The sequence below is a fragment of the Mycobacterium sp. E3251 genome (assembly GCF_001666835.1).
GTDB lineage: Bacteria > Actinomycetota > Actinomycetes > Mycobacteriales > Mycobacteriaceae > Mycobacterium.
Map to the genome: position 1 here is coordinate 55,691 of NZ_LZJF01000161.1, position 84,810 is coordinate 140,500.

Annotated in this window: 86 protein-coding genes and 4 pseudogenes (1 of these 90 running past the window's edge); 61 read left to right on the forward strand and 29 right to left on the reverse strand. The window is 68.0% G+C overall.

What is annotated here, in order from left to right; all coding sequences use genetic code 11:
• Together A5697_RS19845 and A5697_RS19850 are read right to left on the reverse strand one after the other, a co-directional pair.
• Positions 1–89: the 5' end (the start) of a hypothetical protein gene (locus A5697_RS19845; protein ID WP_067949140.1), read on the reverse strand. The gene continues 223 nt to the left of window position 1, outside the view; only the first 89 of its 312 coding nucleotides appear in the window; the start codon lies at positions 87–89; its stop codon lies off the left edge, out of view.
• Between the two features lie 10 nt (positions 90–99).
• Complete coding sequence (locus A5697_RS19850; RefSeq protein ID WP_068011812.1) at positions 100–2,145, reverse strand: prolyl oligopeptidase family protein; 2,046 nt, start codon at positions 2,143–2,145, stop codon at positions 100–102.
• 66 nt (positions 2,146–2,211) lie between these two features.
• Here A5697_RS19850 and A5697_RS19855 point away from each other — a divergent pair, with 66 nt between their 5' ends.
• From A5697_RS19855 to A5697_RS19880, 6 genes are read left to right on the forward strand one after another with little or no spacing between them, the layout of a single operon-like run.
• Positions 2,212–3,735, forward strand: a complete 1,524-nt coding sequence (locus A5697_RS19855; RefSeq protein WP_067949223.1) for an aldehyde dehydrogenase family protein — start codon at positions 2,212–2,214, stop codon at positions 3,733–3,735.
• Positions 3,735–4,205: a DUF779 domain-containing protein gene (locus A5697_RS19860; RefSeq protein WP_068011766.1), complete on the forward strand. Its 471-nt coding sequence runs from the start codon at positions 3,735–3,737 to the stop codon at positions 4,203–4,205. The genes A5697_RS19855 and A5697_RS19860 overlap by 1 nt, the downstream gene beginning before the upstream one ends.
• A gap of 19 nt (positions 4,206–4,224) precedes the next feature.
• A complete protein-coding gene (locus A5697_RS19865) occupies positions 4,225–4,503 on the forward strand; it encodes a putative holin (protein WP_068122675.1) in 279 nt (92 codons plus the stop codon).
• The gene (locus A5697_RS19870) at positions 4,496–5,062 is read left to right on the forward strand and encodes a hypothetical protein (RefSeq protein ID WP_068011767.1); all 567 of its coding nucleotides are present in this window, start codon (positions 4,496–4,498) and stop codon (positions 5,060–5,062) included. Before A5697_RS19865 ends, A5697_RS19870 begins: the two co-directional genes overlap by 8 nt.
• A gap of 33 nt (positions 5,063–5,095) precedes the next feature.
• Entirely contained in the window at positions 5,096–6,490 is a 1,395-nt protein-coding gene (gene lpdA / locus A5697_RS19875; RefSeq protein WP_068011813.1) for a dihydrolipoyl dehydrogenase, read from the forward strand.
• Positions 6,491–6,495: 5 nt separating this feature from the next.
• Positions 6,496–6,768, forward strand: coding sequence for a hypothetical protein (locus A5697_RS19880; RefSeq protein WP_068011768.1), 273 nt, complete (start codon positions 6,496–6,498; stop codon positions 6,766–6,768).
• A 6-nt stretch (positions 6,769–6,774) separates the two neighbouring features.
• Here the strand turns inward: A5697_RS19880 and A5697_RS19885 are convergent, their stop codons facing one another.
• Positions 6,775–7,335, reverse strand: a complete 561-nt coding sequence (locus A5697_RS19885; protein ID WP_067949133.1) for a carboxymuconolactone decarboxylase family protein — start codon at positions 7,333–7,335, stop codon at positions 6,775–6,777.
• Entirely contained in the window at positions 7,332–8,756 is a 1,425-nt protein-coding gene (gene ramB, locus A5697_RS19890; protein ID WP_067949131.1) for an acetate metabolism transcriptional regulator RamB, read from the reverse strand. The genes A5697_RS19885 and ramB overlap by 4 nt, the downstream gene beginning before the upstream one ends.
• Positions 8,757–8,910: 154 nt before the next feature.
• On the opposite strand from ramB, the gene A5697_RS19895 reads away from it, so the two are divergent.
• The 3 genes from A5697_RS19895 to A5697_RS19905 all read left to right on the forward strand — a co-directional run bounded on the left by A5697_RS19895 (position 8,911) and on the right by A5697_RS19905 (position 12,270).
• Positions 8,911–9,705 carry an acyl-[acyl-carrier-protein] thioesterase gene (locus tag A5697_RS19895; RefSeq protein WP_068011814.1) on the forward strand — a complete coding sequence of 265 codons (795 nt, stop codon included), beginning with the start codon at positions 8,911–8,913 and terminating at the stop codon, positions 9,703–9,705.
• A 270-nt stretch (positions 9,706–9,975) separates the two neighbouring features.
• Positions 9,976–11,262: an isocitrate lyase gene (gene aceA / locus A5697_RS19900; protein WP_067949130.1), complete on the forward strand. Its 1,287-nt coding sequence runs from the start codon at positions 9,976–9,978 to the stop codon at positions 11,260–11,262.
• A gap of 144 nt (positions 11,263–11,406) precedes the next feature.
• Positions 11,407–12,270, forward strand: coding sequence for a 3-hydroxybutyryl-CoA dehydrogenase (locus A5697_RS19905; RefSeq protein WP_156673379.1), 864 nt, complete (start codon positions 11,407–11,409; stop codon positions 12,268–12,270).
• Between the two features lie 13 nt (positions 12,271–12,283).
• On the opposite strand, the gene pcaA is transcribed toward A5697_RS19905, so the two are convergent.
• Positions 12,284–13,153, reverse strand: a complete 870-nt coding sequence (pcaA, locus tag A5697_RS19910) for a cyclopropane mycolic acid synthase PcaA (RefSeq protein ID WP_068011769.1) — start codon at positions 13,151–13,153, stop codon at positions 12,284–12,286.
• A gap of 192 nt (positions 13,154–13,345) precedes the next feature.
• On the reverse strand, positions 13,346–14,053 hold the full coding sequence (locus tag A5697_RS19915; RefSeq protein WP_369806132.1) for a TetR/AcrR family transcriptional regulator: 708 nt from the start codon (positions 14,051–14,053) through the stop codon (positions 13,346–13,348).
• A 146-nt stretch (positions 14,054–14,199) separates the two neighbouring features.
• Between A5697_RS19915 and A5697_RS19920 the strand changes: the two genes are divergently transcribed.
• The 6 genes from A5697_RS19920 to deoC all read left to right on the forward strand — a co-directional run bounded on the left by A5697_RS19920 (position 14,200) and on the right by deoC (position 18,358).
• Complete coding sequence (locus A5697_RS19920) at positions 14,200–15,582, forward strand: DUF445 domain-containing protein (RefSeq protein WP_156673380.1); 1,383 nt, start codon at positions 14,200–14,202, stop codon at positions 15,580–15,582.
• A gap of 83 nt (positions 15,583–15,665) precedes the next feature.
• Positions 15,666–16,094 carry a helix-turn-helix domain-containing protein gene (locus A5697_RS19925; protein ID WP_067949123.1) on the forward strand — a complete coding sequence of 143 codons (429 nt, stop codon included), beginning with the start codon at positions 15,666–15,668 and terminating at the stop codon, positions 16,092–16,094.
• Positions 16,095–16,279: 185 nt separating this feature from the next.
• The gene (gene hbhA / locus A5697_RS19930; protein ID WP_066952171.1) at positions 16,280–16,885 is read left to right on the forward strand and encodes a heparin-binding hemagglutinin HbhA; all 606 of its coding nucleotides are present in this window, start codon (positions 16,280–16,282) and stop codon (positions 16,883–16,885) included.
• A 79-nt stretch (positions 16,886–16,964) separates the two neighbouring features.
• Positions 16,965–17,252 (forward strand): DUF2516 family protein, encoded by a 288-nt coding sequence (locus A5697_RS19935; RefSeq protein WP_040621261.1) that lies wholly within the window; start codon positions 16,965–16,967, stop codon positions 17,250–17,252.
• A gap of 3 nt (positions 17,253–17,255) precedes the next feature.
• Positions 17,256–17,669, forward strand: a complete 414-nt coding sequence (locus A5697_RS19940; protein WP_067949121.1) for a DUF2599 domain-containing protein — start codon at positions 17,256–17,258, stop codon at positions 17,667–17,669.
• Positions 17,669–18,358 (forward strand): deoxyribose-phosphate aldolase, encoded by a 690-nt coding sequence (gene deoC / locus A5697_RS19945; protein WP_082953507.1) that lies wholly within the window; start codon positions 17,669–17,671, stop codon positions 18,356–18,358. The genes A5697_RS19940 and deoC overlap by 1 nt, the downstream gene beginning before the upstream one ends.
• 7 nt (positions 18,359–18,365) lie before the next feature.
• Here the strand turns inward: deoC and A5697_RS19950 are convergent, their stop codons facing one another.
• Genes A5697_RS19950 through A5697_RS19960 form a run of 3 tightly spaced genes read right to left on the reverse strand, consistent with a single transcriptional unit; the run spans position 18,366 to position 20,786 of the window.
• Positions 18,366–19,409: a DUF2993 domain-containing protein gene (locus A5697_RS19950; RefSeq protein ID WP_067949119.1), complete on the reverse strand. Its 1,044-nt coding sequence runs from the start codon at positions 19,407–19,409 to the stop codon at positions 18,366–18,368.
• Positions 19,406–20,236 carry a carbon-nitrogen hydrolase family protein gene (locus A5697_RS19955; RefSeq protein ID WP_068011771.1) on the reverse strand — a complete coding sequence of 277 codons (831 nt, stop codon included), beginning with the start codon at positions 20,234–20,236 and terminating at the stop codon, positions 19,406–19,408. Before A5697_RS19955 ends, A5697_RS19950 begins: the two co-directional genes overlap by 4 nt.
• Before the next feature lie 25 nt (positions 20,237–20,261).
• Positions 20,262–20,786, reverse strand: coding sequence for a DUF2505 domain-containing protein (locus A5697_RS19960; protein ID WP_068011772.1), 525 nt, complete (start codon positions 20,784–20,786; stop codon positions 20,262–20,264).
• 26 nt (positions 20,787–20,812) lie between these two features.
• Between A5697_RS19960 and A5697_RS19965 the strand changes: the two genes are divergently transcribed.
• On the forward strand, positions 20,813–21,910 hold the full coding sequence (locus A5697_RS19965) for a UDP-N-acetylmuramate dehydrogenase (protein ID WP_068011773.1): 1,098 nt from the start codon (positions 20,813–20,815) through the stop codon (positions 21,908–21,910).
• 33 nt (positions 21,911–21,943) lie between these two features.
• Positions 21,944–23,320, forward strand: a complete 1,377-nt coding sequence (locus A5697_RS19970) for an Ig-like domain-containing protein (protein ID WP_369806133.1) — start codon at positions 21,944–21,946, stop codon at positions 23,318–23,320.
• Here the strand turns inward: A5697_RS19970 and A5697_RS19975 are convergent.
• Complete coding sequence (locus tag A5697_RS19975) at positions 23,304–24,053, reverse strand: SDR family NAD(P)-dependent oxidoreductase (RefSeq protein ID WP_068011774.1); 750 nt, start codon at positions 24,051–24,053, stop codon at positions 23,304–23,306. The genes A5697_RS19970 and A5697_RS19975 overlap by 17 nt on opposite strands.
• A gap of 245 nt (positions 24,054–24,298) precedes the next feature.
• On the opposite strand from A5697_RS19975, the gene A5697_RS19980 reads away from it, so the two are divergent.
• The 6 genes and pseudogenes from A5697_RS19980 to regX all read left to right on the forward strand — a co-directional run bounded on the left by A5697_RS19980 (position 24,299) and on the right by regX (position 30,256).
• Entirely contained in the window at positions 24,299–25,549 is a 1,251-nt protein-coding gene (locus A5697_RS19980; RefSeq protein ID WP_197501070.1) for an ROK family transcriptional regulator, read from the forward strand.
• 60 nt (positions 25,550–25,609) lie between these two features.
• Positions 25,610–26,881 carry a D-inositol-3-phosphate glycosyltransferase gene (mshA, locus tag A5697_RS19985; protein WP_068011776.1) on the forward strand — a complete coding sequence of 424 codons (1,272 nt, stop codon included), beginning with the start codon at positions 25,610–25,612 and terminating at the stop codon, positions 26,879–26,881.
• Positions 26,878–27,448, forward strand: a pseudogene (locus A5697_RS19990) (YbjN domain-containing protein). The gene mshA and the pseudogene A5697_RS19990 overlap by 4 nt, the downstream one beginning before the upstream one ends.
• 5 nt (positions 27,449–27,453) lie before the next feature.
• The gene (locus A5697_RS19995) at positions 27,454–28,203 is read left to right on the forward strand and encodes a phosphoglyceromutase (protein ID WP_068011778.1); all 750 of its coding nucleotides are present in this window, start codon (positions 27,454–27,456) and stop codon (positions 28,201–28,203) included.
• A 152-nt stretch (positions 28,204–28,355) separates the two neighbouring features.
• Positions 28,356–29,576: a cell wall metabolism sensor histidine kinase WalK gene (locus A5697_RS20000; protein ID WP_156673382.1), complete on the forward strand. Its 1,221-nt coding sequence runs from the start codon at positions 28,356–28,358 to the stop codon at positions 29,574–29,576.
• Positions 29,573–30,256, forward strand: coding sequence for a two-component sensory transduction protein RegX (gene regX, locus A5697_RS20005; protein ID WP_007167631.1), 684 nt, complete (start codon positions 29,573–29,575; stop codon positions 30,254–30,256). The genes A5697_RS20000 and regX overlap by 4 nt, the downstream gene beginning before the upstream one ends.
• A gap of 31 nt (positions 30,257–30,287) precedes the next feature.
• Here regX and A5697_RS20010 read toward each other — a convergent pair whose 3' ends face one another.
• A complete protein-coding gene (locus A5697_RS20010; RefSeq protein WP_068011817.1) occupies positions 30,288–30,500 on the reverse strand; it encodes a ferric uptake regulation protein in 213 nt (70 codons plus the stop codon).
• A 453-nt stretch (positions 30,501–30,953) separates the two neighbouring features.
• Here A5697_RS20010 and A5697_RS20015 point away from each other — a divergent pair, with 453 nt between their 5' ends.
• The 4 genes from A5697_RS20015 (at position 30,954) to A5697_RS28805 (ending at position 35,994) form a co-directional block, all read left to right on the forward strand.
• Complete coding sequence (locus tag A5697_RS20015) at positions 30,954–31,376, forward strand: MmpS family transport accessory protein (RefSeq protein ID WP_197498716.1); 423 nt, start codon at positions 30,954–30,956, stop codon at positions 31,374–31,376.
• Positions 31,373–34,303: an RND family transporter gene (locus A5697_RS20020; protein ID WP_068011779.1), complete on the forward strand. Its 2,931-nt coding sequence runs from the start codon at positions 31,373–31,375 to the stop codon at positions 34,301–34,303. Before A5697_RS20015 ends, A5697_RS20020 begins: the two co-directional genes overlap by 4 nt.
• A gap of 179 nt (positions 34,304–34,482) precedes the next feature.
• Positions 34,483–35,721 (forward strand): PPE family protein, encoded by a 1,239-nt coding sequence (locus tag A5697_RS28655; protein ID WP_082953508.1) that lies wholly within the window; start codon positions 34,483–34,485, stop codon positions 35,719–35,721.
• A 21-nt stretch (positions 35,722–35,742) separates the two neighbouring features.
• Complete coding sequence (locus A5697_RS28805) at positions 35,743–35,994, forward strand: hypothetical protein (protein WP_082953509.1); 252 nt, start codon at positions 35,743–35,745, stop codon at positions 35,992–35,994.
• Here the strand turns inward: A5697_RS28805 and A5697_RS20035 are convergent.
• The 3 genes from A5697_RS20035 to A5697_RS20045 are packed head-to-tail and all read right to left on the reverse strand — an operon-like array spanning position 35,942 to position 39,074.
• Positions 35,942–37,795 (reverse strand): GMC family oxidoreductase N-terminal domain-containing protein, encoded by a 1,854-nt coding sequence (locus A5697_RS20035; protein WP_068011781.1) that lies wholly within the window; start codon positions 37,793–37,795, stop codon positions 35,942–35,944. The genes A5697_RS28805 and A5697_RS20035 overlap by 53 nt on opposite strands.
• A complete protein-coding gene (locus tag A5697_RS20040) occupies positions 37,792–38,121 on the reverse strand; it encodes a hypothetical protein (RefSeq protein WP_068011782.1) in 330 nt (109 codons plus the stop codon). The genes A5697_RS20035 and A5697_RS20040 overlap by 4 nt, the downstream gene beginning before the upstream one ends.
• On the reverse strand, positions 38,118–39,074 hold the full coding sequence (locus tag A5697_RS20045; protein WP_068011783.1) for a hypothetical protein: 957 nt from the start codon (positions 39,072–39,074) through the stop codon (positions 38,118–38,120). The genes A5697_RS20040 and A5697_RS20045 overlap by 4 nt, the downstream gene beginning before the upstream one ends.
• A 42-nt stretch (positions 39,075–39,116) precedes the next feature.
• On the opposite strand from A5697_RS20045, the gene A5697_RS20050 reads away from it, so the two are divergent.
• Positions 39,117–39,869 (forward strand): FadR/GntR family transcriptional regulator, encoded by a 753-nt coding sequence (locus A5697_RS20050; RefSeq protein ID WP_068011784.1) that lies wholly within the window; start codon positions 39,117–39,119, stop codon positions 39,867–39,869.
• On the opposite strand, the gene A5697_RS20055 is transcribed toward A5697_RS20050, so the two are convergent.
• Entirely contained in the window at positions 39,832–40,617 is a 786-nt protein-coding gene (locus A5697_RS20055) for a hypothetical protein (RefSeq protein WP_068011785.1), read from the reverse strand. The genes A5697_RS20050 and A5697_RS20055 overlap by 38 nt on opposite strands.
• A 115-nt stretch (positions 40,618–40,732) precedes the next feature.
• On the opposite strand from A5697_RS20055, the gene A5697_RS20060 reads away from it, so the two are divergent.
• From A5697_RS20060 to A5697_RS20100, 9 genes are all read left to right on the forward strand, one after another.
• Positions 40,733–41,749, forward strand: a complete 1,017-nt coding sequence (locus tag A5697_RS20060) for a Ppx/GppA phosphatase family protein (protein ID WP_067944757.1) — start codon at positions 40,733–40,735, stop codon at positions 41,747–41,749.
• Positions 41,746–42,684, forward strand: a complete 939-nt coding sequence (locus tag A5697_RS20065; RefSeq protein ID WP_067944756.1) for a hypothetical protein — start codon at positions 41,746–41,748, stop codon at positions 42,682–42,684. The genes A5697_RS20060 and A5697_RS20065 overlap by 4 nt, the downstream gene beginning before the upstream one ends.
• Before the next feature lie 24 nt (positions 42,685–42,708).
• On the forward strand, positions 42,709–43,551 hold the full coding sequence (locus tag A5697_RS20070; RefSeq protein ID WP_068011786.1) for a sugar phosphate isomerase/epimerase: 843 nt from the start codon (positions 42,709–42,711) through the stop codon (positions 43,549–43,551).
• A 14-nt stretch (positions 43,552–43,565) separates the two neighbouring features.
• Positions 43,566–44,411 carry a thioesterase family protein gene (locus tag A5697_RS20075; protein ID WP_068011787.1) on the forward strand — a complete coding sequence of 282 codons (846 nt, stop codon included), beginning with the start codon at positions 43,566–43,568 and terminating at the stop codon, positions 44,409–44,411.
• A gap of 27 nt (positions 44,412–44,438) precedes the next feature.
• The gene (gene proC, locus A5697_RS20080) at positions 44,439–45,314 is read left to right on the forward strand and encodes a pyrroline-5-carboxylate reductase (protein WP_197501068.1); all 876 of its coding nucleotides are present in this window, start codon (positions 44,439–44,441) and stop codon (positions 45,312–45,314) included.
• 140 nt (positions 45,315–45,454) lie between these two features.
• Entirely contained in the window at positions 45,455–45,706 is a 252-nt protein-coding gene (locus A5697_RS20085) for a cell division/environmental response transcriptional regulator (RefSeq protein WP_067944752.1), read from the forward strand.
• Between the two features lie 124 nt (positions 45,707–45,830).
• Positions 45,831–45,932, forward strand: a complete 102-nt coding sequence (locus A5697_RS27355) for a 30S ribosomal protein bS22 (protein ID WP_003402602.1) — start codon at positions 45,831–45,833, stop codon at positions 45,930–45,932.
• 51 nt (positions 45,933–45,983) lie between these two features.
• On the forward strand, positions 45,984–47,111 hold the full coding sequence (locus tag A5697_RS20095) for an SDR family oxidoreductase (RefSeq protein WP_067944751.1): 1,128 nt from the start codon (positions 45,984–45,986) through the stop codon (positions 47,109–47,111).
• On the forward strand, positions 47,093–48,181 hold the full coding sequence (locus A5697_RS20100; protein ID WP_197501069.1) for a lysophospholipid acyltransferase family protein: 1,089 nt from the start codon (positions 47,093–47,095) through the stop codon (positions 48,179–48,181). The genes A5697_RS20095 and A5697_RS20100 overlap by 19 nt, the downstream gene beginning before the upstream one ends.
• 59 nt (positions 48,182–48,240) lie before the next feature.
• On the opposite strand, the gene A5697_RS20105 is transcribed toward A5697_RS20100, so the two are convergent.
• The 8 genes from A5697_RS20105 to A5697_RS20140 form a co-directional block, all read right to left on the reverse strand.
• Positions 48,241–49,170 carry a cyclopropane mycolic acid synthase family methyltransferase gene (locus A5697_RS20105; RefSeq protein WP_068011791.1) on the reverse strand — a complete coding sequence of 310 codons (930 nt, stop codon included), beginning with the start codon at positions 49,168–49,170 and terminating at the stop codon, positions 48,241–48,243.
• Positions 49,171–49,180: 10 nt separating this feature from the next.
• The gene (locus A5697_RS20110) at positions 49,181–49,693 is read right to left on the reverse strand and encodes a MaoC family dehydratase N-terminal domain-containing protein (protein ID WP_067944748.1); all 513 of its coding nucleotides are present in this window, start codon (positions 49,691–49,693) and stop codon (positions 49,181–49,183) included.
• Positions 49,694–49,738: 45 nt separating this feature from the next.
• On the reverse strand, positions 49,739–50,644 hold the full coding sequence (locus tag A5697_RS20115) for an HAD family phosphatase (protein WP_068011792.1): 906 nt from the start codon (positions 50,642–50,644) through the stop codon (positions 49,739–49,741).
• Between the two features lie 186 nt (positions 50,645–50,830).
• Positions 50,831–51,463 (reverse strand): hypothetical protein, encoded by a 633-nt coding sequence (locus A5697_RS27835; protein WP_156673384.1) that lies wholly within the window; start codon positions 51,461–51,463, stop codon positions 50,831–50,833.
• Between the two features lie 15 nt (positions 51,464–51,478).
• The gene (locus tag A5697_RS20125) at positions 51,479–52,156 is read right to left on the reverse strand and encodes a hypothetical protein (protein WP_231972121.1); all 678 of its coding nucleotides are present in this window, start codon (positions 52,154–52,156) and stop codon (positions 51,479–51,481) included.
• A 28-nt stretch (positions 52,157–52,184) separates the two neighbouring features.
• Positions 52,185–54,758: a TNT domain-containing protein gene (locus tag A5697_RS20130; RefSeq protein WP_068011794.1), complete on the reverse strand. Its 2,574-nt coding sequence runs from the start codon at positions 54,756–54,758 to the stop codon at positions 52,185–52,187.
• A 4-nt stretch (positions 54,759–54,762) separates the two neighbouring features.
• A complete protein-coding gene (locus tag A5697_RS20135) occupies positions 54,763–55,053 on the reverse strand; it encodes a WXG100 family type VII secretion target (RefSeq protein WP_067944777.1) in 291 nt (96 codons plus the stop codon).
• Positions 55,046–55,354: a WXG100 family type VII secretion target gene (locus A5697_RS20140; protein WP_067944745.1), complete on the reverse strand. Its 309-nt coding sequence runs from the start codon at positions 55,352–55,354 to the stop codon at positions 55,046–55,048. Before A5697_RS20140 ends, A5697_RS20135 begins: the two co-directional genes overlap by 8 nt.
• 59 nt (positions 55,355–55,413) lie before the next feature.
• Between A5697_RS20140 and A5697_RS20145 the strand changes: the two are divergent.
• The 7 genes and pseudogenes from A5697_RS20145 to A5697_RS20175 all read left to right on the forward strand — a co-directional run bounded on the left by A5697_RS20145 (position 55,414) and on the right by A5697_RS20175 (position 61,741).
• A pseudogene (locus A5697_RS20145) lies at positions 55,414–55,778 on the forward strand (glutaredoxin family protein).
• A 7-nt stretch (positions 55,779–55,785) separates the two neighbouring features.
• On the forward strand, positions 55,786–57,156 hold the full coding sequence (locus A5697_RS20150; RefSeq protein WP_068011795.1) for a glutamyl-tRNA reductase: 1,371 nt from the start codon (positions 55,786–55,788) through the stop codon (positions 57,154–57,156).
• A 13-nt stretch (positions 57,157–57,169) separates the two neighbouring features.
• Positions 57,170–58,114, forward strand: coding sequence for a hydroxymethylbilane synthase (gene hemC, locus A5697_RS20155; RefSeq protein WP_068011819.1), 945 nt, complete (start codon positions 57,170–57,172; stop codon positions 58,112–58,114).
• Between the two features lie 23 nt (positions 58,115–58,137).
• Positions 58,138–59,793 carry a uroporphyrinogen-III synthase gene (locus A5697_RS20160; protein WP_068011796.1) on the forward strand — a complete coding sequence of 552 codons (1,656 nt, stop codon included), beginning with the start codon at positions 58,138–58,140 and terminating at the stop codon, positions 59,791–59,793.
• A 130-nt stretch (positions 59,794–59,923) separates the two neighbouring features.
• A complete protein-coding gene (gene hemB, locus A5697_RS20165; RefSeq protein WP_068011797.1) occupies positions 59,924–60,907 on the forward strand; it encodes a porphobilinogen synthase in 984 nt (327 codons plus the stop codon).
• Positions 60,908–60,962: 55 nt separating this feature from the next.
• On the forward strand, positions 60,963–61,481 hold the full coding sequence (locus tag A5697_RS20170) for a DUF3093 domain-containing protein (RefSeq protein ID WP_082953510.1): 519 nt from the start codon (positions 60,963–60,965) through the stop codon (positions 61,479–61,481).
• Complete coding sequence (locus tag A5697_RS20175) at positions 61,478–61,741, forward strand: hypothetical protein (protein WP_068011799.1); 264 nt, start codon at positions 61,478–61,480, stop codon at positions 61,739–61,741. Before A5697_RS20170 ends, A5697_RS20175 begins: the two co-directional genes overlap by 4 nt.
• Here the strand turns inward: A5697_RS20175 and A5697_RS20180 are convergent.
• The gene (locus A5697_RS20180) at positions 61,728–62,153 is read right to left on the reverse strand and encodes an STAS domain-containing protein (protein ID WP_067946218.1); all 426 of its coding nucleotides are present in this window, start codon (positions 62,151–62,153) and stop codon (positions 61,728–61,730) included. The two genes, A5697_RS20175 and A5697_RS20180, sit on opposite strands and share 14 nt — an antisense overlap.
• A gap of 325 nt (positions 62,154–62,478) precedes the next feature.
• On the opposite strand from A5697_RS20180, the gene A5697_RS20185 reads away from it, so the two are divergent.
• Together A5697_RS20185 and A5697_RS20190 are read left to right on the forward strand one after the other, a co-directional pair.
• Positions 62,479–63,729, forward strand: coding sequence for an acyltransferase (locus A5697_RS20185; RefSeq protein WP_068011800.1), 1,251 nt, complete (start codon positions 62,479–62,481; stop codon positions 63,727–63,729).
• 91 nt (positions 63,730–63,820) lie between these two features.
• Positions 63,821–64,507 carry a GDSL lipase gene (locus tag A5697_RS20190; RefSeq protein ID WP_067946220.1) on the forward strand — a complete coding sequence of 229 codons (687 nt, stop codon included), beginning with the start codon at positions 63,821–63,823 and terminating at the stop codon, positions 64,505–64,507.
• Position 64,508: 1 nt separating this feature from the next.
• Here the strand turns inward: A5697_RS20190 and A5697_RS20195 are convergent, their stop codons facing one another.
• Together A5697_RS20195 and A5697_RS20205 are read right to left on the reverse strand one after the other, a co-directional pair.
• Positions 64,509–67,826, reverse strand: coding sequence for a LuxR family transcriptional regulator (locus A5697_RS20195; protein WP_068011801.1), 3,318 nt, complete (start codon positions 67,824–67,826; stop codon positions 64,509–64,511).
• 366 nt (positions 67,827–68,192) lie between these two features.
• Positions 68,193–69,059 (reverse strand): esterase family protein, encoded by an 867-nt coding sequence (locus tag A5697_RS20205; protein WP_304442491.1) that lies wholly within the window; start codon positions 69,057–69,059, stop codon positions 68,193–68,195.
• Between the two features lie 388 nt (positions 69,060–69,447).
• Between A5697_RS20205 and A5697_RS20210 the strand changes: the two genes are divergently transcribed.
• From A5697_RS20210 to A5697_RS20230, 5 genes are read left to right on the forward strand one after another with little or no spacing between them, the layout of a single operon-like run.
• Positions 69,448–70,593 carry an LLM class flavin-dependent oxidoreductase gene (locus A5697_RS20210; protein ID WP_068011802.1) on the forward strand — a complete coding sequence of 382 codons (1,146 nt, stop codon included), beginning with the start codon at positions 69,448–69,450 and terminating at the stop codon, positions 70,591–70,593.
• Between the two features lie 4 nt (positions 70,594–70,597).
• A complete protein-coding gene (locus tag A5697_RS20215) occupies positions 70,598–71,953 on the forward strand; it encodes an MFS transporter (protein WP_068011803.1) in 1,356 nt (451 codons plus the stop codon).
• Between the two features lie 55 nt (positions 71,954–72,008).
• On the forward strand, positions 72,009–72,749 hold the full coding sequence (locus tag A5697_RS20220; protein ID WP_156673387.1) for a class I SAM-dependent methyltransferase: 741 nt from the start codon (positions 72,009–72,011) through the stop codon (positions 72,747–72,749).
• Between the two features lie 20 nt (positions 72,750–72,769).
• Complete coding sequence (locus A5697_RS20225) at positions 72,770–74,158, forward strand: amino acid permease (RefSeq protein WP_068011804.1); 1,389 nt, start codon at positions 72,770–72,772, stop codon at positions 74,156–74,158.
• Positions 74,155–75,108: a DNA polymerase domain-containing protein gene (locus A5697_RS20230; protein ID WP_068011805.1), complete on the forward strand. Its 954-nt coding sequence runs from the start codon at positions 74,155–74,157 to the stop codon at positions 75,106–75,108. Before A5697_RS20225 ends, A5697_RS20230 begins: the two co-directional genes overlap by 4 nt.
• Positions 75,109–75,132: 24 nt before the next feature.
• Here A5697_RS20230 and A5697_RS20235 read toward each other — a convergent pair whose 3' ends face one another.
• Positions 75,133–75,525, reverse strand: coding sequence for a nitroreductase family deazaflavin-dependent oxidoreductase (locus tag A5697_RS20235; RefSeq protein WP_068011806.1), 393 nt, complete (start codon positions 75,523–75,525; stop codon positions 75,133–75,135).
• A gap of 73 nt (positions 75,526–75,598) precedes the next feature.
• On the opposite strand from A5697_RS20235, the gene A5697_RS20240 reads away from it, so the two are divergent.
• Genes A5697_RS20240 through A5697_RS20275 form a run of 8 tightly spaced genes read left to right on the forward strand, consistent with a single transcriptional unit; the run spans position 75,599 to position 83,243 of the window.
• Positions 75,599–75,943 (forward strand): hypothetical protein, encoded by a 345-nt coding sequence (locus A5697_RS20240; protein ID WP_067943554.1) that lies wholly within the window; start codon positions 75,599–75,601, stop codon positions 75,941–75,943.
• A 57-nt stretch (positions 75,944–76,000) separates the two neighbouring features.
• Positions 76,001–77,332 carry a glutamate-1-semialdehyde 2,1-aminomutase gene (gene hemL / locus A5697_RS20245; protein ID WP_068011807.1) on the forward strand — a complete coding sequence of 444 codons (1,332 nt, stop codon included), beginning with the start codon at positions 76,001–76,003 and terminating at the stop codon, positions 77,330–77,332.
• Complete coding sequence (locus A5697_RS20250; protein ID WP_067950159.1) at positions 77,332–77,937, forward strand: histidine phosphatase family protein; 606 nt, start codon at positions 77,332–77,334, stop codon at positions 77,935–77,937. The genes hemL and A5697_RS20250 overlap by 1 nt, the downstream gene beginning before the upstream one ends.
• Before the next feature lie 2 nt (positions 77,938–77,939).
• Positions 77,940–78,527 carry a TlpA disulfide reductase family protein gene (locus A5697_RS20255; RefSeq protein ID WP_068011808.1) on the forward strand — a complete coding sequence of 196 codons (588 nt, stop codon included), beginning with the start codon at positions 77,940–77,942 and terminating at the stop codon, positions 78,525–78,527.
• Entirely contained in the window at positions 78,524–79,303 is a 780-nt protein-coding gene (locus tag A5697_RS20260) for a cytochrome c biogenesis CcdA family protein (RefSeq protein ID WP_067950156.1), read from the forward strand. Before A5697_RS20255 ends, A5697_RS20260 begins: the two co-directional genes overlap by 4 nt.
• A complete protein-coding gene (locus tag A5697_RS20265) occupies positions 79,300–80,928 on the forward strand; it encodes a cytochrome c biogenesis protein ResB (protein ID WP_068011809.1) in 1,629 nt (542 codons plus the stop codon). The genes A5697_RS20260 and A5697_RS20265 overlap by 4 nt, the downstream gene beginning before the upstream one ends.
• Positions 80,925–81,902 (forward strand): c-type cytochrome biogenesis protein CcsB, encoded by a 978-nt coding sequence (gene ccsB / locus A5697_RS20270; RefSeq protein WP_067950152.1) that lies wholly within the window; start codon positions 80,925–80,927, stop codon positions 81,900–81,902. Before A5697_RS20265 ends, ccsB begins: the two co-directional genes overlap by 4 nt.
• Positions 81,903–81,944: 42 nt before the next feature.
• Entirely contained in the window at positions 81,945–83,243 is a 1,299-nt protein-coding gene (locus A5697_RS20275; RefSeq protein ID WP_067950165.1) for a MinD/ParA family protein, read from the forward strand.
• 8 nt (positions 83,244–83,251) lie between these two features.
• Here the strand turns inward: A5697_RS20275 and A5697_RS27840 are convergent, their stop codons facing one another.
• Positions 83,252–83,413 (reverse strand): hypothetical protein, encoded by a 162-nt coding sequence (locus A5697_RS27840; protein ID WP_156622576.1) that lies wholly within the window; start codon positions 83,411–83,413, stop codon positions 83,252–83,254.
• Between the two features lie 85 nt (positions 83,414–83,498).
• Between A5697_RS27840 and A5697_RS20280 the strand changes: the two genes are divergently transcribed.
• A complete protein-coding gene (locus A5697_RS20280; protein ID WP_068011822.1) occupies positions 83,499–83,819 on the forward strand; it encodes a DUF4229 domain-containing protein in 321 nt (106 codons plus the stop codon).
• A gap of 6 nt (positions 83,820–83,825) precedes the next feature.
• On the opposite strand, the pseudogene A5697_RS20285 reads toward A5697_RS20280, so the two are convergent.
• Positions 83,826–84,446: pseudogene (locus A5697_RS20285) on the reverse strand (3-oxoacyl-[acyl-carrier-protein] synthase III C-terminal domain-containing protein); the annotation flags it as partial.
• Here A5697_RS20285 and A5697_RS20290 point away from each other — a divergent pair.
• Positions 84,438–84,810: pseudogene (locus tag A5697_RS20290) on the forward strand (3-oxoacyl-ACP synthase); the annotation flags it as partial. The pseudogenes A5697_RS20285 and A5697_RS20290 sit on opposite strands and share 9 nt — an antisense overlap.

An 84,810-nucleotide genomic window follows, 5' to 3' on the forward strand; every position in this document is an offset into this window, starting at 1 on the left:
AATCGGTAGCGTGCCTGCGCCGCCGAGACCAGGACGAAGATCAACCCCGTCGCCAGCAGGGTGAGTTCGATGCGTTGGGTCGCTGACACGCCGACGATCTTATGACCTGGCGAGCATCCGCCACAGGAAGGAATAGGTCAGTGCCGACTTGAAGGCGACCTGCTGGTTGTCGGCCGCGCCGGCGTGGCCGCCCTCGATGTTCTCGTAGTAGTAGACCCGGTGGCCCGCGGCCTCCAGCGCCGCCGTCATCTTGCGGGCATGGCCCGGATGGACCCGATCGTCGCGGGTCGACGTGGTCATCAGCACCGGCGGATAGTGGCGCGTGGCGGAAATGTTCTGGTAGGGCGAATATTCGGAGATGAACGCCCAGTCGTCCGGGTTGTCCGGGTCGCCGTACTCGGCCATCCACGAGGCGCCTGCGAGCAGCAGGTGGTAGCGCTTCATGTCCAGCAGCGGCACGCTGCAGACCAGCGCGCCGAATCTCTCCGGGTACTGGGTCAGCATGATGCCCATCAGCAGGCCGCCGTTGCTGCCACCCTGCGCGCCGAGCTGGTCCACGGTGGTAATGCCCCGATTCACCAAATCCGTTGCCACCGCGGCGAAATCCTCGGCCACCTTGTGCCGGTTCTCGCGCATGGCCTGGGTGTGCCAGCCGGGCCCGTACTCGCCGCCGCCGCGGATGTTGGCGAGCACGTAGGTGCCGCCGCGGGCCAGCCACAGCCGGCCGAGCACGCCGCTGTAGGCGGGGGTGTTGGCGGATTCGAAGCCGCCGTAGCCGTACAGCATGGCCGGCCCCGGGCCCCGCGCATCGGCGGGCCGCACCACGAAGTACGGGATCGGCGTCCCGTCCTGCGACGCCACGAAATGCTGGGAGACGGCGAGGTTGCCGGCGTCGAAGAAGGCCGGCGCGGACTTGATCTGGTCGAGCGGGCCTGCGCCGGTGCCGCGCATGAGCCGCGACGGGTTGACGAATCCGCTGGAGTCCAGGAAGAACTCGTCGCCGGTGTCGTCGGCCGCGACGACGACGGTGTGGGTCGCCTCGGGGATGCCGGCTAACGGTTGACGTTCCCACGTTCCGGGCGTGACGATCTCCACCCGGCTGGCCACGTCGGCGAGGGTGACCATCAACAGGCGGTCGCGCGTCCACGCGTAGTGGTTCAGGGCGGTGTGCTCGTCTGGCTCGAACACCACGCTCAATTCGGCCGTGCCCGACAAGAACTCGTCGTAGTTCGCCGCCAGCAAAGAACCGGCGGGATAGCTCTGCGCGCCGTAGAACCAATCGGTGCGCAGCTCGATCAGGAGCCACTCCCGGTGTATCGACAAGCTCGCGTCGGTGGGCGCGTCGATGCGGATCAGCTCTGGGTTTTCTGAAAGGCCCCGCAGTTCGTAGACCTCTTCGTTCCAGAAGTCGAGGGCCCGCCCCAGCAGGGTGCGCTCGAAGCCGGGGGTGCGGTCCACCGAGGCGGACACGCGGACGTCGGTGCGGGCGCCCTCGAACACGGTTTCCGCGTCGGTCAGTGGGGTGCCCCGCCGCCATCGCTTGATCACCCGCGGGTAGCCCGAATCGGTGAGCGAGTCGGCGCCGAAGTCCGTGCCCACCAGCACGGTGTCGGTATCCACCCAGGCAAGTTGCGACTTGGCCTCCGGCAGCGCGAATCCGTCGACGACGAATTCGCGTGTCCCCATGTCGAATTCGCGCACGATGGACGCGTCCGAGCCGCCCCTGGACAGCGCGACCAGGGCGCGCGTGTACTCCGGTTCGATGACACCGGCGCCGGCCCACACCCACTTCTCGTCGTCGGTCCGGCCCAACTCGTCGACATCGATCAGCACGTCCCACTCGGGGGCATCGGTCCGATAGCTCTCGAGCGTGGTGCGCCGCCACAGTCCGCGCGGGTTGTCGGCGTCGCGCCAGAAGTTGTAGAGGTACTCGCCGCGGCGGACCACGTACGGGATGCGGGCGTCGGTGTCGAGCACCTCGAGCGCCTCGGTGCGCATTCGCTCGAACTCCGCGTCGCGGAAGGTCGCCAACGTCGGTTCGTTGCGCGCCCGCACCCAATCCAGCGCCTCGTCGCCGGTGACCTCCTCGAGCCACAGGTAGGGGTCACGGTCGTCGTCGGGGGCCGCGGGGGCTTGCGATGTCATGACCGCCATTGTGGCCTCCGGCGGTAGTGTGAGGTGTATTACACAGGCGAGCGAGGAGCCGAGCAGATGACTGTTTTCGCACGTCCAGGTTCCGCTGGGGCGTTGATGTCGTATGAAGCCCGCTACGACAACTTCATTGGGGGCGAATGGGTCCGGCCGGCGCAGGGCCGCTATTTCGAGAACCCGACACCGGTGACCGGCCAGCCGTTCTGCGAGGTGGCCCGGTCGGACGAGGCCGATGTCGAGAAGGCGCTCGACGCCGCTCACGGGGCGGCGGGGGCGTGGGGCAAGACCCCACCGGCCGAACGGGCGGCGATCCTCAACAAGATCGCCGACCGGATCGAGGCGAACAAGGCCGCCCTGGCGGTGGCAGAAGTGTGGGACAACGGGAAACCGATCCGCGAGGCGCTGGGCGCCGACATCACGCTGGCGGTCGACCATTTCCGCTACTTCGCCGGGGCGATCCGCGCGCAGGAGGGCTCGCTTTCCCAGATCGACGAGGACACCGTCGCCTACCACTTCCACGAGCCGCTCGGCGTGGTCGGGCAGATCATTCCGTGGAACTTCCCGATCCTGATGGCCACCTGGAAGCTGGCGCCCGCGCTGGCGGCCGGCAACGCGGTGGTGCTCAAACCCGCCGAGCAGACGCCGGTCTCGGTGCTCTACCTGATGTCGCTGATCGGTGACCTGCTGCCGGCGGGCGTGGTCAACGTCGTCAACGGGTTCGGCGCCGAGGCGGGCAAGCCGCTGGCGTCGAGCAACCGGATCGCCAAGATCGCGTTCACCGGGGAGACCACCACCGGGCGGCTGATCATGCAGTACGCGTCGCAGAACCTGATCCCGGTCACCCTCGAGCTCGGCGGCAAGAGCCCCAACATCTTCTTCTCCGACGTGATGGCCAAGGGTGACGATTTCCAGGACAAGGCGCTGGAGGGCTTCACCATGTTCGCCCTGAACCAGGGCGAGGTGTGCACCTGCCCGTCGCGCAGCCTGGTCCAGTCCGACATCTACGACGAGTTCCTGGAGCTGGCCGCCATCCGGACCAAGGCGGTACGGCAGGGTGATCCGCTGGACACCGAGACGATGCTGGGTTCACAGGCATCCAACGACCAGCTGGAAAAGGTGTTGTCCTACATCGAGATCGGCAAGGACGAGGGCGCCAAGGTCATCACCGGCGGGGAGCGCGCCGAGCTGGGCGGCGACCTGTCCGGCGGCTACTACATGCAGCCGACGATCTTCGCCGGCAACAACAAGATGCGGATCTTCCAGGAGGAGATCTTCGGCCCGGTGGTGGCGGTGACGTCGTTCTCCGACTACGACGACGCGATCTCGATCGCCAACGACACCCTCTACGGTCTGGGTGCGGGGGTGTGGAGCCGCGACGGCAACACCGCCTACCGGGCCGGGCGGGACATCCAGGCCGGCCGGGTGTGGGTCAACTGCTACCACGTGTATCCCGCCCACGCCGCGTTCGGCGGCTACAAGCAATCGGGCATCGGCCGGGAGAACCACAAGATGATGCTCGACCACTACCAGCAGACCAAGAACCTGATGGTGTCCTACTCGGACAAGGCGCAGGGTTTCTTCTGATGGTTCCGGGTGTCGTCATCACCGCGGACGCCGCCGAACTGCTGGAGCGACTGCAGGACCGGCACGGCCCGGTGATGTTCCACCAGTCCGGCGGCTGCTGCGACGGGTCGTCGCCGATGTGCTACCCACTCGGTGACTTCCTCGTCGGCGACCGCGACGTGTTGCTCGGGGTGCTCGACGTCGGAACAGACGGGGTGCCGGTGTGGATCTCTGGCCCGCAGTATCAAACCTGGAAGCACACCCAGCTGGTCATCGACGTGGTCCCGGGCCGGGGCGGCGGGTTCAGCCTGGAGGCGCCCGAAGGGGTGCGGTTCCTGTCCCGCGGCCGCGTCTTCACCGACGACGAACAGGCCGCGCTGCGGGACGCCCGGGTCATCACCGGCGCCGACTACGAACGTGGCGAACGCCCTTGCGCGCGCGGTCAGGTGGTGACTGACGCGGCTCTGCGAACGTGCCCTCCGGGTCGGTGACCGCAGTAATGTCGAAATCGTGATCCCCCTCCCGCGTCCGCGGTTGTTGGCCGGCGCCATGCTGATCGGCGCCGCGGTCGGGCTGCTGGCGGGGGTGGGATTCGCCGGCACCGTCCACGGGAGCATCCGCCCGGCCTTCGCCCTCGCGTTCGTGGTCGGGATTCCCAGCGCTGCGGGGCTGCTGACGGTCCTCTTCTCCGGACGCCGGTGGGTGACGATGCTGGGCGCCTTCGTCATGGCGGTGGCGCCCGGCTGGTTCGGTGTGCTCGTCGCCCTGCAGGTGACCAACCATGGCTGACGACGACACCCCGTCGAGCCCGGGCACCCAGTCATGGGTGCCCGACTTCTCCGATTCCGACGAGGACACCGGGACCCAGTCGTGGAAGCCGGACTTCTCCGACGACACCGACGACACCGGCGAGCAGGCCGCCGCCAAGGACGGGCCGCAGACGCATGAGCCCGCCGCGACCGAACAGGGCGCCGACGCCGAATCCGCTGTCGCGCCGGTGCAACCCGTCACCGTTCCCGGGCGTTACCTCTACCTGAAGTGGTGGAAGCTGCTGCTGGTGATCCTCGGCGTGTGGTGCCTGGCGGCGGTCGTCGGGTTCGGCCTGTTCTATTGGTGGTATCACTCGACCGACCAAACCGCGGCGCTGTTCACCATCCTGGTGTACGTGGTGGCGTGCGCCGTCGGTGGCGTGCTGCTCGCGATGGTCGAGGGCAGGCCGCTGGTCTCGGCGCTGTCGCTGGCGGTGATGTCGGGGCCGTTCGCCTCGCTGACCGCCGCGGCGCCCCTGCACGGCTATTACCACTGCGCGCGGGTGGGCCACTGCCTCCTCGGCCTCATTCCGTATTAACGCCTCACCCGGGCGGCCACTAGGGTAGTGGCCGTGACCCATTTTGACGTCGTCGTCCTCGGGGCCGGTCCCGGCGGATATGTCGCAGCCATTCGCGCCGCACAGCTCGGCCTGAACACCGCAGTCGTCGAGCCGAAGTACTGGGGCGGTGTCTGCCTCAACGTCGGCTGCATCCCGTCCAAGGCGCTGCTCCGCAACGCCGAGCTGGTCCACATCTTCACCAAGGAAGCCAAGACTTTCGGGATGAACGGTGAGGCGACCTTCGATTACGGCGCCGCCTTCGACCGCAGCCGCAAGGTGGCCGAGGGCCGGGTCGCGGGCGTGCACTTCCTGATGAAGAAGAACAAGATCACCGAGATCAACGGGTACGGCAGATTCACCGACGCCAACACGTTGTCGGTGGACCTCAACGACGGCGGGACCGAGACCGTCACGTTCGACAACGCCATCATCGCCACCGGCAGCAGCACCCGGCTGGTGCCGGGGACGTCGCTGTCGGCCAACGTGGTCACCTACGAGGAACAGATCCTCTCCCGCGAGCTGCCCGAGTCGATCGTCATCGCCGGCGCCGGCGCGATCGGCATGGAGTTCGGCTACGTCATGAAGAACTACGGCGTCGACGTGACCATCGTGGAGTTCCTGCCGCGCGCGCTGCCCAACGAGGACGCCGATGTGTCCAAGGAGATCGAGAAGCAGTTCAAGAAGCTGGGCATCAAGATCCTCACCGGGACCAAGGTCGAGTCCATCTCGGACAACGGCTCCGAGGTCACCGTCGCCGTCAGCAAAGACGGCAACACGCAGGAACTCAAGGCCGCAAAAGTGTTGCAGGCCATCGGCTTTGCGCCCAACGTCGAGGGTTATGGCCTGGAGAAGGCCGGCGTCGCGCTGACCGACCGCAAGGCCATCGGCATCAACGAATACATGATCACCAGCGTGCCGCACATCTACGCCATCGGTGACGTCACCGGGAAGCTGATGCTGGCGCACGTCGCCGAGGCCATGGGTGTGGTGGCGGCCGAAACCATCGCCGGCGCAGAGACTTTGGCGCTGGGCGACTACCGGATGCTGCCGCGGGCGACGTTCTGCCAGCCGCAGGTGGCCAGCTTCGGGCTCACCGAGCAGCAGGCCCGCGACGAAGGCCACGACGTCGTGGTGGCGAAGTTCCCGTTCACCGCCAACGGCAAGGCGCACGGCCTGGGCGACCCCAGCGGGTTCGTCAAGTTGGTCGCCGACGCGAAGCATCTCGAGTTGCTGGGTGGACACCTGATCGGCCACGACGTGTCCGAGCTGCTGCCCGAGCTCACGCTGGCGCAGAAGTGGGACCTGACCGCCAACGAGCTGGCGCGCAACGTGCACACCCATCCGACCATGTCGGAGGCGCTGCAGGAGTGCTTCCACGGCTTGACCGGCCACATGATCAACTTCTGACCCGCATGCGCAGCGACGTCGTTCTGGGGGCCGTCGGCGGTCTCGCCGCGGGTTATCTCCTGTGGTTGCTGGCCTTTTCGATCGCCGACGACAACGCAGCGGTGGGGCAGTGGGCGCCGACGGTGTTGCTGCTGTCGCTCGCGCTCGCGGTCTGCGCCACTATGTGGGCGTCGTTGCTGCGCCGGCGCAGGAAATACGCGTGGTCGGGGTTCGGCTTCGGGCTGTCCGTGCCGCCGCTGGCGCTGACGCTGGCCGTGCTGGCCAGTGTGTACCTCTGACGGGCTCTAGCGCGGGTTGTCCAGCGGGATGTCCAGGGCCGCCATCGTCGCGGCCAGGCCGTCGTATTGGCTTGCCAGCAAGCAGAATTCGATCAGCTGACGGCGGTCCAGGTGCTCCGCGAGCTGCTGCCAGGTGGCGTCGGTGATGGTCCGGTCTTTGACGAACTCGTCGGTGGCCGTCAGCAGCGCCTGCTGCCGCACGGTCAGGCGCGCCTCGACCCGGTCCAGCCGTTCGGGCCACGCGAAGATGGCGGCCTGCAGGTCGGCGTCGAGCCCCTGCTTGGCGGCCATCCGGCGGTGGTGCTGCAGTTCGTATTCGCAGCCGCGCACATGCGCGACCCGCAGGATCACCAGTTCGGTGTCGATCGCAGGCAGCCGGCCCCGCAGCACGCGGCCGCTGTAGATGCTCCACGCCAAGAACAGCAGGCGGTGCTGGCCCAGCGTGGTGAACAGATGCATCTCGGGCGCCCGCACCGTCCGCGCGGCCAGCTTCGCGAGCACCCAGTTGACCGGGCCCAGTTCGCGGAAGCGCCCCGACGGGATGCGGCCATGCTGAGCGCCGGTCACGGTTGCTTCACCAGGTACGGGGAGACCGTGCTGCGGTGCTCGTCGAGATCCAGGGCGCGCCCCAGGGCCGGGAACGCCCGCTGCGGGCAGTTGTCGCGTTCGCAGACCCGGCATCCCGCGCCGATCGGTGTGGCCACTGTTCCTGAATCCCCCGAGACGTCGAGTCCTTCGGAGTAGACGAGCCGGTGCGCGTGGCGCAGCTCGCAGCCCAGCCCGATCGCGAAGGTTTTACCCGGCTGACCATACCGGGCGGCCCGACGCTCCACGGTCCGGGCCACCCACATGTAGTTGCGGCCATCGGGCATCTGGGCGATCTGGACCAGGATCTTGCCCGGATTGGCGAACGTTTCGTACACGTTCCACAGCGGGCAGGTGCCGCCGCTGGAGGAGAAGTGAAACCCGGTGGCGGACTGTCGTTTTGACATGTTGCCCGCGCGATCGACGCGGACGAACGAGAACGGAACGCCGCGCATCGACGGCCGCTGCAACGTCGAAAGCCGGTGCGCGATCGTCTCGTAGCTCACCGAGTAGAAGGAGGACAACCGCTCGACGTCGTAGCGGAAATTCTCCGAGACGTCGTGGAACTGGCGGTAGGGCAGCACCGCGGCCGCGGCGAAGTAGTTGGCCAGCCCCAGCCGGGCCAGCGTGTGCGACTCGTCGCTGGTGAACTTGCCCTCCTCTACCAGGGTGTCGATGAGGTCGCCGTACTCGAGGTAGGCCAATTCGGCGGCCATCTTGAACACCTGCTGGCCGAGCGAGAGGTGGTTGCTGATCTCCAGCGTCTTGGTCGTGGGGTCGTACCGGTGCAACACGGTGTCACCGAGATCGATCCGCCTGTTGATGTGCACGCCGTGCACCTCGGTCAGCCGGCGGTTCAGCTCGCGGGCGAGGTCGCCGTGGTGCATCCGCATCTGGATCGTGAGATCTTCGGCGGCGGTGTCCAGCTCGTGCAGATAGTTCTGGCGTTGGTAGAAGTAGTCGCGCACTTCCTCGTGCGGCATGGTGATCGAGCCGCTGCCGCTGCCGTCGGAGTACCGCTCCTCGGTCGCGGCGGCCAGCTGCGCGGTGGTGATCCGGTAGCGCCGGTGCAGGTTGACCACCGCGCGGGCCAGGGTCGGGTGGGCGCTGACCATCTCGGCCACCTCGGTCGGGTCGACGTCGATGTCCAGGTCGCGGTCCATGGTGACCTCGCGCAGCTCGGCGACCAGCCGGGTGTCGTCCTGGGAGGCGAAGAACGTCGCATCCACGCCGAACACCTCGGTGATCCGCAGCAGCACCGCCACCGTCAGGGGGCGCACGTCGTGCTCGATCTGGTTCAGGTAGCTCGGGGAGATCTCCAGCATCTGGGCCAGGGCGGCCTGGGAGAAGCCGCGCTCGTGGCGCAGCTGGCGGACCCGGGAGCCCACGAAGGTCTTGGACACTTTGCCCAGGATAGCGGGTTGCTAAGCCGAAGTTGGCAGGGTTTGCACGCGGGCGCGGACGCGTCGGGATTGGTTTTTGACACAGGGCGTTGGCATGATTCGCAACGGAGGCCTCAACGTGAGTGCCCACAAGGAGGAAACGGGGAGCGAAGCCGTGAGCCTGGACAAAGAACTGATGCCGGTTCCCGACGGCCACCCCGATGTGTTCGACCGTGAATGGCCGCTGCGGGTGGCCGACATCGACCGCACGGGCCGCCTGCGGCTGGACGCGGCGTGCCGGCACATCCAGGACATCGGCCAGGATCAGCTGCGCGAGATGGGTTTCGAGGAGACCCACCCGCTGTGGATCGTCCGCCGCACGATGCTCGACCTGATCCGTCCGATCGAGTTTCAGGACATGCTGCGCTGCCGCCGGTGGTGTTCGGGCACGTCGAACCGGTGGTGTGAGATGCGGGTTCGCGTCGACAGTCGCAAGGGCGGCCTGATCGAGTCCGAGGCCTTCTGGATCAACATCAACCGGGAGACCCAGATGCCGTCGCGCATCTCCGACGACTTCCTCGCCGGGCTGCACAAAACCACGTCGGTCGACCGGCTGCGGTGGAAGGGCTACCTCAAGCCGGGCAGCCGCGACGACGCGGTCGAGATTCACGAGTTTCCCGTCCGGGTGACCGACATCGACCTGTTCGACCACATGAACAACTCGGTGTACTGGAGCGTGATCGAGGACTACCTGGCGTCGCACCTGGCTTTGATGGCGCGGCCCCTGCGCGTCACGATCGAGCACGAGGCGCCGGTGGCGCTGGGCGACAAGCTGGAGATCATCTCGCACATCCATCCGGCCGGATCGACCGACCAATTCGGTCCCGGGCTCGTCGATCGGCCTGTTACAACGCTCACATACGCGGTCGGCGACGAGACGAAAGCGGTCGCCGCGCTCTTCAACCGCTAACCGGACAAGCGTCCCGGTAAATTACGGGCTGACCTGCGGATTCTTGTTACCGGCCGGTAGTTTCTGAAACGGTTCAGTTTCCGTTCATCTTCGCAAAATTTGCTAATCCGGGCGCGGTCGTTGCCGAAATTGGCAAATGAAACGGCTGGACCTGCGTCAATAGCTGTGCCATCTTCGAGTTAGCACACCAGCGAAGTTGAGCCTCTAGCTACCGCCGGTGAAGCGTTCACCAACCCAGTAGTAGTGAAGATTCGTTAAGGAGCATGCCCAATGTCTGTCGTTGGCACCCCCAAGAGCCCGGAACAGATCCAGAAGGACTGGGACACCAACCCGCGTTGGAAGGGTGTCACCCGCACCTACAGCGCCGAGGACGTCGTCGCCCTGCAGGGCACCGTGGTCGAGGAGCACACGCTGGCTCGCCGCGGCGCCGAGGTGTTGTGGGAGCAGCTGCACGACCTGGAGTGGATCAACGCGCTCGGCGCCCTGACCGGCAACATGGCCGTCCAGCAGGTCCGCGCCGGCCTGAAGGCGATCTACCTGTCGGGTTGGCAGGTCGCCGGTGACGCCAACCTGTCCGGCCACACCTACCCCGACCAGAGCCTGTACCCGGCCAACTCGGTGCCGCAGGTGGTGCGCCGCATCAACAACGCGCTGCTTCGCGCCGACGAGATCGCCCGGGTCGAGGGCGACACCTCGGTGGAGAACTGGCTGGCCCCGATCGTGGCCGACGGCGAGGCCGGCTTCGGCGGTGCGCTGAACGTCTACGAGCTGCAGAAGGCGATGATCGCGGCGGGCGTCGCGGGCTCGCACTGGGAGGACCAGCTCGCCTCGGAGAAGAAGTGCGGTCACCTCGGCGGCAAGGTGCTCATCCCGACCCAGCAGCACATCCGGACGCTGACCTCGGCGCGCCTGGCGGCCGACGTCTGCGACGTGCCGACCGTCGTCATCGCCCGGACCGATGCCGAGGCGGCGACCCTGATCACGTCCGACGTCGACGAGCGTGACCAGCCGTTCATCACCGGTGAGCGGACCAAGGAGGGCTTCTACCGGGTGAAGAACGGCCTGGAGCCCTGCATCGCCCGGGCCAAGGCCTACGCGCCGTACTCCGACCTGATCTGGATGGAGACCGGCACGCCGGACCTCGACCTGGCCGCCAAGTTCGCCGAGGGCGTCAAGTCCGAGTTCCCCGACCAGATGCTGGCCTACAACTGCTCGCCGTCGTTCAACTGGAAGAAGCACCTGGACGACTCCACCATCGCGAAGTTCCAAAAGGAGCTTGCCGCAATGGGATTCAAGTTCCAGTTCATCACGCTGGCCGGCTTCCACGCGCTGAACTACTCGATGTTCGATCTGGCCTACGGCTACGCCCGCAACCAGATGACCGCGTACGTGGAGCTGCAGGAGCGCGAGTTCGCCGCCGAGGAGCGCGGTTACACCGCGACCAAGCACCAGCGCGAGGTCGGTGCCGGTTACTTCGACCGCATCGCCACCACGGTTGACCCCACCTCGTCGACCACCGCGCTGACCGGCTCCACCGAAGAGGGTCAGTTTCACTGAGGACGAGCGGAGCGGATTCGCACGGCTGCGATCCAGATTGTGCGAATCTGCCCCTGTTCACCGTGAAGTAGCATTGGCCCCGCCCAGCGATCCTGGGCGGGGCCTATTGCGGTGCAAGACGATACGACACCGAAAGAGATGACAGTGAGCGACGCAGCGATTCAACGGGTAGGGGTTGTCGGGGCCGGCCAGATGGGATCCGGCATCGCCGAAGTGTCGGTCCGCGCCGGTGTCGACGTGATGGTGTTCGAGACCACCGAGGCCCTGATCACGGCCGGACGCAACCGCATCGTCAAGTCGCTGGAGCGCGGCGTGAGCGCGGGCAAGGTCACCGAGCGGGAGCGCGACCGCGCGCTGAGCAAGCTCACCTTCACCACCGATCTGAAGGACCTCGCCGACCGCCAGCTGGTCATCGAGGCGATCGTCGAGGACGAGGCCGTCAAGGCGGACATCTTCGCCGAACTCGACCGCGCCATCAGCGATCCCGACGCGGTGCTGGCATCCAACACGTCCAGCATCCCGATCATGAAGATCGCCGCGGCCACCAAGAACCCGCAGCGGGTGCTGGGCCTGCACTTCTTCAACCCCGTGCCGGTTCTGCCGCTGGTCGAGCTGGTCAGCACGCTGGTCACCGACGAAGCCGCCGCCGCGCGCACCGAGGAGTTCGCGAGCGCGGTCCTCGGCAAGCAGGTGGTGCGCTGCTCCGACCGGTCCGGCTTTGTCGTGAACGCGCTGCTGGTTCCCTACCTGTTGTCGGCAATTCGGATGGTGGAGGCCGGTTTTGCCACCATCGAGGACGTCGACAAAGCGGTCGTCGCCGGGCTGTCGCACCCGATGGGCCCGCTGCGGCTGTCCGACTTGGTGGGGCTGGACACCCTGAAACTGATCGCGGACAAGATGTTCGAGGAATTCAAGGAACCGCAGTACGGCCCGCCGCCGCTGTTGCTGCGCATGGTGGAGGCGGGCCGGCTCGGCAAGAAGACCGGCCGGGGCTTCTACACGTACTGACGGCTCAGCCCGGCTACTTCTTCTTCTCCAGGGTGAACTGGTCGACGTCGGTGTAGCCCTGGCGGAACAGCTTCGCGCAGCCGGTCAGGTACTTCATGTACCGGTCGTAGACCTCTCGGGACTGGATGGCGATGGCCTCCTCGCGATTGGCCGCCAGCGCGGCCGCCCAGGTCTCCAGGGTCCTCGCGTAGTGCAGCTGCAGCGAGTGGACCCGGGTCAGTTCGAAGCCGGCGGTGACCGCGTACTCTCCGACGGTCTGCGGGGTCGGCAGCCAGCCCCCCGGGAAGATCTCGGTCAGGATGAACTGTGAGAAGTGAACGATCTCGTGGGTCAGTGTCATGCCCCGTGCCCGGGCATCCTTGAAGGACGGGCGAACGATGGTGTGCAGCAACATCACTCCGTCGGAGGGCAGCGCCTGATAGGCCATCTTGAAGAAGCGGCCGTAGCGCTGCCGGCCGAAGTGCTCGAAGGCGCCGATGGAGACGATGCGGTCGACGGGCTCGTGGAACTTCTCCCACCCCTCCAGCAGCACCCGCCGGCTGCGCGGGGTGTCGAGCTCGTCGAACATCGCCTGCACGTGCTTGGCCTGGTTCTCCGACAACGTCAGGCCCACGACGTTGACGTCGTACTTCTCGATCGCCCGCCGCATGGTGGCGCCCCAGCCGCAGCCGATGTCCAGCAACGTCATCCCCGGCTCGAGGTTCAGCTTGCCCAGCGCCAGGTCGATCTTGGCGAGCTGCGCCTCTTCCAGGGTCATGTCGTCGCGCTCGAAGTAGGCGCAGCTGTACGTCTGGGTGGGGTCCAGGAACAGCCGGAAAAAGTCATCGGACAGGTCGTAGTGGGCTTGCACGTTTCCAAAATGCGGCGTGAGCTGCACTGACATGTCGAGTAGAGCCTTTCGTTATGCGGAGCCAGGGGTGGCTGACCAGCCCGACGCACCCTCGCGTCACCCCCCATGCATCCCTGCATGCTAGTCGCTACGGCTGTGCGAGTCGTCTGGCCGAGCGCGTCATAAGCGTCACACGAGGCGAGTGGAATTGACAAAAGACGGTCCGCCGCGCGCTTCGGAAGGCGCCTAGAGCGGGGCCCGATCCTCAGCCCCGCGGGGCGGCACAATCGGCGAGGGGTGGGGCTCTTCGCGGAACTTGTCCAGCGAGCCGCCCACCTCGACGATGCCCTTCAGCGCATTCCAGCTCAGCATCGTCAGGTAGTCGATCAACTCGTCGCGGCTCATCCGCGGATCCGACATCCAGGAGTGGGTGGCCAGCTGAACGCCACCGACGATCAGGTAGGCCCATGGCTCCGCGCCACCGGTGTCCATCCCCGCCTGTTGCATCCGGCGGCGCATCAGCACCGCCAGCATGCGGGCGATGATCCGCTCGGAGTCGGCGATCACCTTGCTCTTGCTGGCCGAGCTGTTGGACATCACGAAGCGGTACGGCTCGGGTTCGTTCGCGACGGTTTCGACGTACACCCGGATGACCTCCCGGGTCAGGTCGAAGCCGTCGAGATTGGATGTCAGCGCCGACGCCATATTTGGAATCAGCGTGGTTTGGGTGAACCGCATCATGACGGCGGTCGTCAGATCGTTCTTGTCGACGAAGTAGCGGTACAACACCGTCTTGGAGACGCCGATCTCCGCGGCGATCTCGTCCATGCTCAACGTGCCGCCGCGCCGCCGGATCGCGTCGATCGTCCCGTCTACCAACTCGTTGCGGCGCTCCACCTTGTGCTGATGCCAGCGCCGCTTGCGGCCATCCGTCTTGGCCGTCGCAGCCAACATTTGCTCCGCCACTATCGCCTATTTCCCATTCACTAGACGCCCTCGATACTACGGTGTGCGGGCCTGTTCCGGACTTCGGCCGCGCCCCGCTACGGGCCTCCCGAACAGTGCAGTCACACCAATCGGCCGGGACAATGAATGATGGAGTGGTGGTACACAGAGCCTCGCCTCGAGGCGCAGCGCCGGGCCCGCGAGCGGCGGGGCCGGACTCGATGACCCCATTGACCGGAATCGCGCGGCCGCACGCATCGTTGGCCGAATCATTCGCCGGTGCCGATCCCCAGGCCGATGCGGAGCGCCGGGTGGCGCTGCGCCGGATGAAGGCGGTGGCGCTGGGCTTCCTGATCGGCGCCACCGGCCTGTTCCTCGCCTGCCGGTGGGCCCAGGCCCACGCCCACCTGGGTGCCTGGGTCGGCTATGTCGGTGCCGCCGCGGAGGCCGGAATGGTGGGCGCGCTGGCCGACTGGTTCGCGGTCACGGCGCTGTTCAGGCATCCGCTGGGCATCCCCATCCCGCACACCGCGATCATCAAGCGCAAGAAGGATCAACTCGGCGAGGGGCTGGGAACCTTCGTGCGGGAGAACTTCCTGTCGCCGCCGGTGGTGGAGACCAAGCTGCGGGACGCGGAGGTGCCCGGACGGCTCGGCAAGTGGCTGTCGGAGGCCGCCCACGCCCAACGTGTCGCCAGCGAGACGGCCACGGTGCTGCGGGTGCTGGTGGAGCTGCTGCGCGACGACGACGTCCAGCAGGTGATCGACCGGATGATCGTGCGCCGCATCGCCGAACCGCAGTGGGGGCCGCCGGTGGGGCGGGTGCTGGCGACGCTGCTCGCCGAGAACCGGCAGGAGGCGCTGATCCAGTTGCTGGCCGACCGGGCCTTCCAGTGGTCGCTGAACGCCGGCGAGGTGATCCAGCGGGTGGTCGAGCGGGATTCGCCGACGTGGTCGCCGCGCTTCATCGACCATCTGGTCGGCGACCGCATCCACCGCGAGCTGATGGACTTCACCGACAAGGTGCGCCGCAATCCCGACCACGAGCTGCGCCGGTCGGCGACGCGCTTTCTGTTCGAGTTCGCCGACGACCTGCAAAACGACGCGGACACCATCGCGCGCGCCGATGCGATCAAGGAGCAGCTGATGGCGCGCGACGAGATCGCCAACGCCGCCGCCACGGCCTGGAAGACGCTGAAACGCCTGGTGCTCGAAGGCGTGGACGACCCCTCCAGCACGCTGCGCACCCGCATCACCGACACCGTCGTACGCATCGGGGAATCGCTGCGCGACGACGCCGACCTGCGCGACAAGGTGGACAACTGGATCGTGCGGGCGGCCCAGCACCTCGTTTCGCAGTACGGCGTGGAGATCACCGCCATCATCACCGACACCATCGAGCGCTGGGACGCCGAGGAGGCCAGCCGGCGCATCGAGTTGCACGTGGGCCGTGATCTGCAGTTCATCCGGATCAACGGAACCGTGGTCGGTTCCCTGGCCGGTCTGGTGATCTACGCCGTCGCCCAACTACTTTTCTAGTAGTGCTAACAAGTGCTTGCAAAAGCAAGCACTTGTAGTAATCTGGTGGCCGTCAACATCGATCAGCCGACCAGGAGCACGCCATGACACCCGAGGAGAAGCTCTCCGCCAAGGTGTCCAACGCCGCCTCCGACATGGCCTCGGACATCGGTAGCTTCATCCGCAGCCAGCGTGAACTCGCGCAGGTCTCGGTGCGCCAACTCGCCGAAAAATCCGGGGTCAGCAATCCGTATCTGAGCCAGGTGGAGCGTGGATTGCGCAAGCCGTCCGCCGACGTGCTCAATCAAATTGCGAAGGCGCTGCGGGTCTCCGCCGAGGTTCTCTACGTGCGGGCCGGGATCCTCGAGCCCAGCGACAAAAGTCAGGTGCGCGACGCCATCATCACCGACACCGCGATTACCGAGCGCCAGAAGCAGGTTCTGCTCGACGTCTACGCATCGTTCACCCAACAAAACGAATCAACTGAATCAAGCGACGAGGAGTGTTCCACCGAACCCAACGGCGACGAGTGATCAACGGCCCTACCGGCCGTCGGGACTTCCACGTCACGCTAGCGGTTGGTGATGTATCAACCCCGACCGCACGGGTTACCCAGAGCGGAAATCCGGCGGCCGCCAGCGGAGAAGGAGACGCCCGCCTTAGCTTCCATACCCACACCCAAGAACGCCAATAACGGAAAACCATGAAAGGAATAACCATGGCGGACAATTCGAACATCGAAGATTTGCGGGCACCCCTGCTCGCGGCCCTTGGCGCGGCCGACCTGGCCCTGGCCACTGTCAATGACTTGATCGCCAGCCTGCGTGAGCGCGCTGAAGAGACCCGCGCCGACACCCGCACCCGGGTGGAGGAGAGCCGCGCACGGCTGACCCGGCTGCAGGAGGACCTGCCCGAGCAGCTCGACGAGCTGCGCGAGCGGTTCACCAGCGAGGAACTGCGCAAGGCCGCCGAGGGCTACCTGGACGCGGCGACCAACCGCTACAACGAGCTGGTCGAGCGGGGCGAGGCCGCCCTGCAGCGGCTGCGCAGCCAGACGGGCCTGGACGACGCCTCCGCGCGCGCCGAGGGCTACGTGGACCAGGCCGTCGAGCTGACCCAGGAGGCGCTGGGCACCGTGGCGTCGCAGACCCGCGCGGTCGGCGAGCGCGCGGCCAAGCTGGTCGGCATCGAGCTGCCCAAGAAGTCCGACGAGACGGCCAAGAAGGCTCAGAAGGCTGTCGCCAAGAAGGCGCCCGCCAAGAAGGCCCCGGCCAAGAAGGCGCCCGCCAAGAAGGCGTCCGCCAAGAAGGTCACCCAGAAGTAAGTCAAGACGCTCGACTCGGAGTTGTCCGTCGGGCAACTCTGAGTCGACGTTTGGGACGGCGCCCGCATACGCTTAAGGCGTGAGCCACCTCGTGGGTACCGTCATGTTGGTCTTGCAGATCGCCGTCTTGGTCACGGCGGTATACGCGTTCGTGCATGCAGCACTGCAGCGGCCCGACGCCTACACCGCCGCCGACAAGCTGACCAAGCCGGTGTGGCTGGTGATCCTCGGTCTGGCTGTCGCCCTGACATCCATCCTGAGTTTTGTCTTCGGGGTACTCGGGATGGCGATCGCCGCGTGCGCGGCGGGCGTGTATCTGGTCGACGTACGGCCGAAACTTCTTGAAATACAAGGTAAGTCGCGCTAGCGGATGAAGGCACGGCTGACGGCGCCCGCCGCGGTGCTTGTCGCGCTGTGGGGCTCAGCGGGCGCCGCAGCGGCGGACCCGGCCACGATGTCCCCGCCGTTCATCGACCACACCGAGTGGGCGCAGTGGCACGGCCTGAGCAGCCTTCGGGTCTTCCCGACACCATCGGGCCGGCTGGCCGCCAGGCAGTCCGGGAACGCGGCCCTCGCCGACGAGGCGTGGGCCGAAGTGCTGGCGCTGTCCCCGGACGCCGACACCGCCGGGATGCGTGCGCAGTTCGTCTGTCATTGGCAGTTCGCCGAGCTGGCCGAGCCCGGCAAGACCAGCTGGAACCTGGAACCGTGGCGCCCGGTCGTCGACGACACCGAGATGGTCGCCTCCGGCTGCAATCCGGGCGGACCCGAGGAAAGGTTCTAGTGGCGAGCAAACCCACCCGGGCGCAGCTGGCGGCCATGGTCGACCACACCCTGCTCAAACCCGAGGCCACCGAGGCGGACGTGGTCGCCCTGGTCGCGGAGGCCGCCGAATTGCGCGTCTACGCCGTGTGCGTCTCGCCGTCGATGGTTCCGGCCGCGGTGCGGGCCGAAGGCGGTGTCGCCGTGGCGAGCGTGGCGGGTTTTCCGTCGGGCAAGCACATTCCGGCGGTCAAGGCGCACGAGGCCGAACAGGCCGTGGCATCCGGCGCCACCGAGGTCGACATGGTCATCGACATCGGCGCCGCGCTGGCCGGAGACATCGAGGCGGTGCGGGCCGATATCGCGGCCGTGCGCGCCGCCATGAACACCGTCGACGCCGCCTCGGTGCTCAAGGTGATCGTGGAGTCCGCGGTGCTGTTGTCGGGGCCGGACGAGCGCACGCTGGTGCGGGTGTGTCGCGCGGCCGAGGACGCCGGCGCCAACTTCGTCAAGACCTCGACCGGGTTCCATCCCGCGGGCGGCGCGTCGGTGCGTGCCGTCACCGTGATGAGTCAGACCGTCGACGGCAGGTTGGGCGTCAAGGCAAGCGGGGGCATCCGCAGCGCCGCCGACGCGCTGGCGATGCTGGACGCCGGTGCCACCCGGCTCGGCCTGTCCGGCACGCGGGCGGTGCTCGACGGGCTCGACTGAGCCGTCGTCAGAGGTTGGCGAAGCAGGGGTCGTTGTTGTTGCCGGTGGGGATGCTCGCGTTCCGCGTCGAGAAGTGGCTGGTCACACCATCATTGGTGACCTGCACGCTGTCCGCGTGGATGCCCAGCGGGTAGTTCTTGGTGAACTGCGCGGTGAAGTCGTCCAGGGTCGACTGCACCGACTCCTTGGGCATCGTGAAGCCGAGCGCGTTGAAGCTGACGATCTGCAGCTGCAGGCCGTTGCCCGACACCACCGGCTTGGTGGTCAGGTTGTCCAACATGCCCTTCAGCTCGATGGTGCCGTCGTTGGGGTGCGTGGTCACCGTGTTGGTGACGAACGGGCCCAGCACCGGGATCGCGTTCTGAACCGATTCCTTGATGCCGTCGGACGTCCAGGTGACGGTCGCGTCAAGCGACCCGATGGTGCCCTTGGAGTCCTGCGTGTCCCTGAGCTGGACGTCGCGGATGTTGATGTCGATCTTCATGCCCTTGGCATCACGCACCTGGTTGCCCGCGGTCGACACCGAGATGTTGGTGTAGTGCTTGGTGAGCTGCTGCCACAGCATCAGCGGCGCCACCCCGAACGACGCGGTGGCCTGGTCCTTGACCTCACACGCCACCGCCTCGGCGACCTTGCTGTTGGCGACGTGACGGACGTACAGCTCGCCCCCGACCAGCGCGGCGATCACCAGGCAAACCACGATGATGCAGACCAGCACCACGGACAGCGGGTCGCGCAGGAAGCGACGCTTCTTCTTCCCTCCGGCCGGTTCCTCGCCGGGCGTGGGCAGCTTCTCGGTCGCCCCCGCGGGCGGAATCGGCGGGGGTGGCGGCGGGTAGTCGGGCCGCTGCATGTTCGGTGGGGGCGTGCCGATCCGTTCGGTCTGACCCGGCGGCGGACCTGCGGCGGGAGGCGGCGGCGCGGGGGCCGGGCCGCCGGTGTTGATCCGCTCGGTCGGCCGCTCGGTGGGGGGCTGGCCGAAGGGGCCTTGGTTGCCGGGACGGCCCCACGTCGACGGGTCCTGGTTCGGTGGTCCTTGTGGGTTCGTCACCCGACCGATTCTGCCTTATCGAGCTGAGCAAAATCTGAGTGGTTGCGCAGCACCGCGATGCTCTCGCGAGCCTTGGCGACGCGGTCGACGTCGATGTCGGCCAGCACCAACTGCGGCGCGGAGCCGGCCGACGCGACGACCTCCCCGAATGGGGAGACCACCAGGCTGCCGCCCACCCCGGTGGGCGCGCCCGACCCGGTCAGCGACTCGCCCGGGTCGGCCTGCCCGGCCGCGGCGACGTAGCTCATCGAATCGAGCGCGCGGGCCCGTGCCAACAGCGTCCACTGGTCGAGCTTGCCGGGCCCCGCGCCCCACGACGCGCAGACGGCGATCAGCTGGGCGCCGCGGCGGGCCAGCTCGGTGTAGAGGGCCGGGAAGCGGATGTCGTAGCAGACGGTCAGCCCCACCCGCACGCCGGCGACCGTGATCACCACCGGCTCGCGGCCGGGGGCGACGGTGCGGGACTCGGTGAAGCCGAAGGCGTCGTAGAGATGGATCTTGTCGTAGTGCGTGTCCGGCTCGTTGGGACTGCCAGGACCGGCCGCGATCAGCGTGTTCTTCACCCGCCCGTCCCCGGCCGGGGTAAACATGCCGGCAACCACCGTGATGCCGCTGTCGGCCGCGACGCCCCGCACTCCGGCCGCCCACGGCCCGTCGACCGGTTCGGCGATCGGGGCCAGCGGAACCCCGAACCGGCACATTGTCGCCTCCGGGAACACCACCAACTTCGCGCCGGCGTCGGCGGCCCGGCCGCTGTATTCGCGCACCAGCTCCAAGTTGGCGGACGGGTCGGTGCCGCTGAGGATCTGCGCCAACGCGATTCGCATGGGCGCCAGCTTAGGCTCGGCGTCCTCAGGCCGTTTTGGCGATCCACTCCGTGGTGAACCGCTGCTCCGCCGCCACCAGCTCGGCCAGTCGGGTGCCGATGATGTTCTCCAGCTTGCCGCCGATGATCGGGACGCGTACCTGGACGGTGGCCCGGAAGGTCAGCCGCGCACCGCCCGTCGCCAAGATTGTCGAGAGCGTGGCGGTGCCCTTCAGATTCACCGGCGCGTCCAAGATCGACCCGAGGACCGAACCCTGCGCGGCGCCGTCCGCGACCGGCCCCCAGATCTCCTCGCGCCTGATGCGCAGGTCGCCGCTGTGCAACTGCGTGACCATCCCCGGCAGCTTGTGACTGTGGATTACCTGCACGGTGACGACCTCGACGGTGTCGTCGTCCCCGGTTTCACCGCCGACCCGCATCGATTCCAGCGTGGCGAGGTCGACACCGGACCCGGCCAGCCGTGCCCGCCAATAGGTCTCGTCCGTGAACGCCCGATGCACCTCTTCAACGCTGCCGTCGTAGTCGGCCGACAAGTCGAATGAACGCGGCATAGCAGGTGAGGCTACCGTTACGGGCCATGAAATCCAGCGATGCCGGTTCAACATTCGCCGGCGCGCATGTCGCCGAGGCGGTCCCGCTCGCGCCGCTGACGACGTTGCGGGTGGGGCCGGTCGCGCGCCGCCTGATCACCTGCGCCAGCACCGAACAGGTGATCGCGACGGTGCGGGAGCTGGACGCCGAAAGCCGTGGGGGAGAACAGGCCCCGGTGTTGGTGTTCGCCGGCGGGTCGAACCTGGTGATCGCCGATACGTGCGCCGACCTGACCGCCGTGCGGTTGGCCAACAGCGCCATCACCATCGACGGCGGCCTGGTGCGCGCGGAGGCGGGCGCGGTGTGGGACGACGTCGTGGTCAGCGCCATCGAGCACGGTCTGGGCGGACTGGAATGCCTGTCCGGGATCCCGGGGTCGGCCGGGGCCACCCCGGTGCAAAACGTCGGGGCCTACGGTGCGGAGGTATCCGACACCATCACCCGGGTCCGGATACTCGACCGCGGCAGCGGGCAGGTGCGCTGGGTGCCGGGCGGCGAGCTCGGCTTCGGCTACCGCACCAGCGTGTTCAAGCGGGCCGCGCCCGAAACCCCTTGGGTGGTACTGGAAGTCGAGTTCGCCCTGGACGCGTCGGGCCGCAGTGCGCCGCTGCGCTACGGCGAACTGGCCGCCGCGTTGGGGTTGAGCGGCGGCGAGCGGGCGGATCCGTCGGCGGTCCGCGAGGCGGTGCTGACGCTGCGGGGCCGCAAGGGCATGGTGCTCGACGCGGACGACCACGACACCTGGAGCGTGGGGTCGTTCTTCACCAACCCGGTGGTCGCGCCCGAGGTGTACGAGCGGCTGGCCGCGAGCGTCCAGGGGCCGGTTCCGCACTACCCCGCGCCGGACGGCGTAAAGCTGGCCGCGGGCTGGCTGGTGGAGCGGGCCGGCTTCGCCAAGGGTTACCCCGACGATCCTGCGGCCCGATGCCGGCTGTCCACCAAGCACGCGCTGGCGCTGACCAACCGCGGCGGCGCCACCGCCGACGAGGTGATCGCGCTGGCCCGCGTCATCCGCGACGGGGTTCGTGATGTGTTTGGTGTCACATTGGAACCCGAGCCGGTCCTGCTCGGCTGCAGGCTATAGCTCCGAATCCTGCCAAAGACCGCACCGGCCCCGATTTGTCGCGGCAGGGTTGGTGGATTTTGCCCGGTATCTTTGACTTTCGTGAACACGTCGCACCGCCCGCCGCCGATCAACCGGCGTGTGGCTTTGGCGACCCTCGGACTGGGGGTTTTCGCCCCCGGCCTGTTGGCCGCGTGTGGCGGCACCACGGGCAAGCAGGCCGAGAAGAAGGAGCAGCCGGCGGCGCAGCTGAAGTTTCAGCCGGCCGATGCGACCGAAAACGTGGTGCCGATCGCGCCGGTCAGCGTCCAGATCAGCGACGGCTGGTTCCAGCACGTGGCGCTGACGAATTCGGCGGGCAAGCCCGTGGCGGGCAAGTTCAACTCCGACCGCACGGTCTACACCACCACCGAGCCGCTGGGCTACGACGCGACCTATACGTGGAGCGGCTCGGCCGTCGGGCACGACGGCAAGGCGATCCCGGTGACCGGCAAGTTCACCACGGTGTCTCCCACCAAGAAGATCGGTGGGGCGTTCCAGTTGGCCGACGGCCAGACCGTCGGGGTGGCGGCGCCGATCATCATCCAATTCGACGCGCCGATCAGCGACAAGGCCGCCGTCGAGAAGGCGCTGACCGTAACCACGAATCCGCCAGTCGAGGGCAGCTGGGCGTGGCTGCCCGACGAGGCGCAGGGCGCCCGGGTGCACTGGCGCACGCGCGAGTACTACCCCGCGGGCACGACCGTCAACGTCGACGCCAAGTTGTACGGCCTGCCATTCGGAGACAGCGCGTACGGGGCCGAGGACATTTCGCTGAACATCCAGATCGGCCGCCGGCAGGTGGTGAAGGCCGAGGTCACCTCGCACCGCATTCAGGTGGTCAGGGACGAGGGCGTCATCATGGACTTCCCGTGCAGCTACGGCGAGGCCGACAAGGCGCGCAACGTCACCCGTAACGGCATCCACGTGGTCACCGAGAAGTACGCCGACTTCTACATGTCCAACCCGGCGGCCGGCTACAGCCATGTGCACGAACGTTGGGCGGTGCGGATCTCCAACAACGGCGAGTTCATCCACGCCAACCCGGCCAGCTCGGGCGCGCAGGGCAACAGCAACGTCACCAACGGCTGCATCAACCTGTCTACCGGCGACGCCGAGCAGTACTTCCAGTCGGCGATGTACGGCGACCCGGTCGAGGTGACCGGCAGCTCGATCCAGCTGTCCTACTCCGACGGTGACCTCTGGGACTGGGCCGTCGACTGGGACACCTGGGTCGCCATGTCGGCGCTCCCGCCTCCCACCGCGCACCCGCCGTCCACGCAGATTCCGGTGACCGCGCCGGTCACGCCGTCGACCGCGCCGAGCCTGTCCGGCACGCCCACGACGACCACGACCACCTCCTCGAGCCCGGCGACTAGCCCCGGCGGTTGAACCGGGTGGCCGACGCCTGATCGCGCGGCTTCATGACGATCAGGTCGAGGTCCACGTGGGACGGCCGCGAAGCAACGAAGCCGATCACCTCGGCGACATCGGCGGCAACCAGCGGGGTGAGGCCGGTGTAGACGGCGTCGGCACGCTGTTGATCGCCGTCGAAGCGAACCAGCGAAAACTCGGTCTCGACCGCGCCAGGCGCGATCTCGGTCAGCCGCACCGGCTTACCCAGCAGCTCGCCGCGCAGCGTGCGGTGCAGCGCTCCCTGGGCGTGTTTGGCCGCCGTGTACCCGGCGCCGCCGTCGTAAACCTCAAGTGCCGCAACCGAAGTCACCGTGACGATCAGGCCGTCGCCCGAGTCGATGAGCTTGGGCAGCAGCGCCCGGGTGACCCGCAGCGTGCCCATCACGTTGGTCTCCCACATCCACCGCCAGTGCTCGAAGTCCGAATCGGCGACCGGTGCCAGCCCGCGGGCACCGCCGGCGTTGTTGACCAGCACGTCCACCCGGGCCAGCTCGTCGGCGAGAGCGGCGACCGCCGCGTCGTCTGTGACGTCAGCCACAATGGCGGTTCCGCCGATCTCCCGTGCCAAGGCGTTGATCCGGTCCGCCCGGCGCGCCACCGCCACCACGTGAAAGCCCTGCGCAGCAAGGGTCTGGGCCGTCGCCTCCCCGATTCCCGAGCTGGCGCCCGTGACCACCGCGACCCGTTCATTCCTGACATTTCCAACCATAGAAACAACCTTAGTGAGCGTGCTAAATTTTCTTCGTGCACCTCAGCGCCCTGTCCAGCACCACCACCACCGCGTGTCTTTGCGCGGCGGGTGCGTGTTGTTGTCGCGCACTTTGCCGCTCCTGACTTTTCAGGTGTGGCCAGTGACGGCCAACAAAAATCGGACAAAGGACGCTCGTGCGCTCGAATACCCTCACCCAGACTCATCATTCGCCCACCCGTGCCAGCTACAAGGGCCACCGGTCGGTGCGTCGTCAGATCGTGCCGCCGGCACTGCACATCGCCGACTCGGCGGCGGCCTCGGTTTTCCGGGCGGTCCGATTGCGCGGCCCGGTCGGGCGTGACGTCATCGCCGGCGTCACCTCGCTGAGCATCGCGACGGTCAACCGTCAGGTCATCGCCCTGCTCGACGCCGGGCTGTTGCGGGAACGCGCCGACCTGGCCGTCTCCGGCGCGATCGGGCGCCCACGCGTGCCGGTCGAGGTCAACCACGAACCATTCGTGACGCTGGGCGTCCACATCGGCGCGCGGACCACCAGCATCGTGGCCACCGACCTGTTCGGTCGCACGCTCGACACCGTTGAGACGCCGACACCGCTCAGCCCGGCCGGGCCGGCGCTGGCGTCGCTGGCCGAAAGCGCCGCTCGTTATCTGCGGCGCTGGCATCGGCGCCGCCCGCTGTGGGTCGGCGTCGCGATCGGCGGGACCGTCGACAGCGCGACCGGTCACGTCGACCACCCGCGGCTCGGTTGGCGGCAGGCGCCGGTCGGCCCGGTGCTGGCCGACGCGCTGGGACTGCCCGTGTCGGTGGCCTCGCACGTCGACGCCATGGCCGGGGCCGAGCTGCTGCTCGGCATGCGGCGCTTCCTGCCCAGCTCGCCCACCAGTCTCTACGTCTATGCCCGCGAGACCGTGGGCTACGCGCTGGTGATCGGCGGACGGGTGCACTGCCCGGCCAGCGGCCCCGGCACCATCGCGACGCTGCCCGTCCACTCCGAGCTGCTGGGCGGCACCGGCCAACTGGAATCCACCGTCAGCGACGAGGCGGTGCTGGCCGCCGCCCGGCGGCTGCGAGTCCTGCCGTTCGCTTCCCCGAGCCGGCCCAACGCGCCCGCCGCCGGCATCGCCGACCTGCTCCGGCTGGCCCGCGCCGGCAACGAGCAGGCGAGAGAACTGCTGAACGAGCGGGGGCGGGTGCTCGGGGAGGCGGTGGCGTTGCTGCGCGACATGCTCAACCCCGACGAACTGGTGGTCGGTGGCCAGGCCTTCACCGAGTACCCCGAGGCGATGGAGCACGTGGAGGCGGCCTTCGCCGAGCGCTCGGTGTTGCCGCCGCGCGACGTCCGCGTCACCGTCTTCGGAAACCGGGTGCAGGAGGCGGGTGCGGGGACCGTGTCGCTGGGCGGGCTCTACGCCGATCCGCTCGGGGCGATGCGGCGGGCCGGGGCGCTGAATCCGCGGCTGCGCGACGTCGATGTCGACGAGTCTTCCGCTTAGCGCGAAGCCATGTCCTGGGCGTTGCGCTGGTGAACGGAGCTTCCTGGTAAAGATGACAGAGTGCGGCACGACGACGTATTCCGGCTGAAACCGCGCCGCGTCGCTGTATTGGCGGTGCACACCTCACCATTGGCCCAGCCGGGCACCGGCGACGCCGGGGGCATGAACGTCTACGTGCTGCAGACGGCGCTGCACCTGGCGCGGCGCGGCATCGAGGTGGAGATCTTCACCCGGGCCACCGCGTCCGCCGACCCTCCCGTCGCGCGGGTGGCGCCCGGCGTGCTGGTGCGCAACGTGGTGGCGGGGCCGTTCGAGGGCTTGGACAAATACGACCTGCCCACCCAGTTGTGTGCGTTCGCCGCCGGGGTGCTGCGCGCGGAAGCTTCGCACGAACCGGGTTACTACGACATCGTGCACTCGCACTATTGGCTGTCCGGGCAGGTCGGCTGGCTGGCCCGCGACCGCTGGGCGGTGCCGCTGGTGCACACCGCGCACACGCTCGCCGCGGTCAAGAACGCGGCGCTGGCCGCGGGTGACGCGCCCGAGCCGCCGCTGCGCACCGTCGGTGAGCAGCAGGTCGTCGACGAGGCGGACCGCCTGATCGTCAACACCGACGATGAAGCCAGACAACTGATCTCCATCCACCGCGCCGACCCGGCGCGCATCGATGTCGTCCACCCGGGAGTGGATCTCGAGGTGTTCCGCCCGGGAGACCGCCGGGCGGCCCGGGCCGCGCTGGGGTTACCGCTCGACGAGGACGTGGTGGCCTTCGTCGGGCGGATCCAGCCGCTGAAGGCACCCGACATCGTGCTGCGCGCGGCCGCGAAATTGCCGGGCGTGCGCATCGTCGTGGCCGGCGGTCCGTCGGGCAGCGGCATGGCGTCCCCGGACGGGCTGCGGCGGCTGGCGGACGAACTCGGCATCGCGGCGCGGGTGACCTTCCTGCCCCCGCAATCCCGCACGGACCTGGCCACTCTGTTTCAGGCCGCCAGCCTGGTCGCCGTGCCCAGCTACTCCGAGTCGTTCGGCCTGGTGGCCGTCGAGGCTCAGGCGTGTGGCACGCCCGTGGTGGCGGCCGCGGTCGGCGGTCTGCCGGTGGCCGTGCGCGACGGAACCACCGGCACGCTGGTGTCCGGCCACGACGTCGATCAGTGGGCGAACGCCCTGGACCGGGTGCTGCGGCTGCGCGCGCCACACGCCGAGGCGATGAGGCGCGCGGCCGCCGAGCACGCGGCCACGTTTTCCTGGGACAACACCACCGACGCGCTGCTGACCAGCTATCGGCGCGCGATCCGCGCCTACACCGCCGAGCGAAGCGGGGTGGGCGCATGACATCCACAGTCGAGCAGGTGATCGAGGACACGCTGCGGGCGAGCGGCCTGGAGTACTCGAAACACGAGGGGGCGCACGGCGGCTTGTCCGGCCTGGTGGTGGAGCTGCCCGGCGAGCGCAAACTCAAGACCAACACCATCCTGAGCGTCGGCGAGCACTCAGTGCGCATCGAGGCGTTCGTGTGCCGCAAGCCCGACGAGAACCACGAGGGCGTCTACCGCTTTCTGCTCAAGCGGAACCGCCGCCTCTACGGGGTGGCTTACACCCTGGACAAGGTCGGCGACATCTACCTGGTGGGCCGCATGTCGCTGGCGTCGGTGGACGCCGACGAGATCGACCGAGTGCTCGGGCAGGTGCTCGAAGCGGTGGATTCGGACTTTAATACGTTGTTGGAGTTGGGTTTTCGCTCGTCGATACAGAAAGAGTGGGAGTGGCGGGTGTCCCGCGGGGAGTCGCTGAAGAACCTCGAGGCGTTCGCTCATTTGATCGACGAAGACGACGATGCAGAGCGCGAAGCGCGATGAGGAGAAGTCGAGCAGGTATCGACGAGGACGACGAATAAGCTAGCCGCCATGGGAGACACTGCCACGCTGGTGCTGCTGCGCCACGGCGAGAGCGACTGGAATGCCCTGAACCTGTTCACCGGTTGGGTGGACGTCGGGCTGACCGAAAAGGGCCGGGCCGAGGCGGTACGCAGCGGCGAGCTGCTGGCCGAGCAGGACCTGTTGCCCGACGTGCTCTACACCTCGTTGCTGCGCCGAGCGATCACCACCGCGCACCTGACGCTGGACGCCGTCGACCGGCTGTGGATCCCGGTGCGGCGCAGCTGGCGGCTCAACGAACGCCACTACGGGGCGCTGCAGGGCCTGGACAAGGCCGAGACCAAGGCGCGCTACGGCGACGAGCAGTTCATGGCCTGGCGGCGCAGCTACGACACGCCGCCGCCACCGATCGAGAAGGGCAGCCAATTCAGCCAGGACGCCGACCCCCGGTACGCGAACATCGGCGGCGGCCCGCTGACCGAATGCCTGGCTGACGTGGTGGTCCGGTTCCTGCCGTACTTCACCGACGTCATCGTCCCGGACTTGCGCAGTGGCAAAACGGTGTTGATCGTCGCGCACGGCAACTCACTGCGAGCCCTGGTCAAATACCTCGACCGGATGTCCGACGACGATGTCGTCGGGCTGAACATCCCGACCGGGGTCCCGCTCCGCTACGACCTGGACGTCGACCTGCGGCCGGTGGTGCCGGGTGGCACCTACCTGGACCCGGAGGCGGCCGCGGCGGGTGCGGCGGCGGTTGCCAGCCAGGGACGCGGGTAACGCCGGCCGCGGCGCCATTGCGAGTTTTAAAGGCCTGTTTGCCGAACATCGCGTTAACGGAAGTGGAACACCTGAAGCGCAAAGTGTGACTTGTCCGATTTTGGCCTCGTTCCGCTAGGGCGGCGTTCAGGAAGATTTGTAGGATTTGCTATGTGACTGTGTTCTCGGCGCTGTTGCTGGCCGGGGTCTTGTCCGTGCTGGGGCTGGCCATAGGGGTAGCAGCCGGGACCCGGCTGTCTCCGAAAGCCGCCCGGCGCCGGCAGCGGGCGAGCACCGAATGGACCGGGATCACCGTCGCGCAGATGCTGCAACGCATCGTCGCGCTGATGCCGCTTGGAGTCGCGGTGGTGGATTCCCACCGTGATGTTGTCTACCTCAACGATCGGGCCAGGGAACTGGGCCTGGTGCGCGACCGGCAGCTTGACGACCAGGCGTGGGAGGCGGCCCAGCAGGCGCTGAGCGGGGTCGATGTTGAATTCGACCTGCGGCCGGCCAAACGCGCGGCGGGGCGGTCCGGGCTATCGGTGCACGGGCAGGCCCGGCTGCTCAGCGAAGAGGACCGCCGGTTCGCCGTGGTATTCGCCCACGACCAGTCCGACTATGCGCGCATGGAAGCGACCAGGCGCGATTTCGTGGCCAACGTCAGCCACGAGCTCAAGACCCCGGTCGGCGCCATGGCCCTGCTGGCCGAGGCCCTATTGGCGTCCGCCGACGACCCCGAAACCGTTCGCCGCTTTGCCGAAAAGGTGCTCGTCGAAGCCAACCGGCTGGGGGACATGGTCGCCGAGCTGATCGAGCTGTCCCGGCTGCAAGGCGCGGAGCGGCTACCCAACGTCACCGAGGTCGACGTCGATACCGTTGTGTCCGAGGCGATTTCACGCCACAAGGTGGCCGCCGACAACGCGCATATCGAGGTTCGCACGGATGCGCCCAGCGGCTTGCGGGTGCTGGGCGACGAGACGCTTCTGGTCACCGCGCTGGCCAACCTGGTGTCCAACGCGATCGCCTATTCGCCGCCCGGTTCGCCGGTCTCGATCAGCCGCCGGCGCCGCGGCGACAATATCGAGATCGCCGTCACCGACCGTGGCATCGGGATCGCGTTGGAGGACCAGGAGCGGGTCTTTGAGCGGTTCTTCCGGGGGGACAAGGCACGCTCGCGCGCCACTGGCGGCAGCGGGCTGGGCCTGGCCATCGTCAAACACGTCGCGGCCAATCACAACGGCAGCATCGGCGTGTGGAGCAAGCCGGGGACCGGATCGACATTCACGCTGTCGATTCCGGCCTACACCGACAATGACGAACAACCCGAGCAACCGCAGGGTCGCGACGTGCGGCCCAACAGGTCACAACGAGAGGAAGAACTAAGTCGATGACCAGTGTCTTGATCGTGGAAGACGAGGAGTCGCTGGCCGATCCGCTGGCATTCCTGTTGCGCAAGGAGGGCTTCGAGGCCACGGTCGTAACCGATGGGCAAGCCGCGCTGGCCGAGTTCGACCGTGGCGGCGCCGACATCGTGCTGCTCGATCTGATGCTGCCCGGGATGTCGGGGACCGACGTGTGCAAGCAGCTGCGCGCCCGTTCCAGCGTGCCGGTGATCATGGTGACCGCACGGGACAGCGAGATCGACAAGGTCGTCGGGTTAGAGCTGGGCGCCGATGACTATGTGACCAAGCCGTATTCCGCGCGCGAGTTGATCGCCCGGATCCGCGCGGTGCTCCGCCGCGGCGGTGACGACGATTCCGAAATCAGCGACGGTGTGCTCGAATCCGGCCCGGTGCGGATGGACGTCGAGCGACACGTCGTCTCCGTCAACGGCGACACAATCACGTTGCCGCTCAAGGAGTTTGACCTGCTAGAGTACCTGATGCGCAACAGCGGTCGGGTGCTGACGCGCGGACAGCTGATCGACCGGGTGTGGGGCGCTGATTACGTCGGCGACACCAAGACGCTCGACGTCCACGTCAAGCGGTTGCGGTCCAAGATCGAAGCCGACCCGGCCAACCCGGTCCACCTGGTGACCGTGCGAGGGCTGGGCTACAAGCTCGAGGGCTAGACCCAGTCTCTCGATTCGGTCGAAGCGCGGATTATCGCGCCGCCTTGGCGGCCTCGCGATGGCCCTTCTTTTTCGCATGGGTCGAGCAGCAATGCGTCATTTCGCAATGGAACCGGTCGCTGCATTCATGCGAACAATAAATTGACGCGGCCGGAAGCCAATCGGGGTCGGACAAGTCGCGCGGTCGGTCATTGGGATCGAACGTGTGGCCGCAATGCGCGCAGGTCCTGACCTTGGTAGCCATGTCGCCAGGGTACGCTCGGCGCCCCTTGATCGGTGCCGATTTCTGCATTCCGCAGAATCGCCAGGTGGGCAATTCAACCGACAATTCCCTCCTTCAGCGAATTACTTTTTGAAACTAACTCGGCCGTCGTCCGTTGTTGGTCTCGCCGCGGTTCGACACCACCGGCGCGGTCATTTCCATGAAATCGGCGGTGTGACAGGTCAATAGGCGGTAGATCGGCGGTTCGCGGCGGAATGGCTTGCGGCGCAGGCCGTTCTATCACCGCGACGCCGGCCGGGTGTCCGGGCGGGTACGACGAGCGGCGGCGTGGCCGTGGGCGCAGCCGGGGTGCCGCAGGAATTAATCCGGCGGCGTTGGCGTTCGGGGTAGCCGTGGCGCACGCGACGAAATGCTCGAACAGATGAAGTGCCTTAGCATCAGCCCGTTGGGCAATGGTGATCGGGGGGAACGGTGTTGACGCTGCTCAAGCGGGCATGGGTTCCCGTGGTCGTGGTGGTGGCGGTGATCATCGGCGGCGTCGCGGTGGACCGTCTCAACGGCGTTTTCCCGGGGCCCGGCCTGCCCAAGCCCGATCCGCGGGATGCGACCCCGCCCTACGCCGCCAAGACCGCCGTCTACGAAATCCTGGGGCCACCCGGGACCACCGGCGTCGTCAACTGGATGGATGCCGACGCGCAACCGCAGAAGGCCAACTTCACCACGTTGCCGTGGTCGACGACGATCGTCGCCCAGATGCCCGGCATCTTCGCCTACGTCGTCGCGCAAGGTGACAGCCCCTCCATCGGCTGCCGGATCACGGTCGACGGCAAATTGGTCGATCAACGGCAAGCCGAGACGCGCAATGCGCAGGTCTCCTGCCTGGACAAGTCCGCATGACCGACAACACCAGCGACACCGACGAAATACCCGTTGCACAACCCACGGAAGTCGAGCACAAGCCGCGCATCGCCCGCGCCGTCCGCGCCCTGGCGCTGCCGATCGTCGTCTGCTGGGTGCTGATCGCGGTCGGCGTCAACGTCTTCGTCCCACAATTGGAGAAGGTTGCCGAGGAGATCTCCGTTCCGCTCTCGCCGTCTGACGCACCGTCGGTCACCGGGATGAAGCACATCGGCGAGAAGTTCAAGGAGTACGACTCGGACAACCTCGTCCTGGTCACCCTGGTCGGTGATAAACCGCTCGGCGAGGACGCGCACCGGTTCTACGACGACCTAGTCAAAAAGATTCAGGCCGACCACGAACACGTCGAGCACGCGCTGAACTTCTGGGGACAGCGCTTCACGTCCTCAGGTGTGGAGAGCTACGACCATAAGGCCGCCTACGTCCAGGTCAACCTCAAAGGCGATCAGGGAGGGGCGGTCGGCGACGCATCCGTTGCCGCGGTGCGCAAGATCGTCGCGGACTCCACGCCGCCCGCCGGCGTCAAGGCCTACGTCGCGGGCCAGGGAGCGCTGACCGCCGACGTGATCGTTGTCGGTGACAAGAGCCTGGCCAAGATCACCATCATCACGGTCGTCATCATCGCGGTGATGCTGATGTTCGTTTACCGGTCCATCAGCACCGTGTTGCTGACCATGGTGATCCTCTTCGTGGGACTCGCGGCCGGCCGCGGCGTGGTGTCGCTGCTGGGCGAAACCGGCGTCATGGGATTGTCGACCTTCGCAGTGAACCTGCTGACCTCACTCGCGATCGCGGCGGGTACCGATTACGCGATTTTCATGGTGGGCCGCTACCAGGAGGGCCGTGAACGCGGTCTGGACCGGGAAGCCGCCTATTACGACACCTTCGCCGGCGTCAGCAAGGTGGTCCTGGGCTCGGGTCTGACCATTGTTGGGGCGCTGGCCTGCTTGAAGTTCACCCGGCTGCCTTACTTCAGTTCGCTGGCGTTCCCGTGCGCGATAGGTCTGCTGGTGGTGGTGGCGGCCGGGGTCACGCTGACGCCCGCTCTTATCGTAGTCGCCAGTGGCTTCGGTCTTTTGGACCCCAAGCGCAAGTTCAACTACACCCGCTGGCGCCGCCTGGCGACTGCCATCGTGCGGTGGCCGGCGCCCATCCTCGCCGTTTCCGTCATTCTTGCCATCGTTGGCGCCCTTGGTCTCGCGGGCTTCACCCCGCGCTACAACGACCTCTACTACCTGCCGCACAGCGCCGCCTCCGTGCAGGCCTACGACGCGGCCGATCGGCACTTCACCCAGGCCCGTCTCAACCCGGACCTGCTGATGATCGAATCGGACCACGATCTGCGCAATCCCCGAGACATGTTGGTGCTGGACAAGGTTGCCGGTGCCATCTTCCGGGTGCCGGGCATCGAACGGGTGCAGAGCATCACCCGACCGCTCGGCCCACCGATCGAAGACGGGTCAATTCCGTTCCAGCTCAGCGTGCAAACCGCGCCGATCCGTGACAACCTCAACTATTTGAGAGACCGCGTCGGCGACATCAAGAAGATCACCGGGTTCCTCGACACCCAGATCTCCCTGCTGGAACGCCAGTACGCGATCACCCAGAAGCTCGCCAACGCGACGGACGACAGCGCAAAAACCACGGCGGAGACCGCCGCCATCACCGACGAAATTCGCGACCACATCGCCGATTTCGACGACTTCTGGCGACCGATCCGCAGCTACTTCTACTGGGAGAGGCACTGCTACGACATCCCGATCTGCTGGTCGCTGCGTAGCCTGTTCGATGCCTTGGACGGGTTTGATCAGCTCGCCGAGAAGTTCCACGCCCTCACCGGCGATCTCACCAACACGGCCGCGGCCACGCGCGAATTGTTGGCGATCATTCCGGAGAACATCGCTGTGTCGAAGGCGATCCGGGATACCACGCTGACCATCTACAGCTCGTTCAACAGTCTGATCGACCAGTTCGACCGGCTGACCGACACCAATGCTGTGATGGGTAAGTCGTTCAACGACGCTCGCGTGGAAAGCCTGTTTTACCTGCCGCCGGAGATCTTCCAGAACTCCGATTTCCAGTTCGGGTTGAGCCTGATGGTGTCGCCCGACGGAAAGGCCGCGCGCTTCATCATCACTCACTCCCTGGACCCGGCAACCGCGGAAGGCATCAAGTCCGTCGAGCAAGAGCGCAACGCGGCCAAGGAGGCGCTGAAGCTCACCTCGCTGGAGAACGCCGACATCTACCTCGGCGGCACCGCCGCGACATTCAACGACATCGCCACCGGCGCCTGGTACGACCTGCTGATCGCCGCGGTGGCGTCGATCGTGCTGATCTTCATCATCATGGTGATCGTCACCCGCGCCCTGGTAGCAGCGGGCGTCATCGTCGGCACGATCGTGCTGTCGCTAGGCGCAGCGTTCGGATTCTCGACTTTGATCTGGCAACACCTGTGCCACTTCCAGTTGCACTGGGTGGCAACGGAATTCGCGTTGATCGTGCTCTTGGCGGTGGGGTCTGATTACAACTTGATGCTGGTGTCGCGGATCGAGGAGGAAATCGGGGCCGGCCTGAACACCGGACTCATCCGCGGCGTCGGCGTGACGGGCCCGGTGGTGTCCGCGGCCGGTGTGGTGTTCGCCGTGACCATGGCCACGATGCTCTCCAGCGATCTCCGCGCGATCGGCCAGTTCGGCACGACGATCGGGCTCGGCCTGATGTTCGACACCTTCGTCGTCCGATCGCTCATCACGCCGTCGATCATGACGCTGATGGGACGCTGGTTCTGGTGGCCGAAGCGGGTCCGGGTCCGCCCGGCCAGCGAGATGCTTCGCTCCGTCGGGCCGCGCCCGCTGGTGCGCGCACTGCTGTACCAACCGCGCCACGCGGCTCCGCCGCAGACGTAGCAGGCGACGCCCACTCGCCGGCGGCCCACCTCGGGGGCCGGACGGGGACGCCGCTTATTTTCACGCCGTTTACCGCAATCGCTGGCGCTCGACCACGGCCGGACTTATTCTATGGTCGTTGAAAAACTATTCTATGGCCGTTGAAAACCGCGCTTGCTCGCCGCGGAGAGGAAGCCGACATGGACTTTGCTTCGCTCCCTCCGGAGGTCAACTCCGGACTGATGTATGCGGGACCGGGATCGGGGCCGATGCTGGCGGCCGCCGCGGGTTGGGACGCGTTGGCCGCCCAGCTGGAGTCCACTGCCAGTGGCTACGCGGCCGAGCTGGCGGCGCTGACCGGCCAGGCGTGGTCCGGCCCCTCGTCGCTGCTGATGACGGCGGCGGCCACACCCTATGTGCAGTGGTTGTCCACTGCCGCGGCGCAGGCCGCCCAGACCGGCGTCCAGGCCTACGCGGCAGCGGCGGCCTACGAGGCGGCGTTTGCGATGACGGTGCCGCCGCCGGTGATCGCGGCCAACCGGGCGCAATTGATGGCACTGATCGCGACCAATTTCTTCGGGCAGAACACCCCGGCGATCGCGGCCACCGAAGCCCAATACATGCAGATGTGGGTCCAGGACGCCACCGCGATGTACGGCTATGCGGCCGCGTGTGAGGCCGCCGGCACCCTGACCCCGTTTGATGAGCCGCCGCAGACCACCAACCCCGCAGGTCCGGGCGCCCAGGCCCAGGTGATGTCTCAAACCGCGGGCAACGCCACACAGCAGGTGGTCTCGACCAACGCCACGATGCACACCCTGAGCTCCGCGACCGCCGACACCGTCACGCCCGTGGCTCCGGGCGAAACGGTCACCGTCCCGGCGGGTGACACCATCGCCATCGGCACCAACACCGGCATGTACGTCAACAGCGGCTCCATCACGATCACGGGGTCCGGAACCGATCTCATCAGCTTCGGCTCCGTTATCGTCAACCCCGGCAGCACAATTCACACGCTGATCGACTGTTCCGAGGGCGGTGTTCTGATCCCGAGCGGGGTCGACGTCACCGCCGACTCCGCCCCACTCGTCCTCACTCCGGGATCGTTCCAGGAGGTGCTGGTCAGCCTCGTGAACGGCTCGGCCACACTTCCCGTGGTCGGCGGGGAACAGGTCGCCATCGAAACGTTCGGGAACACCGCCACCGCCCTCGCCGGCCCCGCCGGCGCTTCCATCACCAACGTGTTCGGCACCGTCAGCGTCGCCACGCTCACCCCCATCCCCGGCCCGTCGGGCGCATTGGGGGCCCCGTTAGGTGTGCTGGCCGCGCCCGGCCTGGCGGGGACCGCAGGCATTCAGCCTCAGCTCGACGTGGATGGGCTGTTGGAATGGGCGCAAGGCATTTCGGGTGCCGACGTGGCAGCTGCCGCTTCGGGGTAGCAGATCGTGGCAGGAGGGGACATGCGGTGGCCGTTTCACCCGTCGTCCGGGGTCGGCACGCCGTCCGCGGGGGCCGGCGACGCGGCCTCGCTAGGTCCGCTGTCGGTGCCGCGGGCCTGGACCACGATCGCCGGGGAGGTCGAATCAGCGCTGCCCTCAACGGCTTTGAGCGTCGATTCCGCGCCGGGACGCACGTTCCGACAGGCACTGATGGCCACGATCAGCTGCGGGCGCCCACCACTTCGTCCGCCACGCCCAACGCCAGCGCCATGATCGACACCTGCGGATTGACCTCCGGACAGCTCGGCAGGATCGAGGCGTCGGCGACCCATACGCCGTCCACGCCGCGCAACCGCCCGGTCTCGTCGACCGGGCAGAGCTGAGCGTCGACGCCCGCGGCGGCCGTACCGGTCGGATGAAAAGCGGCCAGGTGCAAGCCTTTCGGGTCGCTGCGGCGCAGCGCGTCCTGCAGGGCGGGCAGCGAGGTCACCGTCATCGCGCCCGGTAAACCGGTGAGTACCTCGGTCGCCCCCGCCGCGAACAGCAGCCTGCCCATGGCCTCGATTGCGACGACGAGCTTGGCGATGTCGTCGCGAGAGATGTTGTAGCGCACCAGCGTTTCGCCGCGCACCGAGGACACCGAACCGGCGCCGCGGTCGGCGACCATGGCGCCGAACGTCGCGACACGCGGGGCCCGGTCCAGCCAGCCGAGCAGCTCGGCGCCATAGCCGGGAAAGACCATCGAGCCCATGCCCGGTGGGGTCGAGGTCGCCTCGATCAACACGCCATGCGATTCGTGCAGCTCGTGAACCGCGGCGCTCTGCAGCACCCCGTGCCAGGCGACGACGTCTTCCTCGAAACGCCCGGCCAGCATCGTCGCCGGATGCAGCGCCAGGTTGCGCCCGAGCCGCGGGTGCGCACCGAAGCCGCTGCGCCGCAACAGCCCTGGCGTCTCGGTGGCGCCGGCCGCCACGATGACCGTGTCGGCCAGGACGTCCAGCGCCGTGCCGTCGGCCCGGCGGGCCCGCACGCCCCGGGCGCGCCCATGCCGATGCAACACCCGCTCGACGCGGGCATCGGAGATGATCCGCGCGCCTGCCGCGCACGCCTCCGGCAGCGCGTTGAGGTGAACGCCGTACTTGGCGTTACGGGGGCAGCCGATCGCACACTGGCAACACCCTTCGCAGCCGGGCGCGTTGCGCGGAATGGGCGCCGCCCGCCAGCCCAGGGTGGCGGCGGCATCCAGCAGCAGCCGCCCGTTGCGGCCCATGACCTCCAGCGGCACCGGGGCGACCCGCAGCGTGCGCTCGACGTCGGCGAGGCGCTCGGTCAGTCGGTCGGAATCGGCCAGGGCAAGCCCGAACTCGTCACGCCAGCGCCGCTGCACGGCCGCCGGCGGGCGGTAGCAGGTGCCGGAGTTCACCACCGTGGTGCCGCCGACCGCCCGGCCGATGGGCAGCACCACCGAAGGACGTCCGAGGGCGACGGTGGCCCCGGCGCCGCGGTACAACCCGGCATAGCGGTCGATGGGATGCGTGGTGCGGAATTCCTCGACGGTCCACCGGCGCCCCTCCTCGAGAACGACGACGTCCAGTCCGGCCCGCGCCAGGGTGCGGGCCACCATCGCGCCGCCGGCACCGGAGCCCACAATCACCGCGTCCGCGGTGACGACCGAACGGCTCTCGGCCGAGGGGACGACGTTCAACGTCGCGTCGGGCCGGGCCGTTCCGTGCTCTTTGGCGTGCGAAAGCAGTTCCGGCGCATAGTTTTCCGCGCCGTTGGCCAAGAGCACGACCGCCTTCATGGCCTCGACGGCCGTAGCGGCGTCCGGGCTCAGCGCGGCGACCCGCTGCACCACCTGCGCGCGCCGGTCGGGTCCGAGGCGGGACAGGGACCGGCCGGTGGTGACGTAGCTCGTCGCGGCCAGCGCGAGCATCCCGGCGCGCATCGCGACCCGCGATGTCGTCGGCAGCTGTCGCAGGTAGCGCTCGACGCGGTCGGTCAGCTCGGGCGGTGTCGGGCCGCCGCATTCCTCGGGCAGGAGCGCGCTACCGAACGACGCGACCAGGTTCATATCACCCGCGCGAGCCGGCGGCCCAGCTTGATGAAGAACGGATAGGTGGCGAAGATCGCGCCCGCCGCGGCATGCAGGGGCCAGTCCGCCTCAGCGGTTTTCACGCTGAAAACCCCGCTGTTCCACATGAAGTCGCGGCCATTGCGGGCGCGGAAGGGCCGCCACAACACCCCCAGTCCGGGGACGTTGTTGTACAACCCGAACGACCCGCCGAAGAAGACACCCAGTGTGGCGGCCTCCGCGACATCGCGACGGTCGGCGGGGACCCGCCGCTCGATGAGCACGCCGGAGGCAAACAGCAGGGGTGGGTCCAGCAGAAAGCTCATGTCGGAATCCTTTCGTTGACGTCGGGTGCCGCGGCACCGCGCAGGCCCACTTCGGCGTGCCCGGTGCCCAGCACCGACCAGTGCCGGTCATCGATCTCGATGTGGACGTCGGCCTGTTCGGTGTTGGTGCACACCGCCCTGCCGCCGTCGGGATCGGTGTATTGCAGGCTCACGCACCGCTCGGCCGGCTGGTCGATCCGGATGAGCACCCGGCGACCGCCGATGCGTCCCTCCAGCTGCCAGTGCGCCAGGCCGAGCGTCGTCCGCATCCGCAGTGACGGCAGCCGGCTTGCGGGCCAGTCCTTTCCGTCGATGCGAAACCGGATGAACGCCAGCGGTGCCAGCCTGTTCAGGCCCGGCTTGTGCGAGACGGCGGTGACCGCTTCGCACACGTCACCATTGCCGAGGTCGGCATGGACCCATCCCCAGCGCTTGGCATTGCCGTGGCCGTAGATGTGGGCGACGCCGCCGCGCCACCCCTCGATGCGCGCGGCGGCGTCGTTGACGGTCAGTGAGCCGGTGAAGTCGGCGGTGGGGGCGAGGACGACCTGGGCGCCCGGCAGCAGCTCGCGCTCCCACGCGGCGCGGGGAAACGTCCACAGCGGTGCGCCGGTGTCGGCCCACGACAGATCCCAGGCGAGTGATCCGGCGCGTCCGCTCAGCCGTTCGTCGCCCACGCGGACGCCGTCGGCGTCGAACCACCAGGGGCCGGTCGCCGGACGAGCGGGCACTGGCCCGAACCGCTCGGTGCGGGGTGGCCCGTCGGGGGCGAACCAGGTGGCCCAACCGTGCGCGTAGGCATCCTCGGCGCGGGACAGCGGGGCCACCGTCTCGCAGTGCACCCACAGCCCGGCGCGCGTCACCGGATCCGAGAGGGTGGCGTACCAGACTTCCAGGCGCCCGGCCTTGCCGCGCCAGCGCGGGGCCACTGCCGATCGCATCTCGCCGTCCATGCCTCACCTTCCGTGGATCCGTCCACTATATTGGTTGAGCCAATGAACCAGTCAAGTCCGCTGCGCCCGCCCGACCGCCAACGCGTCGATGAACAGATCGCCGCGTCCATCACCGACGCCATCCTCGACGGCGCGTTTCCGCCGGGTTCGGCCTTGCCGCCCGAGCGCGAACTGGCCGAACAGCTCGGCGTCAACCGCACGTCCCTGCGGCAAGGTCTGGCCAGGCTGCAGCAGATGGGTCTGATCGAGGCCCGGCATGGCAGCGGCAACGTGGTCGCTGACCCGCAGGCGCTCACCCACCCCGCGGTGGTCGAGGCGCTGGTCCGCAGACTGGGCCCCGAGTTCCTGGTGGAGCTGTTCGAGATCCGGGCCGCCCTGGGCCCGTTGATCGGCCGGTCGGCCGCGCGGCGCGGTGCCCCCGGGGATGCCGAGGCCCTACGTGCCGCGTTGGCCGCGGTCCGCGAGGCCGACAGCGCCGCCGCGCGCCAGGCCGCCGACCTCGCCTACTTCCGGGTGCTCATCCATCACAGCCGCAACCGCGCGCTCGTGTTGCTGTACCGCTGGGTCGAGCACGCCTTCGGCGGCCGCGAGCATGACCTCACCGCCGCCTATGACGACGCCGCGCCGGTGGTCGCCGGCCTAAGTGCCATCACCGACGCCGTGCTGTCGGGCGACGAGGCTGCGGCCGCCGCTGCGGTGGAGGAATACCTGCGCGCCAGCGCACAGCGAATGATCTTGTCTTACACCAAGACTGAGGCTACTCGGCGAGGCGAGTCGCCGGATGGACCGCGATGAGCCCCAGCTTGCTGCGGCGCTTGCACATCGCCGCCAGCTCCGCGTAGGCCTTGGCGCCGAGCAGCTCGGTGAGCTCATCGGCCATGCTCTCCCACACCTGCTTGGCGCCGACATGGGCGCCCGGGTCGCCGGTGCAGTACCAATGCAGGTCGGCACCCCCGGAACCCCAGCCGCGCCGATCGAATTCGGTGACAGTGGTTTTGAGGACTTCGGTGCCGTCGGGCCGCGTCACCCACTCCTGGCTGCGCCGGATGGGCAACTGCCAGCAGACGTCGGGCTTCATGGTCAACGGCGCGACGCCCAGCTTGAGGGCCTTGCTGTGCAGCGCGCAACCGACGCCGGCGGGGAAGCCGGGCCGGTTCAAGAAGATGCAGGCGTCCTTGTGTTTGCGGGTGCGGTACTGGGGCTGTCCGTCGTGCTCATCGAGCTCCAGATATCCCTTGCGGCCCAAGCCCTTTTCGCGGAACTGCCAGTCTTCGTCGGTCAGCTGCTGCACGGCGTCGTCGAGTCGGGCGCGGTCGTCGTCGTCGGATAAGAACGCCCCGTGCGAGCAGCATCCGTCGTCCGGCCGTCCCTCGACCGTGCCGTGGCAGGCGGGCGTGCCGAACACGCATGTCCAGCGTGACAGCAGCCAGGTGAGGTCGGCCGCGATCAGGTGCTCGGGATTGTCCGGGTCGTAGAACTCCACCCACTCACGAGCGAAGTCGAGTTCGACCTCGTGCCCAGGCTCCGGATAGGGATTCGCCACGGGTCCACGTTAGTCGACGATTCCGGCTCTTCGGCCCGCTGACACTCGGGGCCCGACGGTGCAACATCGGCAACCTCCACAGCGGGCCGCATCGTTGCCGACTAGGTTGTTTCCCGTGCGATTGGGCGTACTCGACGTGGGCAGCAACACGGTGCATCTGCTGGTGGTTGACGCGCACCGTGGTGGGCATCCCACGCCCATGAGTTCGACCAAGGCCACCCTGCGCCTCGCCGAGTCCATCGACAGCTCGGGCAAGATCACCAAGCGCGGCGCCGAGAAACTTATCTCCACCATCGACGAGTTCGCCAAGATCGCGGACAGCTCGGGCTGCGCCGAGCTGATGGCCTTCGCCACGTCCGCGCTGCGCGACGCGGTGAATTCCGACGACGTGCTGAGCCGCGTCCGCAAAGAAACCGGTGTCGAGCTGGAGGCGCTCAGTGGCGTCGACGAGTCGCGGCTGACTTTTCTGGCCGTGCGCCGCTGGTACGGGTGGAGCGCGGGGCGGATCATCAACCTCGACATCGGCGGCGGCTCGCTGGAAATGTCCAGCGGCGTCGACGAGGAGCCCGAGGTTGCCCTGTCCCTGCCGCTGGGTGCCGGCCGCTTGACCCGCGAATGGCTGCCCGACGACCCGCCCGGCCGGCGCCGGGTGGGGATGCTGCGGGACTGGCTGGACGCCGAGCTCGCCGATTCCGCAGTGACCGTGCTGGAAGCCGGCGCCCCCGACCTGGCGGTGGCGACGTCGAAGACGTTCCGCTCCCTGGCACGGCTCACCGGCGCGGCGCCGTCGGCGGCCGGACCGCGGGCGAAAAGGACGCTCACAGCAAACGGCCTCAGGCAACTCATATCTTTCATCTCTAGGATGACGACCGCTGACCGGGCCGAACTGGAAGGGGTGAGCGCCGAGCGGGCGCCGCAGATTGTGGCGGGCGCGCTCGTGGCGGAGGCGAGTATGCGAGCGCTGTCGATCGAATCGGTGGATATCTGCCCGTGGGCATTACGGGAAGGTCTCATCTTGCGCAAACTCGACAGCGAAGCCGACGGAACGCCCCTCATGAGGCGGTCCGTGCGCGATGCTGGAGGCCAGGCAGGTGATCGGGACGGGAACCGATCGAGAGGCGACAAAGCATGACCGGACCACATTCCGAGACCGAGAGCCCCGGCACTCGGCCGATTTCGGTGGCCGAACTTCTGGCCAAGAACGGAACCATCGGTGCCCCTGCGGTCACGCGGCGGCGGCGCCGGCGGCGCGGCGACAGCGACGCGGTGACCGTCGCCGAGCTGACCGGCGAGATTCCGGTCATCCGGGACGACGACGAGGACCCCCGGACCGCCGAACGGCCCACCGCTGAACCCGTTGTTGCCGCCCCCGAGCAGCAAACCGAAGACAAGCCGGCCACCGCTTACTGGTCGCAGCCGGAGCCGCGCTGGCCCAAGTCGCCGTCGCAACCCAGGAAGGCGGCGGGGCCTGAGCGCAGCGCGTACCCGCGTCCCCTGAGCCACGTCGAGGCGGGGGAGACCAACGGCACCGGGCAGTCGGGCGCCGAGGGCATGAATCCCGACCCGCTGGACCACTACAGCGATCTCCCGGTGGACGTGATGGATTCGGAGGTGCGCGACGCCGAACCCGTCCTGGAGGACTCCGCATACGTGCGTTCCTTCCTGCGGACCGAGACCGACGAGGCCGAAGACGACGCAGACCCGCTGGCCACCGGATTCGTAGGCGACGAGGAGCGCGAGCTCCACGAGGAGACCGGGCGCGCGGACGCGGCCACCGACATTCACCCGGCACAGGGCAGGCTCGAGTCGCTGTGGCGCGGCAGCTTGGTCGTATTCCAGTCCATTCTGGCCGTCGCCTTCGGCGCGGGATTGTTCGTCGCCTTCGACCAATTGTGGCGCTGGAACAGCATCGTGGCCTTGGTGCTCTCGGTGCTGGTGATCCTGGGACTGGTCGCCGGCGTTCGGGTGGTGCGCAAGACCGAGGACATCGCCAGCACGCTGATCGCGGTCGCGGTGGGGTCACTGATCACCCTGGGCCCGCTGGCGCTGTCGCTGCAGTCGGGCTAGGCGGACCCGGAACCACACAGACCGTTGCGCCCAGCTATCAAAGTCGGACTTTCGACGGCTTCGGTGTACCCATTGCGGGCCGAGGCCGCCTTCGAGTACGCGGCCCGGCTCGGCTACGACGGTGTCGAACTGATGGTGTGGGCCGAGTCGGTGAGCCAGGACGTCGACGCCGTCCAGAAGCTGTCCCGGCGCTACCGCGTCCCGGTGTTGTCGGTGCACGCGCCCTGCCTGCTCATCTCGCAGCGGGTGTGGGGCGCCAACCCGATTCCCAAGCTGGACCGCAGCGTGCGGGCGGCGGAGCAACTCGGCGCGCAGACCGTCGTCGTCCACCCGCCGTTTCGCTGGCAGCGTCGTTATGCCGAGGGATTCAGCGACCAGGTCGCCGAGCTGGAAGCGTCGAGCGACGTGATGGTCGCGGTGGAAAACATGTTCCCGTTCCGCGCGGACCGGTTCTTCGGGTCCGGTCAATCGCTGGAGCGGATGCGCCGGCGCGGCGGCGGCCCGGGGCCGGCGATATCGGCGTTCGCGCCCTCGTACGACCCGCTGGACGGCAACCACGAGCACTACACACTGGACCTGTCCCACACCGCGACCGCCGGCAGCGACTCGCTGGACATGGCGCAGCGCATGGGGGGCGGGTTGGTCCACCTGCACCTGTGCGACGGCAGCGGCCTGCCCGCCGACGAGCACCTGGTCCCCGGACGTGGCACGCAGCCCACCGCCGAGGTGTGCCAGATGCTGGCCGGCAGCCACTTCGCCGGCCACGTCATCCTGGAGGTGTCCACGTCCAGCGCGCGCAGCGCCAATGAGCGCGAAAGCATGCTCGCCGAATCGTTGCAGTTCGCCCGCACGCACCTGCTGCGCTGATCACCCAGGAGACCATGAACGCGTTATTCACCACCGCAATGGCATTGCGGGAGGTTGGCCCCGGCGTCTTTGAGGGCGAGCTCAACAAGCACTGGACCATCGGCCCCAAGGTGCACGGCGGCGCGATGCTCGCGCTCTGCGCCAACGCCGCCCGCACCGCCTGCGGCGCACAATCGCCGGCCGGCTTCGAACCGGCCCAGCAGCCTGTCGCGGTGTCGGCCAGCTTCCTGTGGGCCCCCGATCCGGGCCCGATGCGGCTGGTGACCTCGATCCGCAAGCGCGGCCGCAGGATCAGCGTCGTGGACGTCGAGCTCACTCAGGGTGACCGCACCGCGGTGCACGCCGTGGTCAATCTCGGCGAGCCGGAACACTTTCCGCCCGCCGGTGATGCCAAGCCGCTGCTCTCGGCCAACCCGGTCGTGGGCCTGATGGCGCCCGAGCCCCCCGACGACATCGCGCCTATCGGGCCCGGCCATCCCTTGGCCGGCCTGGTGCACCTCGGCGAGGGCTGCGATGTGCGGCCGGTGCTGTCGACCCTGGGGCCGTCAGCCGGCGGCGGCCCGCCGGCGATCCAGATGTGGGCGCGCCCGCGCGGGGTGGCTCCGGACGCGCTGTTCGCGCTCATGTGCGGGGACCTGTCGGCCCCGGTCACCTTCGCCGTGGAGCGCACCGGCTGGGCTCCCACCGTCCAGCTGACCGCCTTTCTGCGCGGACTGCCCGCCGATGGGTGGTTGCGAATCATCGCCACGTGCACCGAGATCGGGCATGACTGGTTCGACGAGGACCACACCGTCGTCGACAGCCTGGGCCGGCTGGTGGTGCAAGCCCGCCAATTGGCGTTGGTCCCTGCCGCCGGGTAGCCGCCGCTGTCTGCGATGCTGTCGGGCATGGCAAGAATCGCGATCATCGGTGGCGGCAGTATCGGGGAGGCACTGCTGTCGGGTCTGCTCCGCGCGGGCCGGCAGGTGAAAGACCTGGTGGTCGCCGAACGCGTTCCCGAACGCGCCCAGTATCTGGCCGACACCTATTCGGTGTTGATCACTTCGGTGGCCGACGCGGTGGAGAACGCGTCCTTCGTCGTGGTCGCGGTGAAGCCCGGCGACGTCGAGCCCGTGATGGCGGAGCTGGCGAAGGCGGCCGCCGCATCCGAAAGTGACAGTGCCGAGCAGGTGTTCGTGACCGTCGCGGCCGGCATCAGCATCTCGTATTTCGAGTCGAAGCTCCCGGCCGGAACGCCGGTGGTCCGCGCGATGCCGAACGCGGCGGCGTTGGTCGGCGCCGGGGTGACGGCGCTGGCCAAGGGCCGGTTCGTCACCGTCCCGCAGCTCGAGGGGGTATCGGCCCTGTTCGACTCGGTCGGCGGCGTGCTGACCGTGCCGGAAGGCCAAATGGACGCTGTGACGGCGCTGTCGGGCTCCGGCCCGGCGTACTTCTTCCTGATGGTCGAGGCCCTGGTGGACGCCGGGGTCGCCGCGGGCCTGAGCCGGGACGTGGCCGCCGACCTGACGGCGCAGACGATGGCCGGGTCCGCGGCCATGCTGCTGGAACGGATGGACGCCGAGCGGCAGCCGGGCGAGGGGGAGGCGCCCGGGTTGCGAGTGGACGCCACGGCGACCCAGCTGCGGGCGACCGTTACCTCACCCGGTGGCACCACCGCCGCGGGGCTTCGCGAACTGGAAAAGGGTGGGTTGCGGGCGGCTGTCGATGCGGCGGTTCAGGCCGCCAAAATGCGCTCTGAGCAGCTAAGAATTACATCGGAGTAATCCAAGAATTTTAAACTGATTGTCCCCCACCAGTACCAGTAACCCCATTAGTCCCGCTATTCTCCTCTTTGTATGCACGTGTGGGTGCCAGCGGAGGGGAAGCCGCTGGCATTGCGCGGGCCTGACACGATTGGGTTGCGATGACGTCTACGAACGGGCCATCGGCGCGAGATTCTGCTGGTAAGCGGGACGCCGGTTCCGGCGAGGGCCAGGGCAGGACACAATTCTTGACGGTTGCCGAGGTGGCGGCGTTGATGCGGGTCTCCAAGATGACGGTGTACCGCCTGGTGCACAACGGCGAGCTGCCCGCGGTCCGGGTCGGGCGGTCTTTCCGGGTGCACGCCAAGGCGGTGCACGACATGCTGGAGACGTCTTACTTCGACGCGGGCTGACCCGAAACCGCACTTCGCTCTTGACTCGGCGGTCGTCGACGCCGGTTTGGTGTTCGATGCGTCCAGCCGGGTAAAGTGTCCGGGTCAATCCTGCAAGCAGGTCACGGGTCAGATAGCGGAGTTCATGGGTTCAGTAATCAAGAAGCGGCGCAAGCGCATGTCCAAGAAGAAGCACCGCAAGTTGTTGCGCCGCACGCGGGTGCAGCGCAGAAAACTCGGCAAGTAGGCCCGCCCGCGGCGTAGTGCTGCGGTCTCTCCCGGCGGATAGGCTGTTTGGGTGGATCAGTCGAGTGGGGATGGCGCCGGTACCGGCGACACCGCGAGCAACACGGTGCACTACCCCAAGGTTGTGCTGGTTACCGGTGCGTGCCGGTTTTTGGGCGGCTACCTGACCGCTCGGCTCGCGCAGAACCCGATGATCAACGCGGTTATCGCGGTTGACGCGATCGCGCCCAGCAAGGACATGCTGCGCCGCATGGGCCGCGCGGAGTTCGTGCGTGCCGACATCCGCAACCCCTTCATCGCCAAGGTGATTCGCAACGGCGACGTCGACACCGTGGTGCACGCGGCGGCCGCGTCGTACGCCCCGCGGTCCGGGGGTACCGCGGCGTTGAAGGAAATCAACGTGATGGGCGCGATGCAGCTGTTCGCGGCCTGCCAGAAGGCGCCCTCGGTGCGCCGCGTCGTGCTCAAGTCGACGTCCGAGGTGTACGGGTCGAGCGCTCACGATCCGGTGATGTTCACCGAGGACAGCACCAGCCGCCGGCCGCTGCGCGGAGGTTTCGCCAAGGACAGTCTCGACATCGAGGCCTACGCGCGCGGGCTGGGCCGGCGCCGGCCCGATATCGCCGTGACGATCCTGCGGCTGGCCAACATGATCGGGCCGGCCATGGACACCACGCTGTCGCGGTACCTGGCCGGGCCGCTGGTGCCCACGATGTTCGGCCGCGACGCGCGCCTACAGCTGCTGCACGAGCAGGATGCGCTGGGCGCACTGGAGCGCGCGGCGATGGCCGGCAAGGCCGGCACCTTCAACATCGGCGCCGACGGGATCATCATGCTGTCGCAGGCGATCCGCCGGGCCGGCCGGATTCCGTTGCCGGTGCCGGGTTTTGGCGTCTGGGCGCTCGATTCGCTGAGGCGGGCCAATCGCTACAACGAGATCAGCCGCGATCAGTTCGCCTACCTGAGTTACGGCCGGGTCATGGACACCACCCGGATGCGATCGGAGCTCGGGTACCAGCCGAAATGGACGACGGCGGAGGCTTTCGACGACTACGTCCGTGGCCGCGGCATGACTCCCATTATCGACCCAGATCGGGTACGCTCCCTGGAGGGTCGCGCCATATCTTTAGCTCAGCGCTGGGGTAGCCGAAATCCAGTTCCGTGGGGTGGGGTCAGGTAGGTATCGTGGCTGGTGAAACCAGAGCCAATGTCATTCCACTGCATACGAATCGGGGTCGGGTAGCGGCGCGTAAAAGAGCCGATCATCGGGCGGAGTCGGCTCGCCAGCATCCTTCCTTGCTTTCGGACCCGCACGGTCGGGCCTCAGCCGAACAGATCGCCGCCGTCGTCCGCGAGATCGACGAGCATCGGCGTGCCGCGGGCGCGGGGTCGGCGGAGGCCCCGCTCAACGAGCTCGCTCAGCGCGTCGCCGCCGTTGCCGGCTTCCTGCGTCAGCGCATCACGGGTGACTACACCGTCGACGAGTTCGGCTTCGATCCGCACTTCAACAGCGCGATCGTCCGGCCGTTGCTGAGGTTCTTCTTCCGGTCGTGGTTCCGGGTCGAGGTCAGCGGAATCGAAAACCTGCCGAGCGACGGGGCCGCGTTGGTGGTGGCCAACCATGCCGGGGTGTTGCCGTTCGACGGGCTGATGTTGTCGGTGGCCGTCCACGACGAGCATCCCGCCCAGCGAGACCTGCGGTTGCTCGCCGCCGACATGGTGTTCGACCTGCCCGTGGTGGGTGAGGCCGCCCGCAAGGCGGGCCACACCATGGCCTGCACGACGGACGCGCACCGGCTGCTCGCCGCCAGCGAACTGACCGCCGTCTTCCCGGAGGGCTACAAGGGCCTGGGGAAGCGCTTCGAGGACCGCTACCGGTTGCAGCGGTTCGGCCGTGGGGGTTTCGTGACGGCTGCGCTGCGCACCAAGGCGCCCATCGTCCCCTGTTCGATCATCGGTTCGGAAGAGATCTATCCGATGCTGACCGATGTGAAGCTGCTCGCCCGGCTGTTCGGCCTGCCCTACTTCCCGGTCACGCCGCTGTTCCCGCTGGCGGGGCCGGCGGGTCTGGTGCCCCTGCCGTCGAAGTGGCGCATCGCGTTCGGTGAGCCCATCTACACCAACGACTACGCCGCCTCCGACGCCGAGGACCCGATGGTCACCTTCGAGCTGACCGATCAGGTTCGCGAGACGATCCAGCAGACGCTGTACCGCTTGCTCGCCGGCCGGCGCAACATCTTCTTCGGCTGAACCCCTCCTAACGCGAAAACGCCCCGGAGCCAACGGCTTCGGGGCGTTTTGCGTTTGGATTATTTGACCATTGTGAACTGGCAGACGTTGGTGTAGCCGTCGCGGAACAGGTCCGAGCAGCCCCGCAAGTACTTCAGGTAGATGTCGTAGGTCTCCTGCCCCTTCAGGGCAATCGCCTCCTCCTTGTGGGCCTCGAGGGCATCCCCCCAGGCGGTCAGCGTCGGCACGTAGTTCTTCCCGATGAAGTGGTGGCGCTCGATCTTGAAACCCGCATCCGTCGCGTATTTGTCGACCAGGTTGACCTGGGGCAACTTTCCGCCCGGGTAGATCTCCTTCAGGATGAAGCTGATGAACCGCAGCAGGGTCATGTTCACCTGCAAGCCCATCGCTTTGCCCTCCTCGGCGGTGGGCACCACGATGCTGTGCAGCAGCATCCGGCCGTCGTCGGGCAGCAGGTCGTAGTACTTCTTGAAGAAGGTGGCGTAACGCTCGTACCCGGCGTCGCCCGCTCCGTCGGCGAAGTGCTCGAACGCGCCCAGCGACACGATGCGGTCGATCGGTACGTCGCCGGGGAATTCCTCCCAGCCCTGGATCCGCACCTCCTTGCGGCGGGGGCTGTCCATCTTCTCGAACTCGGCCACGCAGTGCGCGTACTGGTTCTCGCTGAGCGTCAGGCCGATGACGTTGACGTCGTACTCGGCCACCGCGTGCCGCATGGTCGAACCCCAGCCGCTGCCGATGTCGAGCAGCGTCATGCCGGGCTCGAGGTTCAGCTTGTCCAGGGCCAGCTTGCGCTTGGCGTACTGCGCCTCTTCCAGCGTCTTGGTCAGATTCTGCGGGTCCGGGTTCTCGTCGAAGTATCCGCAGCTGTAGGTCATCGACGGGTCGAGCCAGAGCTTGAAGAACTCGTTCGACTTGTCGTAGTGGGACCGGACCTTCTCGACCGGCGGCTTGAGCTGGGTGCTACCCGTTTCCCCCTGTGAAGTCATAGATTCGAACCTACTTTCCCGCTGATATGGACGCGACCGCCGCGACGGTTGCTTCGTGGTCGGTTTCGTTGTTTGCGGCTTCCCCCAGCATCGTGACTGTACTGGTGATCACCGGTTTGCCCTCGGCATCCGTAACCTCGCTGCGGATCTCTGTGATCACGGCGCCATGGGACTCAATGACAGAGTCTAGGTAGGTGTCGAAATAAAGCCTATCCCCGGCGACGATCGGCCGGTGGAACTTGAATTTCTGGTCGCGGTGCATGACTCGCGCGATGTTGATCGGGATGCTGAACTTGGTGAAGATCTCCAGCTGCACGCGCCGACCCGCGATGGCGAGGAAGGTGAGCGGGGCCACCAGCGCGTCGTACCCGGCAGCGGCGGCGTCGGCTTCGCTGAAGTGCGTCGGATGGTCGTTCCTGATGGCGAGCGCGAACTCCCGGATCTTCTCGCGGCCGACCAGGAAGTAATCCGGCGCCCGGTAATGGCTGCCGATGAGCCCTTCGGCTCCCTTGGGGATTGTCATACCGCTGTCGCTCTCCGCTCGAATAGGTCTCAGCGGCGCAGCCTATCAGCGCGATTGCCGCCGGGATGCTACCGCGGCCAGTGCGCCACCGGCCGCCCCGAGCGCCAGGGCCGACGGGACCCCGATTCGGGCGGCCTTGCGGGCGGTGCGAAAGTCGCGGATCTCCCAGCCGCGTTCACGGGCCAGGGTGCGCAGCCGCGCGTCCGGGTTGATGGCGACCGCGGTGCCCACCAACGACAGCATGGGCACGTCGTTGAAGCTGTCGGAGTAGGCGGTGCACCGTTTGAGGTTGAGGCCCTCCCGGATCGCCAGCGACCGGACGGCGTGCGCCTTCCCGGTCCCGTGCAGGATGTCGCCGACCAGCCGGCCGGTGAACACCCCGTCGACGGACTCCGCGACGGTGCCCAGGGCGCCGGTCAGGCCGAGCCGCCGCGCGATGGTCGCCGCCAGTTCGTACGGCGTGGCGGTGATCAGCCAGACCTGCTGGCCCGCGTCGAGGTGCATCTGTGTCAGCTCGCGGGTGCCCGGCCAGATCTTGTCGGCGATGATCTCGTCGAAGATCTCCTCGCCCAGAGCCACCAGTTGTTCGACCGAGCGGCCCTCGATGAAGGCGAGCGCTTTCCGCCGGCCGGCGGCGACGTCGTTGCTGTTCTCCTTGCCCAGGATCTGGAACTTGGCCTGGGCGTAGATGAAGCCGAGCACATCGCGATAGGTGAAGTAGTTGCGCGCCGCGAGACCGCGACCGAAGTGCACCGCCGAGGAGCCCTGCACCAGCGTGTTGTCCACGTCGAAGAAGGCGGCCGCGGTCAGGTCGACCGGCGGCTGCGGGCGGTCCTCGTCGGCGGTTTCCTCCCGCAGGCCTTCCAGCGCGCGGGCGGCGCTGGCGTCGGCGGCCAACGACTCCAAGTCAACGCGACTGAGGTCCCCGTTGACCGGGTCAGAGGAAGTCATCGCCAAACCTCCTAGATCGCTGTGTTGCCTGGCGACCCAGTGGGTCCCGATGTTCAACCCTATCGGGGAGATGGCCTGGGGGCGTCAGCTATGCCGTGCCGCCGAGTGTGAAGCCAGCCGCACGCTCGACGCCGAGTGTGAAGGTAGCGTGACGCTCGCTGGGGAGATTCTGTGTGGGGCAGGTGCTCAGGCGCTGCGAATGTTGAGTGTGAACCAATCGGACGGAACGCCTTGGCGCAGCACGGAATCGAGATCCTCGAAAGTTAGAACGATCAGATGTGACGCCGCGATCGCACCATGCTCTGGCATCCATCCCCGGTCACTCGGTTCGTCATCGACCGTCATGCTGACGCGCCCAGGATAATTGGCCGGATCGGGCTTACTGAGCGAGACCACGGGATTAAGACCCTCTCGATACCAGCGGAAGCTGGGAGAATTGGTGTACTTCCCAGGGCGAGCCATCTGACTAATCAAAAATGCCAAGTATTTTTCGGCGTCGCCGTAGTTTCTGAACATCCAGTAGGTACGCCGCGAACCCCGTTCTTCGCTATCGATGAAAAATTGCCCACCCTTCCAAGTCAAATAGTAAGATACATCGCCGTCGTCAATGAAGGCTAACTCGTGGCTGCCCGTCATTTTGGGCGTCCGTCTTCCCCAGAAAATTTGCTCCTGAGATTCCCATCCCCTTGGCTGTCGCTGAGCGTCGCCGGGCGAGCGGCCTTGACCGCGCAGGTGGATTTCCTGCCACTCGTACCAGTACTTTACGAGTCGGTGCAGGAATGGTGGGATCGTGGTGAGGTCGAGCGTGTAATCAGCCATACGTTTCGTATACGCTTAATACCCATTATCCTGGGATCGCGCGATTAAAGCGATGTCTTCGGGGATACCTTCGAGCAGCGCCTCGGTTAACTCCTCGAACGATAAAAGCAGGACTTGCATTCTTGGCTCGTCTTCGGGGAATGCAAATCCATACGAATCGGGCCGTGTTGTGAGCGTGTAGCGTTTGAGATATTGCTCCGCAAAGCCTTCTTCAAGACCAGGGTACTCGCTTTTGAGAAGATTGATAACGTCCGGATCCGCGGCCTCGATCGCTATACGAGGGTCGAGGCCGCTGTGGTTCCATTTGACGAATTGCGTTTGTAAACGAAGGCTCACGCGGGCGCTATCTGCAACGCGCATAATGATGTATTTTCCTGCGTCCGAGAATGTTGAAAACAATACCCTGACTTCCTCATCCCGCTGCGACGCTCTTTCGTGCTTCAACGAGCTTAAAACGCTGAAGTAACCCAGCTGTGTGCGCGCGATTATCCAAGCTCCCCAGTCGCCTTGCTCCGCCCATTCGGGCCATTTTTCAACTTTCCTTGAGTAGTCAGAGCGGAAGTATAGACGGTCACCTTGTCTCTCCGCTTCGTCGTAGGGTCCGTCGCCGGCGTTGTTGGCAATCTTGCGCCAAAGGTTGTAATGGGCGATAAAGTCACCATATTCGCCCTCTGTGCTGAAGTTTTCGGCCAACTCTGAACACCCCTTCTTGCTTGCCGAGCTATCCTAGAGCCAGGTAACCGTTTACAAGTAACCATCTGATCAGAACAGTCTTGCCGTTCTTGTCAACAACGACCCATTGTGTTCCACCGCCTGGCTGGCCAAACTCATCACCCACTCTTCCGTACCTGACTTGCCAGCCCTCGGGTAATTCCTGACCTGTGCCGTGGAATCGATGGTAATCCCCTGATGAGCCGGGGGCCAGGCTGCGTTCAGGATAACTATCGCCGACTGCGCCCATAAAATCGCCTCGCTGATCGCTTACCTCTCCAATTCTGTCCAGCCATACGTCTTCTGGGATGCTGCGAGCTGTCTGCCATTTCCCATCGGCGAACCCATTCTCCAGCGGCCACTTCCACGTCCCTTCAGCGTGATTCCAATAGTTATCTAGAATTTCTTGCGATTTCATTCCTGAATAGGGGCTGTGCAGCGCTGATTCGGCAAGATCGCGGGGACACCCGTGCTCTATGAGGTCGCGCACGAGCCGCTCAGGGGATTCGGCAAGCGTTAGCTGCTCTTGATACCAAGGCTGCAAATCAGACGGTGTTGTATGCGGTAGGTGTCCATCAGCTGGATCATCTGAAGGCGTGCCGTCGTGCGGCGCGTGGCCGTCGCCATCATGGGGCCCATCGCCTTCGCCGGGCTGATGTGCCGGGGCGTTGTCGTGGGGCGGGTGCGGCTGGCCGCCATCGCCAAGCGGCGGACCGTCGTGGGGGCTCCCGCCCGGCATCTCGGGCGGGTGCGCACCCGGTTCCCCACCGTGGGGCATTTCACCGAGGCCGGGAGGCGCTGCTTCGGCAGGCCCGCCACCCATCGGCACCGAACGTGGCGTCGGCAGGTGGGGCTCCGGCGGCGATGGCAGACCCGCGCTGGGTGGCGCGATCGGTTCGCCGCCGGGAGCAGCCGGCGCGTGGGCTGGCACCGGCTCGGCCGGCGTCGAGTGGGGTAGTGGCGCCTGTTCGGCCGGCGCGGGCACCGCCGGTTTGTCAGCCGGACCGGGTGGCGCGGCGGCCGGCTTGGGCGCCTCACCCGAGGGGGGCTTCTCGCCGACCGGCGGCTTCGACTCCGTCGGGCTGTGCGGAAGGGGGCCGTCGGAGGGCCCGGGCGTGGGCTTGCCCGCGGCGGGAGGTGCGGGCCTGCCGGGCTCCGGCTTGGCCGGGGGTGCGGGTGGTCCCGATTCCGGCGGCTTGGGACCCGTCGGCAGTGGCTCCGTCGGCGGCTTCACCGAAGGCGGTTTCACGCCCTCCGGCAGCCGTGCGCCCTTGAGCGCAGCGGCGGCGTCGCGGCCCCACTTCCCGAGCTTCGACAGCGGTCCCCCAGGCAGCGCCAAGGTTCCGACGTCGAAGAGGGTCTTTCCGAATGCTTCGTCCGGGTGTGAGGCCCAATCGTCCCAGTGGATGATGTTTTTACCCAACGCTTTCCACGCCTGGCCGGCACCGTGTAGACCGTCGGGGCCCAACCCCGCCAGAGTGGCTTCCCCTTCCACCATTCCCAACGTGTCTTTGACGAAGCCCACCGGATCGGATTGAAGGCGGGTCGGGCTGAATTGGTTGAGGCCCTGGAGAAAGTCGTAGCCCTCCACGCCGACGCCTTTCAGGGTCTGGCCGACGTGGTTGAGGACTCTCCCCACCTGGGTGCCGTGCAGGAAGTGGTCCCACTCTTTACCCGCCCAACGGCTCGTTCCCTCTATCGCGGCGGCGGCCGCGGACATGGTGGCGTTGATCTGATCGCCCAGCGTCTCGGCTTCCTGAGCGAAGTTGTTGACGACCGTGCGGATGTCGTCGGCGATCCTCTTGATCTCGTCTTCGTCTTCGTCGGTGAGCCACTCCCAGACCTCTTTGATTCCGGTCAGCGGATCGCAAATGCGCGACAGCAGATCCAGGATCGCCGCGTGTACCTTGTCGAGCTTCGCGGCGTAGCTGTTGAGCTGGGCGGCGATAGTTTGGCATTGGCGTGCAACGTTGATGGTGGCTTCGGAGGCATCCGACAACGCCTTGTTGATGGCAGCGCCCTCCGGGATCTGCTGGGCACCAATGGCGGCCATTGTCCCGCCGCCCGCCGCGGTCTCGGTGGCCATGAAACTCGCCCCCGCGCTGGTCCACGCCGCCGCGGCGGCCCGCAATTTCGCCGAATCGCCAGTGGGCCAGATCATTCCGATGTAGGGGGCCACCCACCCCCAGCCCGCCGGGGCGCCACTACCGGCGCCGACAGCCGAGGGCGGCTTCGCCCCAACGCTCAACGGCGCGGTCACCGGCGGCGTCGGCAGACCCGCGGCCCGGCCCGTGACATCCGACTGCGCATCGGCGATGGCGTAGTTGCGGGCCGACACCCGCACCCCGTCGCCGATGCTGCACAACCCATTCCGGGTGCTGGCCATCGCGTCGAGCAACTTGGCCGCCGCACCGTCGTACGAGCGGCCCAACGCCGCGCCAACCGGATCGTCGCCGGCCATGCCGGCGCTGCCGGCCAACGCCGCCGTCAAGGTTGAGATCACCGATCCCAGTGACTCGCCGGCGGCCAGCACGGCGGTGCCGGCGGCGTCTAGGGCCGTCGGATCACACGCCAGCGGCGCCATCTGGTCACGACCACATGCCGAGATTCGTCGACATGGCGCCGGTGTAGTTGCCGTGCGCGGTCGTGGCCACCTTCGCGAGTTGCGCCAGCGCCTCACGCATCATCGCCTCGCCGCGCACCCAGTGCTGGTGCGCCTCGGCATGAGCGGTCGCGGCCTGCCCCGTCCAGGCGGTGTGCAAACGCGTTACGCGAGAATCGATTTCGGCGATCATGTCCTCGGCGTAGCGCTGAAACTCCGCCATCCGCTGGACGGCGTCGGCCAACGCCTGGGGATCCACCCGGAACGCCTCAGCCACCACGCACCGCCCGCTCCGCCTGGGCGGATCCGGCCTCGTTGGCCTGGTAGCCCTCGCCGGCCTGCCCCACGAGATGGCCCAGCATGGACAACCCGAGCTGTACTTCACGCGCGCCCCGATGCCAAAGCTCCCACGCCGAGGCGTACGCGCTACCCGACGCTCCTTGCCAACCGCCGAGCATCTGACTTACCTGATCGTCTAGCCGGCTCAACTCGGCCGAGAGATGCTCGGCCGCGCCGGCGATGGAGACGGCATGGCTTTGCATCACCACCGGATCAACCCGCAGGGTCTCGTCAGCCATAGCCGGAACATAACGCCTGGTAGGCGGCCTCACAAGTCACCAATGCCACACTGGTGGCCATGACCGACGCCCCCCGGCGGCCGCAGGTGGAGCTGTTGACCCGCGACGGCTGCACCATCTGCGAACGCGTACACACCCGGCTCGCCGAATTGGCGGCTGAGCTGGGCTTCGACCTGTCGACGATCGACGTCGACGCCGCCGCCTCGGCCGGCAACCCGGGGCTGCGCGCCGAGTTCGGCGACCGGCTGCCCGTGATCCTGCTCGACGGACGCGAGCACAGTTACTGGGATATAGACGAGCCCCGGCTGCGCGCGGATCTCGCTCGATGAGGGCCCATGGGCAATTATTTGGTAGCCCACCTGATAAACGATTACCTTGGAAACCAGTTCAATTACTGGAGAAAGCAAGGGAGCTGGCCAGGTGATGCTGCCGTGAGCGTCTTGCTTTTCGGGGTTTCGCACCGCAGTGCGCCGGTCTCCGTCCTGGAACAGCTCACCATCGACGAATCCGATCAGGGCAAGATCGTCGACCGGGTGTTGCAGTCGCCGCTGGTGACCGAGGCGATGGTGCTGTCGACGTGCAACCGAGTCGAGGTCTACGCGGTGGTGGACGCGTTCCACGGCGGGCTGGCGGCAATCGGGCAGGTGCTGTCGGATCACTCCGGAATGTCCATGGGGGACCTGACCAAGTACGCGTACGTCCGTTACAGCGAGGCCGCCGTCGAGCACCTGTTCGCGGTGGCCAGCGGGCTGGACTCCGCGGTCGTGGGTGAGCAGCAGGTGCTCGGCCAGGTGCGCCGCGCGTATGCCACCGCGGAAAGCAACCGCACGGTCGGCCGGGTGCTGCATGAGCTGGCCCAGCGGGCGCTGTCGGTGGGGAAGCGGGTGCATTCCGAGACCGCCATCGACGCGGCGGGGGCCTCCGTGGTGTCGGTCGCCCTGAACATGGCCGAACGCCGGCTCGGCGGGCTGCAGGGCAAGACCGCCGTGCTGGTCGGCGCCGGAGCGATGGGCGCCCTGGCGGCGGCCCACCTGACCCGGGCCGGCATCCGGCACGTGCACGTCCTGAATCGGTCGTTGTCCCGCGCGCAGCGGTTGGCCCGCAAACTCCGCGAATCCGGTGTGCAGGCCGACGCGATGTCACTCGACCGCCTGGCCGACGCGGTGGCCGACGCCGACGTCATGGTCAGCTGCACAGGCGCGGTGAGTCCGGTCGTCACGCTGGCCGACGTGCACCATGCGCTGGCCGCCGCGCGCCGCGACGAGTCGACCCGCCCGCTGGTCATCTGCGACCTGGGCATGCCGCGTGACGTGGACCCCGCGGTCGCCGGTCTGCCCGGTGTCTGGGTCGTCGACGTGGACCGCGTGCAGCACGAGCCGTCGGCGCACGCCGCGGCCTCCGATGTCCACGCCGCGCGCCAAATCGTGGCGGCCGAGGTCGCCGCCTACCTGGCGGGGCAGCGCATGGCCGAGGTCACGCCGACGGTGACGGCCTTGCGCCAGCGCGCCGCCGACGTGGTGGAGGCGGAGCTGTTGCGCCTGGACAACCGGCTGCCCGGCCTGGAGAGCGCCCACCGCGAGGAGGTGGCGCGCACCGTGCGGCGGGTGGTGGACAAGCTGCTGCATGCGCCCACCGTGCGGATCAAACAACTCGCCAGCGCCCCCGGCGGGGACAGTTACGCCGAGGCGTTGCGTGAACTCTTCGAACTCGACCAGACCGCCGTCGATGCCGTCGCCGCGGGTGAATTGCCCGTCATATCAACGGGATTCGACGCCGGAACGCAAGAACCGTCGGCCGAATAGCCGATTGGCGAACGTGATCCGGATAGGTACCCGGGGCAGTCTCTTGGCCACCACCCAGGCCGGCCTCGTCAGGGACGCCTTGATCGCTAACGGTCATCCCGCGGAGCTGGTGATCATCAGCACCGCCGGCGACCGCTCGTCGGCGCCCATCGAGACCCTGGGCGTCGGCGCCTTCACCACCGCGCTGCGTGAGGCGATCAACGACGGCCGGGTGGACGCCGCGGTGCACTCGCACAAGGATTTGCCCACCGCGGACGACCCGCGGTTCACCATCGCCGCCATCCCGCCGCGCAACGACCCCCGCGACGTGGTGGTGGCCCGCGACGGGCTGGTGCTCGGGGAGTTGCCGGCCGGTTCGCTGGTGGGCACGTCGTCCCCGCGCCGGGCCGCGCAGCTTAGGGCATTGGGTCTCGGTTTGGAAATCCGCCCCCTACGAGGCAACCTAGATACCAGGTTGAACAGGGTAAGCAATGGTGATCTCGACGCGATCGTGGTAGCTCGGGCCGGACTGGCCCGGCTCGGTCGCCTCGACGATGTCACCGAGACGTTAGAGCCGGTGCAGATGTTGCCAGCACCGGCTCAGGGCGCGCTCGCCGTCGAATGCCGCGCCGGCGATGAGTTGGTGGCAGTGCTGGCGGAGTTGGACGACGCCGACACGCGTGCGTCGGTCACTGCGGAGCGAGCCCTGTTGGCCGAACTGGAGGCCGGTTGTTCCGCACCGGTGGGCGCGATCGCAGAGGTGGTCGAGTCCATCGATGAGGAAGGCCGAGTCTTCGAAGAGCTGTCGCTGCGCGGGTGCGTGGCGGCACTGGACGGATCCGACGTGATCCGCGCGTCCGGCATCGGCACCGCCGATCGGGCGCGTGAGCTGGGGGTTTCGGTCGCCGCAGAGTTGTTCGAACTCGGCGCCCGAGAACTCATGCAGGAAGCGCGGCAGGACCCGGCACGAGGAAATTAATTGCGAGTGACGTGGGAGCGACAATGACGACGCGAGGGCGCAAGCCGAGACCCGGCCGCATCACATACGTGGGTTCAGGTCCCGGCGATCCGGGACTCCTGACTACCCGGGCCGCCACGGTATTGGCGAACGCCGCCTTGGTGTTCACCGACCCCGACGTGCCGGAGCCGGTGCTGGCGCTGATCGGCAAAGACCTGCCACCGGTTTCGGGCCCGGCGCCCGCCGAAGCCCCCGCTGGTGGAGGCGACGCCGCCACCGGCCCGGAGCAACCCGCGGTGATATCGGCCGGCCCCGACGTCCGTCCGGCGCTCGGCGAGCCCGCCGAGGTGGCGAAGACGCTGACCGCCGAGGCCCGCACCGGCGCCGACGTGGTGCGGCTGGTGGCTGGGGATCCGCTGACGGTCGACGCGGTCATTACCGAGGTGAACGCCGTCGCGCGGAGCCACCTGCACATCGAGATCGTGCCCGGCCTGGCTCCCACGGACTCCGTGCCCACCTACGCGGGGCTGCCGCTGGGCTCGTCGCACACCGTTGCCGACGTCCGCGACCCACACGTGGACTGGGATGCCTTGGCTGCTGCGCCCGGCCCGCTGATCCTGCAGGCGACCACGTCGCATCTGGCCGACGCGGCGCGCACCCTGATCGAGCACGAGCTGGCCGAGACCACTCCGTGCGTGGTGACCGCGCACGGCACCACCTGCCAGCAGCGTTCGATCGAGACCACACTGGGCGGTCTGACCGACTCGGCCGTTCTGGGCGCGACCGACCCGGCGGGCCCGTTGACCGGACCGCTGGTGGTGACCATCGGCAAGACGGTGGCCAGCCGGGCGAAGCTGAACTGGTGGGAGAGCCGCGCCCTCTACGGCTGGACCGTGTTGGTGCCGCGCACCAAGGATCAGGCCGGCGAGATGAGCGAGCGGCTGACGTCCTACGGTGCGCTGCCGATCGAGGTGCCTACCATCGCCGTCGAGCCGCCACGCAGCCCCGCGCAGATGGAGCGGGCCGTCAAGGGCCTGGTCGACGGTCGCTTCCAGTGGGTCGTGTTCACCTCCACCAACGCAGTGCGCGCGGTGTGGGAGAAGTTCGGCGAGTTCGGTTTGGACGCCCGCGCCTTCTCGGGCGTGAAGATCGCCTGTGTCGGCGAGTCCACGGCCGATCGGGTCCGTGCCTTCGGGATCAGCCCCGAATTGGTGCCGGCCGGGGAGCAGTCGTCGCTGGGTCTGCTGGACGACTTCCCGCCCTACGACAGCATTTTCGACCCGGTGAACCGCGTCCTGCTGCCGCGGGCCGACATCGCCACCGAGACGCTGGCCGAGGGGCTGCGCGAACGCGGTTGGGAGATCGAGGACGTCACCGCCTACCGGACGGTGCGGGCGGCCCCGCCGCCGGCGGAGACGCGGGAGATGATCAAGACCGGCGGGTTCGACGCCGTGTGCTTCACCTCCAGCTCCACGGTGCGCAACCTGGTCGGCATCGCCGGCAAGCCGCACGCGCGGACGATCATCGCCTGCATCGGTCCCAAGACCGCCGAGACAGCCGCCGAATTCGGTTTGCGGGTGGACGTGCAGCCGGAAACGGCCGCGGTCGGTCCGCTGGTCGACGCTTTGGCCGAGCACGCCGCGCGGTTGCGCGCCGAGGGTGCGCTGCCACCGCCGCGTAAGAAGAGCCGCAGGCGCTAGTGGTTGCGGCGATCGCAAGCGCGGCCGTGGTGATCGCAAGCGCGGCGGAGCCGGGCGCTGGGGGCACCTCCCGCTTGCGGGGGACGGGTCGCCACACGAGGGCGGAGCCGGGCGCGACGGGTCGCCGCTGATGAGCGCATTTCCGCGGCAGCGCCCGCGTCGGCTCCGCTCCACCCCCGCATTGCGTCGTTTGGTGGCGCAAACGTCCTTGGAGCCAAGGCATTTGGTGCTGCCGATGTTCGTCGCCGACGGCATCGACGAGCCGCGACCGATCGCGTCGATGCCCGGCGTCGTGCAGCACACCCGCGACTCGCTGCGCAGCGCCGCGGCCGATGCCGTCAACGCCGGGGTCGGGGGGTTGATGCTGTTCGGCGTGCCGCGCGACGAGGACAAGGACCCGGCGGGGTCGGCGGGCACCGACCCCGATGGCATTCTCAATCTCGCCCTGCGGGACCTGGCCAAGGATCTCGGCGACGCGACGGTGCTGATGGCCGACACCTGCCTGGACGAGTTCACCGACCACGGCCACTGCGGCGTGCTGGACGCCAGGGGCCGGGTCGACAACGATGCGACCCTGGCTCGGTACGTGAAACTGGCTGTCGCACAGGCGGAGTCGGGCGCGCACGTGGTGGGGCCGAGCGGGATGATGGACGGTCAGGTGGCGGCGATCCGCGACGGCCTGGACGCCGCGGGTTTCACCGATGTGGTGGTCTTGGCCTACGCGGCGAAGTTCGCCTCGGCGTTCTACGGCCCCTTCCGGGAAGCGGTCAGTTCCAGCCTGTCCGGAGACCGGCGCACCTATCAGCAGGAGGCGGGAAACTTCCGCGAGGCGCTGCGCGAGATCAGGCTGGACCTCGACGAGGGCGCGGACATCATCATGGTCAAACCCGCGATGGGTTACCTCGACGTGTTGGCCGCCGCGGCGGACATCTCGCCGGTGCCGGTGGCGGCCTACCAAGTCTCGGGCGAGTACGCCATGATTTGCGCTGCAGCCGCGAACAATTGGATCGACGAGCGGGTGGCGGCACTCGAGTCGTTGACCAGCATCCGCCGTGCCGGAGCCGATATCGTGCTGACGTATTGGGCCGCGGACGCGGCCGGTTGGCTTTCGTGAGATGGGGCGTGCTTTGACATCACAGCCGACAGCGAGAGACGCCGAGCCCAAGCCGTTGTTCTACGAACCGGGTGCCAGCTGGTGGTGGGTGGCGTGGGGGCCGGTGGCCGCGGGCGCGATGATCCTGATCGAGATCTGGAGCGGCGCCCCCGTGTCGTTCTTGATACCGGTGATCTTTTTGGTCCTGGTGTCGGGGTTCGTCGGGTTGCAGGTCAAGGCGGCACGGATTCATGTCTCGGTCGAGCTCACCGAAGACGCCTTGCGTCAGGGCACCGAAACCATACTGGTGCGCGAGATCCTCAGGGTGTATCCCGAACCCGAGAACCACGAAGCCTCCGGCAAGGAGCTGGCCCGCTGGCAGGCGGCGCGGGCGCTCGGCGAACTGGTCGGGGTGCCCCGCGGCCGGATCGGTATCGGGCTCCAGCTCACCGGAAGACGCACCGTTCAGGCCTGGGCCCGCCGGCATCGTCAGCTCCGCGCGGTGCTGACCCCGTTGGTCCAGGAGCGGGTCGAACCCGCTCGCTCGGACACCATCGACGGCGACCGCGACGACGAGACTGGACTCGAACAGTGAGCGCCTCCCGATGGAGCACCGCGGTGCTGGTCGAACTCGGCCTGGCCTGCGCCGCGCTCGTCGGCGCGGGACTGAGCTGGTCGCACTCGCATCACTCGGTGGCGGTGGCTCCCATCGCGGATGGGCAGCCGTTCACCACGTCAACGGTGTATGACCCGCAGCTGCTGTTGCTGACCCTGTTGCTGCTGACGAGTGCCGCAGTGCTGGCGGTGGTCGGAACCGGCCGGCACCTCCGGGAGCGACGCTCTACGACGTCCTGACCAGCGGTAGCGCCAGCCGCCGACGCCTGGCGATCGCGTCGGCCAGGTCGTGCAGGGCCTCGGGCACCGAGTGTTCGTCCGAAAAACCGCCGTCATCCAGCGACTCGGTGACCGCGGGGCTGGCGACCAGCGTCCATTGCACCCCTTCGGCGCGGCAGTCGTCATCGAAGGTTTGCAAAAGCGAAATCTCCGGCCCAGCAAATTGGGTGACGCCGCTCATGTCGAGCACCACACGGTCCTCTCCGAGGATGAAACGGCGAATGTGTCCGGCGACTCGGTCGGCATTGAGTGCGTTGATTTCACCCCGAATCGTCACCACGGTCGCCAGCTGGCGACGGTGGGCCCGGATCCAAGCGCCGTCGCAGTGAAAGATGCCGTTTTGCTCCCGCGTCAGGACGTCGGCGATCGTCATGAACACCCCTCGCTCTCCGTGGCGTTCGCTATGTGTTCTGACGCTAAACCCCAAGGTTAAGGAGGGTGAAAGCCGCATCTAACGTTTTGCTAAGAAGCGATTGTCACCGCGATTTCCGCCTTTTGCGAGCAAAGGTCGCCGGGCGCGGATTATCGGCGAAAGGCCGCGTGCCACACCACAACCGTCCGCGCGCCCGGGCCATTGCGCTGCTAGGCTGCCATGGCTACCGGTTGCGAGGCGGGGGCTTGTGACATCGCGTGGTCGCCCGGTCAGCCGACCTAGAAGGCGAACGGAACAGCAGAGTCCAGGCGGAAAGAAAAGCGCTGTGCGCGGTGGAAATATCACGGGAGAGATCAGGGGCGAGATCAAGGCCCTGACGGGACTCCGCATCGTCGCCGCCCTGTGGGTCGTGCTGTTCCACTTCCGCCCGATGCTGGGCGACGTCGGGACCGATTTCCACGACGCCCTCGCGCCGGTGCTCAACTGCGGAGCGCAGGGCGTCGACCTGTTCTTCATCCTCAGCGGATTCGTCTTGACCTGGAACTACCTCGACCGCATGGGCCGGTCATGGTCGACGCGCGCGACCCTGCACTTCCTGTGGCTGCGGCTGGCCAGGGTCTGGCCGGTGTACCTGGTCACCCTGCATCTCGCCGCCCTCTGGGTGATCTTCACTCTGCATGTCGGCCACGTACCGTCGCCTGACGCCGCTCAGCTCACCGCGATCAGCTACGTGCGCCAGATCCTGCTGGTGCAGTTGTGGTTCGTGCCGTTTTTCGATGATTCGAGCTGGGATGGGCCGGCCTGGTCGATCAGCGCGGAATGGCTGGCCTATCTGCTTTTCGGTCTGCTGGTGCTGGTGATCTTGCGGATGAAGCAGGCAACGCGGGCGCGGAGCCTGATGGTGCTGGCGTTCGCGGCGGCACTGCCGCCCGTGGTCATGCTCCTGGCCAGTGGCCACTTCTACACCCCGTGGAGCTGGCTTCCGCGGATCGTCACCCAGTTCACCGCGGGCGCGCTTGCTTGCGCGGCGGTGCGCCGGCTGCGGCTGACCGATCGCGGCCGCCGCGTGGCGGGTTACCTGTCCCTGCTTCTGCTGGGCACCATGGTCGGCGTCCTCTATTGGTTTGACGCGCACCCGATCTCCGGGGTGGTGGAGAACGACAGCGGCGGGGTGGTTGACATCCTGTTCATTCCGCTGGTGATCACGCTGGCCATCGGCGTCGGTAGCCTGCCGCGGGTGCTGTCCACCCGGTTGATGGTGTACGGCGGGCAGATCTCGTTCTGCCTGTACATGGTTCACGAGCTGGTGCACACCGCGTGGGGCTGGTCCGTCGAGCAGTTCGAGCTGCGGCCGCAGGAAAATCCCTGGAAATGGAACATCATTGGCCTGCTCGCGATCGCCGTGATCATCTCGATCGTGATGTATCACTTCGTCGAAGAGCCCGCCCGCCGCTGGATGCGCCGGATGGTCGACGTCAAAGCCGTCACCGCGAGAAGCGATCCCGACGAGCCGCCGAAGGGCAAGGTCCATCCGATAGACCGCTCGCTGGAAGCTGTTTCGGTCCGCGCGGTGTGACGGTTGCGTTAGCGCACCGCCGCGAGCCGGCGGCGGATAATCGATGAAAATCCAGTGGCACATGACGATGCCGTTGACGGGGGAGGTAGTGGTGAGTCGTCTGGCCACCTTTGTCATCGGCCTGACCTTTCTGGTCGGCGTCGGCATCGCCTACCCGGCTCAGGTGCGCACGTACGACACACTGACCCTGGATTTCCGGTTGAACCACATCGCCGTCATCGGCGACTCCTATACCACCGGAACCGGTGAAGGTGGGCTGGGCCCGAGGTCGTGGCCCGCCCGCGCCTGGGACGTGCTCGCGGCGCGCGGCGAACGGATCTCGGCCGACGTCGCGGCCGAGGGCAGGGCCGGCTACGGCATGCCGGGCGACCATGGCAGCGTCTTCGAGGACCTGACCGCGAGGGCCGTGCAGCGCGACGACGTCTTGGTGGTGTTCTTCGGTTCCCGCAACGATGAGCCCATCGATGCGGGTGTGATCGGTCAAAAGGCCCGCAGCGCATTCGATGTGGCCCGCAGCCTGGCGCCGTCCGCACGGTTCCTGGTGATCGGGCCGCCGTGGCCGACCGCCGACGTGCCGCTCCCGATCCTGCAGATTCGCGACGCGCTCGGCGCGGCGGCCGCGGGCGCGGGGGCGACCTGGGTCGACCCGATCGCCGAACGGTGGTTCGTCGGTAGGCCCGATTTGATCGGGGCGGACGGTGTGCACCCGAACGACGCGGGCCATCAATACATGGCGGACAAGATCGCGCCGCTGATCCGCACGCAGCTGTCGACCTGACCTAGCCGTGCCGGGCCGCTTCCTGAGCGAGCTGCACCCGCGATGAGACGGCGAGTTTGGTGTAGACGTGCGTCAGATGAGACTGCACGGTGCGCGGCGAAACGAACAGCCGCGCGGCGATGTCCTTGTTGGGCAACCCTTCGCCGACGAGCCGAACGACGTCGAGTTCGGTGGGCGTCAGCGACTCCCAACCGCTCGCCGGTCGCCCGCGCGCACCGCGGCCCCGCTGCGCGTAGCTGATGGCCTCGGCGGTGGACAGCGCGGCGCCTTCCGCCCATGCGGCTTCAAAAGCCTTGGGATCCAAGGCTTCCCGCGCTTGCGCCAGCGAAGCGTCGTAGTCCGCTTGAAACACCTCGAAGCGCACCGTGCCGTGGCGCTGCCGCACGGCCTCGGCCGCCCCGAAAAGCCGCGCGGCATGCTCAGGATTGGTAACGGCGGCCAGTGCCGCGAGACAGTCGAGGGTATCGGGTAGATACAGGTGGCCGCCCGTGCGCTCGGCGAGCGAAACGGCTTCGTGGAGATCGCGTTCAGCCTGCTGCGGCTCACACTGGGCGGCGGCGACCCGGGCCCGCGCCGTCAGCGCCGCCGCCCGATAGCACCCGGGAACCGTTGCGACGGTGTCGTCCGCCCAGCGGCGGGCGGCGAGGTGATGGCCGCAGCTCATCGCAGCCTCGGCCATTGGCACCAGGCTTCTGGTGAACAGCTCCTTCAACGGATAGGTGTGCCGCCACGCCGCCTCGCAGGCCCGTGTCGCGCTCGCGGCATCACCGCGGGCCAGGGCGGCGTTGGCGAAGGCCACGTAGATCGTGTCCTCGTGGAAACCGCCCAGAGTGGCCGAGATTTCCAGCGCGGCTTCGGCCGCGGCCCTCGCCGCCGCGGCGTCACCGGTCCACGAGAGCGCCTGTGCCAGGGTGATCAGACCGAATACCTCCATCGGGCGGTCGTCGGCGGCTCGAGCCTCCTCGACCAGCGCGGTGGATACGAGGAGGCCCTCGGCTAGCTTGCCCTGCATCGACAGCGCACTGCTGAGGAACGTTCGGCTATACCGCGACATGAAGCTGTCGCCGAGCCGGTCGGCAAGGTCTCGTGCCTCCTCGCCGGCCGCCTGCGAGGCGACCGGATCGCCGGCGACGTTGCCGGCGAAGCACTGGTAGGCGAGCACGTGGTAAAGGGCCGAAAGGTCACCCGAGGCGCGAGCCATGTCGACGGCCTCGGCGAACAGCGGCGCGGCCAGCTCGGGGTCGTTGAAGGCCAGCATGCAGCAGGTGCGCAGGCTGTGAGCGATGAGTTTCTGATCACCGACTTGCCGCGCGGCGGCCAGCGCTTCCTCCGCTCGCTCGAGGCTGGCCGGAACGGAGTACCAGACCGCGAGCAGCCCCGCGTCGGCGACCGCCCGTATCCAGACCTCGGGCGCCACGTCCGCGTCGCGGTACCGCTCGTCGCCGAAGACGGCCTCGAACCCGGCCACGCCCTCGCGGAACCGTGCACGCGTCACCCACAGCCGCTGCAAGGCCGAGACGAGCCGCAACGCCGACTCGAACTCCCCGGCGTCGCAACTCCACGCGTGGGCCGCCCGTAGGTTGGCCATCTCGAGTTCGGCCCACGGAACCAACGGTGTCCCGTCGCCGCGCATCCGGGCTTCCAGCGTCACGGCGGCCGCGGTGTAGTGATCGCGGTGCCGGATCCGGACGGCCTCGGCCTCGCCCGACTCGGCCAGCTTTTCCAGGCCGTACTGGCGCACGGTCTCCAGCAGGCGGTATCGCATCGCGCCGTCGATTTCCTCGGTGACGATCAGCGACTTGTCGACCAGCAGCCCGAGCAGGTCGATGAGCTGGAAGTGCTCCACGCCGGCGTCGGCGCCCACGGCGTGCGCGGCGTCCAGGTCGAAACCGCCCATGAACACGGCCAGGCGGCGGAACAGGACGCGCTCCGGCTCGGTGAGCATGGCGTGGGACCAGTCGATGGAAGCGCGCAGCGTCTGCTGGCGGCGAACCGCGTTGCGCGCACCCCCGGCCAGGAGGCGGAAGCTGTGATGGAGGCTGTCGACGATCTGGGTCAGCGACAGGGTGCGGGTCCGCGCCGCCGCCAGCTCGATCGCCAGCGGCATGCCGTCCAGGCGCCGGCAGATCTCGGCGATGGCGGACGAATTGTCTTCGGTGCGTTGGAAATCCGGTCTGGTGCGGCGGGCGCGGTCGACGAACAAATCGACGGCCTCGTCGTCGACCGACAGCGACGGCACGCGCCAGGTCAGCTCTCCGGCGACGCCGACCGGCTCCCGGCTGGTCACCAGCACCGTGACCTCCGGGCCCGCATCAAGCAGGGCCACGACCAAAGCGGCGCTGGCATCCAGTAGGTGCTCGCAATTGTCGAGTACCAACAGCATTTTGCGGTCCCGGACGAACTTCGACACCGTCTCCATGGTGGAGCGGCCCGGTTGGTCGGCAAGACCCAGGGTGCGCGCGAGGGTGACCGGCACGACGAGGGGATTGGTGACGGGAGCGAGATCGACGAACCAGGCCCCGCCGGGGAAGACGTCGGCAACCTGCTCGGCGACCTGCACCGCCAACCGCGTCTTGCCGACACCCCCCGCCCCCGTCAGGGTCACGAACCTGTTTTCCTTCAAGATCTGTCCGATGTCGCTGATCTGCGTGCCCCGGCCGACGAAGCTGCTCAACTGTGTCGGAAGATGGGCATTGGCAACGTCATTCGCCCCTCGCAACGGCGGGAAGTCGTTGGTCAGGCCGGGGTGATTGAGTTGCACGACGCGTTCCGGCCGCGGCAGGTCGCGCAACGGGTGGACGCCCAGGTCGGTCAGCCAGGCATCGGCCGGTAGCCGGTCGAGCACCAGCGGTTCGGTGGCACCGGACAGTACGGTCTGCCCGCCGTGAGCAAGGTCGCGCAACCGCGCGGTCCGGTTGATGGTGGGCCCGGCGTAGTTGCCGGCGTCGCGCAGCTGCACCTCCCCGGTGTGCAGGCCGATGCGTAACCGGATCGGTGGCGGCACGGCCAGCTGGAGTCGTAGCGCGCACGCGACGGCGTCGCTGGGGCGGGCGAAGGCGACCACGAAACTGTCGCCCTCGCCCTGCTCGACGGGCCGCACCCCATCGTGGGCGGCGACGAGATCGTTCACGGTTTGATTCAGCTGCTCGAGCGCCGTGGTCATGGTGTCAGACTGGGTCTCCCACAGCCGGGTGGAGCCCTCCACGTCGGCGAGCAGCAAAGTCACGGTCCCTGTGGGCAGCTCGCTCACGCTCTGCTCGCTCCAGTCCAGCAGCGGCGTGTCCGCCGACGAATGAATGTCGATCATGTTAGCCAGCATGCGGGGACGTTGAGGGGGAAAACATCAGCGAAAACGCGCAACTCCGCCGGCCGCTACGCGCAGCTACGACCCGGGTTCAGTCTTCGGCGTGCCGCTCGTAGTCCCATCGCTCCAGGCGGGCTTGCAAGTTCAGCAAGCCGAACCCGGCGATCGGAGCGGCGGCCGCAATGCAGGCCAGCAGCAGCGGAGTCATCTCCACAACCTCCCAAAACCCTTCGCTGATATGACGTACGTCGACCGCCAGAAGTTCATAGCCGTTCACCTGCCCGCAGGCCCTCGATGTCGGGGCGAAATCCGGTCCGCTTCACCGCCCGCTCGGTGTGGCGGGTGGGGAGTTCGCTAGGCCGGACGCTCATGGGGTCTCCGCTAGGTCGCCATCCAGGCGAGTTCGCCGGGCAACATGAGACGCCACCAGGTCATGTCGTGTCCGCCGACCGTGAAGCTGACCGCCGGTGGCGTTTTGAGTTGGCTGACGAATTGGCGGGTGGCGGGATAGAAGCGGTCGAAGGTGCCGCAGTCCACGCGCAGCGGGATCTGCGACAGCGCGGGCACGCCCAGCACGCTGTTCTGCGTGAAGTCGTCCTCGCTGTCGAACGCCTTCGGAGCGCTGTCGGCGAACGAGGCGTACAACGCCGGGCTGATCGCGCAGATCCCCGCGGTCCGCGCCGGCCCCAGCTTGGCACCCAGGTGCAGCGCCCCGTAGCCCCCCATCGACCAGCCCATGAATCCCACCCGGGAGGTGTCGAAGCCCATCGTGGACAGCATCGGCAGCAGCTCGTCGAGCACCATCGCGCCGGAGTCGGTGCCGTCGGCCCGCTTGTGCCAGTAGGAGTCGCTGCCGCCGTCGACGCCCACCACCGCGAACGGCGGCTTGCCCTCCTTGACCAGCTGGGCCAGCCCTCGCTCGACACCGCAGTCGAGCATCATGTTCGCGTCGCCGTCCTTGCCGTGCAGCGCGATCACGGGTCGCAGCATCCCGGTTTGGCCCGGCGGCAACGCGATCACGTAATTCGTCTTCACCCCCCCGCGGGCGGCAGACACGAACGAACCCGTGAGCCTGGTGGGCAGGTTGCTGCTCGCCGCCGACGGCTCGAACGGGGCGGGGGCCTGCGGCAACGTCGCCGCTAGCGGCCTGACCGGGTCGAGCAGGGCGCTTAAGGCGAACACGCCAGCGGCTCCCAGGCCGGTGCTGGCTCCCATTCTCAGCACCGCCCGGCGTGTCAGGTCAGGCATGATCGCAATGATGCCGCGCTGACCGGGAATTCCCGCCCGAGCCACGCCGAAATGGAATGTTTGTGTGATCTCGCGTGACCGATCGGTCATGAACCGGTTACCTGCGGTGCACCGGACGGCGGGTCTGCCGGGCGGGTTGCGGTACCGTGCTACGGCCATCATCGCGACGCCCGCCGCGTGTCTCCACGCGCTGCTATTCCTTTGTGCCACAAGGTAACAAGCGATATGCGGCGGGGACGTCTGTTCGCCCGGGCGGGCGCCACCCGCCGCGGCGGCACGGCCGCCGGACGGGGATGCAATCTCGACGGTTTCAACCCTCCCGTGCCGGCCGCAAGTTTCGCACGATGGAGCTTTCGTGCCCGGCGTCGTGGATTGAAAGAGGTTGAGGATGAGTTTGGCGTTCCATTGGTTTCTGCCGACCTACGGTGATTCCCGGAACCTGGTGGCGGGCGGACACGGGACTCCGATGTCCGGGGACCGGCCCGCCACGCTGAAATACCTGCACCAGATTTGTGCGGCCGCCGAGGACAATGGCTTCGAGGCCGTGCTCACCCCCACCGGATTGTGGTGTGAGGACGCCTGGTTGACGACGGCGATGCTGGTCGAGGCCACCGAGACGCTGAAGTTTCTGGTCGCCTTCCGGCCCGGGCTGCTGAGCCCCACCCTGGCCGCGCAGATGGCCGGGACCTTCCAGCGGCATTCGAGCGGGCGGCTGCTGCTCAATGTCGTGACCGGCGGCGAACCCCACGAGCAGCGGGCCTACGGGGACTTCCTGGACAAAGAGGCGCGGTATGCGCGCACCGCCGAGTTCTTGCACGTGGTGCGTCAACTGTGGACCTCGTCGGCGCCGGTCACCTTTGCGGGAGAGCACATTCGCGTCGAGGGCGCGCAGCTGAACAATCCGCCCGACCCGGTGCCGGCCGTGTTCTTCGGCGGATCGTCGGCGGCGGCCGGCCCGGTTGCCGCCAAGCACAGCGACGTCTACCTCACCTGGGGTGAGCCGCCCACGGCGGTCGCGCAGAAGCTCGACTGGATCCGTGGGCTGGCCGTGGACGCCGGCCGAATCCTGCAGTACGGCTTGCGGATTCATGTGATCAGCCGCGACACGTCCGAGCAGGCGTGGGCCGAGGCCGACCGGCTGTTGGCCGCCGTCGACCCCGCCGACGTCGAGCGGGTACAGGCCAGCCTGGCCCGCAGCGAATCGGAGGGGCAGCGCCGCATGCTGGACCTGCATGGCGGCAGCAGCGGCCGGCTGCTGGTCGGGCCCAACCTGTGGGCCGGCGTGGGGCTGGTCCGCGGCGGAGCGGGCACCGCGTTGGTCGGGTCGCACGCCGAGGTCGCCGAACGGCTGGCCGAATACGCCAAACTCGGCATCACCCACTTCATCCTGTCGGGATATCCGCACCTGGAAGAGGCCTACTGGTTCGGCGAGGGCGTCCTGCCGCTGCTGGAGCGAATGGGCCTGTGGCGCCATCCCAACCGCCAGTCGCACCCGGTATCGGCGACGCCGTTCGCGGTCGCCTCGGCCCACTAAGACCATGGCGGCCACCCTGCCCGCGCCGGGGACCGGCGCAGGCCTCGACGCGAGCGCCGGCGCGGTCGACGAGTCCGCCGCGCAGCAACGCGGGCGGCTGCGCATCGTCGTCGCGGCCAGCCTGTTGGGGACCACCGTGGAGTGGTACGACTTCTTCCTCTACGCGACCGCTGCGGGCCTGGTGTTCAACAAGGTCTTCTTTCCCAGCGAGAGCTCACTAGTCGGCACGCTGCTGGCCTTCGCGACGTTCGCCGTGGGGTTCGTCATGCGGCCGGTCGGCGGGCTGGTCTTCGGCCACATCGGCGACCGGATCGGCCGCAAGCGCAGCCTCGCGCTGACCATGCTGATCATGGGCGTCGCCACGGCTTTGATCGGGGTGCTGCCCACCGCCGCCCAGATCGGGGTATGGGCGCCGCTGTTGCTGTTGGCCCTGCGAATCCTGCAGGGCTTCGCCCTGGGGGGCGAGTGGGCCGGTGCCGTGTTGCTCGCCGTGGAGCACAGCCCCGAGGGTCGGCGCGGCCGCTTCGGGGCCATCCCGCAGATCGGACTTGCGCTCGGGTTAGCCTTGGGCACAGGGATTTTCGCGTTCCTACAAATCGCCCTGGGTGCGGCGCGCTTCCTCGCCTACGGCTGGCGCATCGGTTTTCTGCTCAGCCTGCTGCTCGTGGTGATCGGCGTCGTGGTGCGGTTGCGGGTCGAGGAGACACCGGCCTTTCGCGAGCTGCGTGAGCTCGAGGCCACGGCCACGGTGCCCATTCGCGAGATCGTCCGTGAACCCCGATCGCGGCGAAACACCGTGTTGGGCTTGCTGTCTCGCTGGGCCGAAGGTTCGGCGTTCAACACCTGGGGCGTCTTCGCGATCAGCTACGCCACCGGGGCGCTGGGGTTCAACCGGGTGTCGGTGCTGGTGGTGGTGACCATCGCGGCGCTGTTGATGGCGGCGCTGCTGCCCGTGTCGGGGGCGCTGACCGACCGGTTCGGCGCCCGGCGGGTGTATCTGGCCGGCGTGGCCTGCTATGGCCTTGCGGCGTTTCCCGCCTTCGCGCTGTTCGGCACCAGGAACCTGGTCTGGTTCGGGGTGGCGCTGGTCGTCGTGTTCGGTGTGGTGCACGCGCTGTTCTACGGGGCGCAGGGCACGCTGTACTCGTCGCTGTATCCCACCAGCACCCGCTACACCGGTCTGTCGTTCGTGTACCAGTTCTCGGGCATCTACGCCTCCGGTGTCACCCCGATGATCGTGACCGCGCTCATCGCGGCTCTCGGCGGCGCGCCATGGCTGGCGTGCGGGTATTTGGTCGCGACGGCCGTCATCAGCGTGCTCGCCACGGCACTGATCCGCGAGCAAGACCTACATCTTTGAGCTGACTTCGCACTAGTGTCGTTCCCGTCGGGAGTCGCGAGGAAGCGAGAAGGCAATGACTGACGGGAACGTCGCGGGTTTTGAGCCGCTGTACGACGAGGCAGAACATGCCGGCGGGCGGATTCCCTGGGACATCGGCGGCCCGCAGCCGGCGGTCCAGCAGTTGGTTGCCTACGGCGGGATCCGCGGCGAGGTGCTCGATCCCGGGACGGGCCCCGGATATCACGCCATTCACTTTGCCGCGCAAGGGTTTTCGGCGACCGGAATCGATGAGTCACCTTCGGCCATCGAGCAAGCCAAGCGGAACGCCGATCGGGCCGGAGTCCAGGTCGATTTCCAGGTGGCCGACGCCACCAGGCTCGAAGGCTTCGAGGATCGTTTCGACACGGTGGTGGACAGCGCCTTCTATCACGTGTTCCTCAACGACGGGGTCGTCCAGACGCGGTACGCCCAGGCGCTGCACCGGGCCACCAGGCCCGGGGCGCGGCTCTACATGTTCGAATTCAGCCCCCACAACGTCAACGGCCTGCAGTGGACGGCGATACCCGCCGACAACTTCGAGCGGGTGTTCGGCGCCAACGGATGGCGAATCGACTACCTCGGCGGCACGACGTACGAGGCCCGCTTCCTCAAGGAGACGTTCGACGCCATGAAGACGCTCGCCTCCGAGCAGCAGGGCGAGATTCTGCAGCGGATGCGGCCACTGGTACACCGGCTGGGTGTCATCGACCCGCTGCTGGAAGACCACCGGGTGCACCTCCCGGTGTGGTCGGTGGTGGCCACCCGCCTCGACTGATCACCGCTGCACGCACCGGCATGGCTAGCACTCCGCAACTGCGCCAAGGGTTGTCGCAGCGCCAGCTCAGCATGATCGCCCTCGGCGGTGTCATCGGTGCCGGCCTGTTCGTCGGCTCGGGTGTGGTGATCAAGGACACCGGCCCCGCGGCGTTTCTGACCTACGCGCTGTGCGGCCTGCTGATCGTCCTGGTGATGCGCATGCTGGGCGAGATGGCGGCGGCGAACCCGTCGACCGGGTCGTTCGCCGATTACGCGGCTAAGGCGCTGGGCGGCTGGGCGGGATTCTCGGTCGCCTGGCTGTACTGGTATTTCTGGGTGATCGTGGTCGGCTTCGAGGCCGTTGCCGGCGGGAAAGTCCTCAACTACTGGTTTCATGCGCCGCTGTGGCTGCTGTCGCTGTGCCTGATGGTCTTGATGACAGCGACCAACCTGTTCTCCGTCTCGTCCTTCGGTGAGTTCGAATTCTGGTTCGCCGGAATCAAAGTCGCGACCATCGTGATCTTTCTCGGTGTGGGCACGGCCTTCGTGCTGGGGCTCGTGCCGGGCCATCACGGTGGACTGGCCAACCTCACCGCGCGCGGCGGCTTCTTCCCGAAGGGCGTCGGGGCCGTCTTCGCCGCCATTGTGGTGGTGATCTTCTCGATGGTCGGTGCCGAGATCGTCACCGTGGCCGCCGCGGAAAGCCGGGACCCGGAACTCGCGGTCCAGAAGGCGACGAGATCGGTGGTGGCGCGGATCGGTGTCTTCTTCGTGGGGTCGGTATTCCTGCTGGTGGTGATGTTGCCGTGGGACTCCGTGGAACTCGGCGCGTCGCCGTACGTGGCCGCGCTCAAGCACCTTGGGCTGCGCGGCGCGGATCAGGTGATGAACGCCGTAGTGCTCACCGCGGTGCTGTCCTGCCTGAACTCCGGCTTGTACACCGCGTCGCGCATGCTGTTCGTGCTCGCCGCGCGGGGCGAGGCCCCGATGCGCTTGGTCAGGCTGAGCGCGCGCGGTGTCCCGCACATCGCCATCCTGTGCTCCTCGGCGGTCGGATTCGGCTGCGTCATCATGGCGCGGGTCGCGCCGAACACGGTGTTTCTCTTCCTGCTCAACTCCTCGGGCGCGATCATCTTGTTCGTCTACTGGCTGATCGCCCTGTCGCAGATCATCCTGCGCCGCCGCACCCCCGCCGAAAGGCTGCGGGTGAAGATGTGGTTCTTCCCGGTTCTGTCGATCCTCACCCTGGCCGGAATCACCGCCGTGCTGGTGCAGATGGCCTTCGATCGCTCGGCGCGCAGTCAGCTCTGGCTCAGCCTGCTGTCGTGGGCGGTGGTGATCGGGCTGTACTTCGCCGCCCGGACCCGCGGCCGAATCGGTACTCGCCGTGCGATCCGCGGCAGTGCACCTCCGGACGGTGTGTCATGACAGCCGACGAGCGCCGCGGGGGCGTCGATTTGACCAACCTGGACCAGCCGCTGAGCCCGGATGCCGGAGCCACCAAGCGTGACCTGATCGATTACCTGGACGCGGTGGCCGACCGATTCTTGCCCGTCCTGGCCGGTCGCGCGCTCACGGTGCTGCGCGTGCTGGGGGGCAGGCCCGCGTTCATGCAGAAGAACGTGCCGGAATACGCACCGGCGTGGCTGCGGACGGTCCCGGTATGGGCCGAGGCATCCAAACGCCAAGTGCGCTATGCCGTCTGCGATGACCTGCGAACGCTGTTATGGCTGGCCAATCAGCGCGCCGTCGAATACCACCCATCGCTCGGCCTGGCCGACGATCTGCGCCGGCCCACCCATTTGGTGCTCGACCTCGACCCGCCGGCCGACGATGACTTCACCGCCGTGGTCGCCGTCGCGCACGTGGTACGGCAGGCGTTGGCCGACAGCGGGTTGGCGGGCGCGGTGAAAACCAGCGGCGCCAAGGGGATTCACGTCTTCGTGCCGCTCGACGGCACCGTTGCGGTGGGCGACGTCGCGGCCGCGACCCGGGCGCTCGCCGCCCGCGCTGAAGCGCTCGACCCGCGGAGGGCGACAACGGCTTTCATCGTGGCCGACCGCGCTGGCAAGGTGTTCGTGGACTCGACCCGGGCCGGTGGGGCGACCGTCGTCGCCGCGTACAGCCCGCGCCTGCGCCCGGGCATGCCGGTGTCCTTTCCGCTCGCCTGGTCGGATCTCAATTCCGCGCGCCCCGGTGACTTCACCATCCACACGGCGCTCGATGCCCTTGCCGGGCGCGACCCCTGGGCCGAGCACATGCCCGATCCGCAGCGCCTGCCGGACGATCTGATCGAGCAGGGCCGCGCGATTCCGGTCGCCCGGGTGGCCGCGATGCACGAGGGCAAACGGCGCGCGCGGGCCCGCCGCGACGACTGAGGCTTTGGCGGGCGGGCATCCACCTCACTCGGTTTTGGTCAGCAGCACCGCGTCCTCGAACGGCAGCCTGGCGAACACCGTCCGGCCCCGTGTCACGTGCTCTGCCGCTTCGGCCTTGGTGACCACCCGCGGGTCGGCGATGCCGAAACCCTTGCCGTTGCGGCGCATCCGCCCCCCTCCCGCGGCGGTCAGGTTCTTCAACCAGTCCCGGTCCGGGCCGTAGGTCAGCAGGATCGCCACCCCGGGCTTGCCGTCGACATCCGCGCTGAACACATTCACCGGGGTGCGGTACGGCTTGCCCGAGCGGCGGCCGACGTGTTCGACGATGGCAAACGGTGGCAGCCAGCCGGCCCACAGCCGCTGAACCGGGTTGGTGACGCGACGGTTGAACCGGGCGAGTCCCTGCGGCATCTGCATACCGCTATCCAACTCGCCTGAGTCCCCGGGCATCAACCCAACTTTTGGCGGCGATCGGGTCTAGTGTCTGAACATGGGCGACTCGCCAGGTAACGAAGCGGCTCAGCGCGCCGAGGAGCTGCTGCGCAGGGGCCGGGACCTGGCCGCGCGCAAGCCCATCACCTCCGACGACGTCGAGCGCGCGACCGACCGCGCCCAGCATGCGCACGAGCGGGACGAGGAGGCGCACCGCCGCGACCGGGATCGCCACTACGAAGCCGCCGCCGCGCACGAGCGGGCCGCCGAAGTGCACGAGCGGGCCGTCGAAGAGCGCCTCGGGGACGTCGAGGCGCACCGGCGCGCGGCGGAGAGGGAACGCGAGGCCGCCCGCCATCACTTCCAGGCCGCCCAGCAAGCCGAGCGGCAGGGCGACGCCTAACCCGTCCTGCTACACCCTGTAGTTGAACCGGCCGCGGAGGCTGGGACACTGGTTGTCATGGGAAGCAGTGACCAGGCGACCGCGCACGCCGCCACCACGGCGGCGTCGGCCCGGTTGTTCGAGGATGCCTGCGCCGTCATCCCCGGCGGGGTGAACTCCCCGGTGCGGGCGTTCACCGCTGTCGGCGGCACCCCGCGCTTCATCACCGAGGCCCGCGGGTGCTGGCTCACCGACGCCGACGGCAATCGCTACGTCGACCTGGTCTGCTCCTGGGGTCCGATGATCCTCGGGCACGCGCACCCCGCCGTCGTCGAAGCAGTCACTACGGCCGCGGCCTCCGGACTGTCGTTCGGCGCGCCCACGCCGGGGGAGAGCCGGCTGGCCGCCGAGATCATCGGGCGGGTGGCACCGGTCGAACGGATACGGCTGGTCAACTCCGGGACCGAGGCGACGATGAGCGCGATCCGGCTGGCCCGCGGGTTCACCGGCAGGCCCAAGATCGTCAAGTTCTCCGGCTGCTATCACGGCCACGCCGACGCCCTGCTCGCCGACGCGGGCTCCGGGGTGGCGACGCTGGGTCTGCCGTCCTCGCCCGGGGTCACCGGCGCGGCGGCCGCCGACACGATTGTGTTGCCCTACAACGACATCGACGCCGTGCGGCAGGCCTTCGCCGAGTTCGGTGACCAGATCGCCGCGGTGATCACCGAAGCCAGCCCGGGCAATATGGGCGTCGTCCCACCCGCGGCCGGCTACAACGCCGGGCTGCGCGCCATCACCGCCGAACATGGCGCGCTGCTCATCGTCGACGAGGTGATGACCGGCTTCCGGGTCAGCCGAAGTGGTTGGTACGGAATCGATCCCGTCGCGGCCGACCTGTTCACCTTCGGCAAGGTGATGAGCGGCGGACTGCCGGCGGCCGCGTTCGGTGGGCGCGCCGAGGTGATGGAGCGGCTCGCGCCGCTGGGGCCGGTGTATCAGGCCGGCACGCTCTCGGGCAACCCGGTGGCGGTGGCCGCCGGCCTGGCGACGCTGCGCGCCGCCGACGCCGCGGTCTACGCCGCGCTGGACGCCAACGCCGACCGGCTAGCCGGCCTGCTGTCCGAGGCGTTGACGAGCGCCGCTGTGCCGCACCAACTTTCGCGTGCAGGCAACATGTTCAGCGTGTTCTTCGGCGACGCGCCGGTGACCGACTTCGCGTCCGCGCGGGCCAGCCAGACGTGGCGTTATCCGCCGTTCTTTCACGCCCTGCTGAACGCGGGCGTCTACCCGCCCTGCAGCGCTTTCGAGGCATGGTTCGTCTCGGCGGCGCTGGACGACGCGGCGTTCGACCGGATCGCCGAAGCCCTGCCCAACGCCGCCCGCGCGGCCGCCCAGGAGGACAAGCCCTGATGGCCGAGCAAACCCGCGTCCACGTCGTGCGCCACGGCGAGGTGCACAACCCCAGCGGCGTCCTCTACGGCCGGCTGCCCGGATTCCACCTGTCCGACCGGGGCCGCGAGCAGGCGGCCGCGGTCGCCGACGCGCTGTCCGGGCGCGACATCGTCGCGGTCGTCGCCTCCCCACTGCAGCGGGCCCAGGAAACCGCCGCGCCCATCGCCGCCAAGCACGACGTGGCCGTGGACACCGACCATGACCTCATCGAATCGGCGAACTTCTTCGAGGGCCGGCGCGTCGGCCCCGGCGACGGCGCCTGGCGTGACCCGCGGGTCTGGTGGCACCTGCGCAACCCGTTCACCCCGTCGTGGGGCGAGCCGTACGCCGAGATCGCGGCGCGGATGACGACCGCGGTGGACAAGGCCCGCGCCCGCGCAGCCGGCAGCGAGGTCGTGTGCGTCAGCCATCAGCTGCCGGTGTGGACGCTGCGCCTGCACCTAACCGGCCGGCGGCTGTGGCACGACCCGCGGCGCCGCGAGTGCGGGCTGTGCTCGATCACCACCCTGGTGTACGAGGGCGACCGGCTGGTCGACGTCGAGTACCAGGAGCCGGCGCGCTGAGCATGTGGCGACTGGCGATGGCTGGGGTCGTACTGACGACCCTGGTCGCCGGCTGTTCTTCCGGTCGTGACGCGGTAGCGCAGGGCGGCACGTTCGAATTCGTCTCGCCCGGCGGAAAGACCGACATCTACTACAACCCGCCGTCCAGCCGCGGCCACCCCGGTCCGCTGTCCGGGCCGGACCTGGCGGACCCCGCGCACCCGTTGTCGCTGGACGATCCGATCTTCGCCGGCCGCGTCGTCGTCATCAACATCTGGGGACAGTGGTGTGGCCCATGCCGGGCCGAGGTCAGCCAACTCCAGCAGGTGTACGACGTCACCCGCGACAAGGGGGTGTCGTTTCTCGGCATCGACGTGCGCGACAGCAACCGGCAGGCGGCGCTGGACTTCGTCAACGACCGCCACGTGACGTTCCCCTCCATCTACGACCCGGCGATGCGCACGCTGATCGCGTTCGGCGGCAAGTACCCGACCACCGTGATCCCGTCCACGCTCGTCCTGGACCGTCAGCACCGGGTCGCGGCGGTGTTCCTGCGCGAACTGCTGGCGGCCGACCTGCAGCCCGTGGTGCAGAAGGTGGCCCAAGAATGAGCGGGTTCACCCAGATCGCCGCCGCCGGACCGCTCCTGGTGGCCCTCGGCGCGTGCCTGCTGGCGGGGCTGGTGTCGTTCGCCTCGCCCTGCGTGGTGCCGCTGGTACCCGGCTACCTGTCCTACCTGGCCGCCGTCGTCGGCGTCGACGAGCAGCCACCGCCCGGCGCCATCAAGGCCCCACCGTCGGCGCGGTGGCGGGTCGCGGGTTCGGCGGCGCTGTTCGTCGCCGGGTTCACCACGGTGTTCGTGCTGGGTACCGTCGCCGTCCTCGGCATGACGACGGCGCTGATCACCAACCAGCTGCTGCTCCAGCGGGTCGGTGGCGTGCTGACGATCGTGATGGGTCTGGTGTTCGTCGGCCTCATCCCGGCCCTGCAACGCCAGGCCCGGTTCAGCCCGCGACAGCTGACGACGGTCGCCGGGGCGCCGCTGCTGGGCGCGGTGTTCGCGCTCGGCTGGACGCCGTGCCTCGGGCCGACGCTGGCCGGCGTGATCACCGTGGCCTCGGCCACCGACGGCGCGAGCGTGGCCCGCGGGATCGTGCTGGTGATCGCGTACTGCCTGGGGCTGGGCATCCCGTTCGTGCTGCTGGCCTTCGGCTCGGCGGGCGCGGTGGGGGCGCTGGGCTGGCTGCGCCGCCACACCCGGGCCATCCAGATCTTCGGGGGCGCGCTGCTCATCGCGGTCGGTGCGCTGCTGGTCAGCGGGGCGTGGAACGACTTCGTCTCCTGGCTGCGCGACGCCTTCGTGTCCGACGTGAGGCTGCCGATATGAGGCAACTTCTCGCTTGGGCCCGCAACACCTGGCGCGCGCTGACGTCGATGGGCACCGCGCTGGTGCTGCTGTTCCTGCTCGCGCTGGGAGCGATCCCCGGCGCGCTGCTACCGCAGCGCAGCCTCAACGCCGGCAAGGTCGACGACTACCTGAAGGCCCACCCCGTCATCGGGCCGTGGCTGGATCGGCTGCAGGCCTTCAACGTGTTCTCCAGCTTCTGGTTCACCGCCATCTACGTCCTGCTGTTCGTCTCGCTGGTCGGCTGCCTGACCCCGCGGATGATCGAGCACGTCCGCAGCCTGCGCGCCACCCCGGTGGCCGCTCCGCGCAACCTGGCCCGGCTGCCCAAGCACGCCAGCGCCGAGATCGAAGCCGACGCCGACGAGCTGAACGCCCTGGCGAACGAGATCACCGGCCGGCTGCGCGGCTGGCGCGCGGCCATCCGGCATGAAGGCGAAGCCGTCGAGGTGTCCGCCGAGAAGGGCTACCTGCGCGAGTTCGGCAACATCGCCTTCCACTTCTCGTTGCTGGGCCTGCTGGTCGCGGTGGCCGTCGGCAAGCTGTTCGGGTACGAGGGCAACGTCATCGTGATCGCCGACTCCGGCCCGGGCTTCTGCTCGGCCTCGCCGGCCGCGTTCGATTCGTTCCGCGCCGGCAACACCGTCGACGGCACGTCGCTCAACCCGATCTGCATTCGCGTCAACGACTTCCAGGCGCACTACCTGCCGTCCGGGCAGGCCACCTCGTTCGCCGCCGACATCGACTACCAGGCCGGACACGATCTGGCTGCCAACAGCTGGCGGCACTACCTGTTGGAGGTCAACCATCCGCTGCGGGTCGGCGGCGACCGGGTGTACCTGCAGGGCCACGGCTACGCGCCCACCTTCACCGTGACCTTCCCGAACGGGCAGACCCGCACGTCGACCGTGCAATGGCGGCCCGACAACCCGCAGACGCTGCTCTCGTCCGGGGTGGTGCGCATCGACCCGCCCGCGGGCAGCTATCCCAACGCCGCCGATCGCCGACAGCACGAGATCGCGATCCAGGGTCTGCTGGCGCCGACCGAACAGCTCGACGGCGCGCTCTTGTCGTCGCGCTTCCCGGCGCTGAACGCCCCCGCGGTGGCCGTCGACATCTACCGCGGCGATACCGGGCTGGACACCGGGCGGCCCCAATCGCTGTTCACGCTCGATCCGCGGCTGATCCAGCAGGGCCGGCTCACCAGGGAAAAGCGCGTCAACCTGCGCGCCGGGCAGGAGGTGCGGATCGACCAAGGTCCGGCGGCCGGCACGGTCGTCCGCTTCGACGGCGCGGTGCCGTTCGTCAACCTGCAGGTATCCCACGACCCCGGGCAGGCCTGGGTGCTGGTCTTCGCCATCACGATGATGGCGGGCCTGGTGGTATCGCTGCTGGTGCGCAGGCGCCGGGTGTGGGTGAGGCTCACCCCGGGGGCCGGTACGGTGAACGTCGAACTGGGCGGGCTGGCGCGCACCGACAACTCCGGATGGGGCGACGAGTTCGAGCGGTTGACCGAGCGGGTGCTCAACGGCCTGGGTGAGCCCGGCGCCGCGCAGTCACTCAGGCCCCCCGCGTCCAAAAGGAGTTCTCAGGTGGACGTCAAATGAACACGGTGCACGTCAACATCGGCTTGGCGCGGTACTCCGACTGGGCGTTCACGTCCGCCGTGGTGGCGCTCGTCATCGCGCTGTTGCTGTTGGCCTTCGAGCTGGCGTATGCCGGCGGCCGCCGCGTCGACCGGCGCGAGCGGGTTTTGGCCGGTGCGGTGTCCTCCGATAGCTTCACCCCCGGCATCGTGGAGGAGGCGTCCGGCCGGCCGTTGGACGAACGGGTGGGGCGGGCCGGGCTGGCCGTCGTCTACCTCGGCATCGGGCTGCTGCTCGCCTGCATCGTGCTGCGCGGCCTGGCCACCCTGCGGGTGCCGTGGGGCAACATGTACGAGTTCATCAACCTGACCTGCATGTGCGGCCTGCTCGCCGGGGCCATCGTCCTGCGCCGCCCGCAGTACCGCCCGCTGTGGGTTTTCCTGCTGGTGCCGGTGCTGATCCTGCTCACGGTGTCCGGCCGCTGGCTCTACACCAACGCGGCGCCGGTGATGCCCGCGCTGCAGTCCTATTGGCTGCCCATCCACGTGTCGGTGGTCAGTTTGGGCTCCGGTGTGTTCATGGTCGCCGGCATCGCCAGCATCTTGTTCTTGCTGCGCACGTCGCGGCTGAGCGACCCCGAGACGCCGGGCGCCCTGGCCCGGATGGTGCGACGGTTTCCCGACGCTCAGACCCTGGACCGCGTCGCCTACCGGACCACGATCTTCGCCTTCCCGGTGTTCGGCTTCGGGGTCATCTTCGGGGCGATCTGGGCGGAGGAGGCCTGGGGCCGGTATTGGGGCTGGGACCCCAAGGAGACGGTGTCCTTCGTCGCGTGGGTGATTTACGCCGCGTACCTGCACGCCAGGTCGACGGCGGGCTGGCGGGACAGGAAGGCGGCATGGATCAACGTCGCCGGGTTCGTGGCCATGGTCTTCAATCTGTTCTTCGTTAACCTGGTGACTGTGGGCCTGCATTCGTATGCGGGCGTGGGGTGACCGCAGCAACCGACCCAAGTAACACAACAAGGGGGAGTGCACGTGTCCGACCATCCAACGACGGGCGTCGGGACGCCCGATCAGCCGACGACGCAATTGCCTCCGCAGGAGCCGTCCGCCTCGCAATCGGCGGAAAACGGCGACCAGTCTCTTGCCGACGGCGGCGAAGCGCCGACGCGCGCCTTCGCCGGGTTCCGCACCGAGCGGCGGGTTCCCGGCCCGGAGCGGCGCGAGGCGGCACCACCCACCACGCCCAGGCCCGCGGGGATGCCGCCGTGGGACGCCACGCCGGTGACCGGCATCCCGCGGGTTGACCCGACCGCTTACGGCGCCTACTACACGGGCCCGGTCGACGCGCCGGCCCCGCAAGCCCCGCCGCGCCCGGAGTCGTTGCCGCACACGCCCTACCCGGAGCTGTCCACCGGCATGCTGCTGCGGCCCGTCAAGCCGCCGCCGTCGGAGGGCTGGCGCCGGCTGCTCTACGAGCTGTCCGGTCACCTGATCAACCTCGGGGAGGGCCCCCGGGCCGCGCGCTACAACAACTTGGTGGCGCAGGTGAACCGCCCCTTGCGCGGGTGCTACCGCATCGCGTTGGTGTCGCTCAAGGGCGGCGTCGGCAAGACGACCATCGCCGCGACCATGGGCGCCACCTTCGCCTCCATCCGCGGCGACCGGGTCGTCGCGGTCGACGCGAACCCGGACCGCGGCACCCTGAGCCAGAAGATCCCGCTAGAGACCGCGGCGACGGTGCGCCAGCTGCTGCACGACGCCGGCAGCATCGAGCGCTACAGCGACGTCCGCCGCTACACCTCGAAAGGCCCGAGCGGGCTGGAGGTGCTGGCGTCGGAGACCGACCCGGCGATCTCGGAGGCGTTCGGCGCCGACGACTACACCCGGGTGCTGGACGTGCTGGAGCGGTTCTACGGCCTGGTGCTCACCGACTGCGGCCCGGGACTGCTGCATTCGGTGATGTCCTCGGTGCTGGAGAAGGCCGACGTTCTCGTCGTGGTCAGCTCGGGATCCATCGACGGGGCCCGCAGCGCTTCGGCGACGCTGGACTGGTTGGACGCGCACGGCCACGAGGAGATGGTCCGCAACTCGGTCGCGGTCATCAACGGCGTGCGGTCGCGGACGGGCAAGGTCGACATGAACAAGGTGGTCGACCACTTCTCCCGGCGCTGCCGTGCGGTCCAGATCGTGCCGTTCGACCCGCACCTCGAGGAGGGCGCCGAAATCGAGTTGGACCGGCTCAAGCGGTCCACCCGCGAGGCGCTCACTGAGCTGGCGGCCATCGTCGCCGACGGGTTCCCGGGCGATCAGCGCAATCCCGGAGTCGCGTAGAGCGAGCCTTAGCGGGGGTTGTTGTCCCCGTGCCCTAACCGCCGTAAGAAGTCTGGATCGTCGTCAGGCCCGATAACGCGCGTCTTCGCCCGGTTGGTTTGTGACCGAGCCGTCCGCCAGCCAACGTAGATCAGGGTCCCCAACATCAGGACGAGCAGCAGGTAGAGCACTCAACACCTCCGTTGACGAATATACCCGGGCCGTAGGCTTTCCCCTGTGTCAGAAGGAGTCAGCGACAACAGCACCGGGGACCGCGTGGACGAAGGCGGGCAGCACGGCGCCGGCTCTCGGGCGGTCGTCGACGTTCTCCTCTACGCGGGGGCGCGGCTGCTGCTGGCGGTGGCGCTTGCCGCCGCAATCTACGGGGTGGCCCGCCTCATCGGTGTCAGCCAGTTTCCGATCGCGGTCGCCGCGCTGTTCGCCCTCATCATCGCCATGCCCCTGGGCATCTGGCTGTTCGGCCCGCTGCGCCGGCGCGCTACCGCGTCGCTGGCGATCGCCGGCGAGCGGAGGCGCCGGGAACGGGAACAACTGCGGGCTCGGTTGCAGGGCGAGGCGCCGACCGACGACGCGTGAGGCCGGTCAGAGGTTGGGCATCCGGACGACCTGCGCGGCGTAACTGAGGCCCGCGCCGTAACCGATCAACAGGGCGAGATCGCCCGCCTTGGCCGCCCCGGTCGCCAGCAGTTCGGCCATCGCCAGGGGGATGGACGCCGCCGACGTGTTGCCGGTGTGCTCGATGTCGTTGGCGACGACGGCGTCCGGCCGCAACTCGAGGCTCTTGGCCAGGACCTCGTTGATGCGGCTGTTGGCCTGGTGCGGCACGAACACGTCGATCTCGTCGGGCCTGACGCCCGCCGCGTCCATCGCCTGCCGGCCGACCTTGCCCATCTCGAATGCCGCCCACCGGAACACCGCGCTGCCCTCGAGCCGCAGGAAGGGGCGCGGGCCCGTCGGGCTGTCCATGTAGTCGATCCAGTCGATGTCCTGGCGGATCGCCAGGGCCTGCTCGCCGTCACTGCCCCAGACGGTCGGCCCGATGCCCTGCTCGGGCGTCTCGCCGACCACCACCCCGGCCGCGCCGTCGGCGAAGATGAAGCAGTTGGTGCGGTCCTGCATGTCCACGGTGGGGGACAGCTTCTCCGAACCGAGGACCAGCACCTTGGCGGCGGTCCCGCCGCGGATCATGTCGGCCGCTTCGCCGCCCGCGACGAATCCGCCGCGTCGATGGCCACCGAGGCCGGGCGGCAGGCGATCGCGAACGCCGGGCTGGTGCCGTCGGACATCGACTGCGTGATCGTCGCGACCAGCACGCATTTCCTGCAGACCCCGGCGTGCGCCCCGGCCGTCGCCGCGGCGCTGGGGGCCACCGGCGTGCCCGCGTTCGACGTCTCGGCGGGGTGCGCGGGCTTCGGCTACGCGCTCGGCGTCGCGGCCGACATGATCCGCGGCGGGACCGCCGCCAAGGTGCTGGTCCTCGGTTCGGAGAAGCTGTCCCCCACCGTGGACATGCAGGACCGCACCAACTGCTTCATCTTCGCCGACGGCGCGGCCGGGGTGGTGGTCG

Excerpts from the sequence above, each read along its gene's own strand:
- A5697_RS19850 (WP_068011812.1), bottom strand. The coding sequence starts at position 2,145 with ATGACATCGCAAGCCCCCGCGGCCCCCGACGACGACCGTGACCCCTAC.
- A5697_RS19855 (WP_067949223.1), top strand. The coding sequence starts at position 2,212 with ATGACTGTTTTCGCACGTCCAGGTTCCGCTGGGGCGTTGATGTCGTAT.
- A5697_RS19860 (WP_068011766.1), top strand. The coding sequence starts at position 3,735 with ATGGTTCCGGGTGTCGTCATCACCGCGGACGCCGCCGAACTGCTGGAG.
- A5697_RS19870 (WP_068011767.1), top strand. The coding sequence starts at position 4,496 with ATGGCTGACGACGACACCCCGTCGAGCCCGGGCACCCAGTCATGGGTG.
- A5697_RS19880 (WP_068011768.1), top strand. The coding sequence starts at position 6,496 with ATGCGCAGCGACGTCGTTCTGGGGGCCGTCGGCGGTCTCGCCGCGGGT.
- aceA (WP_067949130.1), top strand. The coding sequence starts at position 9,976 with ATGTCTGTCGTTGGCACCCCCAAGAGCCCGGAACAGATCCAGAAGGAC.
- pcaA (WP_068011769.1), bottom strand. The coding sequence starts at position 13,153 with ATGTCAGTGCAGCTCACGCCGCATTTTGGAAACGTGCAAGCCCACTAC.
- A5697_RS19915 (WP_369806132.1), bottom strand. The coding sequence starts at position 14,053 with ATGTTGGCTGCGACGGCCAAGACGGATGGCCGCAAGCGGCGCTGGCAT.
- A5697_RS19925 (WP_067949123.1), top strand. The coding sequence starts at position 15,666 with ATGACACCCGAGGAGAAGCTCTCCGCCAAGGTGTCCAACGCCGCCTCC.
- hbhA (WP_066952171.1), top strand. The coding sequence starts at position 16,280 with ATGGCGGACAATTCGAACATCGAAGATTTGCGGGCACCCCTGCTCGCG.
- A5697_RS19940 (WP_067949121.1), top strand. The coding sequence starts at position 17,256 with ATGAAGGCACGGCTGACGGCGCCCGCCGCGGTGCTTGTCGCGCTGTGG.
- A5697_RS19955 (WP_068011771.1), bottom strand. The coding sequence starts at position 20,236 with ATGCGAATCGCGTTGGCGCAGATCCTCAGCGGCACCGACCCGTCCGCC.
- A5697_RS19960 (WP_068011772.1), bottom strand. The coding sequence starts at position 20,786 with ATGCCGCGTTCATTCGACTTGTCGGCCGACTACGACGGCAGCGTTGAA.
- A5697_RS19965 (WP_068011773.1), top strand. The coding sequence starts at position 20,813 with ATGAAATCCAGCGATGCCGGTTCAACATTCGCCGGCGCGCATGTCGCC.
- A5697_RS19975 (WP_068011774.1), bottom strand. The coding sequence starts at position 24,053 with ATGGTTGGAAATGTCAGGAATGAACGGGTCGCGGTGGTCACGGGCGCC.
- A5697_RS19995 (WP_068011778.1), top strand. The coding sequence starts at position 27,454 with ATGGGAGACACTGCCACGCTGGTGCTGCTGCGCCACGGCGAGAGCGAC.
- regX (WP_007167631.1), top strand. The coding sequence starts at position 29,573 with ATGACCAGTGTCTTGATCGTGGAAGACGAGGAGTCGCTGGCCGATCCG.
- A5697_RS20010 (WP_068011817.1), bottom strand. The coding sequence starts at position 30,500 with ATGGCTACCAAGGTCAGGACCTGCGCGCATTGCGGCCACACGTTCGAT.
- A5697_RS20020 (WP_068011779.1), top strand. The coding sequence starts at position 31,373 with ATGACCGACAACACCAGCGACACCGACGAAATACCCGTTGCACAACCC.
- A5697_RS28655 (WP_082953508.1), top strand. The coding sequence starts at position 34,483 with ATGGACTTTGCTTCGCTCCCTCCGGAGGTCAACTCCGGACTGATGTAT.
- A5697_RS28805 (WP_082953509.1), top strand. The coding sequence starts at position 35,743 with ATGCGGTGGCCGTTTCACCCGTCGTCCGGGGTCGGCACGCCGTCCGCG.
- A5697_RS20035 (WP_068011781.1), bottom strand. The coding sequence starts at position 37,795 with ATGAACCTGGTCGCGTCGTTCGGTAGCGCGCTCCTGCCCGAGGAATGC.
- A5697_RS20040 (WP_068011782.1), bottom strand. The coding sequence starts at position 38,121 with ATGAGCTTTCTGCTGGACCCACCCCTGCTGTTTGCCTCCGGCGTGCTC.
- A5697_RS20045 (WP_068011783.1), bottom strand. The coding sequence starts at position 39,074 with ATGGACGGCGAGATGCGATCGGCAGTGGCCCCGCGCTGGCGCGGCAAG.
- A5697_RS20050 (WP_068011784.1), top strand. The coding sequence starts at position 39,117 with ATGAACCAGTCAAGTCCGCTGCGCCCGCCCGACCGCCAACGCGTCGAT.
- A5697_RS20065 (WP_067944756.1), top strand. The coding sequence starts at position 41,746 with ATGACCGGACCACATTCCGAGACCGAGAGCCCCGGCACTCGGCCGATT.
- A5697_RS20075 (WP_068011787.1), top strand. The coding sequence starts at position 43,566 with ATGAACGCGTTATTCACCACCGCAATGGCATTGCGGGAGGTTGGCCCC.
- proC (WP_197501068.1), top strand. The coding sequence starts at position 44,439 with ATGGCAAGAATCGCGATCATCGGTGGCGGCAGTATCGGGGAGGCACTG.
- A5697_RS20085 (WP_067944752.1), top strand. The coding sequence starts at position 45,455 with ATGACGTCTACGAACGGGCCATCGGCGCGAGATTCTGCTGGTAAGCGG.
- A5697_RS27355 (WP_003402602.1), top strand. The coding sequence starts at position 45,831 with ATGGGTTCAGTAATCAAGAAGCGGCGCAAGCGCATGTCCAAGAAGAAG.
- A5697_RS20105 (WP_068011791.1), bottom strand. The coding sequence starts at position 49,170 with ATGACTTCACAGGGGGAAACGGGTAGCACCCAGCTCAAGCCGCCGGTC.
- A5697_RS20110 (WP_067944748.1), bottom strand. The coding sequence starts at position 49,693 with ATGACAATCCCCAAGGGAGCCGAAGGGCTCATCGGCAGCCATTACCGG.
- A5697_RS20115 (WP_068011792.1), bottom strand. The coding sequence starts at position 50,644 with ATGACTTCCTCTGACCCGGTCAACGGGGACCTCAGTCGCGTTGACTTG.
- A5697_RS27835 (WP_156673384.1), bottom strand. The coding sequence starts at position 51,463 with ATGGCTGATTACACGCTCGACCTCACCACGATCCCACCATTCCTGCAC.
- A5697_RS20130 (WP_068011794.1), bottom strand. The coding sequence starts at position 54,758 with ATGGCGCCGCTGGCGTGTGATCCGACGGCCCTAGACGCCGCCGGCACC.
- A5697_RS20140 (WP_067944745.1), bottom strand. The coding sequence starts at position 55,354 with ATGGCTGACGAGACCCTGCGGGTTGATCCGGTGGTGATGCAAAGCCAT.
- A5697_RS20160 (WP_068011796.1), top strand. The coding sequence starts at position 58,138 with ATGACGACGCGAGGGCGCAAGCCGAGACCCGGCCGCATCACATACGTG.
- hemB (WP_068011797.1), top strand. The coding sequence starts at position 59,924 with ATGAGCGCATTTCCGCGGCAGCGCCCGCGTCGGCTCCGCTCCACCCCC.
- A5697_RS20180 (WP_067946218.1), bottom strand. The coding sequence starts at position 62,153 with ATGACGATCGCCGACGTCCTGACGCGGGAGCAAAACGGCATCTTTCAC.
- A5697_RS20195 (WP_068011801.1), bottom strand. The coding sequence starts at position 67,826 with ATGCTGGCTAACATGATCGACATTCATTCGTCGGCGGACACGCCGCTG.
- A5697_RS20205 (WP_304442491.1), bottom strand. The coding sequence starts at position 69,059 with ATGCCTGACCTGACACGCCGGGCGGTGCTGAGAATGGGAGCCAGCACC.
- A5697_RS20210 (WP_068011802.1), top strand. The coding sequence starts at position 69,448 with ATGAGTTTGGCGTTCCATTGGTTTCTGCCGACCTACGGTGATTCCCGG.
- A5697_RS20215 (WP_068011803.1), top strand. The coding sequence starts at position 70,598 with ATGGCGGCCACCCTGCCCGCGCCGGGGACCGGCGCAGGCCTCGACGCG.
- A5697_RS20220 (WP_156673387.1), top strand. The coding sequence starts at position 72,009 with ATGACTGACGGGAACGTCGCGGGTTTTGAGCCGCTGTACGACGAGGCA.
- A5697_RS20225 (WP_068011804.1), top strand. The coding sequence starts at position 72,770 with ATGGCTAGCACTCCGCAACTGCGCCAAGGGTTGTCGCAGCGCCAGCTC.
- A5697_RS20230 (WP_068011805.1), top strand. The coding sequence starts at position 74,155 with ATGACAGCCGACGAGCGCCGCGGGGGCGTCGATTTGACCAACCTGGAC.
- A5697_RS20235 (WP_068011806.1), bottom strand. The coding sequence starts at position 75,525 with ATGCAGATGCCGCAGGGACTCGCCCGGTTCAACCGTCGCGTCACCAAC.
- A5697_RS20240 (WP_067943554.1), top strand. The coding sequence starts at position 75,599 with ATGGGCGACTCGCCAGGTAACGAAGCGGCTCAGCGCGCCGAGGAGCTG.
- hemL (WP_068011807.1), top strand. The coding sequence starts at position 76,001 with ATGGGAAGCAGTGACCAGGCGACCGCGCACGCCGCCACCACGGCGGCG.
- A5697_RS20250 (WP_067950159.1), top strand. The coding sequence starts at position 77,332 with ATGGCCGAGCAAACCCGCGTCCACGTCGTGCGCCACGGCGAGGTGCAC.
- A5697_RS20255 (WP_068011808.1), top strand. The coding sequence starts at position 77,940 with ATGTGGCGACTGGCGATGGCTGGGGTCGTACTGACGACCCTGGTCGCC.
- A5697_RS20260 (WP_067950156.1), top strand. The coding sequence starts at position 78,524 with ATGAGCGGGTTCACCCAGATCGCCGCCGCCGGACCGCTCCTGGTGGCC.
- A5697_RS20265 (WP_068011809.1), top strand. The coding sequence starts at position 79,300 with ATGAGGCAACTTCTCGCTTGGGCCCGCAACACCTGGCGCGCGCTGACG.
- ccsB (WP_067950152.1), top strand. The coding sequence starts at position 80,925 with ATGAACACGGTGCACGTCAACATCGGCTTGGCGCGGTACTCCGACTGG.